98 protein-coding genes, 4 tRNA genes, 1 pseudogene and 2 other annotated features (1 of these 105 cut by a window edge) are annotated in these 115,343 nt (G+C 41.7%); of the genes and pseudogenes, 87 read left to right on the top strand and 16 right to left on the bottom strand.

Features of this window, described 5'->3' with window-relative positions:
• Nucleotides 1-37: 37 nt before the first annotated feature.
• Nucleotides 38-907: a non-homologous end joining protein Ku gene (gene ku, locus NYR53_RS29875; RefSeq protein WP_261302673.1), complete on the bottom strand. Its 870-nt coding sequence runs from the start codon at nucleotides 905-907 to the stop codon at nucleotides 38-40.
• A gap of 161 nt (nucleotides 908-1,068) precedes the next feature.
• Between ku and NYR53_RS29870 the strand changes: the two genes are divergently transcribed.
• The 8 genes from NYR53_RS29870 to NYR53_RS29835 all read left to right on the top strand — a co-directional run bounded on the left by NYR53_RS29870 (nucleotide 1,069) and on the right by NYR53_RS29835 (nucleotide 9,843).
• Entirely contained in the window at nucleotides 1,069-1,254 is a 186-nt protein-coding gene (locus NYR53_RS29870) for a hypothetical protein (RefSeq protein WP_261302672.1), read from the top strand.
• Nucleotides 1,251-1,433: an H-type small acid-soluble spore protein gene (locus tag NYR53_RS29865; protein WP_261302671.1), complete on the top strand. Its 183-nt coding sequence runs from the start codon at nucleotides 1,251-1,253 to the stop codon at nucleotides 1,431-1,433. Before NYR53_RS29870 ends, NYR53_RS29865 begins: the two co-directional genes overlap by 4 nt.
• A 137-nt stretch (nucleotides 1,434-1,570) precedes the next feature.
• The gene (gene tsaE / locus NYR53_RS29860) at nucleotides 1,571-2,053 is read left to right on the top strand and encodes a tRNA (adenosine(37)-N6)-threonylcarbamoyltransferase complex ATPase subunit type 1 TsaE (RefSeq protein WP_261306576.1); all 483 of its coding nucleotides are present in this window, start codon (nucleotides 1,571-1,573) and stop codon (nucleotides 2,051-2,053) included.
• The gene (tsaB, locus tag NYR53_RS29855; protein ID WP_261302670.1) at nucleotides 2,050-2,874 is read left to right on the top strand and encodes a tRNA (adenosine(37)-N6)-threonylcarbamoyltransferase complex dimerization subunit type 1 TsaB; all 825 of its coding nucleotides are present in this window, start codon (nucleotides 2,050-2,052) and stop codon (nucleotides 2,872-2,874) included. The genes tsaE and tsaB overlap by 4 nt, the downstream gene beginning before the upstream one ends.
• Nucleotides 2,874-3,380, top strand: a complete 507-nt coding sequence (gene rimI / locus NYR53_RS29850) for a ribosomal protein S18-alanine N-acetyltransferase (protein WP_437180107.1) — start codon at nucleotides 2,874-2,876, stop codon at nucleotides 3,378-3,380. Before tsaB ends, rimI begins: the two co-directional genes overlap by 1 nt.
• A 94-nt stretch (nucleotides 3,381-3,474) precedes the next feature.
• Complete coding sequence (gene tsaD / locus NYR53_RS29845) at nucleotides 3,475-4,506, top strand: tRNA (adenosine(37)-N6)-threonylcarbamoyltransferase complex transferase subunit TsaD (protein WP_261306574.1); 1,032 nt, start codon at nucleotides 3,475-3,477, stop codon at nucleotides 4,504-4,506.
• Nucleotides 4,507-4,580: 74 nt separating this feature from the next.
• Nucleotides 4,581-4,831, top strand: a binding site (T-box leader).
• Nucleotides 4,832-4,911: 80 nt separating this feature from the next.
• Nucleotides 4,912-5,174 (top strand) — a binding site (T-box leader).
• 274 nt (nucleotides 5,175-5,448) lie between these two features.
• Nucleotides 5,449-7,020, top strand: a complete 1,572-nt coding sequence (locus tag NYR53_RS29840; RefSeq protein WP_261302669.1) for a 2-isopropylmalate synthase — start codon at nucleotides 5,449-5,451, stop codon at nucleotides 7,018-7,020.
• A gap of 363 nt (nucleotides 7,021-7,383) precedes the next feature.
• Nucleotides 7,384-9,843: a hypothetical protein gene (locus NYR53_RS29835; RefSeq protein WP_261302668.1), complete on the top strand. Its 2,460-nt coding sequence runs from the start codon at nucleotides 7,384-7,386 to the stop codon at nucleotides 9,841-9,843.
• A 533-nt stretch (nucleotides 9,844-10,376) separates the two neighbouring features.
• Here NYR53_RS29835 and NYR53_RS29830 read toward each other — a convergent pair.
• On the bottom strand, nucleotides 10,377-12,326 hold the full coding sequence (locus NYR53_RS29830; RefSeq protein ID WP_261302667.1) for an ABC-F family ATP-binding cassette domain-containing protein: 1,950 nt from the start codon (nucleotides 12,324-12,326) through the stop codon (nucleotides 10,377-10,379).
• Between the two features lie 463 nt (nucleotides 12,327-12,789).
• On the opposite strand from NYR53_RS29830, the gene NYR53_RS29825 reads away from it, so the two are divergent.
• The 13 genes from NYR53_RS29825 to NYR53_RS29765 all read left to right on the top strand — a co-directional run bounded on the left by NYR53_RS29825 (nucleotide 12,790) and on the right by NYR53_RS29765 (nucleotide 25,817).
• Nucleotides 12,790-13,419: a 5-formyltetrahydrofolate cyclo-ligase gene (locus NYR53_RS29825; protein WP_261302666.1), complete on the top strand. Its 630-nt coding sequence runs from the start codon at nucleotides 12,790-12,792 to the stop codon at nucleotides 13,417-13,419.
• Between the two features lie 16 nt (nucleotides 13,420-13,435).
• Nucleotides 13,436-13,924, top strand: a complete 489-nt coding sequence (gene moaC, locus NYR53_RS29820; protein WP_261306573.1) for a cyclic pyranopterin monophosphate synthase MoaC — start codon at nucleotides 13,436-13,438, stop codon at nucleotides 13,922-13,924.
• Between the two features lie 111 nt (nucleotides 13,925-14,035).
• The gene (locus NYR53_RS29815) at nucleotides 14,036-14,527 is read left to right on the top strand and encodes a MogA/MoaB family molybdenum cofactor biosynthesis protein (RefSeq protein WP_029197035.1); all 492 of its coding nucleotides are present in this window, start codon (nucleotides 14,036-14,038) and stop codon (nucleotides 14,525-14,527) included.
• 17 nt (nucleotides 14,528-14,544) lie between these two features.
• A complete protein-coding gene (locus NYR53_RS29810; protein ID WP_261306572.1) occupies nucleotides 14,545-15,540 on the top strand; it encodes a molybdopterin-binding protein in 996 nt (331 codons plus the stop codon).
• Between the two features lie 407 nt (nucleotides 15,541-15,947).
• A complete protein-coding gene (locus tag NYR53_RS34370; RefSeq protein WP_290428969.1) occupies nucleotides 15,948-16,565 on the top strand; it encodes a twin-arginine translocase TatA/TatE family subunit in 618 nt (205 codons plus the stop codon).
• A 70-nt stretch (nucleotides 16,566-16,635) separates the two neighbouring features.
• On the top strand, nucleotides 16,636-17,394 hold the full coding sequence (tatC, locus tag NYR53_RS29800) for a twin-arginine translocase subunit TatC (RefSeq protein WP_261302665.1): 759 nt from the start codon (nucleotides 16,636-16,638) through the stop codon (nucleotides 17,392-17,394).
• A 228-nt stretch (nucleotides 17,395-17,622) separates the two neighbouring features.
• On the top strand, nucleotides 17,623-17,904 hold the full coding sequence (gene groES / locus NYR53_RS29795; RefSeq protein ID WP_028553854.1) for a co-chaperone GroES: 282 nt from the start codon (nucleotides 17,623-17,625) through the stop codon (nucleotides 17,902-17,904).
• A gap of 93 nt (nucleotides 17,905-17,997) precedes the next feature.
• The gene (gene groL / locus NYR53_RS29790; protein WP_261302664.1) at nucleotides 17,998-19,626 is read left to right on the top strand and encodes a chaperonin GroEL; all 1,629 of its coding nucleotides are present in this window, start codon (nucleotides 17,998-18,000) and stop codon (nucleotides 19,624-19,626) included.
• Nucleotides 19,627-19,946: 320 nt separating this feature from the next.
• Nucleotides 19,947-20,390 carry a MarR family winged helix-turn-helix transcriptional regulator gene (locus NYR53_RS29785; protein ID WP_261302663.1) on the top strand — a complete coding sequence of 148 codons (444 nt, stop codon included), beginning with the start codon at nucleotides 19,947-19,949 and terminating at the stop codon, nucleotides 20,388-20,390.
• A complete protein-coding gene (locus tag NYR53_RS29780; protein WP_261302662.1) occupies nucleotides 20,387-21,046 on the top strand; it encodes an HlyD family secretion protein in 660 nt (219 codons plus the stop codon). Before NYR53_RS29785 ends, NYR53_RS29780 begins: the two co-directional genes overlap by 4 nt.
• Before the next feature lie 9 nt (nucleotides 21,047-21,055).
• Complete coding sequence (locus NYR53_RS29775; RefSeq protein WP_261302661.1) at nucleotides 21,056-22,372, top strand: efflux RND transporter periplasmic adaptor subunit; 1,317 nt, start codon at nucleotides 21,056-21,058, stop codon at nucleotides 22,370-22,372.
• Nucleotides 22,373-22,386: 14 nt separating this feature from the next.
• Complete coding sequence (locus NYR53_RS29770) at nucleotides 22,387-24,012, top strand: DHA2 family efflux MFS transporter permease subunit (RefSeq protein ID WP_261302660.1); 1,626 nt, start codon at nucleotides 22,387-22,389, stop codon at nucleotides 24,010-24,012.
• Between the two features lie 56 nt (nucleotides 24,013-24,068).
• Nucleotides 24,069-25,817 (top strand): hypothetical protein, encoded by a 1,749-nt coding sequence (locus NYR53_RS29765; RefSeq protein WP_261302659.1) that lies wholly within the window; start codon nucleotides 24,069-24,071, stop codon nucleotides 25,815-25,817.
• An 86-nt stretch (nucleotides 25,818-25,903) separates the two neighbouring features.
• On the opposite strand, the gene NYR53_RS29760 is transcribed toward NYR53_RS29765, so the two are convergent.
• A complete protein-coding gene (locus tag NYR53_RS29760; RefSeq protein WP_261302658.1) occupies nucleotides 25,904-30,142 on the bottom strand; it encodes a GGDEF domain-containing protein in 4,239 nt (1,412 codons plus the stop codon).
• Nucleotides 30,143-30,414: 272 nt separating this feature from the next.
• Here NYR53_RS29760 and NYR53_RS29755 point away from each other — a divergent pair, with 272 nt between their 5' ends.
• Nucleotides 30,415-30,732 carry a hypothetical protein gene (locus NYR53_RS29755; RefSeq protein ID WP_261302657.1) on the top strand — a complete coding sequence of 106 codons (318 nt, stop codon included), beginning with the start codon at nucleotides 30,415-30,417 and terminating at the stop codon, nucleotides 30,730-30,732.
• Nucleotides 30,733-30,913: 181 nt separating this feature from the next.
• Nucleotides 30,914-31,672 carry a C1 family peptidase gene (locus NYR53_RS29750; protein WP_367618592.1) on the top strand — a complete coding sequence of 253 codons (759 nt, stop codon included), beginning with the start codon at nucleotides 30,914-30,916 and terminating at the stop codon, nucleotides 31,670-31,672.
• 54 nt (nucleotides 31,673-31,726) lie between these two features.
• Here NYR53_RS29750 and NYR53_RS29745 read toward each other — a convergent pair whose 3' ends face one another.
• Together NYR53_RS29745 and cysC are read right to left on the bottom strand one after the other, a co-directional pair.
• Entirely contained in the window at nucleotides 31,727-34,246 is a 2,520-nt protein-coding gene (locus tag NYR53_RS29745) for an O-antigen ligase family protein (RefSeq protein ID WP_261302656.1), read from the bottom strand.
• A gap of 104 nt (nucleotides 34,247-34,350) precedes the next feature.
• Nucleotides 34,351-34,953 (bottom strand): adenylyl-sulfate kinase, encoded by a 603-nt coding sequence (gene cysC, locus NYR53_RS29740; RefSeq protein WP_261302655.1) that lies wholly within the window; start codon nucleotides 34,951-34,953, stop codon nucleotides 34,351-34,353.
• Nucleotides 34,954-35,255: 302 nt separating this feature from the next.
• Here cysC and NYR53_RS29735 point away from each other — a divergent pair, with 302 nt between their 5' ends.
• The 9 genes from NYR53_RS29735 to NYR53_RS29695 all read left to right on the top strand — a co-directional run bounded on the left by NYR53_RS29735 (nucleotide 35,256) and on the right by NYR53_RS29695 (nucleotide 46,729).
• Nucleotides 35,256-36,452, top strand: a complete 1,197-nt coding sequence (locus NYR53_RS29735) for a glycosyltransferase (RefSeq protein WP_261302654.1) — start codon at nucleotides 35,256-35,258, stop codon at nucleotides 36,450-36,452.
• 61 nt (nucleotides 36,453-36,513) lie between these two features.
• Nucleotides 36,514-37,590, top strand: a complete 1,077-nt coding sequence (locus tag NYR53_RS29730) for a mannose-1-phosphate guanylyltransferase (RefSeq protein WP_261302653.1) — start codon at nucleotides 36,514-36,516, stop codon at nucleotides 37,588-37,590.
• Nucleotides 37,591-37,611: 21 nt separating this feature from the next.
• Nucleotides 37,612-38,583 (top strand): GDP-mannose 4,6-dehydratase, encoded by a 972-nt coding sequence (gene gmd / locus NYR53_RS29725; RefSeq protein ID WP_261302652.1) that lies wholly within the window; start codon nucleotides 37,612-37,614, stop codon nucleotides 38,581-38,583.
• A gap of 13 nt (nucleotides 38,584-38,596) precedes the next feature.
• The gene (locus NYR53_RS29720; RefSeq protein WP_261302651.1) at nucleotides 38,597-39,544 is read left to right on the top strand and encodes a GDP-mannose 4,6-dehydratase; all 948 of its coding nucleotides are present in this window, start codon (nucleotides 38,597-38,599) and stop codon (nucleotides 39,542-39,544) included.
• Between the two features lie 13 nt (nucleotides 39,545-39,557).
• Complete coding sequence (locus NYR53_RS29715; RefSeq protein WP_261302650.1) at nucleotides 39,558-40,334, top strand: ABC transporter permease; 777 nt, start codon at nucleotides 39,558-39,560, stop codon at nucleotides 40,332-40,334.
• 14 nt (nucleotides 40,335-40,348) lie between these two features.
• Nucleotides 40,349-41,623 (top strand): ABC transporter ATP-binding protein, encoded by a 1,275-nt coding sequence (locus tag NYR53_RS29710; RefSeq protein WP_261302649.1) that lies wholly within the window; start codon nucleotides 40,349-40,351, stop codon nucleotides 41,621-41,623.
• The gene (locus NYR53_RS29705; RefSeq protein WP_261302648.1) at nucleotides 41,620-43,089 is read left to right on the top strand and encodes a class I SAM-dependent methyltransferase; all 1,470 of its coding nucleotides are present in this window, start codon (nucleotides 41,620-41,622) and stop codon (nucleotides 43,087-43,089) included. The genes NYR53_RS29710 and NYR53_RS29705 overlap by 4 nt, the downstream gene beginning before the upstream one ends.
• Before the next feature lie 13 nt (nucleotides 43,090-43,102).
• On the top strand, nucleotides 43,103-44,302 hold the full coding sequence (locus NYR53_RS29700; protein ID WP_261302647.1) for a glycosyltransferase family 4 protein: 1,200 nt from the start codon (nucleotides 43,103-43,105) through the stop codon (nucleotides 44,300-44,302).
• 15 nt (nucleotides 44,303-44,317) lie between these two features.
• The gene (locus NYR53_RS29695; protein WP_261302646.1) at nucleotides 44,318-46,729 is read left to right on the top strand and encodes a glycosyltransferase family 4 protein; all 2,412 of its coding nucleotides are present in this window, start codon (nucleotides 44,318-44,320) and stop codon (nucleotides 46,727-46,729) included.
• Between the two features lie 215 nt (nucleotides 46,730-46,944).
• Here the strand turns inward: NYR53_RS29695 and NYR53_RS29690 are convergent, their stop codons facing one another.
• On the bottom strand, nucleotides 46,945-47,202 hold the full coding sequence (locus tag NYR53_RS29690) for a hypothetical protein (protein WP_261302645.1): 258 nt from the start codon (nucleotides 47,200-47,202) through the stop codon (nucleotides 46,945-46,947).
• 30 nt (nucleotides 47,203-47,232) lie between these two features.
• Nucleotides 47,233-47,451 (bottom strand): hypothetical protein, encoded by a 219-nt coding sequence (locus NYR53_RS29685; RefSeq protein WP_261302644.1) that lies wholly within the window; start codon nucleotides 47,449-47,451, stop codon nucleotides 47,233-47,235.
• Between the two features lie 522 nt (nucleotides 47,452-47,973).
• Between NYR53_RS29685 and NYR53_RS29680 the strand changes: the two genes are divergently transcribed.
• The gene (locus NYR53_RS29680; protein WP_261302643.1) at nucleotides 47,974-49,878 is read left to right on the top strand and encodes a hypothetical protein; all 1,905 of its coding nucleotides are present in this window, start codon (nucleotides 47,974-47,976) and stop codon (nucleotides 49,876-49,878) included.
• A 165-nt stretch (nucleotides 49,879-50,043) separates the two neighbouring features.
• On the opposite strand, the pseudogene NYR53_RS34680 reads toward NYR53_RS29680, so the two are convergent.
• Nucleotides 50,044-50,595: pseudogene (locus NYR53_RS34680) on the bottom strand (transposase); the annotation flags it as partial.
• A 648-nt stretch (nucleotides 50,596-51,243) separates the two neighbouring features.
• Between NYR53_RS34680 and NYR53_RS34565 the strand changes: the two are divergent.
• The 7 genes from NYR53_RS34565 to NYR53_RS29645 are packed head-to-tail and all read left to right on the top strand — an operon-like array spanning nucleotide 51,244 to nucleotide 58,879.
• The gene (locus tag NYR53_RS34565) at nucleotides 51,244-51,657 is read left to right on the top strand and encodes a GtrA family protein (protein WP_367618591.1); all 414 of its coding nucleotides are present in this window, start codon (nucleotides 51,244-51,246) and stop codon (nucleotides 51,655-51,657) included.
• A complete protein-coding gene (rfbH, locus tag NYR53_RS29670; protein WP_261302642.1) occupies nucleotides 51,641-53,218 on the top strand; it encodes a lipopolysaccharide biosynthesis protein RfbH in 1,578 nt (525 codons plus the stop codon). The genes NYR53_RS34565 and rfbH overlap by 17 nt, the downstream gene beginning before the upstream one ends.
• Nucleotides 53,215-54,012 carry a glucose-1-phosphate cytidylyltransferase gene (rfbF, locus tag NYR53_RS29665; RefSeq protein ID WP_261302641.1) on the top strand — a complete coding sequence of 266 codons (798 nt, stop codon included), beginning with the start codon at nucleotides 53,215-53,217 and terminating at the stop codon, nucleotides 54,010-54,012. Before rfbH ends, rfbF begins: the two co-directional genes overlap by 4 nt.
• Entirely contained in the window at nucleotides 53,973-55,079 is a 1,107-nt protein-coding gene (rfbG, locus tag NYR53_RS29660; protein WP_261302640.1) for a CDP-glucose 4,6-dehydratase, read from the top strand. The genes rfbF and rfbG overlap by 40 nt, the downstream gene beginning before the upstream one ends.
• 47 nt (nucleotides 55,080-55,126) lie before the next feature.
• Nucleotides 55,127-56,902, top strand: a complete 1,776-nt coding sequence (locus NYR53_RS29655) for a thiamine pyrophosphate-binding protein (protein ID WP_261302639.1) — start codon at nucleotides 55,127-55,129, stop codon at nucleotides 56,900-56,902.
• Nucleotides 56,903-56,924: 22 nt separating this feature from the next.
• Nucleotides 56,925-57,887: an NAD-dependent epimerase/dehydratase family protein gene (locus tag NYR53_RS29650; RefSeq protein ID WP_261302638.1), complete on the top strand. Its 963-nt coding sequence runs from the start codon at nucleotides 56,925-56,927 to the stop codon at nucleotides 57,885-57,887.
• Between the two features lie 17 nt (nucleotides 57,888-57,904).
• On the top strand, nucleotides 57,905-58,879 hold the full coding sequence (locus NYR53_RS29645) for a glycosyltransferase (protein WP_261302637.1): 975 nt from the start codon (nucleotides 57,905-57,907) through the stop codon (nucleotides 58,877-58,879).
• 70 nt (nucleotides 58,880-58,949) lie between these two features.
• On the opposite strand, the gene NYR53_RS29640 is transcribed toward NYR53_RS29645, so the two are convergent.
• Complete coding sequence (locus NYR53_RS29640; protein WP_261302636.1) at nucleotides 58,950-60,233, bottom strand: DUF4915 domain-containing protein; 1,284 nt, start codon at nucleotides 60,231-60,233, stop codon at nucleotides 58,950-58,952.
• A gap of 264 nt (nucleotides 60,234-60,497) precedes the next feature.
• On the opposite strand from NYR53_RS29640, the gene NYR53_RS29635 reads away from it, so the two are divergent.
• The 5 genes from NYR53_RS29635 to NYR53_RS29615 all read left to right on the top strand — a co-directional run bounded on the left by NYR53_RS29635 (nucleotide 60,498) and on the right by NYR53_RS29615 (nucleotide 64,062).
• Nucleotides 60,498-61,241 carry a sugar phosphate nucleotidyltransferase gene (locus NYR53_RS29635; RefSeq protein WP_261302635.1) on the top strand — a complete coding sequence of 248 codons (744 nt, stop codon included), beginning with the start codon at nucleotides 60,498-60,500 and terminating at the stop codon, nucleotides 61,239-61,241.
• Nucleotides 61,242-61,256: 15 nt separating this feature from the next.
• A complete protein-coding gene (rfbC, locus tag NYR53_RS29630; RefSeq protein ID WP_261302634.1) occupies nucleotides 61,257-61,802 on the top strand; it encodes a dTDP-4-dehydrorhamnose 3,5-epimerase in 546 nt (181 codons plus the stop codon).
• Between the two features lie 18 nt (nucleotides 61,803-61,820).
• Nucleotides 61,821-62,840 (top strand): dTDP-glucose 4,6-dehydratase, encoded by a 1,020-nt coding sequence (gene rfbB, locus NYR53_RS29625; protein ID WP_261302633.1) that lies wholly within the window; start codon nucleotides 61,821-61,823, stop codon nucleotides 62,838-62,840.
• Nucleotides 62,840-63,688, top strand: a complete 849-nt coding sequence (gene rfbD / locus NYR53_RS29620) for a dTDP-4-dehydrorhamnose reductase (protein ID WP_261302632.1) — start codon at nucleotides 62,840-62,842, stop codon at nucleotides 63,686-63,688. The genes rfbB and rfbD overlap by 1 nt, the downstream gene beginning before the upstream one ends.
• Nucleotides 63,689-63,894: 206 nt before the next feature.
• Entirely contained in the window at nucleotides 63,895-64,062 is a 168-nt protein-coding gene (locus NYR53_RS29615) for a hypothetical protein (protein ID WP_261302631.1), read from the top strand.
• Between the two features lie 611 nt (nucleotides 64,063-64,673).
• Here the strand turns inward: NYR53_RS29615 and NYR53_RS34560 are convergent.
• Nucleotides 64,674-65,000: a DUF6431 domain-containing protein gene (locus tag NYR53_RS34560; RefSeq protein ID WP_367618590.1), complete on the bottom strand. Its 327-nt coding sequence runs from the start codon at nucleotides 64,998-65,000 to the stop codon at nucleotides 64,674-64,676.
• Between the two features lie 626 nt (nucleotides 65,001-65,626).
• Here NYR53_RS34560 and NYR53_RS29610 point away from each other — a divergent pair.
• The 14 genes from NYR53_RS29610 (at nucleotide 65,627) to NYR53_RS29545 (ending at nucleotide 79,299) form a co-directional block, all read left to right on the top strand.
• Nucleotides 65,627-66,115 (top strand): adenylyltransferase/cytidyltransferase family protein, encoded by a 489-nt coding sequence (locus tag NYR53_RS29610; RefSeq protein WP_261302630.1) that lies wholly within the window; start codon nucleotides 65,627-65,629, stop codon nucleotides 66,113-66,115.
• Nucleotides 66,112-66,783 (top strand): diacylglycerol/polyprenol kinase family protein, encoded by a 672-nt coding sequence (locus NYR53_RS29605; RefSeq protein ID WP_261302629.1) that lies wholly within the window; start codon nucleotides 66,112-66,114, stop codon nucleotides 66,781-66,783. Before NYR53_RS29610 ends, NYR53_RS29605 begins: the two co-directional genes overlap by 4 nt.
• A 253-nt stretch (nucleotides 66,784-67,036) precedes the next feature.
• Entirely contained in the window at nucleotides 67,037-68,260 is a 1,224-nt protein-coding gene (locus tag NYR53_RS29600; protein ID WP_261302628.1) for a hypothetical protein, read from the top strand.
• Nucleotides 68,253-69,188: a hypothetical protein gene (locus NYR53_RS29595; RefSeq protein WP_261302627.1), complete on the top strand. Its 936-nt coding sequence runs from the start codon at nucleotides 68,253-68,255 to the stop codon at nucleotides 69,186-69,188. Before NYR53_RS29600 ends, NYR53_RS29595 begins: the two co-directional genes overlap by 8 nt.
• A 907-nt stretch (nucleotides 69,189-70,095) precedes the next feature.
• A complete protein-coding gene (locus tag NYR53_RS29590) occupies nucleotides 70,096-70,929 on the top strand; it encodes a beta-keto acid cleavage family enzyme (protein WP_261302626.1) in 834 nt (277 codons plus the stop codon).
• Nucleotides 70,922-72,019 carry a DegT/DnrJ/EryC1/StrS family aminotransferase gene (locus NYR53_RS29585; protein WP_261302625.1) on the top strand — a complete coding sequence of 366 codons (1,098 nt, stop codon included), beginning with the start codon at nucleotides 70,922-70,924 and terminating at the stop codon, nucleotides 72,017-72,019. The genes NYR53_RS29590 and NYR53_RS29585 overlap by 8 nt, the downstream gene beginning before the upstream one ends.
• Before the next feature lie 18 nt (nucleotides 72,020-72,037).
• Nucleotides 72,038-72,835 (top strand): LbetaH domain-containing protein, encoded by a 798-nt coding sequence (locus tag NYR53_RS29580; protein WP_261302624.1) that lies wholly within the window; start codon nucleotides 72,038-72,040, stop codon nucleotides 72,833-72,835.
• Nucleotides 72,813-74,444 carry a hypothetical protein gene (locus NYR53_RS29575; protein ID WP_261302623.1) on the top strand — a complete coding sequence of 544 codons (1,632 nt, stop codon included), beginning with the start codon at nucleotides 72,813-72,815 and terminating at the stop codon, nucleotides 74,442-74,444. Before NYR53_RS29580 ends, NYR53_RS29575 begins: the two co-directional genes overlap by 23 nt.
• 219 nt (nucleotides 74,445-74,663) lie before the next feature.
• Nucleotides 74,664-75,629: a glycosyltransferase family 2 protein gene (locus NYR53_RS29570; protein WP_261302622.1), complete on the top strand. Its 966-nt coding sequence runs from the start codon at nucleotides 74,664-74,666 to the stop codon at nucleotides 75,627-75,629.
• Between the two features lie 104 nt (nucleotides 75,630-75,733).
• Nucleotides 75,734-76,600, top strand: a complete 867-nt coding sequence (locus NYR53_RS29565; RefSeq protein ID WP_261302621.1) for a glycosyltransferase family 2 protein — start codon at nucleotides 75,734-75,736, stop codon at nucleotides 76,598-76,600.
• Nucleotides 76,601-76,606: 6 nt separating this feature from the next.
• On the top strand, nucleotides 76,607-78,013 hold the full coding sequence (locus NYR53_RS29560) for an undecaprenyl-phosphate glucose phosphotransferase (protein WP_261302620.1): 1,407 nt from the start codon (nucleotides 76,607-76,609) through the stop codon (nucleotides 78,011-78,013).
• 82 nt (nucleotides 78,014-78,095) lie between these two features.
• Nucleotides 78,096-78,221 (top strand): hypothetical protein, encoded by a 126-nt coding sequence (locus NYR53_RS29555; RefSeq protein WP_261302619.1) that lies wholly within the window; start codon nucleotides 78,096-78,098, stop codon nucleotides 78,219-78,221.
• Between the two features lie 147 nt (nucleotides 78,222-78,368).
• Nucleotides 78,369-78,914 carry a dTDP-4-dehydrorhamnose 3,5-epimerase gene (gene rfbC / locus NYR53_RS29550; protein ID WP_261302618.1) on the top strand — a complete coding sequence of 182 codons (546 nt, stop codon included), beginning with the start codon at nucleotides 78,369-78,371 and terminating at the stop codon, nucleotides 78,912-78,914.
• A gap of 121 nt (nucleotides 78,915-79,035) precedes the next feature.
• Nucleotides 79,036-79,299, top strand: coding sequence for a hypothetical protein (locus NYR53_RS29545; protein ID WP_261302617.1), 264 nt, complete (start codon nucleotides 79,036-79,038; stop codon nucleotides 79,297-79,299).
• Between the two features lie 118 nt (nucleotides 79,300-79,417).
• Here NYR53_RS29545 and NYR53_RS29540 read toward each other — a convergent pair whose 3' ends face one another.
• Nucleotides 79,418-80,497 carry an acyltransferase family protein gene (locus NYR53_RS29540; protein WP_261302616.1) on the bottom strand — a complete coding sequence of 360 codons (1,080 nt, stop codon included), beginning with the start codon at nucleotides 80,495-80,497 and terminating at the stop codon, nucleotides 79,418-79,420.
• 216 nt (nucleotides 80,498-80,713) lie between these two features.
• Between NYR53_RS29540 and NYR53_RS29535 the strand changes: the two genes are divergently transcribed.
• The 6 genes from NYR53_RS29535 to NYR53_RS29510 all read left to right on the top strand — a co-directional run bounded on the left by NYR53_RS29535 (nucleotide 80,714) and on the right by NYR53_RS29510 (nucleotide 87,950).
• The gene (locus NYR53_RS29535) at nucleotides 80,714-81,895 is read left to right on the top strand and encodes an outer membrane lipoprotein-sorting protein (protein ID WP_261302615.1); all 1,182 of its coding nucleotides are present in this window, start codon (nucleotides 80,714-80,716) and stop codon (nucleotides 81,893-81,895) included.
• A gap of 171 nt (nucleotides 81,896-82,066) precedes the next feature.
• Entirely contained in the window at nucleotides 82,067-83,407 is a 1,341-nt protein-coding gene (locus tag NYR53_RS29530) for an SEC-C metal-binding domain-containing protein (protein WP_261302614.1), read from the top strand.
• A gap of 82 nt (nucleotides 83,408-83,489) precedes the next feature.
• Nucleotides 83,490-84,680: an alanine racemase gene (gene alr, locus NYR53_RS29525; RefSeq protein WP_261302613.1), complete on the top strand. Its 1,191-nt coding sequence runs from the start codon at nucleotides 83,490-83,492 to the stop codon at nucleotides 84,678-84,680.
• Nucleotides 84,681-84,905: 225 nt separating this feature from the next.
• Complete coding sequence (locus NYR53_RS29520; RefSeq protein WP_028553892.1) at nucleotides 84,906-85,187, top strand: CopG family ribbon-helix-helix protein; 282 nt, start codon at nucleotides 84,906-84,908, stop codon at nucleotides 85,185-85,187.
• A 3-nt stretch (nucleotides 85,188-85,190) separates the two neighbouring features.
• The gene (locus NYR53_RS29515; protein ID WP_028553893.1) at nucleotides 85,191-85,541 is read left to right on the top strand and encodes a type II toxin-antitoxin system PemK/MazF family toxin; all 351 of its coding nucleotides are present in this window, start codon (nucleotides 85,191-85,193) and stop codon (nucleotides 85,539-85,541) included.
• Nucleotides 85,542-85,706: 165 nt separating this feature from the next.
• Nucleotides 85,707-87,950, top strand: coding sequence for a Tex family protein (locus NYR53_RS29510; protein ID WP_261306569.1), 2,244 nt, complete (start codon nucleotides 85,707-85,709; stop codon nucleotides 87,948-87,950).
• Nucleotides 87,951-88,646: 696 nt separating this feature from the next.
• Here the strand turns inward: NYR53_RS29510 and NYR53_RS29505 are convergent.
• From NYR53_RS29505 to NYR53_RS29495, 3 genes are all read right to left on the bottom strand, one after another.
• Nucleotides 88,647-89,363 carry a hypothetical protein gene (locus NYR53_RS29505; protein ID WP_261302612.1) on the bottom strand — a complete coding sequence of 239 codons (717 nt, stop codon included), beginning with the start codon at nucleotides 89,361-89,363 and terminating at the stop codon, nucleotides 88,647-88,649.
• A 434-nt stretch (nucleotides 89,364-89,797) separates the two neighbouring features.
• Complete coding sequence (cmpA, locus tag NYR53_RS29500) at nucleotides 89,798-89,962, bottom strand: cortex morphogenetic protein CmpA (RefSeq protein WP_090818813.1); 165 nt, start codon at nucleotides 89,960-89,962, stop codon at nucleotides 89,798-89,800.
• Between the two features lie 170 nt (nucleotides 89,963-90,132).
• Nucleotides 90,133-90,486, bottom strand: coding sequence for a hydrolase/acyltransferase (locus NYR53_RS29495; protein ID WP_261302611.1), 354 nt, complete (start codon nucleotides 90,484-90,486; stop codon nucleotides 90,133-90,135).
• A 114-nt stretch (nucleotides 90,487-90,600) separates the two neighbouring features.
• On the opposite strand from NYR53_RS29495, the gene NYR53_RS29490 reads away from it, so the two are divergent.
• The 4 genes from NYR53_RS29490 to NYR53_RS29475 all read left to right on the top strand — a co-directional run bounded on the left by NYR53_RS29490 (nucleotide 90,601) and on the right by NYR53_RS29475 (nucleotide 93,163).
• Nucleotides 90,601-91,074: a SprT family protein gene (locus tag NYR53_RS29490; protein ID WP_261302610.1), complete on the top strand. Its 474-nt coding sequence runs from the start codon at nucleotides 90,601-90,603 to the stop codon at nucleotides 91,072-91,074.
• Nucleotides 91,075-91,093: 19 nt separating this feature from the next.
• A tRNA-Asn gene (locus tag NYR53_RS29485) sits at nucleotides 91,094-91,169 on the top strand.
• A 9-nt stretch (nucleotides 91,170-91,178) separates the two neighbouring features.
• Nucleotides 91,179-91,267, top strand: a tRNA-Ser gene (locus tag NYR53_RS29480).
• Between the two features lie 153 nt (nucleotides 91,268-91,420).
• Nucleotides 91,421-93,163 (top strand): methyl-accepting chemotaxis protein, encoded by a 1,743-nt coding sequence (locus NYR53_RS29475; protein WP_261302609.1) that lies wholly within the window; start codon nucleotides 91,421-91,423, stop codon nucleotides 93,161-93,163.
• A gap of 60 nt (nucleotides 93,164-93,223) precedes the next feature.
• Here NYR53_RS29475 and corA read toward each other — a convergent pair whose 3' ends face one another.
• Nucleotides 93,224-94,153: a magnesium/cobalt transporter CorA gene (corA, locus tag NYR53_RS29470; protein ID WP_261302608.1), complete on the bottom strand. Its 930-nt coding sequence runs from the start codon at nucleotides 94,151-94,153 to the stop codon at nucleotides 93,224-93,226.
• Nucleotides 94,154-94,303: 150 nt separating this feature from the next.
• On the opposite strand from corA, the gene NYR53_RS29465 reads away from it, so the two are divergent.
• The 10 genes from NYR53_RS29465 (at nucleotide 94,304) to NYR53_RS29425 (ending at nucleotide 107,099) form a co-directional block, all read left to right on the top strand.
• Nucleotides 94,304-94,375: transfer RNA gene (locus NYR53_RS29465), tRNA-Glu, on the top strand.
• An 18-nt stretch (nucleotides 94,376-94,393) separates the two neighbouring features.
• A tRNA-Leu gene (locus NYR53_RS29460) sits at nucleotides 94,394-94,475 on the top strand.
• Nucleotides 94,476-95,252: 777 nt separating this feature from the next.
• Entirely contained in the window at nucleotides 95,253-97,079 is a 1,827-nt protein-coding gene (locus NYR53_RS29455; RefSeq protein WP_261302607.1) for an APC family permease, read from the top strand.
• A gap of 950 nt (nucleotides 97,080-98,029) precedes the next feature.
• The gene (locus NYR53_RS34555; protein WP_367618681.1) at nucleotides 98,030-98,107 is read left to right on the top strand and encodes a potassium-transporting ATPase subunit F; all 78 of its coding nucleotides are present in this window, start codon (nucleotides 98,030-98,032) and stop codon (nucleotides 98,105-98,107) included.
• 47 nt (nucleotides 98,108-98,154) lie between these two features.
• The gene (gene kdpA / locus NYR53_RS29450; protein WP_261306568.1) at nucleotides 98,155-99,825 is read left to right on the top strand and encodes a potassium-transporting ATPase subunit KdpA; all 1,671 of its coding nucleotides are present in this window, start codon (nucleotides 98,155-98,157) and stop codon (nucleotides 99,823-99,825) included.
• Between the two features lie 31 nt (nucleotides 99,826-99,856).
• On the top strand, nucleotides 99,857-101,899 hold the full coding sequence (gene kdpB, locus NYR53_RS29445) for a potassium-transporting ATPase subunit KdpB (RefSeq protein WP_261302606.1): 2,043 nt from the start codon (nucleotides 99,857-99,859) through the stop codon (nucleotides 101,897-101,899).
• Nucleotides 101,900-101,927: 28 nt separating this feature from the next.
• Entirely contained in the window at nucleotides 101,928-102,491 is a 564-nt protein-coding gene (kdpC, locus tag NYR53_RS29440) for a potassium-transporting ATPase subunit KdpC (protein WP_261302605.1), read from the top strand.
• A gap of 76 nt (nucleotides 102,492-102,567) precedes the next feature.
• Nucleotides 102,568-104,868 (top strand): histidine kinase, encoded by a 2,301-nt coding sequence (locus tag NYR53_RS29435; RefSeq protein ID WP_261302604.1) that lies wholly within the window; start codon nucleotides 102,568-102,570, stop codon nucleotides 104,866-104,868.
• Nucleotides 104,869-104,872: 4 nt separating this feature from the next.
• Entirely contained in the window at nucleotides 104,873-106,435 is a 1,563-nt protein-coding gene (locus NYR53_RS29430) for an ATP-binding protein (RefSeq protein ID WP_261302603.1), read from the top strand.
• Complete coding sequence (locus NYR53_RS29425; protein ID WP_261302602.1) at nucleotides 106,401-107,099, top strand: response regulator; 699 nt, start codon at nucleotides 106,401-106,403, stop codon at nucleotides 107,097-107,099. Before NYR53_RS29430 ends, NYR53_RS29425 begins: the two co-directional genes overlap by 35 nt.
• 271 nt (nucleotides 107,100-107,370) lie before the next feature.
• On the opposite strand, the gene NYR53_RS29420 is transcribed toward NYR53_RS29425, so the two are convergent.
• Nucleotides 107,371-107,796 (bottom strand): collagen-like triple helix repeat-containing protein, encoded by a 426-nt coding sequence (locus NYR53_RS29420; protein WP_261306567.1) that lies wholly within the window; start codon nucleotides 107,794-107,796, stop codon nucleotides 107,371-107,373.
• A gap of 498 nt (nucleotides 107,797-108,294) precedes the next feature.
• Between NYR53_RS29420 and NYR53_RS29415 the strand changes: the two genes are divergently transcribed.
• The 8 genes from NYR53_RS29415 to NYR53_RS29380 all read left to right on the top strand — a co-directional run.
• On the top strand, nucleotides 108,295-109,320 hold the full coding sequence (locus tag NYR53_RS29415; protein WP_261302601.1) for an HD-GYP domain-containing protein: 1,026 nt from the start codon (nucleotides 108,295-108,297) through the stop codon (nucleotides 109,318-109,320).
• 46 nt (nucleotides 109,321-109,366) lie between these two features.
• Nucleotides 109,367-109,705, top strand: a complete 339-nt coding sequence (locus NYR53_RS29410) for a response regulator transcription factor (RefSeq protein ID WP_261302600.1) — start codon at nucleotides 109,367-109,369, stop codon at nucleotides 109,703-109,705.
• A 208-nt stretch (nucleotides 109,706-109,913) separates the two neighbouring features.
• Entirely contained in the window at nucleotides 109,914-110,675 is a 762-nt protein-coding gene (locus tag NYR53_RS29405; protein ID WP_261302599.1) for a YveK family protein, read from the top strand.
• Nucleotides 110,656-111,321: a CpsD/CapB family tyrosine-protein kinase gene (locus NYR53_RS29400; protein WP_261302598.1), complete on the top strand. Its 666-nt coding sequence runs from the start codon at nucleotides 110,656-110,658 to the stop codon at nucleotides 111,319-111,321. The genes NYR53_RS29405 and NYR53_RS29400 overlap by 20 nt, the downstream gene beginning before the upstream one ends.
• 46 nt (nucleotides 111,322-111,367) lie before the next feature.
• Nucleotides 111,368-112,651, top strand: coding sequence for an efflux RND transporter periplasmic adaptor subunit (locus NYR53_RS29395; protein WP_261302597.1), 1,284 nt, complete (start codon nucleotides 111,368-111,370; stop codon nucleotides 112,649-112,651).
• A 21-nt stretch (nucleotides 112,652-112,672) separates the two neighbouring features.
• A complete protein-coding gene (locus NYR53_RS29390; RefSeq protein ID WP_261302596.1) occupies nucleotides 112,673-114,394 on the top strand; it encodes a hypothetical protein in 1,722 nt (573 codons plus the stop codon).
• A gap of 11 nt (nucleotides 114,395-114,405) precedes the next feature.
• Nucleotides 114,406-114,606: a hypothetical protein gene (locus tag NYR53_RS29385; protein ID WP_261302595.1), complete on the top strand. Its 201-nt coding sequence runs from the start codon at nucleotides 114,406-114,408 to the stop codon at nucleotides 114,604-114,606.
• A 2-nt stretch (nucleotides 114,607-114,608) separates the two neighbouring features.
• Nucleotides 114,609-115,343, top strand: the 5' portion of a protein-coding gene (locus tag NYR53_RS29380) for a hypothetical protein (protein ID WP_261302594.1). The gene runs 48 nt beyond the window's last position; only the first 735 of its 783 coding nucleotides appear in the window; its start codon is at nucleotides 114,609-114,611; the stop codon falls past the right edge of the window.

The raw sequence follows: 115,343 nt of genomic DNA, 5'->3' as shown, positions 1-115,343 counted from the left end.
ATCAAGAATCAGCGCTTTATTTGTGTTCTATTCACTTTCACGTTACAGGTTCTTTGACTTTTTTGGCTCTCGGTTTCGCTTTCGGCTTCTTGATTTCAGTTACGCTGGCGTCCTCACCTAAAGTTACTTTTTCATCCGTCGGTTTCGTGGCGTCAAGACTAGCTTGCAGCGCGGCCATGAGATCAATAACGCTCGTTTTCTGCAGCGAAGGGGCAGCTTGGACTTCTTCTCCAGCCACCTTATGCTCAATTGCTTCAAGCAATCGACCGCGGTATTCATCTTTATACTTTTCGGGTTCAAAGGGTGTCGACAGCTGGCTGATGAGCATCTTCGCCATTTCCATTTCACGCTCGTTCACGGTGACTTTCTCGGGAAGGCCCGGAACTTGAGAAATCGGTCGAATCTCATCCGGGTAAAAAATAGTTTCCATAGCGAGGCAGTTCTCAATAACTCGAATGGCGGCTAGTGAGCTTTTGGAACGGATCGACACTTTGGCGATGCCGATTTTGCCGGTTTGACGCATGGAATCCAGCAGCAAATGATAGGCACCAGAACCAGTATCTCCAGGCCCAAGATAGTAAGTCTTTTGAAAATAAACCGGATCGATATCTGTCAAGTTGACGAAGTCCAGAATCTTGATCTCTTTATTCGCTTCTCCCGAGATATTTTCCAATTCATCCTTCTCAAAAATAACGAAACGTCCAGGTTCATATTCATATCCTTTGGAAATTTCCTCCCACTCTACTTCCTTCTCACAAGTCTGGCATTTACGCACATAGGAGAGCGGTGTAATACAAGTTTTATGTATGTAACGCATGGAGATATCCTTATCTTCCGTTGCCGAAAACATTTTCACAGGCACATGAACAAGTCCGAAGCTAATCGCGCCTTTCCAAACTGTATGCATCTCGTGATTCCTCCTGGGTAATCGTGATTGTACTAGTATTCTCTTGATTTAATGGCTTTATACGGTAGAGATTTAAGAGAATAGATGGCCTCGAGAGTGGGTACGTTAAAAACGCAAGTTGATTACCATGAAGCTAATCTATGCTAAGGAGGGATTCACGGATGGCACAAGATTCAAATGCATCTCAAGATACGATCACTGAAGGCAAAGATGATCATTTCATGGACATTGATCGCATGATTAACGAAGGCTTGGGAGGCGGTAACGTCACCATGCACAATGGATTGATCGAATCCACGACGACGGATACGATGGATCATCCGGAATCCGTACTGGATGAGCCATGAACATTCATCGCGTTCAAGAAATTTTAGCCGCTGATGAGAAGATTCACGTCGAGTTAAATGGCCTCCCTGTCTGGATCGATAGTGTGGATACCGGCAAAGCAATTGCCAAAGTCCACGCGGAAGAAAACCCGGCCGATTCTCGGGTAGTAGCGGTTCAGGAGTTGGAAGAGGTCCATTAGTGGATGTGAAAGAACAGCGAAGCCTGCTCCGAGTTATCTCGGGGCGGGCTTTTTTGATTAGAGAGTTGATGTTGCCTACTAGCGAGGACTATAATAGGAGCAGCACGCGCAAACGGAAAGAAAGGGATGAGATCTACATGCCTCAATCCACATTTACGTACAACTCCAGGCATGAGGAAGATACCGATAAACTGGGGAAATTGCTGGCCACCTATTTGCAGCCTGGCACCGTTTTTACACTAGATGGCGATCTGGGTGCGGGAAAAACGAGGTTTTCGCAAGGCTTTGCTAGAGCGATGGGAATTACCGAAACCGTTAACTCGCCTACATTTACCATTATCAAAGAATACGAGGGAGCTGAGCTTCCTTTCTACCATATGGATATGTACCGCATTTCTGGGGAGGAGGCGGATGAATTAGGGCTCGACGATTATTTTTATGGAGCCGGCGTTACGCTGATCGAATGGTCAAGTTTAATTGAAGACCTTCTGCCACCAGAGCGGCTAGCCATCACGATTGCCCATCAGGATGATCAAACCAGAGTATTTCACCTGACTCCGCACGGAGACCCGTATCAGAGCTGGTGTGTACAAATGAAGGAGAACGGACATTTACAATGACAGAACGGACAAAGAATTTAGGACGATGCTTAGCCATCGACACCTCAACATCTGCAATGACAGTTGCTATTTTGGAAAATGGCAACATGCTGGGCGAGGTCAGCTCCTACGCTGAACGGAATCACTCGATCGGGCTTCTTCCCCATATTCAAGATTTGCTTGCGAGTTTACATCTCAAACCCAAGGACCTTCAATCGGTCGCTGTGGGCCAAGGCCCCGGTTCCTATACAGGGGTTCGTATTGCCGTGTCTGTTGCCAAAACATTCGCATGGTCGTTAGGCCTGGACCTTATTGGTGTGTCCAGCTTAGAAGCCATGGCGCTTGGTGGTGCTATGAAGGAACAGAGCGCGACCGGAAATGGGCCGACTTGGGTGGTGCCGCTCATGGATGGTAGACGTAAGCAAGCTTTCACGGCAGTCTACGCCTATGAGGGTGCTTCTCCGTTAACAGTAGATGGGGAGCTCGCGGCAAATTGGCAAGAAGTTCTGCCTGATGGCATTCGTGTTATTAATTCTTGGACAGAGCAAATCGTTAAGCAAGCAGCCTCAGCTTCGCAAGGACAAAGGCCCCATGAGATTCTGTTTGTGGGTGAAACCGAAGGCTTCAAAGATGAGCTTGAACAATTTGCGCGGGGTTGGGACGGAGTCGTTCGTATCTTTTCCTATGGCATTGAAGCGGAATTTATCGGTAGACTAGCCTATCCTAGGCTGGCTAAAGGGGAGAAGGCGGATGTGCATACATTTGTCCCTAACTACACCAGATTACCGGAGGCTGAAGCCAATTTACTGGCCGGAATGAAGACGAAGAAAGGGGATCATTGATGATGGAGCAGCGGCAGCCGCAAACAACTGAAGATTCATTGGTGTTCCGTTCCATGCGAATGGAAGACATCCCTTTTATTTGTGAAATCGAGCAAGAAGCGTTCACTACGCCTTGGACAAAAGGTGCATTTGAGAATGAATTAACGAATAATCAGTTCGCTCATTATATGATTATGGATATCGAAGGTGAGGTCGCCGGTTATGGCGGGATGTGGCTCATCATGGAAGAGGCACATGTTACGAATGTGGCTGTTCGAGATACGTATAGAGGACGTAAGCTAGGGGAACGTTTGCTCCGTGAGCTGATGAAAACAGCCGCTTTCTTAGGGGCTATTCGGATGACACTTGAGGTTCGAGCCTCCAATTATGTTGCGCAAAATTTGTACGAAAAGGTCGGATTCCGCTCTGTTGGCGTGCGTAGAGGGTATTACACGGATAATCGCGAAGATGCTGTTATTATGTGGGCAGACTTGCCTAAGAGAAGAAAGGATAGTCTCGGGGATTGAGGCTTTCGGATAGGTGACGAAATTGACTAGAGAAGTAGGGCAAGAGCAAAAAAGTGAAACAGGACAACAGCAAAAGAGTGAAACAGGACAACAGATAAAAGAAGCTTCCGTTACAAAGTCGGTTTATATTTTGGCGATCGAAACGAGCTGTGACGAAACTTCCGTAGCCATTGTCGAAAATGGTAAAATCATTCGTTCCAATGTGATTTCCAGCCAGATCGAAACGCACCAACGCTATGGAGGAGTGGTGCCGGAGGTGGCTTCCCGCAAGCATGTGGAGTCGATCACATGGATGCTGGAGGAAGCCGTCGAAAAAGCGGGCGTATCGCTGCAGGAGCTGTCCGCGATTGCCGTAACGGAGGGTCCCGGATTAATCGGGGCCCTGTTAGTTGGTGTCGTAGCGGGCAAAGCGCTAGCCTGTGCCTTAGACCTACCGCTGATTGGTGTTCACCATATTGCGGGACATATTTATGCGAATCAACTTGTGCATGAGCTAGAGTATCCGTTGATCTCACTCGTTGTGTCCGGCGGACATACCGAGTTGATTCTGATGGAGGGGCCGGGCCAATTCCGCATCATCGGGCGAACACGCGATGATGCGGCTGGCGAGGCCTACGACAAAATCGCGCGGGCAATGGGCCTGCCTTACCCGGGCGGCCCGCACGTAGATCGGCTTGCGCAGGAAGCCGAGTCCGAGATCAAAATGCCTCGCTCATGGCTCGAGGCAGATTCTTACGACTTCAGCTTCAGCGGATTGAAATCCGCTGTGCTGAACGTCGTCAACCAAAGCAAGATGCGCGGCGAGGCCGTTCAAGTCGCGCAGATTGCCAAGGGCTTCCAAGCCTCCGTCATCGACGTGCTTGTGGAGAAGGCTGACCGCGCCGTGCGTGAATATGGTGCGAAACAGCTGCTGCTCGCGGGCGGCGTCGCCGCGAACAAAGGGCTGCGCAGCAGGCTCGCCGAGCGCTGCGAGCAGCTGAATGTCCCGCTGCTCGTGCCGCCGCTCGGCCTTTGCACAGACAATGCTGCGATGATAGGCGCAGCCGCTTTCCTCAAGTGGGACAAGCAGGAATTCGACTCTATGGAACTGAAGGCAGAGCCTCAACTCAAACTTGAAGAGTGGTAAGGGTAATAAAATTAATTTTCTGACAACTGTATTGACTTTGCCAAAGCTGCATATTATAATCACAATCAATACTTTCAAACGCAACGAACGGGATTAGTAAGGAACAGTAGTTTCGCTCAGAGAGCTGTGCGCTTGGTGAAAGCACAGACGAAACGGTACCTGAACTCGCCCGGGAGCGGTAAGGCTGATAAGGATGCCAAGGATCCAGCACCCAAGTAGGTCTTGACGGTTGACCCCCGTGATCAGGTACATGAGTGGTTTCGAGTGTAACAGCTCGGATCAATTAGAGTGGTACCGCGGAAGGTTCAAGCCTGTCGTCTCTTTTATAGAGATGGCAGGCTTTTTTGGTTGTTCTGGAACTTGAAGCGAACATGAACAAATGCGAAGAAGGAACATGAACATATAACAAACGCGATGAACAAGAGTAGTAAGGGCTCACTTGTACGGTACAGAAAGCTGCGGGTTGATGCGACGCAGACCGTGAATGCCCCGAACTCGCTTGGAAGCGGTCATCCTGATCAGCTAGTTTTACGCTGTTAGGGATGAACGGATGACCTCCGTGATTGGGTGACATGGCCAGCTCTTGCTGCGCAATGTCTGAGGTGGGCTCCGTGACTTGGAGCCAACAAGAGTGGTACCGCGCTGGGTGAAGACCCGTCGTCTCTTATGTGGAGATGACGGGTCTTTTTTTCGTCTTGAAGTGGGTTTTTGATTAGGCTGGGCCCCCACCGGTAACGAATCATTCTTCTTTTCGAGACATGAACAAACGCGAAATCTTTGATGACCTCTTTAGCGATGAAAAACATCACTAAAGTAACGTGGAGCAACATAAGTCAGTCGTAGCGATTCATTTTCATATTCAAACTTGTTCAAGTCATAAGTTCAAACCATAAAAGATAAATTGCCAGCAAGGCTGGCCTAACCTTGAGGAGGAATTTAACCATGGAAAACAACAAAAACAACAATCGACGTATTCGCATTTTTGATACGACACTTAGAGATGGCGAACAGGCGCCAGGAGCTTCCCTATATCCGGAAGAGAAGATTCGCATCGCTAGACAGCTCGCGAAAATGGGCGTGGATACCATCGAACCGGGCTTCCCGATTTCAAGTCCAGGGGATTTTCAGGCGGTGCAGCAAATTTCGCGTGAACTGCAAAACATAGAGATTTGCGGCTTCGCCCGAGCTGTTAAAGCGGATATTGACTCGGCCGTGAAAGCCACACAAGATGCTGCTTCAAGACGCATTCACATGTTCCTGTCCTCATCGGACATCCATCTGGATTTCCAACTTCGCAAATCTCGTCAACAAGTTGTTGAGATGGCTCGCTCCATGGTTGCCTATACGAAGCAATTCGTGGATCGGATCGAATTCTCGCCGATGGATGCAACGCGAACAGGGGATGAATTCCTGTTTGAAGTACTCGAGGCCGTCATTGCTGAGGGAGCAACCATACTGAACATCCCAGACACCGTGGGCTACGCGCTTCCAGAAGAATATGGGGCTATGTTCCGCAGAGTGCGCCAAAGTGTAAGAGGCGGGGATACCGTAGAGTACAGCGCGCATTGCCATAATGATTTGGGTCTTGCTGTCGCTAACAGCCTAGCGGCTATTGCTGCAGGAGTCACACATGTGGAAGTAACCGTTAACGGTGTAGGGGAACGCGCAGGCAACTGTTCTCTCGAAGAACTTGTTATGGCTATTGAGACGCGTAAGATGACCATGGGCGTGGAAACAGGGATCGTAGCCAATGAAATTTTCAACACTTCCAAAATGGTCAGCCGCATCATGGGTTTCCCCATTTCTTACAATAAGCCGATTGTCGGCCGAAATGCCTTCCAGCACGAAGCGGGTATCCATCAAGATGGGCTGCTGAAAAATCGCAACACGTACGAAATTATGGATCCGGAAAAGCTGGGCATTCCACGGTCTATGATCATTCTTGGCAAGCATTCGGGACGTCACGCGCTTAAACATCGCGTAGGACAATTTGGCATTGAACTTACGGGAGAAGAACTGGACACACTTTACACAAGATTCAAAGAAAAAGCGGATGACCAGAAAATGGTGACTGACGACCAGCTTATGGAGCTTGTAGGATCTACCGTTGATGGGCAAATGGAGCCATTTACACTGACACATATGCAAGTTGTTTCTAGCAGTGATCGCAATCGGGTTGCCTCCGTGTCGGTAAAGAACAATCAAACTGGTGTTGAAAATGTATACTCGGGGACAGGTGAAGGCCCAATTGAAGCCATCGTGCAGTGCCTTAGACAAGCGATTCCGATGGCTGTGGATTTCTCCGATCTGGAGCTTCACTCGTTATCCACAGGTGAAAAAGCAACGGGAGAAGCGGAAGTCACCATCTCAGTTGGCGGCCAAACTTACAAAAACACAGGCATTGACCAGGATGTGCTTGTTGCGGTAGCCAAAGCTTTTATCTCGGCTTGCAACCAAGCCATACGTATGCAAAATAGCGCAGCGGCTCCAACCGAAGCTACGACAGCGTCATAAACAAGCAGACGATCTCAAATTGTAAGAAAACTTAGATATATACACAGCTTGTGTGCAAAGTTATTCACAGACCCTGTGTACAATGTGTATAACTAGAGCAAACCCACGGTTACCAACGATTTTAAAAGAAGGCTGAGAAGAATAACTTTTTCACAAGTTTTTGTGGATAATGTGGATAAGATTGTGGAAAACGAAGGAAAAGTGCAGAGGGAGGCGAATTTTGCCTCTCTTTTTTTGTGGATAACGATGTGGATAAGTTATTGGGCCTAAAATCATCCCGTTTAAATTGTCGAAACAATCCGGCAGTGGATAGCTTTTCACTTGGATGAAAATGCTAAAAGCAAAAACAGTGGGTGAATACACTTGAAGTTAAAAATAGCAGGCATAATTGTGGGTATCTTGACGTTAATGTTTGAGTTGTCCACAAGTGTAGAAGCTGGAATCGATCCATCCATCCACAGCAAAGTAAAGTCCAAGCAGGTGACGGTGATTTCGATACCGGGTTTATCGTTCATGGAGGTCCGACCCGATCAACTTGTGGAGCTCCCTCATTTACGGCGACTGACGGAGTTAAGTGCAGTTGGAGCTATGAACATTCGCACATCGAGTCGAACGATGAGAGATGTGTATGTCTCGTTGGGAGTAGGAGCACCTACCGTAGGAGTCGCAGAAGTGCAGGCTTTTACAGCAAATGAAACAAGGCAAGGCATTCATATTTCCGAACTTATGAATCGTTACATAGGTCGTGGGGAAGATAGACCGATTGAGGCTGACTCTGTGCTGGTGCCTGACATCACGATGCTTCAGCGGGCTAATGAGAATCAAGGTTATGGAACAGGCATCCTAGGGGAAATGTTGAAGGAGTATGATGTTTATCGCGCTGTGCTTGGAAGCAGTGATTTAGGGAAGAGGTCAGGCATCGAAGAAAAGAAATTGCGGCGCTACAGTCCGTTCATGCTGGTTGATTCCAATGGTTTTGTGGACAAAGGTGCCCTCGGAGATGATGCCGTAACTGTGGCTGTGGATAGACCATACGGCGTTAGTACCAATTATGCACAATTGCGTTCTTTGTGGGAAAAAAGGATGCGGCCTAGCATTACACTAATCGAATTAGGTGATTTGTACAGACTATATTCGGATCAAGAGCATTACACGGAGGAACGTTTCTCGCAGTTGAAAGGTCAAATCTTGAAAGAGATGGATGAGTGGATAGGTCAAGTGGTGGCAGGGATGACGGAGGAGGAAAGCTTATGGATTTTCTCTCCGGAAGTGAATAGTGAAGCGGCTAAAGCCAAAGCCTATTTATCTCCTATCCTTCATTACACGACCGACAGCAGAGGGGCAATTCTGGTTTCGGAATCTACTCGCAGGCAAGGTGTGGTCACGGCACAAGATTTCACAAGTTCGCTGCTAAAAGAGTTCAACATCCCGGTGCCGAGTAGGTTGATGGGCATTCCTTTATCCACTATGGGGAAAAGTGAAGCTCTTGCTGGACTGGTCAGGGAACAAAGCAGCATGCAGATAATTTACCGTAGTAGGCCGCTGCTGCTATATCCTTTTGTTACTTATGAAATGCTCGTATTGCTCTTGAGTTTGATGTATGGTCTGTGGATTAAAAAAAGACTGGCAGACCGTGAATATCTCGAAGGAAAGGCATTGCCTTGGCGCAGGAGTATGCGTACGCTGCTCTTCTCGCTGCTTACGGCGCCTGCTGTTATGCTGTTAATGGGCTGGTTGGTTGTTCCTCTGACAACGAAAATAGGGATCGAAGGGACGATGCGTGTGCTGATTGCCATTTTTATGGTGTGCACGCTGTTTATTTCTGCTGTTATGGAAAAATGCCGCTTAACCACAGCCATGATCTGGCTTGGTCTTGGGAATGCGCTGATCATAACGCTGGATGGCAGTACAGGGGCCCATGCCATGAAGTATTCCATTCTGGGTTATGATCCGATGATTGGCGCCCGCTATTACGGCATCGGGAATGAGTACATGGGCGTCCTGATCGGCGCTCTCGTACTTGGCGTGACGGCGGCTTTGCAGCGCCGTCATGGGGGTGGGCAGCCCGCGCTGCGCGGCGGCGGGCTGGAGGGCATTGGCCCGCTCCTTGCAGGGAGCGGGGAGATGGAGACTTCGCCTCGCCTCGGGGTCGCGGCGGCTTCTCCTACCGCCGCGCTGCTCGCGTGCGGGGCGTTCTTGCTCGTGACGGCCTGCCTGGCGGCACCGTCACTCGGCGCGAACGCGGGCGGCGCCTTGAGCGCCGCGGTCGCCTTCGGCGTAGCCGGCGCGCAGTGCTTCGCCGGCGAACGCTGGCGCGAGCTGCGCCTAGGCAGGGGCGCAGCCCTGCTGTCGGCGCTGCTCGCGCTGGGGCTTGGGGCGCTGTGGCTGCTCAACAGCGCCGATTCTCCCGCGGCATTCGCGCGGGAGAGCCATGTCGGGCGTGCGTTTCACGCGCTGCACGCCGGGCACTTCGATCAGATCGGACAGCTGATCGAGCGAAAGCTGCGGATGAACGTGCACTTGCTTCGTGCATCCGTGTGGAGCAAAGTGCTCATCACCAGCCTCATCGTTATGGCTGTCCTTGTGCTCCGTCCACGCGGCCGTCTTCGCTTGTGGCAGCACAAATACCCGTACTGGATGTACGGGTTCTCGGCCAATATGATCGGAGCCATCGCAGCGCTGCTGCTTAACGACTCCGGCATTGTTGCAGCAGCGACGTTGATCATTTTCGTCGCTGTACCGATGCAGCTCCTGCGATTGAAGGAGCTGCATACAGAAAAAACCGCCTCCGAGGCATGGATTAAGGCGAGTGGTCCTTCTTGATCTCTCGTGCAACCTCGCGAGCGAGCAGAAACGGGTCTGAGAGAAACAAATAAGCTCTCTCACCGCGGTAAATCTCCGTTCATAGGGACATGAATCCGCTGAGAGGTCGTTTTAGTTCCTCTCAGGTCGCCTCGCGAGCAGAAATGCGTCTGTTCAGCGCTCTCAGCTTAGAAAAACCTCGCCACTGAGGCATTGACCAGCTGAGAGGTCGTTTTAGTTCCTCTCAGGTCGCCTCACGAGCAGAAATGCGTCTGAGAAGTCGAATTCAGCACTCTCATCTCAGAAAAACCCCGCCACTGAGGCATTGACCAGCTGAGAGGTCGTTTTAGATCCTCTCAGGCCGCCTCACGAGCAGAAATGCATCTGAGAAGTCGAATTCAGCGCTCTCATCTCAGAAAAACCCCGCCACTAAGGCATTGACCAGCTGAGAAGTCGTTTTAGTTCCTCTCAGGCTGCCTCACGGTCCCGATTCAGCGCTCTCAGTCCAACAAACCCCCTGCTTCTGAGGCATTGATCCGCTGAGTGATAAACTATCAAGCCAACAAAAGCTCCCACTCCTCATAACAAGCAGCGAGCGCACCCTTCCGTTCATCAACGGCAGCGGTCTTCTCCTGAACGAGGACATAGTCATTGTACACAGCTGGGTCAGCAAGCTCCGCCTCCAAGGCGGACACTTCGTCTTCCAGCCGGGCGATGTCCAGTTCGAGCTGCTCCAGCTTACGCTGGCGGCTGCGTTCTTCGCGCTTCGCCAGCTTGTCTGCTTCGTACCCGCCACCACTGGCGGGTTCACTTTTTCCAACCGAGCCGCTGCCTCCAGCGGCCTTCTTCTCCGCTTCTTTGGCCAGCCGCTTCGCTTCCATCTCGGCAAGCTCAGCCTTTTTCTCCACATAATCGTCGTAGTTACCGAGATAGCTCGTAAGCCCATCCTTTTGCAGATCCAGCATACTCTCAGCCATCTTGTTCAGGAAGTAACGGTCATGGGAGATGAAGAGAAGAGTGCCCTCGTAATCCATCAAGGCCGACTCCAAAACCTCTTTGCTATACAAATCCAAATGGTTGGTAGGCTCATCGAGGATCAAAACATTCGCTTTTTGCAGCATCAGCTTGGCTAAGGCTACACGGGCTTTTTCCCCGCCGCTTAAGGCCGCGACTTTTTTGAACACATCTTCGCCGCTAAAAAGAAAGTTTCCGAGCACCGTGCGAATCCGCGCTTCCTCCAAATGAGGATACGTGTTCCACACTTCCTCCAACACACTGTTGGACGGAGTCAGTCCGGTTTGCTCCTGATCGTAGTAGCCAATCGTGACGCCAGCGCCCCATTTGAAGGTGCCTGCGTCTTGTTTGTGCTGACCAATTAATGTTTTGAGCAGGGTGGATTTCCCTACACCGTTAGGTCCAATGAGTGCGGCGGTTTCCGAACGACGGAGCTGGAAGGAGACGCCATCGAGCAGCCGGTGCTTTCCATCATAGGAAAGCGCCAAACGGTCAACCTGCAGCACTTCCTTACCGGAAGTCTGCTCGATTTCAAAAGAAAACGAAGCCCGCTTCAAATCCCCCATCGGCTTGTCGAGTCGATCCATTTTTTCCAGCTGCTTGCGGCGGCTCTGCGCTCTCTTCGTCGTCGATGCACGCACAATATTGCGCTGAACAAAATCCTCCAGCTTGGCGATTTCATCCTGCTGCTTTTCGAACTGCTTCATTTCAATCTCATAATTAGCTTCTTTAATCTCGATGAATCGGGAGTAGTTCCCGGTATATCGTTTGGAAGCATTTCGCTCAATCTCATAGATAGAAGTCACCAAAGCATCCAGAAAAAAACGGTCATGAGATACGACCAGAATAGCACCTGGATAGCCGCGTAAATAACCTTCCAGCCAAGTTAGTGTCGAGATATCCAAATGGTTCGTAGGCTCATCGAGCATGAGCAGATCGGGCTCTTCGAGCAGCATTTTAGCAAGGGCAAGCCTTGTTTTCTGACCGCCGCTAAGCGTTTGGACTAACGTATCCGGAGAAAATTGTCCGAAGCCCATCCCGTGCAAAATACCGCGGATTTTCGCTTCAATTTCGTAGCCGCCATGCTCACGGAACCATTCGGAGCGCAGTGCGTAACGATTCATCGTGGTTTCGTACTTTTTTTCGTCCGAGATTAGTTCAGGATCTGCCATTAACGCTTCCAGTTCACGAAGTTCTCGCTCCGTTTCCAGCAAGGAACTGAACACGCTGAGCAGCTCGTTCCAGATAGACTTATCTGTTTGTAGTCCGCTATTTTGCTTCAAATAGCCGATTTTCGTTTCCTTTGCCTTGAATAAGTCGCCGCTGTCATAGGACATTTCGCCGGCAATAATTTGGAGCAGCGTCGATTTACCGGCACCATTCACGCCCACTAAACCGATCCGTTCCCTGTTTTCGATCTGAAGCGTTATATTAGAGAGTACGGAACGTACTCCATAGCTTTTGGAAATGTTAGAAACCTGTAATAGCATCTGCTGCTACCTCCTGCTTATTAATGAAAGGACCTGATCTAGCCCGCGCTTTCGCTCTCTTATATCCCATCAATTCACTAGTATACACCATGCGAGGCGGCATCGTATGCTTAATTTTGCATAGATCAGAATGGGTGGGGATGGGTAAATGGTACTTTTGAGGCATGCTAAGCATATAGGCTATAGGTTCTTGCCCCAGCAGCATTCACGATTATGACGTTTAATATCCGTCACGGTGAAGGTTTAGATGCTAGAGTAAATATGTAGATGGAAAAAGGATTGATCACATCTTTACAAATAGGAAGAATGTCCAATCTTCATGGGCGATTCCGACGATATTCTCGGACCATTTTCCCGTAATAACGCTCATTCGACTGGGGTCTTCGGTGCGAGTATAGTTTTTTTCCTTGTTTATGTTAAAATGGGGGAAACCACTCCTCGTTAGGGAAGGGCTGAAGCTAGTATGAACATCCGAGAGCGGAAAATCGAATTACGCAAAGAAATGGAAGAACTGCGCTCCTCCATCATGTCTGAAGAACGTGAAGAGAAGCAGCAGCGTATAAATGAAAGATTGAAAAAACTATGCAGCGATAGGCTTCTTGGGCATGGACAGAATGAAACGTCCGCTCCGCCTACGATCATGAGTTATATGCCTTTTCGGTCTGAGCCGGATGTTGCCCCTCTGATGGAATGGTGTTGGCAGCAGGGAATTCGTGTGCTTGTGCCGAAGGTTGTAGCAGATACGAAGACGATGAATTTGCATGTCATAAGCAGCTATGAAGATGTGGAGAGCGGGGCATATGGCATCAGAGAACCTCGCAGCGAGGTGCCGATTGAGCACGATTTGTCCACCTTATCTATGATCTTAGTGCCAGGGCTTGCTTTTGATTTGGATTTCGGAAGACTGGGCTATGGGGGCGGTTTTTATGATCGCTTCATGCAGTTATTTGCTGCGCGCGGGCTTAAGAGACCATTTGCGGTCGCGGCCGCTTTTGATAATCAATTGATTCCTGCGGTTCCTTCTTCCTGGCATGATTTCCGAGTTGACGGGATCGTTACCGAGAGCAAAATGGTCTTCAAAACCGAATCCTAAAATAGAGGTGAGTGCTTTGCCCGATTCTTCCCCATTAACCCATTTTAATGAGCAGGGACGAGCACGAATGGTCGACATTTCGGATAAAACAGAAACGAAGCGTACGGCTACTGCACGTTCCACTTTAATTATGAAGAGCGAGACGCTTGATTTAATTAAGCAGGGTAAAATGAAAAAAGGCGACGTCCTCGCCGTTGCGCAAGTGGCTGGCATCATGGCCGCCAAAAAAACGTCAGACTGGATTCCGATGTGCCATCCGATTGCGCTGACGGGTATTGATATTCAGTTTGCTGATAATGGCAACAATGAACTATACATAGAAGCAACTGTCCGGACGACGGGTCCGACTGGCGTTGAGATGGAGGCTTTAACAGCCGTATCCGCCGCCGCGTTAACCGTCTACGACATGTGCAAAGCCGTAGAGAAGGATATGATTATCAGCTCTACGCTGCTTGTCCTCAAAACAGGCGGCAAAAACGGGGATTTTCACAGACAAGATAGTTGACAGTGACGCGACTAGACAGATAAAGCAGTTTTATTCATAGAAATGAAAGTCGACGATCACTCAGGTTAGTGGGGTTATCTCATTCAGTTAACAAGGGAGAGGTGACGAAGGATGCACTGGAAAGTTGCGATTTTGACAGCCAGTGACCGCGGTTACCGAGGAGAACGAGAAGACACTAGCGCTCAGGTAATCCGCGAGCTGATTGAAGAGGAAATTCAAGGCGAGATCATCGAATACCGGGTCGTTCCGGATGAGATGGATGAAATCATGGCTTCATTAATAGAAATGACGGATTATTATCAGGCAGATTTGATTTTAACGACTGGCGGAACGGGACTAGCCCCCCGAGATGTGACACCGGAAGCAACGCTCAATGTCATTGATCGGGTAGCACCGGGGTTTGCCGAAGCTATGCGAATGATTTCGATGCAAAAAACGCGGAAAGCCATGCTTTCCAGAGCGGTATCCGGCATTCGCGGGCGCACGCTGATCATTAATTTGCCGGGCAGTCCTAAGGGCGTGCAGGAGAATCTGATGGCGATTATCGATCAGCTTCCGCATGCGCTCGGGATTCTGACGGGCAAAGAAGGTGACCATGGGTGAGTGCTAAACATGACTCGATGCTGCGCGAGGTCAAAGTGGAGGATGCCATCGGCATGATTCTACCGCATGATCTGACGCAGATTCTGCCCGGCGAGTTTAAAGGGCGCCTGTTTCGCAAAGGCCATCAGGTGACGGAGGCCGATATTCCTGCGCTGCTGAGCATCGGCAAAGAGCATATTTATGTGATGGAGCTGCAGCCTGGCTTCCTACATGAGGATGAAGCTGCGCAGCGCATGGCGAAGGCGATCGCGGGGGATGGGCTCACGCTGACGGAGCCGCATGAGGGCAAAGTGAACGTGAAATCGGCGATTCACGGCTTGGTCAAGATCGATAAGGCGTTCGTCGACAGTGTGAACGCCATCGATGAGGTCGTGTTGTCGACGATTCGCAGCAACACGGTCGTTCAGGCAGGCGCTTCGCTGGTCGGCACGCGGGTGATCCCGCTGATTGTGGACGAAGCGAAGGTTGTGGAGGTCGAGCGCCTGGCTGCCGCTCGCCGTGAGGAGGGCTTCACCTTGCTTGAGGTGAAGCCGTTTCGCAAGCTGCGCGTCGGCGTGATTACGACGGGCAGTGAGGTCTTCAAGGGCCGAATTAAGGATAAATTCGGCCCGGTCGTGAAGGAGAAGGTCGCGCAGCTCGGCTCCGAGGTGGTAGACCAACGCTTCGTGTCGGATGACAGCGAAGCGATTGTTGGTGAGATCCACGCGCTGATAGCGCTGGGCGTGGATCTGGTTTTGGTCACGGGCGGCATGTCCGTGGACCCGGACGATCGCACACCGGGTGCGATCAAGCAGGCCGGCGCCCGCGTGGTCAGCTACGGCACGCCGATGCTGCCGGGCTCGATGCTGATGATCGCCTATCTGGGCGATGTGCCGATCATGGGCTTGCCGGGTTGCGTGATGCACGACCCGTACACGTCCTTTGATGTGCTGCTCCCGCGGATTTGCGCTGGCGAGGCCATCGTGCGCAGCGACATTACGGAGATGGGGTACGGTGGGTTTTATCAGTGCTAGCTTCTTGAGCCAGCGCTAGATGGTCAAAGCCTGCTAGTTAAGATTGCTTCGATTTTGTTGGTGTAAAGCACATTCGACATTTTTGCTGCATTTTGTGCAGGTGATTGGTTGAATTTCTTTCATATTTAGCAATTTACTGCAAAATGTACATCTCTTTTGGCGCATTGGTGGTAAATTGGCTGTTTTTAGCTGATTTTGATGTATAAAATGCAGGTAAAGTGGGCCGTAGAGGTGAAAAGTAGCCAAATAACTGCACTTTTTGCAGCTAATGCAAAAGTGTGTGACTATAGTGAAGGTGTTCTCTGCACACAGTTACCACTCACTAGGAGATTTCGTTGCCGATTAAGCGTTTGCTAATTTGTTATACGGTTTAATTGAAGTCGCAACAAATAATGGAGATGAAGTCCATGTTTCAAAATATCGGTTTCACCGAGCTCTTATTAATAGCAGTCGTTGCGCTTGTCCTATTTGGACCGCAGAAGCTGCCCGAAATCGGCCGTGTGCTTGGGCGCGCGATCAGAGATTTCAAGAAAGGCGCTCACGCCCTGCTGAACGATGAGTCTGAAGAAGCGGCGGCGCCGAAGCCGGCAGCCCAGGTCAAACCAGATCCGCAGGTTTCGACTCAAGTCCGAGCGGCCTCGTCAAATCCTTTCGAAGCAGATGCTACTTCCGAGAGAGCGGCGGTTGAGTTCGTTACGACAGCTCCCTCATTAGTCAAGTCGAGTGTCGAACCGAGTACAGCTGCACCAGAAGTCGCGGAGTCAGATACTGCTGCTACTGCGGAGCCAGAGGCTGTCCAAACGGTTGTCCAGCTCGAACAGGCAGCGGTACCCGTGTTTGCCTCATCGGTTGACGCATCGTTTGCACAATCGGGTTCGACTGCTGCAACAGCAGCATCCGTCCCGTCAGCAGCAGCGCCCGCTGTAGAGGCACCGTCGGTCACACCGACGGCACCTGCTCGAACGGACGCACAGCCTGCCTCCACGGCAGCGCCGCAAAGCAGCACGCGGCGTCTACCGGACTAGCCGCTTTCTTTTCAGCATAACAAGTGCTTCAGCCGTATAGGTTTGATCCACTAGATCAGGTTGGTGAAATATGACAACGAACGAAGAAATGTCACTCGTAGAACACCTTGGTGAGCTGCGCAAACGAATCATGTGGGTACTGGCAGTCCTGGTCATAGGGATGGTAGGCGGATTAATCAGCGCGAAGCCGATCATTCGTTACCTCAAAAACATTCCGCCTGCTAATAGCATTAGTTGGAACGTTTTTTCCCCGTGGGATGCCCTGCGCTTATATATGAATTTTGGATTGGCCGTAGGGATTCTGATTACCCTCCCGGTTATTCTTTATCATATATGGGCGTTTGTTAAGCCAGGCTTGCGTGAGGCTGAGCAGAAGGCTTCGATTATTTATATTCCTTATGCGTTTTTGCTATTTTTGGGAGGTCTTTCCTTCGGGTATTGGGTTGTTTTTCCGATGGCCTTTTACTTTACTTCCTCCATTAGCCATAGTCTCGATATCACGGAGATGTATGGCGCAGCACAATATTTTACATTCATGTTCAACATTATTCTTCCGCTGGCCATTACGTTTGAAATGCCTATTGTCGTGATGTTCCTCACGAAGATTCGCCTTTTGAATCCGAAGCTTCTGCACAAGTTCAGGAGATATGCGTACATGCTGCTCGTTATTCTGTCTACGGTAATTACACCGCCAGATGCGATATCGGCTATATTAGTGGCTTTGCCGCTTATTGTTTTGTATGAATTTAGCGTATTTATGTCGGGATTCATCTATCGCAAACAGTTGGCGAAGGATGCTGAGTGGGAGCGGGAGTTTGGTCCTAAATAATAAAACAGTCTGCCTAAAGTGCAGGCTGTTTTTCTTTTTTTAGAGGGAATATTTGTTTTTCATTTGGGTAGAATGAGGGGGGTGCCCGAAAGAATGAAAAATGTGTAAAAGGACTTGCAAATTACTCCCAGAATGAGTATCATAAGAATTGTTGTTAGCACTAAACACATTCGAGTGCTAATAACCGAATACACCCAATACCAATTTTCTAAAGGAGGCTATTTTTCCATGATCAGACCGTTAGGTGATCGAGTAATCATTGAAGCCGTTGCGAAAGAGGAGACTACAGCAAGTGGCATCGTGCTGCCAGATACAGCTAAAGAAAAACCACAAGAAGGTAAAGTTGTAGCTGTAGGCGCAGGCGCGTTGAAAGATGGCGTACGTGTTCCGCTTGAAGTAAGCGAAGGCGACCGCATCATTTTCTCCAAATACGCTGGAACTGAAGTGAAATACGAAGGCCGCGAACTGTTGATCTTGCGCGAAAGCGACATTCTCGCTGTATTAGCCTAATTTAGCAGGATATAGATCGGCACTGCGTTTACTTAGTTTTTCCGTAATACTACTTACTATGTACAGGTTCTAAATTAGAGGAGGTTTCCTATCATGGCAAAAGAAATTAAGTTCAGTGAAGACGCACGCCGCGCGATGCTTCGTGGGGTAGATGCTTTAGCTAATGCTGTAAAAGTAACCCTCGGTCCTAAAGGCCGTAACGTTGTTCTTGAGAAAAAATTTGGCAGCCCGTTGATCACAAATGACGGTGTTACAATCGCGAAAGAAATCGAGCTTGAGGATGCTTTCGAAAACATGGGAGCACAACTTGTTAAAGAAGTTGCTACCAAAACAAACGATGTTGCTGGTGACGGTACAACAACTGCAACGGTTCTAGCACAAGCTATGATCCGCGAAGGTTTGAAAAACGTAACTGCAGGCGCTAACCCAATGGTTATCCGCAAAGGTATCGAGAAAGCTGTTAAAGCGGCTGTAGAAGAGCTTCAAGCTATCGCGAAGCCAATCGAAGGCAAACAATCCATCGCACAAGTAGCGGCAATCTCTGCTGCTGATGAAGAAGTAGGCGAACTGATCGCTGAAGCTATGGAAAAAGTAGGTAAAGACGGTGTTATCACTGTTGAAGAATCCAAAGGATTCTTGACTGAGCTCGAAGTTGTAGAAGGTATGCAATTCGACCGTGGTTACACTTCCCCATACATGATCACTGACACGGATAAAATGGAAGCTGTCCTTGACAACCCATACATCCTGATCACTGACAAAAAAATCTCGAACATCCAAGAAATCTTGCCTGTTCTTGAAAAAGTGGTTCAATCCGGTAAGCAACTTCTGATCATTGCTGAAGATGTTGAAGGCGAAGCACAAGCAACGCTTGTTGTGAACAGACTTCGTGGCACATTCACTTGCGTAGCTGTTAAAGCTCCAGGTTTCGGTGATCGTCGTAAAGCTATGCTTGGCGATATCGCTGCTCTAACAGGTGGTCAAGTGATCACAGAAGAGCTTGGTTTGGATCTGAAATCCACGCGTCCTGAGCAATTGGGTAGCGCACGCCAAGTTCGTGTAACCAAAGAAAACACAATCATCGTTGATGGCGCTGGCGACAAAAAAGACATCGGCGCACGTGTTACACAAATCCGTTCCCAACTGGAAGAAACTACTTCCGATTTCGATAAAGAAAAATTGCAAGAGCGTTTGGCTAAACTTTCTGGCGGCGTAGCTGTTATCAAAGTTGGCGCAGCGACAGAAACTGAGCTGAAAGAGCGCAAACTTCGTATCGAAGATGCTCTGAACGCAACTCGTGCAGCTGTTGAAGAAGGTATCGTTTCTGGTGGTGGTACAGCCCTCGTTAACGTATACAACGCAGTAGCTAAAGTAGCAGCAACTGGCGACGAGCAAACAGGCGTTAACATCATCCTGCGCTCCCTAGAAGAGCCAGTTCGCACAATCGCAGCTAACGCTGGTCAAGAAGGCTCCGTAATCGTTGAGCGCCTCAAAAACGAAAAAGTAGGCATCGGCTACAACGCAGCAACTGGCCAATGGGTGAACATGTTCGAAGCAGGTATCGTTGACCCTGCTAAAGTAACTCGTTCCGCACTGCAAAACGCAGCATCCGTAGCAGCTATGTTCTTGACAACTGAAGCGGTTATCGCTGATAAACCAGAAAAAGACAAACCAGGCATGCCTGATATGGGCGGCATGGGTGGAATGGGCGGCATGATGTAAGCTTTACATCAGCCTCATATAAGCTGTAATGAAAGGCTCCTTAGGGAGCCTTTTTCATTTTTTCGGTTACGTGCCATGCGAGTAAGGATTATAAAAGGATGTGCTCCTGGTATTTCATAAATTGTAGTGCTCATTTTAGGGGGACCACGAAGTCCGAAGCATTAGCTTTTCGGCTAATTTGTTTTCACAAATAAGTCATATTCTACATATTTCCAGATCCATAAATTCATGTTACGATTAATGGCATCTGAATATTTCGTATACGAAATATTCGCATTCGAAATAACAATTATTCTTATGTTTTTTAAGGGGGAAGTGGTTTGGAAGAGGTTAGAGATCTTGTGGCTGAATTTACGAGGCTGCATAAGCTGCGTGTATCTTTAATGTATCGGGAACTTCAACGGGAAGAGTTAACGGGACCACAGTTGTTTATTTTAAGGGAATTGTTTATGAAGGAACCGAGAAAGCTTGGGGATCTCGCTCATGCCGTGCAGCTCAGTAATAGTACGGTTTCCGGTATTGTGGACCGGTTGGAACGTGATGGATTGGTGGAACGCAAGAGGGATGAGCAGGATCGAAGAATTGTCTGGATTGGTACGACTGATTTCTGTCAACAGATGAAGAAAACGAAGCTTGAGACGATTACACAGGAGTTCTACGCAGGTTTGGAGATGGCATTTACACCTGAGCAGATTGCGACATGTAAAGAAGTGATCGGAATACTCATTGAACATTTGGAGAAAAAGCTGGAGGGAACGGAATGAAACGTAAATTGGTTCTAATTATTATTCTGGCTGTTATGGTTATTAGCGGAGCCAGCATCGGCGGTTATTACTGGTATCAGGGCGCTAATTATGTAGCGACAGACAATGCCCGTCTCTCGGGAGATATTTACCGTGTCATGCCTCGAATTGCGGGCAAAATTAACACGCTGGGCATAAAAGTAGGCGATACGGTTGTGGCGGATCAAATTGTCGGTCAGCAGGATATTACGAATTTATCGAATAGCTTGCTCGATCAAGCGACTTTGCGCACTCCGATCGGAGGAACTGTGATTCAAACCGCCGCAAAAGTTGGCGAAGTCGTCGCTCCCGGGCAATCGGTCGCAATGATTGTGGATAAGAGCGCCTTATTCGTATCGGCAGATATTGATGAAACGAAGATCCGAAAGATACATGTTGGACAGTTGGTAACGTTTAATGTGGATACATATAGTGGAACAGATTTCCAAGGGAAAGTAACGGAGATTGGTCAAGCAACAGCTTCTACCTTCTCATTGCTTCCGACAACGGGCTCAAGCGGGAACTTTACAAAAGTTACACAGCGTTTAAATGTAAAAATATCTATTGACGATCATAAGGGATTAGATCTGGCGCCAGGTATGAATGCTGCGATCAAAATCCATATCAAAGGGGAGTAAGGATTACCCATGAAAAAACATCTTAACGTCGTTGTATCTTTAAGTGTTCTGGCAGGTTCCCTTATGTTTGTTAGCGGCTGCAGTTCTTCACAAACAAGCGCTGCGCAATCAACAACACCTTCAGTCAAAGTGATTACGATCGGCAGTTCGAATGCAGCTGGAGCGAGCGGTAAATTAGCGGCGGATCAAACAGTTCAAGTGGTGTCCAAAATAGGAGGTAAAATTACTTCTGTTTCTGTAGATGAAGGTGCGAAAGTAAAGAAGGGCGATCTACTTGTTCAACTCGACACCGAAGATTTAAGCCAGCAGTTGGATCAAGCACAAGCCGGACTGACGGCTTCGCAGGCGAAATTGGCAGATACGGCAGCAGGCGCCCGTTCACAGGATCTGCAAGCGGCAGGTGCGGCAGTTGAGCAAGCCAAAGCGGCAATTAATCAAGCTAAAGCGGGAGTGTCACAAGCGAAAGCAGCTTTTGACCTCGTAACTAAAGGCTACAATCATGCGAAAAACTTTTATGATCAAGGCGAAGTCAGTACGGACGACCTGGATAAAGCGACACTGGATTATGAAAAAGCAAAAGCAGCTTATGAATCCGCTATGTCGCAGCAACAAGGTGCGAACGCTCAATTGTCTGCCGCAGAGGCTAAGCTGAGCTTGGCCAAAGAAGGCGCAACTGCTAATATGTTGGAGCAATTGAAAGCCGACGTCTCAGCGAAACAAGCTGGTTTGACGCTAGTTCAGAATGCGGTGAAGAATGCTGGGGTAGTTTCACCAATTGATGGTGTCATTGTAAAAAAGAATGTGAATGTGGGAGAAATGGCACAAGCTGGAGCAGCTTTATTGACGGTTGTAAACATAGATCAGGTGAAAGTGGAAGTCAGTGTCCCTGAGGGAATGGTCAGCTCCATTAAACAAGGAGCGAAAGGAACCGTGACGGTGCCCAGTATTCCAGGTAAAACGTTTGAAGGCACAATCACATTTGTTAGTCCGGTTTCTGATACAAATAACAACACCTTTCCTGTTAAGTTAACGGTGGGCAATCCGGATGGATCCCTGCATGCGGGAGCTGTTGCCAGTGTTGCTTTCGGAGCAAGCAGTGGCGAGAATCGCGTTGAAATACCGAAAGCCGCCCTTTTGCAAAAAGACGGCAAGACGGTCGTTTATAAGATTAGCGGTGACACCGTTCATCCTGTAGAGCTGCAGACAGAAGATAAGAACCAAGATTGGGTATACCTCAAAGGGACTGCAGCATTGCAACCTAATGATAAGATCGTCCTGAATCCTGGCGATAAGCTAACTGACGGTGCTAAGGTTCATGCCGAGTAAAGGAGGCTGCAAGGATGTCATCTGTATCGACGGAAGCGGCTGCCCCCGAGGTTAAGCCACAAGAGGAGAAAATAACAGGTTACCAATGGTTAGCTCTATTAGTACTCATTCTAGGTACATTTCTTGCGATTTTAGATAACAGTTTGATGAATGTTGCGATACCAAAGTTAATGTCTGTCTTTGGCTCTACGTCGACACAAATTGAATGGGTTGTTACGGGCTACATGCTCGCTTCAGCGGTTGTTGTACCCATGGGTGGTTTCTTATCAGATCGTTTTGGTTACAAAACAACGTTCCTGACAACGGTAGTTGCTTTTGTTATCGGCTCGATTTTGTGCGGGATCGCTTGGAGCGACACCAGTCTTATCATATTTCGTATTATTCAAGGACTTGGCGGAGGCTTTATTATGCCTGTAGGTATGGCAATGCTCTACCAGATTATGCCCCGCAGCAAAATTCAAGTTGCTATGGGAATCTGGGGGATCGCTGCTATGGCGGCGCCAGCCATGGGTCCTACCTTAAGCGGATATCTAGTCGATAACTTTAGCTGGCGTTATTTATTTTACATCAATGTGCCGATTGGAATTGTAGCTGTAACGCTTGGTTTCATTTTTTTGAAGGAGACACCCAAACGAGCTGGGATAAAATTTGATTTTGTCGGCAGTATTTTATGTATGATTGTATTCAGCACTCTGCTTCTTGCCTTAACGGACGGTCAATCCGACGGATGGACTTCCCTCTATATTGTTAGTTTATTTTTCGTTTCGATTTCCAGCTTTATCCTTTTAATATGGGTGGAGCTTGGCAAAGATAATCCCATTATGGATTTCCGATTGTTCAAGAACCCTATTTTTACCCTAAGCTTAGCGGCTTCGAGTTTCGTTATGATTTCCATGCAGGGCGGTGTTTATATGATGCCGATTTTTATGCAAAATGTAACGGGGCTGACGCCTATGCAAACGGGGTTGGTCATGATGCCGCAGTCGATTGCAATGGCCTTCATGATGCCCGTTGCAGGAAAACTGGTTTCCAAATACGGTGTAGTTCCTCTTGGAATAATAGGTTTGACCATTATTGGCTGCACGACCTTAGAGATGCATGTACTTTCTCAACAAACGCCTACACATTGGATCAGCGGTTTGCTCGTTATTCGCGGTATTGGCATTGGTTTATGCATGATGCCGCTGACTTCCGCGGGAATGAACACCTTGCCGAATCAAATGATTGGTAGGGCGTCCTCGGTATCTAATGTTATCCGTAATGTCATGGCATCACTTGGTATTGCGATGTTGACCAGTAATATGAATAATCAAGCGACACAATTTGGGGCCAGATTCAACGAGTCCATTTCTACGAATTCGCCAGCGTATACGGATCTTCAAACGAACGTCGTACATCGTTATTTGGAACTCGGGACGGATGCGAATTCAGCGGCAGGTGGTGTGGTTGGCGTTTTATACGGATTGGTGCAAAAAGAAGCTTTGACAAGAGCCATTGCGGACACGTTGATGCTTTCTTCAATACCGGCGTTCATTGCCATTATTTTAGTCTTTTTCATGCGACAGAAAAAGAAACAGCAGGCGGTAGCACAGGAAAGCGCCGATTCTGATGCTCAGCACCATGTCATGATTGAAATGTAAATATATGCTTGTGAAGAAAGTTTTGCTAGAGCAAAACTCTTAGGAGGAAATAAACGATGAGAATTCAATTCAAACAAGTAGCGATGACGCTCGTTTTGTCTTCCTCGTTGCTGATTTCGGGACTTCCCGCTTTAGCTGATGGAGGAGATGTAACAGCTACAACTGCAAATGCAGCTGAGGTTCATCTGATAAGCGATAACCTTCAAGTAACAGTGGAGGGTGTTTATAATGAGAAAACGGCTAGTGGCGTTCGTCTCGGCGCTGTCATTCGAGTAAACAACACTAGCAGTCAAACGCTGCGTATTCCTGATTATGAGCTTAGAGTAAAAACGACAGACGGTATTGTTTATAGCTTACGTGCAAGCAGTAGTAATGCACGTGGTGTGCAGCCCGATTCTGAAGTCGAGTTGACTTATTTGAAAGTAGTTAACCGACAAACAGAAGTGAATTTGAGCAATCTCTCGCTTGTAGATGTCAATTACGATGTATATCCGAAACAGGAGACAACCTTGCTTACGACTCCATTAGACGGAGCGGTGTGGAATGGCAATCATGGAGAGTTTAAAGACGCATCGCTTATGAAGAAGTGGGGGGAAATCTTCACCATACCGACACTGGAATCACCGCTGCAATACAAAACGGTGGATATTACGAAAAGTAACAGTAATGATGGCGTTGTGTATGTTGTGAAGCTCTTGGTATCCAACCCGAGCGATCAAACTGAAACGGTGCCAACGCTGGAATTGGATGGGAAGTCGAAAACAAAAGTATATATCGGCAAACAGGTTGAAGCAGACTCTGTGAAACTTGATGCAGGTGAAAGCAAGTATGTGCATTTTGCTATTCGGGCGGATATGGATACCGTACTAGACAGCGTTAATGTTCTGACGTCGGAAAGCTTTACACAATCCGATGCGACAGGTAACGTGAAGACCTCGGCTTTCCATATTGGTAAACTGAATGTAGGATTGCCTAGCACGAAGACCGCAGTGGGCAGCTATACCTATGGGACTCCGATTGCTTTCGAAAAATGGAACGAAGTCATTAATCAGGATCTGGACGTTGCATTGGCGGAGCTTCATATTGCAGATAACCAAGATCAAGGAAGTAAGCTGGCTTTTGCTAAGTTTACATTGACGAATAAGGGATTTAGTGAAATTCCCGTTCCAGCATTCCAAACGATGTTATCGAGTCCAACAGGTTTTGACTATACGGGATCTAGACAAAGTGATGTGCCGAAGTCTATTGCCCCCGGAACTTCGACGGTTGTTAGCTATGCCTTTGTTTTGCCTGTAGCTGAAACTAGCGATACATTCACGATGAAAGTGCAAAACGTAATCAATGGTGAAGCTAGCGGAGAAGCGACGCCGACCTTCAAATCAACGATTGCCTCCTATCAGGTAACAGCACAAGGGCAAGATGACAGACATAAAATTTCTCTATTTCCATACACTGTCAATATTAAAGATTATTACTTGGCGCAGATTACGTCCCCAGGACAGACAATTGCAATCAACTATACATATAAATTGCAGATATTTATGGACCTAATTCGTGATCCGCAAGTGTTGGTTGACAACAACTTTTCTAAGTTGAAGTTTGAGCTAGTGGATCCTTCCGGAAGCATCCTAGGTTCCAAGACATTCCCATTCACAGGCACTGATCGTTTAGTAAACGGGAAACAGACGCTAACCTTTAGCAATCTGACGACAGACCAAATTCAAAGTAATGTCATTGTCAGAGTATATGAGGCGTTGAATACACCTTCAGGTGAAGTAGATCGTCTGATTGCGGAATTAAAATAATAATAAGGGCTATCCAATAAAGCATTAGAGTTCGTCAAAGAGACCCTTCACAAGTTCGCTTGTGAAGGGTCTCTTTTTGCGTGATTTCAATTCAAACCCCAAGCCGCAACAACCCTATTCTTCCCCGTCTTCTTCGCAGTAATCTCCGCCGTATCGGCCTGTTCAATCAATTCTTCTATCGAAGTTGGACGACATAGCTCCATGGAAGATACGCCAACGCTGACGGTGATTTGGTAAGGACGCCCGAAGGCAAATTCTCTCTCAATCTCGCCTCGAAGCTGGTGGGCAATCTTGAGGGCTTCCTTCCCATCTGTTTTAGGCAAAATGAGAATAAGCTCTTCGCCGCCATATCGTCCAGCGATGTCGCTCTTTCTTAAAAGAAACCGGAAAATATCTGCGATTTCTCGTAAAACTCGGTCCCCTTCCGGGTGTCCGAACTCATTGACTCTGCGGAAATTATCCACATCGATCATGATCACGGATAAGTCGAGGTTATAACGACTAGAGAGTTCGAATTCTTCCCTCAGCTTTTCCATGAAATAACCGCGTAAATAAAAGCCGGTCAAATTATCAATCACCATCTCTCTATGCAAGAGAACGTTGAACATATGCGGTTTGATGAAAGAAAGGAAATGCTCCATATGCTGCAACTTTGTTTTGGTCATGCCATCTACATAAACCTGAAGCGTAATAGCTTGATCCCCTCGCTGAAAGAGAGTGAAAGTGTGGGCCCAGCTATCTTCACTTCGGCTTTGGTAGGCAATCAATTCATCGTGATCTCTTAGTCCGGAAGCTGTAACGAAAACCTTTTGTTTATAATGCAGCAGTTTGTAGGTGATAGCGAGTTGAATGACTGGAAAGTAGTCGAAAAGTGCCTTGGTCAATCTCTGCATTGTTGTCATCAGATCCAAAGATTCGGTGACCTGTTCACTGAGCTCGATGATGATTTGTAAATCCAAGGAGAGCAGCAGCCAGTGCTCACGATCAGCAATGATTTTTTGGACAAATTCATCCTGCATTACGGCGGGTGAGGCTGGAGTAAAGCTGGGTTGAATGACCTTCTCCATACATACCGTTAAATAGGGCCGCCAAGTGTCCTTTTGAATAATCTGATACCCATTTAAGGCTCGCCTCAAATAAAGCATCGCATGTTGGATATCCCCTTCATACATCGACCTTTCAGCCGAAAGCCTGTAGTAATCAGGCCAAAAGAGGTCATAGGCATATCGCTTCAAATAAGCTTCAAAATGTGCAAACCATACTCCCATTTTCTCCGAGCGAAGCTCTAACAGAAGTGTGAGTAATTCTCGGTAGGCCCAACCTGCATGCAAACCCGAGTTGTTTTTCGATATAAATTGCTCGAAGAGCTGGCAGGCTAGCTCCAGATTTCCCTTCCTAGTTTGGAACAGTGCCTCTAAGAAAGCAGTATTATTCTCATTTTCTAGGGAGACGGGAACCTTCATATGTTGATTTTGTCGAAAGGCGGCATAGCCTTGAAAAATGGACAATAAAGCCATACTTGACTCAGTAATTTGCTGCTCGAGCAAGCTTGTCTCCAACTGCTGAAACAGTGTCCATTGCTCCCATTCCAGTGCGAATAAGAGCTGGTTCGTTAAATAATTCTCTGCTAGATCCTTACGTCGTAGCTCGTCAACCTGCAGCACGCGTTCTTTGTGATAGAGATAGCTGGCCATATCTCCTTGATTCAAAGAAAACTCCATGGCGTTCAGATGGCCTACTTGTTCTTTGATCGTATAGCCGGAACGTTTGGCACCTTCAATTCCCCTGTATACATACGTATTGATCAGCTTATTGTTGCTTTGATAGGAATAAAGGTCGTAGAGACGGAGCATGAGGTCCGTATGAGGAGATGTGTCCAGAAGCGGTTCCAGCTTCGCTGCAATCGATAGCGCCCATTCCTCGGTTTCTGGAAAGTGAATCAGCATGTTGATCGTATAGTAATTCGTAATTTCTGCAAAATGACGAAGGGCAAGCAAATTTCTCTTTGGATAAACGACCTCAGTATAGAAAATGTGCAGCTGGCGCATCTCTTCATCTTGCAGCGGAAAACAGAGATTGCTGGTATTCAGCAAAAATGCTGCCCGTACCCGATCCTCTAGTGCTTGGTTTTCGTCGAAAATAAAGGGGAATAGCTCCGCACGCAGGCTGTAGACATCTAGATCATTTTGCATGATGCGGATATACATCCACCCGAAGCGATCGGTGATTCTGCTTGTTCGTTCGTATACGGATAGCGCCAATTGCTCGGAAAGAGCAAATTGGTTAAGCAGAAGATACATTCGACTTAGCAGTCGGTCAAGGAAACTAAGATAAGGTCTTTCCAACTTTTCGTATAAATATTTGATGCGTTCTAATAATTCAACCTTTTGTCCATAAGTGAGAAGGGAACGAATCTGTTTGTAATATTTTAATAGCAAATAATATTCAACTTTATACTCACTCGCTTGGCTGGACAGTGTAATGAGTTGAGGTAAACCAAGTGGACGGAATTGATGCTGGTAAATTAGTGCAGTTTGGTAGTAAGACATTAGTTGAACTGAAGGCAGCTCCTGCAAGACCAATTCGATAATCTCAGTTGAGATAAATAAACTATCGTTATGACTGACATGAACAAGCCCAAGCTCTGCTAGCCTTGTAGCCGAAGATAGGATGTTTCCCAAATCCACTTCATTAGCCTTAAACAGGGAAAACACGCTTATTGGCATTGGCAAACAGCATAGTAGCCGTAGTAGCTCTAGTTCTTCATTGTTTAAAAGGGCGATGCGCTTAGAAAACAAGTGAAGAGAGTGGAGCTTTTCAAAATCAAGATGGAAGGCAGCTGTTTTGTGCCAGCCCTTGTTGGTGAGATGAATGCTTCCAGATTGAATGAGCTCCTCCAAAATGATGCGGCAGTGACTAAAGTTGATCTTGTGCTCATAAAACCAATTTTTCAATTCGGCAATTAACGTGGAATCAGCTCGTCCAAATAGTGAAGTCAACAGCTGTTCATAGATCGCTTGGTCCGAATGATGGATTTCAAGCGTTTGAAAGGACAAGCTTGTGAACTGTGAAGGTATCTGGCTGCCGCTGAAAATAACATGCAAGCCGGTCATCTCATGGCCATGCTCTCGCCAAAAGTTGAGGAGGATAAGCTGGGAATCTTCATCAAAGTGCTCACTGTTTTCAAAAATATAGAACATGTTTTGAACAGGGAACATCGGGATAATGGAATTGAAGAATTGATACAACCACTCTGTTAGCAAATAAAGGATATCGTCCCCTTCGTAGTGCTTTTTAAGGAGCTGGTCAAATTTACGAGAAAGATTCCGCAGCATGGTAATTGATTCAGGAAATAAGCCATAAGCGAGATGTAAGGTTCGTGAGACCACTTCACGCAAGGTGGAGTATGGAAGTCCTTGGGAGACAATCTTGAAGAAATAGCCTCTTTCTAACATCTCATTGACATGCTGCGTATAAACATCAAATCGAATAGCCTCATCCTCACAAACGAGCCCTAACAAACGCTTCTCATTTGACTCTAAAAAATATTGAAAATGCTTTTGATGCTCTTGCGTAATTGGCGCGGCGGCAGGGTGCAACCATTTTGGGCTGCTATGGTAATTAGGCGCTTGCATCTGCTCAGGCAGTTGAAAAGCTGCTCGAATGATATCGGCAATTTCATCAGCGAATAAGATGGTTTCTGGCTCTGTACGCAGACGCTCTGATAATTTCAGCAGGTTATTAGGCACGGAGTCGGAGCCATATATTGTATGAATCAGTAAATGGATAGCTTCAAAATCAGCAGCTCGGGAAAGCAGAAATCGCCGTGCATAACGTGGAAATAATTTGAACGAAAAGTCCTCCAATAAATGATTAATAAATTCGATAGCGGAAGGGAATGGTTGGACATCGATGATAATGGCTAACGTTTGCGGATCGAAAAAAAGCTGCTCTGGCAGCAAAAAGCCCATATAAAACTGCTCTTCATGCAGGATGGAAAGCGCTTTACAAACGGAAATTAGCAATTTGCCTTTGGATTCATCACTTAATGCTGCTTTTGCTATATGTGAAAGCGGCAAATAGCCTTCTGGCAGTGGAGAAAGCTGAATGACGAGATTACCCTCAACAAGATTCCAACCCAGAGGCTGACGGAAATAATCTCCTTTAGCGGCTTTGGCCCAAGAGAGCAAACGATTCTCGATTTGTTTTTCGTGGTAATAATTCCAAAGCTTATGATGAAGATGCATCTCCGAATAATCAGGAGCATGAGGGTATGTTAAATGCCGAAATTCGGAATTTGTGTTTTGAGTTGTATGATTCATCATACTCCCTCCTCCTTCTAAGGTATGGGAATTCAAGACGCAGGGGATGGGATGATACCATCAAGAATATACCATTGTTCAATTGTAACAAATATATGAACCAAAAGGGAGATAAATCATGGTGCTTTTAGCCTGCCTTTTTCGGGCTTGCGTGGACATTTAACCTGCTTGGCCCATAAAATCCGCCTAAATATTGGATATATAGGCATTGGTACATTCATTGGACTAGGGATAAACGTATACTAACATAAACCTATAGAGGAGTTGACCCACCAATGGAATACAAACCTAGCCAAATGAGCCCGCTTAGCCAACCGTTCCAACCTAGCCAACTCAGCCCAATTAGCCAACCTAGTCAACCTGGCCCAGGCAAGCTATTTCAATGTCCACCTGCTGACCCAATCATGACAGATCCAGAAAGAGTTGTAAGAGACTTCTATCACCCACAAAGAGTTCAAGTTATTCATCCTATTCAAATCGTGAATAGACATCACTGCGTTCCTGTCTATGAGCATGTGTACACTTGTTCTGAGGTAGATGAATATTGCGGTACTCACCCGCATCCGCATCAAGGCATGCTGCGTGAGAAATAGATAAGAAACCCTCGGAAAGAATCTGATGATTCTTTTTGGGGGTTGTTTTGTTTGGTACCAGAACTGTAGAAGTGTACGATTCATGGGGGGGCCGGGCTTCTATTAGTCTAGTGAAACAGACCGTATACATATTTTAGTATAAATTGTATAATTATGTATCATATTGAAAGGGTGTGTGGTTATGTCGAATCGTGTGTTTCCTTTGAAACGGGAAAAGCGTGATTTACGCGATTATCATTTTATGAGTACAGCGTTTAAGTCACCGAGTGAGCTGCCCAAGAAAGTTGACTTGCGCTCAAACATGTCCCCCATTGTCGATCAAGGCGCACTCGGAAGCTGTACGGCCAACGCCATAGCTAGCGGGCTCCGAGAGTATTTGCTCGTAAGCAGTCAGGAGAAGTGGACAGCTCTTTCTCGGCTTTTCTTGTATTGGCACGAACGTAAGCTTGAAGGTCATGTGGATGAAGATTCAGGGGCCTATATCCGAGATGGGATGAAAGTGCTCCAGAAGATTGGCGTTTGTCCAGAAGAGGATTATCCATATAACATTGTGGATTTCAGAGATACGCCCGATCCCAAAGCAGAACGGGATGCAGCTAATTACAAAATCGGCGACTACCATCGGATCACCGACCTATATGCCCTTAAGGCAGCACTGGCTGAGCAATCACCCGTTGTTATCGGCATGATGTTATACGAGAGCTTCCAATCCCCTGAAGCAGCCCAAACTGGCAAAATTCAGGTTCCGAAGAAGAAAAGTGAACGTGTGCTAGGCGGACATGCCATGCTGGCAGTGGGTTATGTGGATCGAGGCCAGTCAGGTTATGTCATCGTGCGCAATAGCTGGGGCGCGGACTGGGGAGATCATGGATACTGCTATATTCCTTATAAAATGTTTCTGGATCCGGACAGTGTGATGGATATGTGGACGGGGCGGTAAAGGAAAATGGAAAAGAAAAAGCAAAAGGCACCACATCGCTGTGGCGCCTTTTTGCTATTTCAACTGAAAATTCGTAGCTATGATTGCATCAATATTTTGCTTCTCAGCAGGATCCTTGGCAATAAGTTTGTCAAGCAGTACTTGATCCTTCGTGCCTTGCTTCTGTAAAGCAGCCAAATACCATCTAGCGACGACCCGGTTCGTCTGATCATCGAATTTATCAGTCACATACGGTTTAATCGTATTAGCTGCACCCGCATAGTCACCACGCATGTAGTGAACTTGACCTACATTGAGCGCCATACTAGGTGTCACAGCGAATTCGCGTCCTTGTGCTTGTTCTTTAGGCAGATTCTTCAGGGAATCGATGCGCGCCAGAACTTCATTGTACGTAGCAAGTACATTATCAAGCTTTTTATTAGTATCTTGCATATTATTCTTTTGAATGTCTTGGTTTGCGAGTTCGATATTTAAAGACATGCTTTTTTCATAGAGATCAATATACCAAGGATAATTAGGAATTTGAGCGGTGGACCAGTCTAACGCATCTTGAGTTTTGCCTTTAATCAGAAGCATATTGAGCTGCTGCATGGCGACCATCCGGTTATGCGGCTCCTTTTTCAACAATTGATTGAGAAGATCTTGTGCTTGATTGAAAAAAGTTTCTGCTTTCTTCGGGTCTTCTTTCTGCATCTGATTGTAAACTTGAAGCAGAATACCGATTCTGCTGACTTGTCCTGTTAATAAATAGTCTGGATGAGCAGGGTGCAAAGAAATCGCTTTGTCCAGAGGAGCGACGACTTGGTTGTAATCTTGACTTTTTTTGACAACTTCAAGTGTTTGTTTATAAGAACTATTCGCTGAGACTAGCTGAGCTGAGATATAGAACATTACGATCGACAACACAGCCAGGACCGCCGGGAACATTTTGTGAAGCGCAAGTGAATCAGACTTTAATCGTATCGAAGCCGATGTACTGTTACTCAGCATCCCACCTAGTGCAAGGAACAGAATAGCACCCAAATACACGTAGCTTAAATCAAAGTCAATCATACTGTGGACCAAGAGAGAAATCGTCACGATGAAGAATAGGAAGTGCAGATCACGTTTCTCCTGTGAACTTTTGATGTAGCTTCGAATATAGAACACCATGACAGCAATCACGAAGCCGATAAAGGCAAGGAAACCGAGCGCTCCGGCCTCAACCAAATATTGAAGAGCGAAGTTATGAGCCTGACGACTAGTGTAAGGGTTGTTTTGATACTTCTCATATAAAGAAGCCCATGCACCGCCGCCTGCTCCAATTATCGGATAATCCGACCAGAGTTTCACAGCATCTTTGTAAAAAGTTCCGCGCTCCAGAACGCTGTGTTGTTGGAAGTTAATGTTTTCAATACGTGTTTTCACGTTGTCTGGAAGAATGTTTTTAAAACCAGTGTCACTTAGGATAAGAATGGCTCCTACTACCCCAACAACAATTGCTGCAATCGGAAGAATGAAGGTAGCAAATTTCTTAGTATCGAAACGAGCCGTAATTCGCTCTAACCAAGGAGCTCCAAAGCGTTGAATGACGATTGCCAGGACAGCGAAAACTACAGAAGCAATCAGCAAGATTGACCAACCGTGCCAGGATTCTGAAGAACTAGGCTGTTTTTGTAATCCGATTCCGATATCTGTTACTTTTTCCAAGATAATTAAAGACGTAGCGAAAGCTAAACCAAATTGAATAAGTGCTAGAATCTGTCTACTAATAGAGAAGAAGAAAAGCATAATTAAGAAAACAACCGGAATGACCACTATCGCGCCGCGGGAGAGAGTTAGCCAGAATGAAACAATGATAGGCACCAACATGATTGCATGTAGAAGAACTACGTACCATTTACGAGACTTTACAATGAAGAACAAAGAGCTAAGAGATAACATGATTAAGAAAGCAGCATACGTATTCGCATATTGGAAAACAGAGGTTAAACGTAAACCGTTAGAGTCTGTCATAATAGCATCGCGGTATAAGTATGGATTAGCTGCATCCATAAGAGCGAACCACCCAACAAGGTGCCCAGCGAAGTTTCCGTTACCTAACCAGTACAATAGTCCGAAGAGAACAATGAAATAGCCGGAAATAATTAACAAACTGGCAAGAATCGACGTACCAAGCTTGTTTTTTGTCAAAAATACACCTAAAATGAAGAAGGTTGCATACAGCATCTGGATGTAAACCATATTCGTTGCCAGATAATGAGAAGCTGAATTTGATAACGAAATCACGTATGTCAGCGGCATCAGTAAGACAAGAATGGTCAAAACATCTTTCTGTTCTTTAAGTTTAAATACAAAGAAAGCAAGGATTGCAATTAGCAGCAATATGAGGGAGGACCATACGGAAGCCGAGTAAATTGTTCTCTCAAAATCGTAAGTGCCACCATTGAACAACGCCCGTTGAAACGGCGCCCAGAACATAAATAAGCCCGTAAACACTACTAAAAACCAAAAAATAACAGAGCTCTTCTCTGTCGTTATCGTTCCATTCGCTTTTGCACGCGAAGCCGCGTAGGCATTCTTACTTGCACTCATGACAAAACAGTCTCCTTCTTCGCTAAAGTTCGACTTTATTTTAGCATACTGGAAGAGGGTTTCCAAATAGAAAAGAACCTCTTTATTCAAGAGGTTCTTCATATCTACAAATATTCATTGGTTTTTAAATAATCAACAAGTTGAAGAACAGAAGCTTCAATAGTCTGTTTATCTGTCTCAATTATTAACTCTGGGTTTTCGGATACCTCATAAGGAGCGGAAACACCAGTAAATTCTTTTATTTGATTAGTTCGAGCCATTCTATATAGCCCTTTTGGATCTCGTCGCTCACATTCTTCAACTGAGCATTTCACGTAGACTTCTACGAATTCATCTTGAGGAAACATAGATCGCACCATATTTCGATCCTCCAGATATGGAGAGATAAAGGCTGTAATGGTGATGAGGCCAGCATCTACGAATAATTTCGCAACTTCTCCAATACGGCGAATGTTTTCTTTTCGATCTTCAGGACTAAAACCAAGATCTTTATTTAAGCCATGTCTGACATTATCACCATCAAGCACATAAGAATGGATACTTTGGCTATGTAAATGTTTGTCTAATTCATTGGCTAACGTTGATTTACCAGATGCTGAAAGACCTGTTAGCCATATGACACAGCTTTTGTGCTGATTAAGACTTCTTCTGTTGTCTATGCTTACCTTTGGTTGGTGCCAAAACAGTTGAGACGTAGTATCATTCATAAGTCTTCTCCAATCAATTTTTCTAAAGCGATATTTTGTACTATAACATACATGAGTAATTGCTAGCACTATACTGAGGTTTAATGGCATTTCCAAAGGTTAGAAATTTTAGGCTACAGGTAGTAATCAAAAGGTAATTTTGATAGAATTGCCTTGGACATATTTCGTCATTTTTTTTAACTTTGAACATATATACAAATTAAGCTTAACGGTGGTGCATAGGTATCAAGTTACTTTTCCGGATATTATACAGACTTGCAGTAGCATGTAAGGTAGTAATAAAGCCTATTTTACCAGGTTCAGTGGGAGCTAAAGTGAAAAAAAAGCTACTTAAATTAGCCTTCCCTTTAGAATTTAATACTCAGAAGAATATTAGTATTAATTCTAGTGAACATACAAAAGGAATTAATTTATTAGGATATGCACGTGCAGAAATGGGTATAGGTGAATCTTGTCGACTTGCTGCTAGAAGTTTAAATGCTGTTAATTACCCATTTGGAATTATAAACTTCGTGGGTACAAATAGTTCGAGAATGACTGACCAATCATGGGCTCATAAAGAAATTAAAGAACCAATTTACAATGTCAATATATTTCATATTAATGCAGAGCAAATGATGGAAGTCTATGCCCATTACGGAAGTAAGATCTTTAAGGATAGGTATAACATTGGTTATTGGCACTGGGAGTTACCCGACTTCCCAGATGAGTGGCTTGAGGGCTTTAACTTTGTGAATGAAGTATGGGTTCCTTCAGATTTTGTAGCAAATTCAATTGCTTTGAAAAGCCCAGTACCAGTTGTGAAAATACCACACGGCATAGAAGTCAAATTAACTAAAAAAAGTACACGTATAGACTTCTCTCTTCCGGAGCAAACATTTTTATTTCTAACTATGTATGATGTGAAAAGTTATCAAGCTCGAAAAAACCCAAAAGCTTCGATAGATGCATTTAAATTAGCTTTTCAGCCAGACAATATGAATGTAGGGCTAGTTGTGAAAATTAATAATGCAAATAGCAACTTGCATGAGTTACAGTCGGTTTACGATATGATTGATGATTATAAGAATATCTATATTATTAAAGAAACTTTAAGCAGAGATGCTACAAACGAGTTAATTAATATAACTGATAGTTATATTTCTCTCCACCGTAGCGAAGGCTTTGGACTTGGTTTAGCAGAAGCAATGTATCTAGGAAAACCTTCTATTGGCACAAACTGGTCATCAAATACGGATTTTATGACTAATACTAACTCATGTTTAGTTAATTATAACTTGGTAAGTGTTGGTACTGATAACGGTCCCTATAAAGCATATCAGCATTGGGCAGAACCTGACATTGAACATGCTAGTCACTATATGAAATTATTAGTTACTGATAGTGATTATTACATGACGATATCTTCACAAGGGGAAAAATGTATCAAGGAGAATTTCTCACCTACTGTAATTGGTGAAATGATTAAAAAAAGGTTGGAATACTTGAAATTACAGTAGATAAAATAAAACGAACGCTAACAGAATGTTTGTTATGGGTTTAGCAATTGGAGGTTCTATTTTGACAGTTACAGCGGTTATTATGGCTGGGGGTAAGGGAGAGAGATTCTGGCCAAAGAGTAGAACAAATCTACCGAAGCAATTCCTTAATATTTCAGGAAGTAAATCGATGATTCAACACACAATTGACAGATTAAAAAAGTTAATTGATATTTCACAAATTTTTATTGTAACAAATGAATTGTATGCAGAACTTATTCATATTCAGGTTCCTGATTTACCTTTGGACAATATTATTATCGAGCCTGTAGGACGAAACACGGCTCCATGTGTAGGATTAGCATCGATTATCATCGAAGAAAAATTTCCTGACAGTACGATGATCGTACTACCTTCTGATCATATCATTGAAAATGAAGATGGTTTTGTGCATATTTTAAAAACAGCTATTGAAGTCTCCTCAGAGGGGAATAATTTAGTGACATTAGGTATTGAACCATCATATCCAGAGACTGGTTATGGATATATTGAAAGCACTAAAGTAGTAAGGGAATTAAATAGTCTAGAGGTTCATAAGGTTAGTAAATTCGTAGAGAAGCCGAATGTTATTACGGCTCAATCCTACATAGAACAAGGGAATTACTTTTGGAATAGCGGTATTTTTGTATGGAGGAATAAAGTAATTCGAACATACATTAAGGAACTAATGCCTGAAATGCACCAACTTCTTGAAGATATGAAATTATCTTTCTTAACAAAAGATCGTAATGAATCCATCAGAAAGATGTTCCCATTAATGCCAGATCAATCAATTGATTATGGCATTATGGAAAAGGTGGATAACATATACGTTATACCTTGTATCTTTGGATGGGATGATGTCGGAAGCTGGACAGCTTTAGAGAGAATTAACACTAAAGATGATAACGGCAATGTTATCAAAGGGAACATTCTTAATCTAGATACTAAAGATTGTATTATTGAAAGTAATGGGAAATTAATTGCAACTTTAGGGATCCAAGATTTGATTATTGTGGACACTGAAGATGTTACATTGATTTGTTCTAAAGATAAGGCACAAGAAGTGAAAACATTACTGAAAGAACTTAGAAACCAAAAATTAGAGAAGTATTTATAATAACAGGAGGATTTGAATTAAATGACTAAACATGCACTAATTACAGGGATTACTGGACAAGATGGATCCTACTTAGCCGAGCTTTTGTTAGAGAAAGGTTATAAAGTATTTGGCCTGAGACGCAGGACTAGCGTACCAATTATGGAAAATATCGAACACATTAAGAACGATATTGAGTTTATTGATGGTGATTTACTTGATTTGAGTTCATTGATTAACGCTGTTCGAATATCTAATCCAGATGAAGTTTACAACCTCGCGGCGCAATCCTTTGTGGGGACTTCATGGATTCAGCCTGTTCTAACCGGTCAGTCAACTGGAATTGGTGTTACAAATATTCTTGAAGCTGTTAGAATTGTTAAGCCTGAGGCTCGGTTTTATCAAGCATCAAGCAGCGAGATGTTCGGTAAAGTAGTGGAAACTCCTCAAAAAGAAACTACACCATTCTACCCACGCAGCCCATATGGAGTTGCTAAAGTATATGGTCATTGGATTACAGTTAATTATCGTGAAAGCTTTGATATGTATGCTTGCTCAGGCATTTTATTTAACCACGAGTCTCCAAGACGTGGAGTTGAATTTGTAACACGTAAAGTAACAGATGCAGCTGCTCGCATTAAGCTTGGGTTACAGAAGGAACTCCGTATGGGGAACTTAGATGCCCAAAGAGATTGGGGATTCGCAGGTGACTATGTAAAAGCTATGCACCTTATGCTTCAACAAGAAGCTCCTGATGATTATGTTATTTCCACAGGTGAGACCCATACAGTTGAGGAATTGGTGGATATTGCTTTTGGACATGTAGGTTTGAATTGGCAAGATCATGTTGTAATTGATCAAAAATTTGTTCGTCCTGCCGAGGTTGATTTATTGCTAGGGGATCATTCGAAAGCAAAAGATAAATTAGGCTGGGAACTAGAAGTAGGTTTTAAACAATTAATTTCTATGATGGTTGAGAGCGATCTTGAAAAAATCCAAAAAAGTTTGAGATAGAGGGTGGATTTGAGTGAGAGCTTTAATCACAGGTGTAAATGGATTTGTGGGGAATCATTTAGCTAAGTACCTTCAATCACAAGGAATTGAAGTTTTCGGTACTACAAGCCAGATTAATGGAACAGATGATGTTTCAAATCTAAACATTTACATGAATGACTTAACGAGCGAACTAAGTATAATCAAGCTCTTAAATGAAATACAGCCCGATCACATCTATCACCTTGCCGGTCAAAGCAAGGTGAAGGAATCATGGGATTTTAAAGTAGCTACAATAAATACTAATGTCAATTTAACATTAAATTTACTTGAGGCAGCAAGAAAAAGCAGCATTTTTGACAAAGTGAGAATTTTAACTGTAGGTTCATCTGAAGAATATGGTAGAGTCAATGACATGACTCTACCTATTGATGAAAATGTTAGCTTAAAACCCACGAATCCATATGGTATTTCAAAAGCGACAATCTCTTATTTTGCAAAGCAATATTTTGATGCTTACGGCTTGAAGGTTGTTCATGCAAGGCCCTTTAATCATATTGGTCCTGGCCAAAAACAAGGATTTGTTGTAACTGATTTTTCTTCCCAGATAGTTAAACTGGAAAAAGAATCAGGTGATAAGATAATTAGGGTTGGCAACCTCGAAGCACAAAGAGACTTCACTGATGTAAGAGATATAGTGCGAGCATATTATAAGTTATTAATGACAGCATCTAGATCTTTTGGTGATGTGTATAATGTTTGTTCCGGTTTACCAATAACTATAAATAGTATCCTTCATAAATTGCTATCATTTTCAGATCAGAATATTGAAGTAGTTATAGATCCAAGTAAACTAAGACCAATTGATATTCCTTTATATATTGGTAATAACCAAAAGATTAAAGAGTTAACGGGATGGAAACAAGAGTTTTCATTAGATACTACTTTATCCGACGTTTTAGATTACATACGTAAACAATAAGGTGGTTCAACGAATGTTACATGAATGGAAAGAAATTTACAAGTATAGAGAATTTTTAAAAAACAATGTTTCGAAGGACCTCAGAACAAGGTACAAAGGGTCCTTCTTTGGTTTTTTATGGACTCTTCTAAACCCGCTCCTTATGCTAATTGTTTATTCAACGTTATTTTCTATTATTGTGAAAATGCCCGTTGATAATTATCCTATATTTTTATTTTGTACCTTACTTTCTTGGAATTTCTTTCAGTCAAGTATTCAAAGCAGTTCGTCAGTAATAATTAACTCAGGAAATCTAATTAAAAAAATATATTTTCCACATGAGATTCTGCCTATCTCAGTTGTAACAGGTGGATTAGTGAATTACTTATTAGGACTTATTGTTTTATTGCCAGCACTAATAATTTATGGCTATTATCCCAATATTAATTATATATGGCTCCCAGTAATAATAATTATTCAGTTCATTTTTACACTAGCTATATCATTCTTTGTTTCTGCACTTACAGTTTTTTTTAGGGACATTGAACATATGTTGAATATTTTTCTAAGTGCGCTTCTTTATTTAACTCCAGTACTTTATCCCATTTCCATGATTCCTAAAAAATATGTGTGGCTGTTTAATTGGAATCCGATGGCTATTTTAGTTACTTCATATCGACAAGTTTTTTATTACAACGAATCTCCGAACTTAATTTCGTTATTCATTATAGGATTAGTCTCTATTTTATTACTAGTGCTTTCACAGCGATATTTTATGAAAATGAAAGAGAAGTTTATTGAAGAAATTTAGAGGGTGAGATTGTAATGAATAATAATTTTGCAATTGAAGTTAAGAACGTGTCAAAAAAATATAAAATATACCAAGACAAACCAGTGAGCTTAAAAGAAAGATTTTTGTATTCGAACAAAAGTACTTATCATGAAAAATGGGTGTTACAAGATATAACCTTATCTATACCACAGGGTAAAATGATTGGTCTTATCGGTCGTAATGGTTCAGGTAAAAGCACACTTCTTAAAGTCCTTACTCGCATTCTCAAGCCAGATAAAGGTGAAGTAATTATTCATGGTAGAGTGTCCAGTCTCCTAGAATTAGGAGCCGGTTTTCATATGGACTTTACCGGAAGAGAAAATATCTACATGAATGCGTCTATTTTTGGTCTTACTCGTAAAGAAATTGATGCGCGATTAGACACCATTGTAAAATTTTCAGAATTGGAGGCATATATCGATAGTCCAGTCAGAACTTATTCTTCAGGGATGTTTATGAGGTTAGCCTTTTCAATTGCTATTCACGTAGAACCTGATGTGTTATTAATAGATGAAATTCTAGCTGTTGGAGATAATGCTTTTCAAAAGAAATGCATCAGTAAAATAGAAGAATTTAAGCAACAAGGAAAAACGATTGTTTTTGTGTCACATGATAATGGAGCAATGGAACGGTTGTGTGATGAAGTCTATTGGATACAAGATTCTAAAGTTAAGAAGCATGGAAAACCGGATGAAATTATTCGAGATTATCTGGATTTTTTGGCAAATAGTGAAGAGAATCGCATGAAAAATGAGGCGAAAAACCAAGAGGTAAAAAAGGTTGAAAGTAATGATGTGAAAATAGAAAAAGAAATAAATCAGCAAGAAGTTAAAAGATGGGGAAATGGTGCAGTTGAGATTTCAAAAGTTCTTTTATTGAACCCAATAGGTGAAAATTTACATGTTTTAGGAAAAGGACAACCTATTAATATTGAGTTATCTTTTCAGGTTAAGGATAGAAACGCTAACAAGCTTGTATTTGGTGTTGGGATTTTCAAGATGGATGGAACTAGATGTTATGGAACCAATACTTTAATTGATAAAGTGAAAGTTCCGTATAAGACTAATGGCAAAGTTGTGTATCAGATAGAGTCATTAAATTTAGTTCAAGGTGACTATTATTTTAATGTTGCATGTCATCATGAGGATGGGACTCCTTATGATTATATAACTAAAGCAATTAATTTTAGTGTTCATTCTAGTGAAGATGATTTAGGAATTGCATATATTCCACACAAGTGGTTGTTTTCAGAGGAGGAGAATTTATGAACCAGCAATTTAGTTCCGCGGAGGAACTGATGGATCATTTAAAGAAACAAATTATCCAATATTCCGAAGATGATGACAGTATAGATTTAACATCCATAAATGATTCTTCAAACAGCCATGGTTTGGACTTTTCACGTTTGTTTATTGAAAGAGATTCCAACAATGCTCTTTGGAATGTAAGTACTGATCAACCAATTACCTCGCATAGAAGAAAATTAGGTAAATTTATTGTATTTGGAAAAAAACTAGTCAGAAAACTATTAAGATGGTATGTTAGCAAACCTTTTGATGCACAAGCTACTTTTAATGGTTCGGTTACGAGATCAATAAATGAAATTTCTAATATTCTCGTATTATTCAAGGCTAAAATTGAATCAAGTGAGGCAATTATCTCTGAACAACGTTCGGTAATTAACTCTTTGGAAAATCAATTAAAGTCACTTAATGAACATTTTATTACAAGAGAAGAGAATAACACATCCAAACTTCAAGATTTTCAAATAATTACTCAAATGTTTGAACAAATCAGCACTAAAATAAATGAAGCCGAATTAACAAAAGATAGTAATAGTAAGGATATGATTGAAAAAATAAATATTATTAACGAGCAGATTAGAAATTTTAACTCAAGACTTCAACAAACAGAACAACAACACAAAGCTGAGATTAGTTTTATGCAATATAGACTAAGACAATTTAAGAAAGTTAAAAGTATTAATGTGAGTGAAGCATCCTTTGAAAAGGATATTACAACCAGTATTGGTTTACCTAGTGAATCAGAAATGGATTCTAATAGCTTTGATTACTTGCATTTCGAAAATAAGTTTAGAGGTAGTCTAGATGATATAAAAAATCGCCAAAAGGTCTATTTACCTTATTTTTTGGACAAACACAATGTTCTCGATATAGGATGTGGACGAGGTGAATTTATTGAACTATTGATAGAAAATAATATTTCTGTTAAAGGAATTGATTTAAATCAAGATATGATTGACTATTGTCTAGACCGGGGTTTACCAGTTAAATATGATAACGCAATAAGTTATTTAAATTTAATAGAAGATAATGTTTTGGGAGGAATATTTTTAGGTCAAGTTATAGAACATATGCCATTTGACCAAATAATAGTTCTTGTTGAATTAGCCTATAAAAAATTAAAACCAGGATCTTATCTAATAATGGAAACACCTAACCCGATGTCGCTTGCAATTTATTATCGCTATTTCTATGTTGATCCAACGCATGTTAAACCAGTACATCCATGGACTATTCAATATATTGTTGACTCTCGTGGATTTACCAAAACAGAAATAAAATACTCTAGTCCAGTTGAATCGTATATGACCCTGCCAAGAGTAGAAAGTGATAATTCAATTAAAAATTTAACGCAATTCAATGAGGGAATTGATCGTATAAATGATTTATTGTTTGGAAATCAAGATTATGCCATTATAGCTAGAAAATAAGGATTGTGACTTTATGAAAATTGGTATTGTAAAACCAGATTACAAAATTTCAGGTGGTTTTGAAGTCGTAGTAAATCGTCTTAAACTCGAGCTTGAATTGAGAGGGCATGAGGTTCAAATGGTTTACGTAGATGCTACGGATACAAGCACGAATGATATACCCTATATAATTAATCAAGATATGTTTTATAAAAATCCTGAATTTTTTAAATACATTAATATGTATTGGAAATATTTAAAGATGGATTTATCGCGATATGATGCAGTTATTAGTACACAGCCTCCTTCATTTGCAATTAAACATCCAAAGCACATTTCATTATTTTATCATCATATGAAATTTTTTTATGATATGTCAGATCTCATTCTTGAAGTAGGGCTGCAACAACCCTATCATCATAAATCAGTTCAAGTAATTCGTGAAATAGATACACTTAGTTTATCTAAAGTGACTACCATTCTTGCAGGTAGTCAGACGATAAAGAATAGGATTAAACAGTTTAACAATCTTAGCAACAATGTAGATGTTATTTATGCTGGAATCGATCCTGATATATATTATTTTAATGGTCAAGTTATTTATGAGTATCCTATAGTTGTGGGCAGGCATGAATTCCCTAAAAGACCAGAGCTTTTTGTTAAGGCTATGAAACTACTGCCTAATCTTGTAGGCAAAGTTGTGGGCGCGGGCGGCCGAACAGATGATTTAAAAAGAATTGATAACCTGTTAACCTATACTTCCCAAGAGGGGATCGTCATAACTGATGATATAGTCTGGAAGCAAATGTCTAACGGGAAATTTGGGTTTGAATATGAAAAGCTTATTCAAAATGCAAAAAAAAATAGAACCCCTTCGAATGTTATCTTTACAGGTAGAGTTTCAACAGAAAGTTTATTTGAGGAGTATTCCAAAGCTTCCTGTGTTGTGTGTCCGGCATATGAAGAGGATTATGGCTTAACAGCTATTGAAGCTATGTCTTTTAAAAAGCCAGTTATTGCATGTAAAGATGGTGGCGGTTATGCAGAACTTATAGAAGATGGAATTAATGGATTTTTAGTTGATCCTACCTCTGATGCGATAGCTGAAGCTATTCAGAGAATAGCTGAGAACAAAGAAATGGCTATAAGGATGGGAAATGCAGCGTATGAAACTAGTAGAAAGTATACATGGAGAAATACGATTGATAAGTTATTAGAACATTTAACATTCTAAATGAGGAGAGTATATGTGGATATTGCAATTGTATCACCCAGTCCTAAACCATTTGCTGTAGGTGGCATTGAAAAGTTGATGTTAGGGTTATATCAACAAATAGATGAATTAACGGATCATAGAGTGGAGCTATTTAAGATCCCAACTGGAGAGAATGGGTTCTGGGAATTATTGAAGAGCTATGAAACTTTTTATAATTTAAATTTAGACCATTTTGATATGATTATTACTTGCAAATACCCTAGTTGGATGGTTCAGCATAGAAATCATACTATTTATATGGCCCATCATTTAAGAGGTCTTTTTGATACCTATCATTTTCTTAATATGCCGACAGAGATGAAGAAGACGTCTCACATAGAAATAAACAAAATAATAGAGTACACCCAAGATCCTAATAATATTCATAATGATTTAGATGGCTTCTTTAAAATGATTGATCTTCTTTATACTAACAGAGAAAATTATTCTAAAGATTTTTTTGCATTTCCAGGGCCGTTTATTAGACAGATCATTCATTTCCTTGATAAATGGGCTCTTCATCCATCAAGAATGAAAAGATATACCTCCATATCTAAGACAGTAAAGGATAGAAATGATTACTTCCCTTCAAATGTTAATGTTGAAGTAATATACCCACCAACAACCTTGCAGGGTTTACAAGGAGGGGATTATGACTATTTCTTAGTAGTTGGAAGATTAGATGGTGCCAAGCGGGTAGAATTAGTAATTAAAGCTATGAGTCATATAAGTAATCCAAATGTGAATTTACTTATTGCAGGATCTGGTCCAGATGAGAGTAGGCTAAAACAGATAGCCTTAAATGATGACAGAATTAAATTTATTGGATATATAAATAATGAGAAGTTGAAAGATCTATATTCTAATGCATTAGCTGTTATTTATGTGCCCTATGATGAAGATTATGGTCTTGTTACTATTGAAGCTATGCATTGTGGAAAACCAGTAATCACATGTAAAGATTCAGGTGGAACGACTGAATTTGTTATTGACGGAAAAACCGGCTTATTAGCTAATAGTGATCCACTAAGTTTAGCAGAAAAAATGAGTATGCTGGTGAGTAATAAATCTTTAGCGATGACCCTGGGTGCAAATGCCAGAGATTCTGTGAGAACTATAACTTGGAATAACTGCATAACATCTTTATTGCAGGACAATCTAAGTAGCTATGTTAATTTTCCTCCCCAAATTAAAAAGAAAATAACTATACTTTCAACTTATCCAGTTTTACCGAGAAAGCATGGTGGACAACTCAGAATATTCAATATTTATAAAAATTTAGATCAGGAATATGACATCACAATAGTAAGTTTAAATAATGAGTCTAAACATTATGAGAAAAGGGTTGGGAACTTAACAGAAATTTCAATTCCTATGAGCAACACTCACTTAGAGAAAGAATGGGCAATAGAAAGAGAAGTCGGTATTCCAATCACGGATATTGTGATGCATAGACTAATAAATTTGTCGCCTGAGTTTATTCGTATTGCAGATAAATACATGCAAAACGCTAATATTCTTGTTGCAGCTCAACCGTATTTATATAATTTAATTGAAAAGTACGGTGTAAATAAATATATTATCTATGATTCGCAGAATATGGAATATAATTTAAAAAAATCAATGTTACCTGACAACAAAACAGCCCATAAATTGTTAGAAGAGTTATTTGAGCTGGAGAAAAGAGCATGTTTATCAAGTAGTATAATTTTGGCATGCTCAAGTGAAGATATAGACAAATTGACAGATACCTATAAAGTAGAATATAAAAAAGCAGTGCTCGTTCCAAATGGTGTAGACACAAGGTTAAATCCTTATGTGGATTTTCGTACTAGGCAGAAAAATAAAGTAGATCTAGGGATAGAAAATGAAAATATTATCGTATTTATTGGTAGTTGGCATAAGCCTAATATAGAAGCTGTAGAAGAAATTCTTAAAATCGCAAATAGTTTATCGGAATGCAAATTTATTATTATGGGTGGACAATGCTTAGCCTTTAGAGATCGGAATTTACCTAAGAATGTTGTATTAGCTGGAATAGTTGATGAACAAACAAAATTATTAATTTATTCAGTCGCAGATATTGCTATTAATCCTATGTCGAATGGTTCCGGGACTAACTTAAAAGTTGCGGAGTATATGGCAAATGGAGTCCCTATTATATCGTCAAAAATAGGTGCGAGGGGATATGATGTTGTGAATGGAGAACATATTCTTATCACAGATCTCAATAGTTTTTGTGAAGAAATAAGAGAATTATTAAATAATAGTGATTTAAAAGCTAAATTGTCCTCATCTTCTAAAAAGTTTGTTGATAATAAATTCGAGTGGAAAGTGATATCAAATATTCTAAAAGAAACTCTTTTAAAAATAGATAAGTCTTATGAAGTAAATAGTTATGAATGAAGGATAAGGTGAAGGGGTTAAAGAGCAATAATCAATAGTAAAAGCATGAATTGTATTTAAATACCAAACAGACACTGGTTGCCTGAAGCGAAAGAGAGTCCCGTAAGTTTTTAGCTCTTATTGATAAAAATGATTTTCAGATAATTTCGACAAATAACAGCAAAAGTAAATGGTAAAGAAACACCGATATATAAACAGTAGCGTAGGTCTCTCCTTCAGGCATTTGCTGTCCATTTGGTATTCATATCCATTTCGATGAGTGGTTTTTCAGATTTATTCGTTACCACGATCACGTTTCCTTTAGGTTTATTTCTGTCTCCCTCTTGAGGTTCGGCTAGGCATCGTATTGCAGCGGCGATAAAGTTATCCCAAGGTTTCCATAATGTTTTTAATATATCCACAAGCTCTGAGAGCGTCTTGTTCGTCTCGATTTCCAACTTGATCAACAAATCCAACAGTGTGCTATGAGGCAAATCCAGATCTGATTGATGACGGCCTGCTCGCTAGTCCCGTAAAACCCTGTCAATTTCAGGTGTTGCTTGCCCAACGAAAGAAAGTCTCGATCTGACTTCTTCAGTGCTTAGGTCAAATCGATTCGTAATGATCGGAACTAGATTGTTGCCTTTATTATCGATTGTTTCGATTATTCGCAACAAATGCGTCATCCGTTTTTTGCCTTTATCCAAAATCACGTTCACGTCCCGGAGAATCTTGGTTCCCATATCAACGGGAAGTTCTTCGATTTCCTCGGTGACGGCGTTGTTTTAAAGTCGTGAAACGAAGCGGATTACACTGCTACAGTAATTGTCATACTTGCCGTAGTCGAGATAGCCTCGATAGGTCGTTTCCCGATCAGTGAGACCCAGTCTTTCCTTGATAATCAAAGCCCCGGGCGTAATCCAAACGGAATACGCCTTTTGACCAAGTACGGGAGATTGGAAGACATCGGTGTAAGCATCTTCCGCTTTATTCCACGGAATTAACTTGCCCAGTTGAATCCAGGGATTCGCGGGGTTCAGTTTTCCGCATATTTCTTCTTTGCAGATGAATTCGACAAAAGCAGTTCTAATCCCTTGCTAGAGCAGAATGTTTTATTTGTACAGCAAGCCCTAACTACACTCACCCAGTAGAGCGAAGGGCCCTTAAATTCTGTGTCTACTATCTTTTCAGAGAGTCACTTCTTTGAAGAATTTATTAAAGCTAGTAATACAATTATTCAATATTGTTGGAAGGGTGCAATTTTAATGATAAATGATCAATATTATAAAAAGGTAAGTTTTTCGATTATATTAATAGCTGCGATTATACTACAACTAATTGTAACAATGAAACCTCCAGCTGTTTCCGGTGAATTGGATTCATATATGATGCCTATAATTTCATTAGAACAAAGAATGTCATTTTTCATAAATCAATCCGATATTGATAAAGCTAGATTAGATTTTCCAAATCTATATAGTGGTGTAATGGGGTATAATGATTTAAGAAGTAGTAAATTAATAGTTATTGAAAGTAATAAATGGCTAGGGTGGTATTTTCCAACTTATTCAATAGCAGCATTGCCTGTAAAATTAATATTAAAAACTTTAAGACTTAATCAATCATATACCTTATTGTTAACAAATGTGTTGTTCTATGTTATCGCTCTAATTGTTGTTTTAAAAAAACTTAAAATAACTGAATCGAAACGTTTGTTGCTTATAATACTTTTGATTTGTAATCCCATATTTTTTTACACCATAGTTTGGGGTTCTGCAGAAAGTTTTATTTTTTCTCTTGTTGTAATGTCTTTAGTTTTTTTTAGTAATAAGCAGTATAAAACAGCAGGCTTATTAGTTTCCATTGCTGGTTCATTAAATCCAACAATAATGATATATGGAGCTGTAATTATTGTCTCATTTTTTGTAGAACTCTTCAAAAAAAATAATGTCAAGCTAATGTATGAAGTAATTCAAATATTAAAAAATAAATTCTTGGAAATTTTAAAATTGGGGCTTTGTTTTGTGCCATCTATTGTTCCATTCATATTTTATTATTTTGCAGTTGGTAAATTAAGTGTTACTGCATTCGCGGGAACGACAAATTTTCTTTTTGAAAGATTTTATACTTATCTTTTTGACTTAAATCTTGGAATATTCCCGTACTTTCCGGTTGCGCTAATTTTATTTTTTATTTTTATTTTTCGGGGATTGTATTTGAGAAATACTATGGCAATATTGTATTTAATTGCCTTTTTTGGTACTATTTTGACATATTCAATGATGCTTCATATAAATTCTGGAATGACAGGAATTGCAAGATATAATTCATGGGTAACACCAATAATGTTATTCTACATAGTTACTGAAGGATTAGAAATTGTAAAAAAGAAACAATATAAGAGCGTATATTTTTGTTCACTGTATATCTCATCTTTCATTAGTGCAATAATAATTATATTCTATTTATATGTTCCAACAAGTTACGTATATCATACGCCAATTGCGACTGCAATATTGAATAATTTCCCTCAGCTGTATAATCCACTATATTCAACATTTATTTCCAGGACAACTCATGTAGATGGAGGATATAGCTATACAAAACCGGTTATATATGCCGATGAGGGGAGAATTAGAAAGATTTTGGTAACGAATGATACAATTAAAGACTTGCAAAGAAAGATTAGTGGTAGTTCTGGATGTATGCAAATGTTAAATAATAAAATTGAAGCTGTAAAAGGTAAGTCTGGTTATCAATATATAAATATACCTAGAAGTTCACAATGCTCTATTGAGATTGGAATAGAAAAAAAGGAGTTGTTTGCACAAGAACTAATAGATGTTACACCTGGTGATAAAAATGTTTATGCTTTTGGAATTCCGACTGAAATAAAACCAAATACAGTATACAAAGTTGAGTTTACTGCGAAACCACATAGTACTATATCAAATTTTTATGTTGATTTTTATGGAAATAATGGAGCTTATGATTTTAATGAACAACAACAGTCTGTAAATTTAATAAATAAAGAAAAAATGTACAAGATATTGATTAATTCGGGAAATTATCAAAATATTTATAATGCTTATGTTAGATTTGTATATTCGGGAGAAAGACCTTTTCAGTTAAAAGATATTCGCATAACTGAAATGGAAAATATGGATTAATTCTGCCTCTAATGGAGTTTATATGATAGAAGTAACAAGCGATGCTAAGTTCTCCATCTGTGTAGCATAAAGATACTGAAGAAGGGCATACTGTGCTGGACAAGGGAATTGGTTCAGGTTCGAGCGATGCGTTGGCTCCAAGCTGTTACCAGTTCTTTTTCTTTATTAAAGGGTGAACTTTAGCTTTCCAGTCAGGTTATACACCATGGCAATGATTCCGTGGGCTTTTGTTTCGCGGCTTGAAATTGGCTGTTAACTCCCTCTAGTAGTCCATTGGTAAGTTTAGAGAGAGGAAAACCAACGGAAAACACCGTCATTGTGCAATCTTGTAGCACCATCGGTGCAGTAACTGCCGAAGAGAGGTAGATCTCTTGCAGAATCAACCTCATTCGAGATGCTTTAGCGGTATCTAGATCGCAAACATTTAGTTTCGCCATCGTTTTCTTGTTGGGATGGGGTCAGGTTTTCCGGGTTTTTCAACCATAGATAGCGCGTATATTTTAACTGTAAGCTGCTCTTCCGTTCCGTACGGCGTACTTCATCAACTGCTTCGTTGGGAGCATGCACAATATGGAACTTGTCGAAAGTAATAGCTGAATTCGGAAAATGCTCCTCAGCTCCTTCGATGAAAGTAGGGGACATGTCCATGCATACTTCGGTAATATTCTCGTTCTTTCCTCCGTGGGCTTCTAATTGTTGTTTGAATTCACCCCAGGTAATTACAGATATGTTTAAAGTAGCGTTAGAACTTGACCCTGCTTTTTATACTATGAAATTAACAAATCTTTTAATTATGTTGGTAGAAAAGGGTCGTATATTTCAGATAAACTAAAACCAAATCTTGACAATAATAATCTCAGTATTCTAAATAAAGAGGAATTATCGTTAACTTTAATGAGAGGGTGGCTCAAAAAATAAAAGAATCTGTGCTTCTTAAGAACTCCAATCAGTTTATGATATTACATGAATATTACCCATGGGGATATCACTTAACAACCATTATCAAAAGATAACAGCTTTGATTTTATTTATGGTAATGATATTTTACGTTTGAATTGAAAGAAGAAACTAAAAATTATATTGTAATATCCACTTCTAGCTCATACATTAATTTGTTTTTAAATGGAAAATTAGAAAAAACAGAAAAAATTAAAGGTGATATTATTAATACCAATATGCTAGTTACGGATATTGGTTGCAAGATACCCGCCCTTTTAAAGGGTCCATAGATGAAATGAGAATAATGAATAGAGCACTGACATTTCAGAATTATTGTCAAACTGGGAAAAGATAAAAAATGACAAAAAGTAAGAAATTAATTAAACTATACATAAGCTTATGAAAGGAAGGTCTAAATAAAAGTAGATGCAATCTCAGTCTATCAAGTTTTTAATTATTGGAATTCTTAATACAGTTGTTGGGTATTTAATCTATTTTGTTTGTTTAAAATTTTTTGATTTAAATTATATATTTTCGTTGTTATATGCACATGTGCTTGGCGTATTACATAGTTACTTTTGGAATAGCAAGTGGACCTTTAAAAAAGGAAGAAAAACGTATAAAAATCTATTGAAATTTTCAGGAGTATATGGTGTTTCTTTTCTTATTAATTTATTAGTACTCTATATTCTAATAAACTATCTAAGCTTAACTCCCTTGCTTTCCCAGGGTTTCGCATTATTCATAACAACTTTAATTAGTTTCATTGGTCATAAATATTGGAGTTTCAAAATTAGTAAAACTCACATTAGGAGTGGAGAACATGTTGAAAATAAATGATTTGGTTCAAAAGAAATCAACAAATGAATTAGCTATTATAACAAATGTAAATATGGATAATTATGAAGTTGTAAAACTAAGTATGAAAGAATTATTGGACCCAAATTTCCAAATTGTTGTTAGTATAGATGGTACTACCAACGTGTTGCTTGATGTAAGGAATAAGGATCTTTTTGAAAAGACGGAAATTACATTTTTAAGAAGTATACCTAAAGATGTAGCTGAGAAGATAATGAGACTTGAGATACTTTCAAAAGTAGATGTGTTTTACAAAACATTTCATGAGAAAAAAGAGTCATTTAACCCGGAGACATCTTCTATATCATATGGTGGCCGTGTTTACGATGAAAGAGAAATGAAAAACCTTGTCGATTCTTCTTTAGATTTTTGGTTAACAGCAGGAAGGTTTAGCAAGCAATTTGAAAAAGAGTTTGCTGAGTTCATTGGCGTTAGATACGCATTACTAACAAATTCAGGATCGTCAGCAAACTTACTGGCTTTCTCGACTCTAACCTCTCCTAAATTAGGAGATCGTCGCATAATGCCTGGGGATGAAGTTATTACAGTAGCTGCTGGTTTCCCAACAACTGTAACTCCAATCGTACAGAACGGGGCAATCCCTGTTTTTATTGATGTTGAACTAGGAACATATAACATTATGGTAGACCGAATTGAAGGAGCTATTACTTCAAAAACCAAAGCAATAATGATTGCTCATACTATGGGTAACCCCTTTGAGTTAGACAAGATAATTGAGCTTGCTAAGAAATATAATCTATGGGTAATTGAAGATAACTGTGATGCATTAGGATCGAAATTTGACGGGAAATTAACAGGTACATTTGGTGATATTGCTACATCCAGTTTTTATCCACCACATCATATGACTATGGGGGAAGGTGGGGCAGTCTATACAAACAATCCTCAACTTAAAATGATTATTGAATCATTCAGAGATTGGGGAAGAGATTGCTGGTGTCCATCCGGATGTGATGATACTTGTAAGAAACGGTTTGGATGGGAGCTTGGAACTCTTCCATATGGATATGATCACAAATATACGTATTCACATATTGGCTATAACCTCAGAGTAACTGACATGCAAGCTGCTGTTGGGGTAGAGCAGCTTAAGAAAGTACCTTCTTTTGTAGATGCAAGAATAAGAAACTTTAATAGACTTTTGGAAGGCTTGAAAGATCTTAATGATTATTTTATCTTGCCTAGAGCAACTAAAAATTCTGAACCTAGTTGGTTTGGATTCATTCTAACTCTTCGTGAGAATGTAGGGTTTACTAAGAATGAAATAGTAAATTATTTAGAAACCAACAGGATACAAACACGTATGTTGTTTGCCGGTAACTTAACAAGACAACCTGCCTTTCAAGGTGTTAATTACAGGATCCATGGTGATTTAATCAATACTGACAAAATTTTAAATGACACTTTTTTAATAGGAGTTTACCCTGGACTAACGGATGTAATGATAGATTATATGATACTTAAGATTAGTGAATTTGTTAAATCCAAACAGAATTTAGTAACTAGGAGGATATGTCAATGAAGGTAGTTATACTTGCAGGGGGATATGGTACAAGAATAAGTGAAGAATCCCACTTAAAACCTAAACCAATGATTGAAATTGGACAAAGGCCGATTCTTTGGCATATTATGAAGATTTATTCATCGTATGGATTTAATGATTTTGTAATTTGTCTTGGTTATAAGGGTTATTATATTAAGGAATATTTTGCTCACTACTTTCTTCATGAATCTGATGTTACCTTTGATTTTAGGAACGATAACGAGAACATAACACATAATCACTCTGCTGAACCATGGAGAGTTACACTTGTAAATACTGGAATAGATACGATGACTGGCGGGCGAGTTAAGAGAATTCAACCGTATATCGGATATGAACCTTTTATGCTTACCTATGGTGATGGAGTATCGGATGTAAACATTAAGGAATTGGTTGAGTTCCATAAATTAAGTGGAAGAATGGCAACTGTTACATCTATTCAGCCTGATGGCCGATTTGGAGCATTGGACATATCAGATCTGAATGAAGTGCGCGGTTTTCAAGAAAAGCCTAGAGGAGACGGTTCTTGGATTAACGCGGGCTTCTTCGTTTGTCAGCCAGAAGTATTTGATTATATTAATGATGATTCAACTATATTTGAAAAAGAGCCGCTAGAAAATCTTGCGAAGCAAGGGGAACTTTCTGCTTATAAACATAATGGTTTCTGGCAGCCTATGGATACATTGCGTGATAAGAATCATTTGGAAGACCTATGGGCTAGGAACAAAGCTCCATGGAAAACTTGGGGAAAAGATCTGGTGAAAAATGTATGACTGAGTTCTGGAATAATAAACGAGTATTCGTAACGGGTCATACAGGTTTTAAAGGAACATGGTTGTGTTTATGGTTAACGCAGATGGGAGCAAAAGTAGCAGGCTACGCTTTGCTACCTCCAACATCACCTAGTTTATTTGAACTGTGTAATGTAGAGGGACTTCTTGAGAAATCTACAATTGCAGACATTAGAGATTTAGAATCGATAAAAGAAGCGATATCCGATTTTAAACCGGAAATTGTTATACACATGGCTGCACAACCACTGGTTAGAGATTCATATAAAATCCCAGTTGAAACGTATTCTATAAATGTAATGGGTACAGTTAATTTATTTGAAGCAGTAAGAATAACTGAAAGCGTAAAAGCTGTTGTAAACGTGACAACTGATAAATGCTATGAAAATAAAGAGTGGGAATGGGGCTATCGTGAAAATGAGCCTTTAGGGGGATATGATCCATATTCTAACAGTAAGGCCTGTTCAGAATTAGTGACATCTGCCTATAGAAATTCTTTCTTTAATCCTGAGAAATATAACGAGCATGGTGTAGCCATAGCTTCAGCAAGAGCAGGGAATGTAATTGGTGGTGGTGATTGGGCGGTAGATCGATTGATTCCTGATTGCATTAGCTCTCTTTTGCAAGAAGAGGAAATTATTATTAGAAATCCGAATTCAATAAGGCCATGGCAGCATGTTTTAGAACCATTGAGTGGTTATTTGCTCTTAGCGGAAAAATTATATATGCATGGTACTCAGTATGCAGAAGGTTGGAATTTTGGTCCATCAGACAATGATGCAAAACCGGTAAGGTGGATTGTAGACAAAATATGTGAAATTTGGGGGGAGAAAAGCCACTATCAAATTGATGGAGGTATAAACCCTCATGAGGCCAATTATTTAAAACTAGATTGTTCTAAGGCAAAGTTACACTTAAGCTGGGAGCCGCGCTGGGAACTTGAAAAAACTTTGAAGAGTATTGTTTCATGGACTCATAAGTATCGTGAAGGTGCAGACATGAGACTTGTGTGTCTTGAACAAATTAATGATTATATAACTTCTTTTTAACTGCAGTGAACTATTGTTTAGAACATAATAAGGATAAGGTGAATCAAATGAAACTTTCAGATTATGTTATAGATTTTATTGCAGAAGAGGGAGTCTCTCACGTTTTTGAGTTTATTGGTGGTGCTATCGCACATCTTTTGGATTCTGTTTATTTACGTGATGATATCCAATGTATTTCAGTGCGTCATGAGCAAGCTGGTGCATTTGCTGCAGAGGCTTATGCAAGGTTGAATGGTAAACTTGGAGTTGCAATGGCAACAAGTGGTCCAGGAGCATTAAATTTGGTTACAGGTGTTGGTAGCTGCTACTTTGATAGTGTTCCATGTTTATTTATTACGGGTCAGGTAAATACGTATGAATATAAGTTTGATAGACCTGTCAGGCAGATTGGATTTCAGGAAACTGATATTGTTAGTGTAGTTAAATCATTAACAAAATATGCAGAACTAGTTACAGACCCCCTAACGATAAGATATCATCTCGAGAAGGCCGTTTATTTGGCTCAGAATGGTCGTCCAGGTCCTGTGTTAATTGACATTCCAATGAATCTTCAAAGGGAAAATATTAACCCAGAGAATTTGTTGAGCTTTTATGACAGTGCGGAGTATAAAGAATTACAAACCAAAATTAATAAGGATGTTTCAGATAAAGAATTAAATGAAATCGTACAATTGATTAAAAACTCCGAAAGACCTGTTATTCTAGCAGGAGGAGGAGTCAGAACTGCAAATGCAGCTGATGAATTACAACAACTTGTAAAGTTAACTGGAATTCCAGTGGTCACTTCACTTATGGGACTCGACGCAATTCCGCATACAAATAATGAGTTTATTGGATTAATCGGTTCTTATGGGAATAGGTACAGTAATATAGCTCTTGCAAATAGCGATTTAATTTTAATATTAGGTTCTAGACTTGACTCCAGACAAACTGGGACTAGACCAGATACTTTTGGGCGTGTAGCGAAAAAGATACATGTAGATGCCGATTTTAATGAGTTGAATGCAAAAATTAAAGTAGACATTGCGATTCAGAGCGATGTGAAGGGTTTCTTAAACTTATTGAATGAAAAGCTCAAGGAATATCAAAAGCCTAACTATGCAATTTGGAATGAAACGATCAAAAATTTGAAAGTTAAGTTCCCTACACGCTGTTATGACTCACCACAAGAGCATATAGATCCTAACCTATTTATGGAATTACTATCATCAATGAGTTGTGAAGGTGATGTAATTTGCTTAGATGTAGGACAGCATCAAATGTGGGCTTCACAGTCTTTTAAAATAAAAGAAAAACAAAGATTGCTGAATTCTGGTGGAATGGGTGCGATGGGGTTTGCTTTACCTGCTGCAATTGGTGCCGCATTAGTAAATGAAAATACAGTGATTGTTATAGCAGGTGATGGTGGCATACAGGTTAATATTCAGGAATTTGATACGATTGCTAAACATAATCTGCCTATAAAAATATTTGTAATGGATAATAATTGTCTAGGGATGGTTAGGCAATTCCAAGATTTGTATTTTGATGGTCGGAAACAATCTACAGTATATTCTTCACCAAATTTATTTAAAATTGCTCAAGCGTATAACATTCCCTCATTCCATATAGCAACAATGGATGAAGCAGAAAATAAGATAAGAGAAGCATTTAGCATCGAAGGTCCAACATTTATATCTGTAGCGTTAGAACAAAATACGACCGTTAACCCTAAATTAGTAGTCAATAGACCCATCGAAGATATGTCCCCACATCTAGAAAGACACGAGTTGAAAGAACTAATGTTGATTGACTTAGTCGAAGAAATGGAAGTACCTAAATAGGATTATTATCTTGGAGGCATTGATGAATACTTCCACGAAGGAAGCAAAAACGATAGCTATCTTAGGGGCAACAGGACATATAGCAAAAAATTTGATTTATTACTTATCAAATGAAGAAAATTATAACCTGGTTTTATTTGCCCGATCAGTTTCTAAAATAGAACACTTTTTAAATGATAATTTTTTGCTTAAAAGTAATTGCACAATATGTGATATGGAACAATTCGCTCTATTTTCATATGATGTGATTATCAATTGTATTGGTATAGTTGATTCCACTAAATCTAAACAAGAACAGCAACTAGTATTTACTGTGACAGAGGAGTACGATAATTTAATATTAAATTATTTGCAGTCCCATTCCAAAGCCTTATATATTAACCTAAGTAGTGGCGCTGCATACTCTACATCATTTGATAAAGCAGCTAACCAGAATACTAAAAGCGAAATAGATATTAATAATTTACTTCCAACACATAATTATGGGATTACAAAGCTATATATGGAAGCTAAGCACAGGGCATTTGATAATTATAATATCGTTGATTTGAGGGTATTTAGTTTTTTTAGCCGATTTATTGATTTAAATTCAAACTTCTTACTTACAGACATTATTCAATGTCTACGAGAGGATAAGATTCTCAGGACAAATGATATCAATATAGTTAGAGATTATATCCACCCTATAGACTTTATTGAATTAATTAAACTATGCATTTCTAAACAAGAGATTAATGATGTTTTTGATATGTATAGTTTAAGTCCGGTTCTTAAATTTGATATACTAAATTATTTTATTGACGAATATGGCCTGAAAATTGAAATCGATAAATCGTACTCATTGACTTCACCATCAGGAATCAAAAATAATTATTATTCAATCAATAAAAAGAGTAATACTGTGTTATCCTATCACCCTATATACACTTCTCTTGATTGTATAAAAGAAGAAATTAGATTTATGTACACTGGATCTCAAAAATAAGATTATAAGGTGAAGAAATGAAATTACTAAGTATTGTAACCCCGTGTTATAACGAAGAAGCTAATGTTGAAGAGTTGTACAGACAGGTCAAGGAGATTTGTAGTTGTCTTATGGGGTACACATATGAGCATATATTTATTGATAATGCATCAAAGGACGAGACCGTATCTATATTAAAGACGCTAGCATCACAAGATCCGAATGTAAAAGTGATTGTTAATTCAAGAAACTTTGGACACATCAGATCTCCATATCATGCTTTACTTCAGGCTAGAGGAGATGCTGTGATACTTATGGTTGCAGATCTTCAGGATCCACCCACAATGATAAGAGATTTTGTTCAAAAGTGGGAGGAAGGATATAAAGTTGTATTAGGTGTTAAAAATGAAAGTGAAGAATCTCGATTGATGTTTGCCATAAGAAAGTTGTATTATAATTTCATCAATAAAGTGTCTGAAATTGAACTGACAAAAAACAATACAGGATTTGGTTTATATGATCAACAAGTTATAAAAGTACTAAGGCAAATCGATGATCCATATCCGTATTTTAGAGGTTTAATTTCTGATATTGGTTTTGAGAGTTATAAAATTAGTTACATTCAACCTTCTCGTAAGAGGGGGATTACGAAAAATAATTTTTATACTTTGTATGACATAGCAATGCTAGGAATTACAAATCACTCAAAAATTCCATTAAGATTAGCTGCCATGTTGGGCTTTGCTATGTCTGCTGTTAGTTTTACGGTAGCAATAGTCTATTTACTGGCAAAATTAATGTTTTGGAATTATTTTGTAGTAGGTATTGCTCCTCTTGTTATTGGGCTATTCTTCTTTTCTTCTGTTCAACTATTCTTTATTGGAATTATTGGGGAATATATTGGATCGATTCATACACAGGTAATGAAACGACCTCTGGTGATAGAGAAAGAAAGAGTTAATTTTAGCGAAGATTTAGAACATTTGGGTAAGAAGGAAGCAATAATGCGTTAAAAATAGTGATATATCCAACTATGAAACCCTAAACACCTACCATCAAAAGGTATGAGTTTAGGGTTATTTTTTATATAATACTAATTCTTTTCACTGCTACACCTAACTGTCTAACATCATTATTTCCTAATACTTGCTGTGGTGACCATAGTTCTTCAACTTCAAGAGTGACTTGAATATCTCCTACTAATTCATCATCTAATGTGAAGGTATGAATCTGATTATCCATATCAGTGAAAAGGATAATCGAAATCTCTTTGTTGTTGACAAACAATTTTGCTTTATTATTGCTTAGAGCACAATTTGTGAATTCAATAGTTATAGTTCTAATTGCATGTTCTGCTCGAAGCTTTACTCCAGCACGCTTTGAAGCCATCCAACGATATGAACCCTCGGGTTCATGCCAGTCTTTTGATGAGATAAGATATTTCAATGATTCTGGGTTAGCCAACTCTATACTTGATGGTGCTGCTCTAATATATTTTTCCTGAAAATCATTAATTATCAGTATCTCATAGATTTGGCTTGCAGGCATTGGGAAGAATTTATTTACTCTTTTCTTAGCGTCTAGAATATGAATACCACAATCTACTGATACATTTGGGATTTTAGAAAGAATTCTATCTAAATGCCTCATAACGCTCTGTCCTACATAAAAATTAAACCCATCTGAGGCCAAGCCCCTTGTATAACCGCCTAATTTAGCGATGCACTGATTTTCTTTTCTAAGATTGAGATTTAAAGATTCACAATAGTACATTTGATTATCAATAAAAGACACACTATGAGGAAGTTGTAAATCTTTTTGTAAAATATTTTTTAATTCCTTTGTTTTGATATCATACTCAGCAATAACTCCATCAAATGACTCTAACAGATTTCTCCAACCACCTTGTAGAGAAAACATAGATAAGAATAAGCTATTTCCTTGAATACATAAGTCATTAATATGATTTTGATCTTCGTTACTATCTGAGATTTTTATTTCATCAATCCTTTTAAAAGGTTCTGTTTGATAAATACCAACGGCATTATGCGAGGTTTCGACTGCATACAGCAAGCCATCAGAGTGTAATTTTAGACCGTGAAGATCTCGTGTCGGTACATCATATGTATTTGTAATGTTAAATTCTTTATCTAACTTTAAAATTCCATGAGAATTTGTTGCTAAATAATATCCCTCTGAGAAACGGGCTATTCCACGACAATCTGCTTCCAATATCTTTGTTATATTTTTTAATTCAAAATCTATGATGAATAAACCACCTGGGGATGATTGGTCTTTCGGACAGCTTACAAGAAGCTTTGTATTTATTCCTTGAAAACGTATAAAAGGATCAAAAAAATTTATCATTACTTTATATCCTTTCCTGAATAAAATGAATTTTGTCAAAAGGGAGTTATCATGATAAGCTTATTCTAACAGATTTTAGTCGAAATAATAAATAAAACTAACTAAGCGCCCGAAATGTGGAAATGTTATTACATTTTCTAGCTTAATTAATCCCTTTCAGTTGGAATCAGATATTAAATATAATTATAAGAATATGGATTTATTAAGAAGATTTAGTTTTTTCTTTCATTTAAAGTATAAAAAACAATACTGTGGGGTACTAGCATGAAAGGTGTAATTTTAGCAGGTGGTACTGGTTCTCGATTATATCCTTTAACGAAAGTAACAAACAAACATTTGCTTCCCGTTGGAAAATACCCAATGATTTTTTATTCAATAGTTAAACTTAAAGAAGCTGGTATTATAGACATATTGATTGTAACCGGTAAGGATCATATGGGTGACGTGGTCAACCTGCTTGGAAGTGGCAGTGAAATGGGAGTTTATTTCACATACAAGGTTCAAGACGAAGCAGGTGGAATAGCACAGGCTTTAGGTCTTGCAAATCACTTTGTAGGAGATGACCAGATGGTTGTCATCTTGGGTGATAACGTATTTTCGGACTCAATTACATCCTTTGTTCATAACTTTAGAGAACAACAAAAAGGAGCCAAAATACTTATTCAACAAGTTCAGGACCCATCAAGATATGGAGTTCCAGAACTTAACGGAGAACGAATTGTGTCTATTGAAGAGAAGCCTCAGAAGCCAAAGAGCAACTATGCTGTAACCGGTATTTATATGTATGACTGCTCTGTTTTTGAAATTGTTAAGACACTTAAGCCTTCGGGACGGGGGGAACTAGAAATTACAGATGTTAATAACGCATATATTAAGAAGAATGAACTTACTTACGACATTCTTCAAGGTTGGTGGACAGATGCAGGCACGCATGCTTCATTAGCCAAAGCAAACGAATTAACGAAAGATTTGTTATTTGGAGAAGAGTTTGGGAAGCTGAAAATGTAAAGGATGTCTACCCTTATGAATATTATATCTACGAAATTAGAAGGATTATACATTGTAGAGCCCGATATCTTTGGTGATAATCGGGGATTCTTTATGGAGAGTTATAGTAGCGCGAAGTTTGCTAAGCTTGGATTTGATCATTTATTTGTTCAAGATAATCATTCTTTATCAGTGGAAGGCGGAGTATTGAGAGGACTTCATTACCAGTTGAATCCAAAATCTCAAACGAAACTAGTTAGAGTAGCATCAGGAGCTATTTATGATGTGGCTGTAGACATTAGAAAGGATTCTCCTACGTTAGGTCAATGGGTAGGTGTAATTCTTAGCGAAGCTAATAAGCGTCAACTTCTTGTTCCAAAAGGCTTCGCACATGGTTTTTGTACAATTGTGCCGAATACTCAGGTGCTATACAAAGTGGATGAGTACTACTCTCATGAACACGATAGAGGCATTCTTTGGAGCGACCCAGCGCTAGGCATTGATTGGCCAACATCTAGACCTATTCTTTCTGATAAAGATCAAAAGCATCCGCTTATTCAAGATGCAGAAATAAACTTTTAAAATGGGAACAATACGCATATGAAAATACTTGTAACTGGCGGAGCCGGGTTTATCGGCAGCAACTTTGTTCATTATATGCTAGATCGGTATCCAAACTATGAGATCATCAATCTCGATGCATTGACCTATGCCGGAAATTTAGAGAACCTGAGATCGATTCAAGAGAACAGTCACAATACTTTCGTCAAAGGTGATATCACAAATCCGGAATTAATAAACAGCTTGTTCGAACAGGGTGTCGATACGGTTGTTCATTTCGCCGCGGAATCGCATGTGGATCGAAGTATTTTGGAACCGGATGTTTTCGTGAAGACGAACGTGCTAGGTACGCAGGTTTTACTTGAAGCTGCTAGAAAATATGATGTTAAGAAATTCGTTCATGTTTCCACTGACGAGGTTTACGGAACACTAGGTGAAACAGGTCTCTTCACGGAAGAAACTCCTTTATCTCCGAACAGCCCTTATTCTGCAAGTAAAGCAGGATCTGATCTTTTGGTGCGAGCTTATCACGAAACTTTTGGACTACCAGTTAACATCACTCGTTGTTCCAATAACTATGGTCCTTATCAGTTCCCTGAAAAGTTAATCCCATTAATGATTGCGAATGCTTTGAATGATAAGTCTCTTCCTGTTTATGGTGACGGTCTTAATATTAGGGATTGGCTATATGTTGAGGATCACTGCAGCGCGATTGATCTGGTTCTACATAAGGGTATCAACGGTGAGGTTTACAATATCGGCGGTAATAACGAGAGAACGAATATTCAAATCATACAAACTATTCTTCGTGAGCTGGGTAAGCCAGAGTCTTTGATGCAATTTGTGAAAGATCGACCAGGACATGACCGTCGCTATGGGATTAATGCAACTAAGATTACGAAGGAGCTTGGGTGGGAGCCTAAGCATAATTTTGAGACGGGTATTCATGAAACAATTCGTTGGTACTTGGATAATCAGGACTGGTGGAAACGAGTTCAGACGGGTGAATATCAAAAATATGTTGCCGAGCAATACGGCTCGCGGCTTGGTGCCAGATAATGAGAATAGTAGTTACCGGGGCTAAAGGTCAACTTGGGCAAGATGTAGTAAAGCTGCTAGGAGCAAAGCATGAGGTTCATGGTCTGGGAAGAGAGCAGCTAGATATTACAAATGAGAGTCAATGTCTAGAGGTTCTCAAAGAGTTAAAGCCAGATGTTGTTATTCATAGTGCTGCGTATACAGCTGTTGATCTTGCTGAGACGGAAGAGGAATTGACCTATAGTGTTAATGCCGATGGAACAAAAAATCTCGCAGTTGCTGCAGAGAGTATTGGGGCGATATTTTGCTATATTAGCACGGATTATGTATTCGATGGTACGGCTAAGAGTGCTTACGTTGAAGATGATGAGACGAATCCTCAGAGTGTCTATGGGAAGTCAAAAAGAGCAGGGGAACAACATGTACTATCTCTATCAACTAAGCATTTTATTGTAAGAACTTCTTGGGTATATGGTATGCATGGTAATAATTTCGTGAAAACGATGTTACAGTTAGCTAAAACAAGAGATTCAATAAAAGTTGTAAGCGATCAATTCGGTTCACCTACTTACACAGTCGATCTTGTCCTTTTTCTTGATAAACTCATTCAAACAGAACGTTATGGCATTTATCATGCTTCAAACTCGGGTGTTTGTTCATGGTATGACTTTGCTTGTGCCATTTTTGAAGAAAATGACATTACAATTAAAGTAGAACCATGTACTACGGAAGAATTTCCACGGCCCGCTCCACGTCCACGGAACTCAGCGATGGAGCACGAGGCGATTCGTGCGAATGGCTTTGAAGATTTAAGAACTTGGCGGGAAGGGCTTAAGGCTTTTTTAAGGGAGCTGGAAGAAAATAATTAAAAATCCATGGTTTTTAACCTCAACTCAGCATGAAGAGTAACAACTCATGTTGGGTTAGCGGTTTTTCTGTTTTTCTAATTAGTACATTCTCTCTCATAACGGTTGAATCGCTCGACCTTACTGGTTGATTCTGACGAGTAGGGTTTGGCAAAGAGCGACCGAATCCCAAGTTTGGAACACGCGCATGTCATCTATTTGGTTCGGTATTGCTTGCCGTTGACGAAGTAAACCGACTCGGGAACGCCGAACTTCTGGATAGATCTACGGAAGCAGTCCTCCACGATGGTCTTATCCATGACCGGGTAGAACTAGCCATGGAGCACAAAACGCGTGGCATCGTCGATGAACGTGACGAGAAATACTTGCTTCATTGAGCCGCCCGGGCCAATGGGCAAATACGGGCAATATTTAAGATCTGAATGCCAAAGACGATTGCGATGGTGTTGTTGAAACCGTCGAACGGCGACTCAGATTCAGCGTACATGCGCATATGACGCTTATGTAACCGCACTGTGCTAGCTTTCTTGGAGTGTGCTGCGTTTGATCTTGCCGGGTGTAATGCGGCCTTCCCGGTTGAGAATCTGAATGAGCTGCTCAACGCTCCGACCGGGCACTCCACGTTGAAGTAAACTGGCTTGATCCAGCACCTCCGGTGGGATCGTCGCTTCCGACGGTTGACGTCATTTACGATCCACCAAAGTCCTCTTCACGATACTTCGCCAAGTACCGGCGAAGCGTCCGCTCGGAGAGACCAGTCTTATCGCAAATCCTCATTTTGAGTTCCCTGGCCTTGGCGGGGTCAGGTCCCTCCGCGAATAGAGGAGACAACAGCTGCACACGTTCTATAGCGATGGCCTCAACTTTCTATTTATCTTTCATTTATCTTGCACCTCACTTGGTAGACTTCAAAATGAGTCTGGTGGACAAGAATGCAGAACCGGTATGTACCCACAATCTTGAATTAAAACGGGACGGTCAATTCGTGTTAGTCAGCCGGAGGCATCACCGACGTAGTGCCCGATTCGTTGATGTGCAGACTGCGAAGGGAAGGACGGGTCCTCCACAGGGATCTGATAAAAGCGAAGAGCAAAAATGGATGTGAGGAACACGAGGAAATATGTGCAGAGCCCCCTGAACCAGTTTTCCGGTGCCGAAGGGTCGCGTCGTCTGCTGCTACAACTGATGCGTCAGGCTCCGGAACAACTTCCTCAATACATGAGGATTCGTACCGTTTATATGGCACTATGCAATCCGGAAGCTCATGATGGATGTTTCGGCACTTAGAACAACGCAGCCGACGGACTACAAGCACACGACTTTCCCCATCTTCACTTTTAAGTGCTTCCGGCTCCCGATAATTTTAAGCTCTCCCCCACAACAGGGGGAAGGAACCACTTCTGCACAACGAACAAAAAACGCCAGATAACTTCTCATCCAGCTCATACTTCGATACTATGACCATGTTGAGTGTGGAATGCATCCCGTAAACCTGTTGGCGCAGGTTCACATCTATGGAAAGCATCCATTTCCTTTTCTGTGATACGGTCATTATATTCAGCAACTCTCGGACAGGCAATCCCGTCAGCAATTGGGCATTATCTTTCAACGGCAACAGTAGGTTGCCCAGCTCATGTAATACTCTTCAAATAGAATATATAAGAAATATACTAGGTATAATTTTACATCAAAATTCTTCTATACTAGTGTTCACTTGCATTCCACTATGGATTTTATTTGGAGAATTTACTTCATGATGCTTGTGAAAATACTACAATATTAGTATTGAATTATAATTATAAGTATGATAATGTTCTAGTATTTGTACCAATATTGTCTCAGAAGACGGGGTGTCCAAAGGTATCTTCTGCCTGAACAAATCTGAGGGTAAATCTTAAGGTCAATTGTTGATAGAACAGACCTAAACAAAGGATGAAATTAATGAAAAAAATTGTATTTACTGGAAGCTTTGATCCTGCGCATAAAGGTCACTTAAACACTTATTTGCTTGCAAAAGAAAAGTATAATCAAGAAATAACGATTTGTATTAATCGCAATCCATTTAAGAATAGTTCAAGATTCAGTGTTAAGGAACGATTACTGATTGCTCAATCTATTTTTAAGACAAGCGAAATCTTAATATTGATTGATGTTTCTGAGATGATTAACTTAATTAAGGAGTCTGATGTAATCATCCAAGGGTATAACGATATATCTGAAATAGATAAATTACGTCAACAGTATAAACAATTCAATTGCGAAGAATTATTCGAGAAAAATGACTTTTTGAAAATTCAAGACGACTTAGCAGTTGTTACATCCACAAATATTGTCAGCAACTTCTTTAACAATGAACAATTTGCCAGAGACAACCTGTCACCTTTAGGCTTTGAGATGTTAAAGAAAAAATTAATGAGTGAGGTTGTATGATGATAATTTTGAAGGAATTATTTTCAATGCTGTACTGGATTGGCATCCCAATGCTTTTGAACCCTATTACGAAGAGAAATCGTGAATTAGGACGAAAACTTACACATATGTTAGTTCATTCTTGGTGGTTTCTCTCACTATTCCTATTTGATAATTTCTGGTACGCTGTTGCGATTCCTGCATTTTATGTAATTGTCGGAACTATTTTTGCCTTAATGAAAGAACCACCATCTTTTCTTTCGGATGTTGAAAGAGAGAGCGAGGTTGGGTTGTTCAAATTTTCATACATTGTGTCTCCTTTAAGTATTGTTGTTGTCGTTTTTTTTCAGTACTTTATATTCAAGAATGAATATTTGGCTGGATTTGCAATTTTGGCATTATCTTTCGGTGATGCAGCTGCCGCACTAATCGGGAGCAAGTTTAAATTTGGCGAATATCGTTTCGGAAGCCATGTAAAAACTCTTGCCGGTTCTTTATCTATGTTCTTTACAACATTTCTATTGTGTATTTTATATTCGTACATTATTGGGGTTCCTTTGGATAGATTGGTTTTTTGCATAATTATAAGTAGTATTGCCACAGTAACTGAAGCAGTTTCTGTAAGAGGATTTGATAACCTTACAATACCCGCGGTTTGCTGTGTATTTACTTGGATATTGTGCCAGTAAACGCGCTAGAGTTATAGGTGAATATAATTATAAACCAATATGCGTTAAATAAAATTATAGAATTAAAGAGGAAATTGTTATGCCATTCAGCAAGATTATTAAAATGCCTGTTATAGGTCGGATAGTGTCCATGTGTTTAAACTTATATAGACTACCTAGAATTATGACTGATTTGGAAATTAAACTATCTAACATACTGGAAAACAACGAACAGAATAATTTGAAAAAGTTGGATTCATTACATAGTAAGATTATGACTGATTTAGAAATAAAACTATCCAACATACTGGAAAATAAGGAACAGATTTATTTGGAAAAAATGGATTCGATACATAGTGTCGTTGAATTAAGTAGGGCTGAACTATTAGAGGAAAATAAACACAAGATCGATAACTCTTTATTTCTTTTAAAAGAATCCCTTTTGCGTGATTTGGACATCATCAATATCAAACAGCACAACCTGAAGCCAATGCCAGGATGCGAATCTATGCAATCAAATCTAATATCATCGATAAATAATAAGGATGAAGAATATGATTCTTATCATATATTACCTACAGAAATCTTGTATGCACTAGCAAAGGACAAGACAGCAGTTGTAGGTAACTATTCTTATGTATTTAATAATTATGCAAACACAAATAATCTTCCTGAAGTTAAAGCTTTAAAACCTAATATTACAACACTTATAGAAGATGTGACCGGTGTAGATAATATAATCATTTCTAATATAAATCTATCTACACTTATTCTATTGAGCCAGGAATTTTTATTTGAGATGGGTCAGAAAATAAAAGGAAACTTATACCTTCCTGTCAGAACCTCGAAAGACCCGATTTGCGTTGTTTGGGAGGGCTTTTCTTTTTCTGAAAAACATGATGAAACGTATGCTAGATGGGCAGAGGGAGATAGTAAAAAGGCATTAATTAAGCTTTATAATACTACGCAATGCTCTGTAGAAGCAGAAATCAGCTGTACTTCTTACGCATTGTGCGGGCATGGAGATTTGTATATACGCGGATCCTTCGTTCAGCAGTGTTATGACTTATCCAATCCAGCAAATATAAAAATAAAACTAATATTAAATCCTGGCGAAAACTCAATTTTCTTTGATTTTTATGGTGATATTGTAGTTCCAGGAGTTGACAAAAGGAAACTTTCCTTTAATATATCAAATTTCAATTGCAGGGTTCATGGAAATGACATCTCTCAAACTGCGCTAAATTGCACATATCCCGTGTATCTGAATGACGATTATATTAGAAACACTCTTCATAAAAGTGGATTCTATGAAGTTAGTGCCAAAGTTTATAGAAATCATGGGTTCTTCTCTAAGGATCTTCCCATTTCAAAATATCTTTATCCTTCTGGATATCAGATGCAAGGTCAAGTCTCAGAGTATTACGAATCTAAAGACGAAATTACACTGTACAGGGCATATCGCTTGGAATCCGAAAGAGAGGATAATTATGAATAAAACGTACATCTTTTTTGGTATTTCAAGTGAATATGTGTTGAATCCCTTATATAGATATATGAAAGATATGGGTTATTCCTGTGTGGAAATAACTAACAACACCAGCAAAAATATTAGAGAAGATATGCTTAGATTTAAAAATGATAATGTTGTTTTTATAACATCCGCGCATGTTTTTTTAGATTACGATTACTATAAAAGGACTTATGATTACAGCATTAATGGGCTGACAACAGTACTTGAAGCTATAGACATTTTGAAACCAGTTAAAACTGTACATTATCCTCATGACCTTGCAACTCTTATCCATAATAACGATTTGCCGTGGCTTAAATCCATTTTTGAATTGATTTTATTTCCTTTAGACGGCTATGCGCATCTTTCATGTGAAGGAAGAGATGTCTATAATGTGGGATGGATAAAAAAGGCCAAAGATATAGGTAATGGAAATAAAAACATTGTTTATCATGGACTTTCGGATTTTGGGTACTATAAAGATGTTGATTTTGCTTTCAAAACCTTTTCTCCAGTCTGGAATGAAGGAGCAATTGTTAAACTTCCTGATATCGGTGATTATATGGGTTATGTATCAAATCTGAAAGCATGTCATGTAGATATAACTAATTCAGAAAGAAACATTTTTGAGTTAATTGATCATGGAGAAATCATGCTTACAAATGGGTTAACATCAGTAAATATTGAATCATCGTTATCAGGAAGATTCACAATAAATATGCTAGACGGTTGTTTTGCTGAATCCGAACACAGAAGACATTTTGAAGGTCTGCCGAACCTGAAAATGTTATCAATCAGTGACACTGCGTTACTATTAAAGGATTACAGAAAAGGAAATTTTGTTCCTGAAAAAGGAGAAAGTTATTTAAAATCTTTTGACTTCGAGATGGCTGCAAAGCTTATTACAAAATAAAAAAATTATAGAGATTAATCTCAAATGCTAATAATGTTGATTCTAACTACTCAGCACATGTGGAGTCGGTGGTACTAATGCAACGTGTTTAGAATTGGGCAAAAAGGCTTGATTTTATCGGTTTGTTTAACAAAAGTTATATTAAAAACTTAATAATCATAACTTTACTTATTAAAATGCGATTGACTTACTGTTCTCGAAAATAGGTCAATCGCATTTTTTCGTATTAGAGTTGAGGATACAGGACTAATGAGTTCACTATCCTGTTGATGAAAATAAAAGCTGCGTATTGTGGAATCAACACCTGCCTCTAGTGACAGCGATTACTGGGGGCAATTTTTTAATGCATAAAGATTTCAATTAACATATATGTAAAAATATAATAGGAGAGTTTATTAGTGATATAGAAAACGCCACTGAGAACTATGTACTAGTTTCCAGCGAGGGCTTTTCTTCATTAGTTGAAAAAACCATATCGTATCTCTGAAAAAAATCTTAAGAATTACAATGTGAACATAATTGTATATATAGAAAGACAAGACGATTTCATTATTTCAAATTTCCAAAGTGCTCTTAGAAATGGAAGGCATTTTGATATTAATTTAGAGTACTCAGATTTTATGAACATACTTGGAGTGAACTTACATTACATTCAAATTGGGTGGTATGAAGGAAAAAATCCAAATCTTAAGTTTAACACTAGAGAATATGTAATGAATAATTTGGGGATTTTAGATGAAATTATAGTATTAATCAATTGATACATAGCTTCAGGAATAATATGTAGTCCGAAAAGCACTGAAAGTTAAATATATACATGTCCAATCTATTATTTTGACAGTATAATTGAGTAACAATATTTTATTTAGTGAGTGGTGTTTCATTAAGAAATTCCAGAAGGAGTGCAATGAAAAAAATTGGCATCTGTGCTGCGATAACCGGTTCAATGACTAGAAAAGAAACAATGCCTGGACTTCCTGTTACCGTAGATGAAATTATCCATTGTGCGTGTGAATGTTCCGTTGCAGGGGCTGCAATGGTTCATATCCATGTTCGCGATAAGTATGAACGTCCATCGTTGGATGCTTCATTATACAAGGAAGTATTAACGGGAATTCGTGAAAAATGTGATATCTTGGTATGCATATCTACCTCCAATCATCTTGTCGATATTTCCGATAAAGAACGAATAAGATTAATGGAATTAAAACCAGATTTAGCGTCAATAGAAGTAACTTCTGTCAAACGACCTGATGGTGGAATTAAAAACTCAAAGAAATTTGTGAGAGATATTCTTCAAGCTATGGATGAGTATGAAGTTAAGCCTGAATTTGAAATATTTAATCCCAGAATGTTAAAAGAGTTAATGCATTTGTCTGAACTTGGTTTAGTTGAAAAAAACGCACTTATTCAATTTGTCATTGGATCAATCGGGGGGATGAAGCCCGATTATAATAATATACAATGGATTCTCGACTCGGTTCCAAAAGGTTATACTTGGTCCGCTGCCGGTATTGCAGGAATGCAGTTACCGGTTAATTTTATTTCCATTTTAAATGGTTGCGATGTGATTCGAACAGGAATGGAAGACAATCGTTACTTTCTGAAAGGAGTTCCTGTAAAAAATAATATGGAATTTGTAAGCCGGGCGGCAGGAATGATTCAAACGTTAGGTTGTGAAGTAGCTGATTCTTTGGAAATGGCCAAAATACTAGGAGTAAAGGAACGAAAAAATGATTAAAATTGCACAACCACAGATTGGTCAAGAGGAGATAGATGCAGTAAGTGCTGTATTGAGAAGTGGTCAATTGGCTAGTGGAGAGAATGTAGCTCTATTTCAAAGAGAGTTTTCAGAGTATCTAAACCACGGTTTTTGTGTTGCTGCTTCTTCTGGGACAACTGCATTAGAAATAGCTCTTAGAGCACTTGGGATTAAAGAGGGTGATAAGGTCATTACCACAGCATTCTCATTTATCGCGACAGCTAATGTAATTGTACACGCTGGGGCAATTCCAATTTTTGCTGATATTGATGAAACAACGATGAATATCTCTTCATATAGTATTGAACAGATTCTTCAGGAGCACGATGGCGTTAAAGCAATTGTAATTGTTCATTTGTTTGGTCAGAGTTGCGATATGGATCAAATACAGAAAATTGTAAATAAGTATCAGTTGCTGCTTATTGAGGATTGTGCACAGGCGCATGGGGCAGAATGGGAAGGACGTAAGTTGGGTACATTCGGGGATGCTAGTGCATTCAGTTTTTACCCGACAAAAAATATGACAACTGCCGAAGGTGGTATGGTGATTTTTAGGGATGAGAAGGCGGCAGTATATGCAAGTCAACTTATTCAGCATGGCATAAAGGCAAGGAATCAATTTGAATTCATTGGGTACAACTATCGTTTATCCGAGATTTCAGCGGCAATTGGCTTATGTCAACTAAAAAAGTTGGATCGATTCAATTTTGCAAGAAGAGAACATGCAGCTCTCTATGATGAGAATCTCGACCATGTTTATATTATCAAGCCACAAGAGGTTGCAGGTGCGAGGCATGTCTATAATCAATATACATTACGTATTGTAAATGGTATGCGGGATGCTTTCATAGCGCATATGGAAAAGGAAGGAATTGGTACTTCAATTTATTACCCCTATACGATTCCGGAACAAGTATGTTATAGAGCAACTGATTTATTAGAGAAAGAATACAACAGAAGACTTGGAGTTTCTAACAGCATAAAACATGAAGTGGTATCAATTCCTGTTCATCCGGGGTTAACTCTTTTTGAAATTGAACGAATTATTACTACTATTAATAGGTTTTAAAAAGGAGAAGGCTACCGAATGATTCATGAAAGTGCAATTATTGGTCAAAATGTAATGATTGGAGAGAATGTTAGCATTGGTGAATATTCAATTATTGGTGATAATGTGAGTATTGGTGAAGGGGTTATCATTTGTAGTCATACAAAAATTCATCACAACACTTCAATAAGCAGCGGGACTTATATAGGAAGTTTTTGTTCAATTGGTGCCCTTCCAAATCTTAAAGATTTTGATAAAGCTATTGTATCAGGACTAATGATTGGTTCAAATAATATGATTAATGACCATACTATCATCGCGAGGTCTAAAGAATCTAATTGCAATACATTTATTGGTAATAGCAATCATATTGGTCACGGCGCATATATAGGTCATGATGCTATTATTGGAAATTCAACTACATTATCTGCCCATGTGCGGATTTCTGGTCATACCCAGGTAGATGATTATGCACACATTGGAATGTCAGCATTTACACATCAGTTTACTAAGGTGGGTAAATACGTAATGATAGGTGCTATGGCAAAGGTGGTTAGAGATATTCCTCCTTATTTTCTGGTCGATGGAAATCCTGCACTGATTAAAAAAGTAAACAAAATCGGGTTAGAGAGAAATGGATTCAGTATCGATCAGATAAGTCAATTGGAGATTATTTTAAACTCATTTGCAACAAGCTCTTACCCTTCTATTTCGAAAGAAGATCGAGTAATGTTGAAAAGACAATTTCAAGAATGTGATAAGTTCTCAAGCTTAATGCAGTTTATTGAGAAGTCGAAAAGAGGGTGTATGAAGATTGATACAAAGTGGGGGAATTGAGAAAATATTAAATCATTTAAAATATAAAGATTGTGTGATTTCATTTTGTCATGATGATTACCGAAAGATTACCTCAGGTTCACAAAAGTACGTGTTAGATCTGCAAAAAATGATGAGTGATCGTAAAATTTCTTGTGTAGCTCTAATCACTGCATATAATTATGACGCTCATAAGATCGAACCTAAAAATATGATTGTTGAAGTTGTGGTTGATAATGAAACAGTTTGTTTTCTAACAGCATGGCAAGTAGCTTCCTACATCGGAACACTCATTACGGCAAATAAGATCAATCTCCTAAGCATTTTTATCAATAGTCTATTCCTAATGAATATTTCGATGATTGACGAGATAATTAGCAGAATAAATGAAAAACATGATGTTCCGGTTCTTCATATTTTCCACGATTATTACTCTATTTGTCGTAATATTTTTTTGTTTTATAATGATGAGGAATTCTGCGGTCCCGCACCCATCGGTTCTCCGTGTTGTAAAACCTGTCGTCATGGCGAGAACCGCATAGAACACTATGAATCTATAAATAAGTTGTTTATTAAGCATAACGTTACTATTGTGTCACCATCTGAAAATGGAAAGCGTATCTTTCTACGAATATTTAAGCATCTAGAACAAAGTGTTAGAGTGGTTCCTCATCAAAATGTAATTCCATTGAAAGGGATTACTTCTCATAATTCACAATCTAATAAGAGAATACGAGTTGCATTCCTTGGGTATCCCCTTAAGAACAAGGGTTGGGATGCTTGGATGAAAATTAATGATATCCCCAATAGATCAGACTATGAATTCTATCATTTTACTGTAATTAATCAATCATTGGCGGGGACTATTTTTATTGACACGAGTTTTCACAATGGTGCTAACCAGGATACTACCTCAAGGCTGATCGAACATAAAATTGATGTAGTACTACTATGGTCAAATTGGTTCGGCAATTATAATTACACCTATTATGAAAGCCTGGAGGCAAACTGTTTTGTTATCACTTACAAAGACAGTGGAAATATTGCAGATCAAGTAAAGCATTTTAGAAATGGACTTGTTTTGGATTCTGAGCAAGACTTAGTTGAACTGTTTAATATTAATAATGAAAAACTAAAAGAATGTATTGATTATTACAAAAACACAAATGAACAATACCGCATAGTTGTAAATAACCAGCTAGCTGACGAGCTTTTGGATAAAAGGCTTTTCTTGAGTGCTGAAATTCAGAGCTTCGAAGAACAAATAAATAATGATTTTGAACAAACCATTGATAGTTTAATCCACGGTAAATTTGAATTGCAACGAGAAGTGCAACATTTGCAATGGGAACTGCTAGAATTGCAACGGAAACTACATGAATATGTAGAAAACTATTCTCGCTTGGAACTCCACTCAAAAGAGGTTGAGAAAATATATTGCGAAAATTCAGAATATACACAGATGTTAAAAAGTCGCTATGAGGAGCTTCAAGCTTATAATCAATTGGTTGTCAATAGATTAAACCAATTGGAAAACGAAGGGTTCATAAAAACTTTCCTAAGGGCATGTTATAAGCTGTTTCCACAAAATATAAGGCTAAAATTAAGGAAACTCCTTAATAGATTGTAAGGGCATAACTATTACTATTCCTAATTTGCTTTCATATAAGGACATTAATTTTTTTGATTCAAACAGATTGTTGAGAAATATAACTAAACAGAGAGCTGTCGTTATGCGTTTGCGCGTAGTGATGGCTTTTTGGATTTACATTTCTTATTATTGGAAAATGTCGTTTTGTTTCGATTGCCAATTTCGTATAATGGAGAAGAAAGAGGAGGCTGATTTAGTTTGGAAGCCAACAACAAACGGACAGTCAGTGTCCATATTGTCACTTATAATAGCGCTGAACATATAGAGGATTGCTTGGAAGCGGTTCGCAGACAAACCCATTCAATTGACCATATCATTGTCATAGACAATGCATCCAAGGATGATACATTGCAAACGCTGGCAAAATGGCAAGTTTTATGCACAATCGTTCGAAATGAGCGGAACAATGGCTTCGCCGGCGGGCACAATCAAGCTATTAGGATGACAGAAACGGATTATTGTTTAATCCTCAATCCAGATGTCGTCCTTGAGCCGGATTATGTTCGTAACACAATACTTGCGATGCAGAATAACACTCAAGCAGGCAGCGCAACAGGCAAATTACTTTTCAAAGCTGCCCCTAACCACATCGATAGCACGGGACTCATTATAAACAAAGCACGAAGAGCCTTTGACCGCGGCGCTCACCAGACCAGCGATCATTTTCAACACACGGAAGAAGTGTTTGGTGTTTCTGGCGCTGCTGCCATGTATTCACGCGAGATGATCAATGACATTAGTATTGATGGTGAATTTTTTGATGAGGACTTTTTTGCTTATAAAGAAGATGTAGATGTGGCTTGGCGTGCGCAATTATTAGGCTGGAAGGCGATTTATGAGCCAGCTGCGATCGCGTACCATGAACGGGGCTGGAAGGAAGGCGGCAGGAGCAGCAAACCGCTTTTTGTTAGAAGATTGTCCTATATTAATCGCTATAAAATGATGGTGAAGAACGATCGAATCTCTATGGTACTGAAGCATATCATTCCACTGTTGGTGTACGAATGTCTCAGCTTTGCTTACGCTCTTTTGCGGGAACCAAAGCTGCTTGGAGCTTGGTCTAGCTTTTTTCGCAAGTATTCAGAGCTAATGAAAAAGCGCTGTATCATTCAAAGTAAGCAAAAAATAGTGAGTTCAGAAATCAATAGATGGTTTGTAAAATAGCCCAAGTAAGATTAGCTAAATGAAGCTAGTCTTTTTTTTAATCTAAAATTTATAAACCCATGTTATAATCAATGTAACTAAATCAACAAGAATGAGGTTTTCAAGTGGATTTAAGTATTATTGTACTAAATTATAAGACACGCGACCTGACATTAGCTTGTTTACAATCAGTTTTTTTGTCTGCTACATCTTACATATATGAAATCATCTTAATTGACAATGACTCAAATGATGGCATCATACAATCAGTGAATAAGCAGTTCCCACAAGTGGTTTGCATCGCCAATACAGATAACGTAGGCTTCTCAAAAGCGAATAATCAGGGCATCCGAGTTGCCAAGGGACGTTATGTCCTACTTTTAAACTCTGACACTATCGTTCAACCCGACACATTAGACGTCATGCTACACTTCATGGACGAGAACCCAACCGTAGGAGCCAGCGGCTGTAAAATCGTACTTCCAGACGGCTCGCTAGACAAAGCCTGCAAGAGGGGCTTTCCAACGCCTTCAGCGTCCTTTTACTATGCATTTGGTTTCTCTAAGTTATTCCCTAAGATCCCTCGATTCAACCAATATCAGTTAGGTTACCTTAGTCCAGATGAAGCCTATCCCATTGACTCGCTCGTAGGGGCCTTCATGTTAATCCGTCGCGAGGCTATTCAACAAGTAGGTATGCTTGATGAGGAATTTTTTATGTATGGCGAGGATATAGATTGGTGTTATAGAATTAAGGAAGCGGGATGGGTCAATTATTATTACCCTCGCACTCAAATTGTCCACCACAAAGGCGCAAGCAGTCGTAGGAAGCCTTTTAAGATCATATATGAGTTCCATAGAGCTATGATTTTATTTCATAATAAGCATTATCGTAAGAAGTATTCCTGGTTAACGAATACGATGGTTTATGCAGGTGTTAGCCTAAAATTTATACTCTCCTTAGCAAGAAATAAACTACGTCCAGCGAGGTGATTTGCATTGATTCGACAGAGTCAGGGGTTCTTGACACAACTTTATGCACTGGCCGACTTCATATGTATTCAGCTCGTGTTCTTATTTTCATGGTGGCTGAAATTTAGAAGCGGCTGGATTCCATTTGTTTCTCCTCTTCCATTTAAGCATTACATAATGTGGAGTGTAAGTTATGCGATAATAGCAATTATACTCAGTTATATGATGAACTTTTATACACCTAAGCGAAGGAAGCAGTTCTCATATGAGGTTCTGAAAATAATACAAGTTCATATATTCAGCTTGCTGCTGCTGTTAAGTGTTTTGTTCATTTTAAAAGAAGTCGACGTTTCACGTTCTTATCTCTTATTATTCCTTGTGAACAATATTCTCTTCATCAGTTTTTACCGTTATATGATTAAAATTTCACTTAAACGCGTCAGGCAAAAAGGCTATAACAAGCAGTTCATTCTTATTCTTGGCGCTGGTTCATTGGGCCGTCAGTTCTACACGAAGCTGAGACAGCATCCAGAGCTAGGATACGAAGTTGTTGGTTTCCTCGATGATTATCAAGAGAAACACGAAATCACTTACCAGAGCTTTAAGCCAATTATTGGAAAGATTGACGATCTGGAGTCCATTCTGAACGATCTCATCATCGATGAGGTTATTATCGCTCTACCTTTAGATGCACATCGTAAGTTCGGCAGTATTATCAATGTGTGTGAAAAAATTGGCGTCAAAACACTGATCATACCGGACTTTTATGATATCTTACCGTCACGTCCTTATTTCGATAATTTTGCTGATATGCCGTTGATTAACGTACGTGATATCCCGCTGGATGAGTTCCGGAATCGACTTTTCAAGCGAGCTTTCGATATTATTTTCGCCTCCGTGGCCATTCTCATCACGTTGCCCGTTATGATTGCATCTGTTATTGCTATTAAGTTAACTTCTCCTGGTCCAATTATTTTCAAGCAAGAGCGCGTAGGTCTGAACCGTAGAAGGTTTATGATGTATAAGTTCCGCAGTATGAATGTGTTGGCAGAGAGTGCCTCAAATACGGAGTGGACGGTTGAAAATGACCCGCGGCGAACGAAGGTCGGAACCTTCCTCCGCAAAACGAGTCTTGATGAGCTGCCGCAGTTTTTTAATGTACTTTTTGGGCATATGAGTGTCGTTGGTCCAAGGCCGGAGCGTCCTTATTTCGTGGAACAATTCAAGGAAGAAGTTCCGAAGTATATGGTGAAGCATCATATTCGTCCTGGGATTACTGGTTGGGCGCAGAGCAATGGTTTAAGGGGAGATACTTCGATCGAAGAACGTATCAAGCACGACATTTTTTATATCGAAAATTGGACTTTTTTATTTGATATTAAAATTATTTGGAGAACGATTATTAACGGTTTTATTAATAAAAATGCGTACTAAAAATTTTTTCTCATCAACCGCATGATTCGTCAACATCTTCCCCATACTATGCATATACTTAGTATGCGGGGAGGTTATTCTTATGATCGATCATGAAGACGCTTACCAGGATGATCATTTGTCGGTTGGCAAAGGGTTGATTGTTGGTGTTGTGTTCGGCTCCCTGATCTGGGCGGCCATTATTGCTGGTGTTGTGTATATGTGGTAGACGTATTCATAAATGAAGAGACTGCTGAGGCTATTTATAGCTCCTGGCAGTTTCTTTTTTTGTTTTGAAAATGTCGGAAACTGGAGCACGAGCCAGAGGCAATTATAAATAATCATGCATACGTTAGTTACAGAGGTGATCTAGCTTATGAATGTTATTGCCACAAAGCTGCAAGGATTATTTATTATTGAGCCGGATGTCCATGGGGATCATCGGGGGTTTTTTATGGAAAGTTATCATCGTGCGAAACTGGAAGAGTATGGAATAGATATTCCTTTTGTTCAAGATAATCATTCTTTATCTGTAGAAACCGGAGTTTTGCGGGGGCTTCATTATCAGTTGAATCCGAAAGCACAAACGAAGCTAGTTCGAGTTGTTTCAGGTGCTATTTATGATGTCGCTGTTGATATACGTAAAGACTCTCCTACCTTCGGTGAATGGGTGGGCGTTACGCTCAGTGCGGCTAATAAGCGCCAGCTGCTTGTTCCTCAAGGGTTTGCTCATGGGTTTTGTACGATTGAGCCCCTGTCTCAAGTGTTATACAAGGTGGATGAGTATTACTCTTCTATACATGACAGGGGAATCTTATGGAGTGACCCTGCTATTGGCATTGATTGGCCGACAGCTAATCATATTTTATCGGATAAGGATCAGAAGCACCCGCTGCTTAAAGATGCAGAGATTAATTTTTAAGAATTAACTATCAAAGTCGGTTTATGGATGGTTTTGATGAGGAAAGAAGGGATTCTTTTTATATTGATTCTGGGTTATAATGAATGGAAGAAAGCTTCTGATGATTAGGAGGTTGAAGTTGATGGCTGAAATGACAGATCGTGAATTTTTAAGTGCCATACTTGGGAGAATGAATGAGATTGGCGCAGATGTTACGGCCATTAAAGATCGGGTTGACAGTATAGATAGGCGGTTAGGAAATGTTGAGGATCGACTGACAAAACTTGAAGATTCGGTGCAAGAGGTCAAACAAGTTCAAATCCAGCAAGGTGAGCAGATTGCCGGTATTGCTGTTACGATGATGGAGCACGCGGCTAGCATACGTACACTCAAATTGGTGAAATAAATGAGTAAGATTAGCTAACCTAATCTTACTTTTTTTTCGCATACGCGCTCGCAAAGAAATTTCTTTAAACACATAAAGAGGCTGCATGGGCTAATGGAAGCCACTGCTGCCTTTTTATCTAGGAGATAGGATTAGATGATTTGGAAGGACTAAATTTCATTGTGTTTTTGAGCCCTGAAACAAGCGGTTTCTCAGCAAGCCTATAAGCCGCGTAGCATAATGGCACGACCATAGTTACAATAATGAGATCAGTAAGTAGTAAACCAAAATGATTCACCAAATGTGTAGCCACACTCAACTTCATTAAAATTGAAATAAATAATAGATGCGTTAATAAAATCGTATAGGAAGCATTTCCTAGCTTGCTCATGATTTTCACCCAATAAGGCAACCGAAGTTGTTCAGGAACAGAAGAAGCGCCTAATAGTACAAATGTAGCTGGAATGATGTAAATCAGGTAATTGTGATAAGGGAAAAGAAGATACTTGTTATTCACCCATATCACTGCAAAGCCAATCACGCCGATAACAATCAACAATTTGTAGTGTTTAATTCTTTGATGCTCCACCCATTTGGCCAATAAACAGCCTGTAATAAATTCTAAATTAACATCACTGAAGAGGAAGTTTAGATAGAAATGACGGTCAATATCAGCACCTATCAGCGGCACATGTAGAAAATGACAAATTGTTAATGTAATCCAAATGGAAACGAAGAGATAGGCTGGCTTTTTGCCAAGAGCCATGAGAAGGCTGAAAACCAAGTAAAATAGTACAAAGTAACTTAACGACCAGGCCACTGGGAGAACTGGACCATGAGTTTGGGGCAACAGCAGGAATGATTTAATGATGGTATCTTTATGGGTCTCATATCCGTAGCCAAAGCTAGGCACGAGAAAATAAACGGGTAGTACGACGAGTGTAATTAGCCAGTAGAAAGGGTAGATACGTATGAGCCGATTCGATAGATAGGGAAGGACACTCATTTTGGTTCCGATTTTATGGCCATATGTATGGTACAGTAGAAAGCCAGTAAGTACGAAAAAGAAATCTACACCACCCGATCGTCCTATCGAACTGATCCCTAGTAAGTCGTATTGAAAGTACTTAAAAGACATGGCTGATGTATGAAACAGCAGCACAAAAAATGCTGCCGCTCCTCGTGAAGCTTGAAGCACGATTCTCTGATTGTTATTCAATAAAAACCCTCCGGTTTCATGGTAATGATCCTACAAACCATCATGCCAAAAGAGTGTGAATAAATTATGTATACAATCTGAGAGGCAGCTGAAATGTGTAATTATTCCTTTATAAACCTTTTTCTCGGCCAAGCCCCAACTCGTCTGCATAATCGGCCAAGTCCCCTCATATGCATGTACTATGTTGATGTTAATCATGAGTGAGGGGATGATCGAATGCGCCGGGTCACATGGGTGGTAGCAGTGGTGATGTGCTTAGCATTGGTTCTCGCGGGATGCGGGATGGGCAAAAAGGATGCAGGATCTATTGTAAAGGATTTGGATCATGTGATCAGCAAGTCGGGCAGTTATCAGGCTTCGGGCAGCATGATTTTGAACACGGGGCAGCAGCCGCAGGAGTATCAGGTGGAGGTGGCTTACTCGCCGGATCATTTCTACCGGATTTCGCTTACGAATGCAGGGAAGGACGTGACGCAGATTGTGCTGCGTAATGAGGAGGGCGTGTTCGTGCTGACGCCGCATCTCAAGAAGAGCTTCCGCTTCCAAAGCGATTGGCCGGAGAATCAGGGGCAGGTGTATTTGTTCCAGTCTCTTGCGAAGAGCATAATTGCCGATAAGGATCGCCAATTTACGACGGATAATGATGCGTATGTGTTCGATGTTGCAGCCAATTATCAAAATGAGCAGCTGTCACGCCAAAAAATTTGGCTGAATAAGAAGACGCTGGCGCCTAAGCAGGTTCAGGTGTCGGATGCGAATCACAATGTATTAGTTCAGGTGAATTTCACGAGCTTTGAATTCGATGCTAAGTTCGACAAGGATTTTTTCCAAATGGAGCGTAACATGACCAGCTGGAATTTGAAGACTTTACCTACAATGGCTGGCGTAACGGATGCCAATCACCCAGCAACGAGTGATAAGTCTGTAACAGATAAGAATCTGTCAGCAACAGGCGGCCAATCCGATCAAGCTGCAGGCCAAGCTCAAGATGGGCAAAAGGCAACAGCGACAAAACCAGGTACGGATACGACGAAGTCGAATGCCGCGGCAAGCAAAGCGCAGAGTATCGGTATCATCGAGCCGTCCTATCTGCCGAAAGATGTGGTGAAGCAGGATATCACGGATATGAAGCTTGGCGAGGACGCAGCAGTCCTTTTGAGATACAAAGGGAAGTACAACTTCAGTCTCATCGAGGTGAGACCTCAAGCCAAATCAGTGTCCTTGCAGCCGGGTACGATTGTTGATCTTGGATTCACGATCGGCGTGCTCACGGGGGATGAGAAGAAGACGCTCACTTGGACGAATGACGGCGTAGAGTTCAGATTGTCGACTGGCGATTTGCCTACGAATGAAATGATCAAAGTCGCTATGGCGACTGAGGGGCAGTCTGGGAAATAAGAATATATAAGCGACAATATTAGCCGAAAAAGGGAAGCCCTGCATGATTTGTGCAGGTGTCTTTCCTTTTATTTACCAAATTTCGAACAAGAAGATTTAACCAACTCCCACGAAAGGGAGTTTTTTTGGTATAATGCAACTTTGGAGTAAATAGATAATGGAGTGTCTTTGATGAAAACAACTGATGAACTAACAATGGAAGAGCAGCAGTCATTTTGGGAAAATGAAATTGCCTTATTCGGCAAGTATCTTGCGGAGGAAGGCAAATTAAAAGCAGATACAATTGACAAACATGTGGATCGCATTCAATTTATGGCAACGGTTTATTTTGACAATTATGAAATTGATTATGAAGAGCTGCAAAGCGAGACAATTATTGATTTTCTTGGTCGTTTCTACATTAGCAATGTACTGAATAGTTCTAAGTCTGATATAAGTGCTTATTTGCCATCGATTAAGAAGTGGGTGCAGTTTCTTCTACAATCTGAAAAGATTTCGGCCAGGCAGTGTGCTGAGGTATTAGATGTATGTAAGAATAAAGAGTTTTTCTTGGAGCGATTTGAACAGTATATGGAGGCAGATAGTGAACTAGCCTTGGAAGATTGGCATAATTCTAATGATTTTGAGGCTTACCTGGCTTTTCAGGCGTCTGAATCCACACCTAACGAGTTTGAGCAAAGACCTATTTTGGTAGATAAAAGGCTGCTTGAGCAATGGATGGATGAGAAGACAGCTTTACCTCAAATTGTTGCAGATTTTCAAATGTTTCTGTCTTCTTTGCAGGATGCCAAGAGTATTAAATTGACTACTGCCAGACAACATTTGCCACGGAAGTTTTGGAAAGAGCTTGATGAGAAGCTTGGCTGGGAGCTTTTTCGTAAACCAACGTTGAACCAGGATCAGGTGCCTTTGTTTCAATTCTTTTTCTATGCAGCTGAATATCTTGGATTGATAACAGAGAGCAAACAGCAGTGCGTAGTTACGAATCAGGCTGCAAGTTATCTTACTTTAACAAATAAGGAACAAGCAGTCGTTCTATTAGATTCGCTTTGGAATAATGTTGCGTGGGAACAGCTGCAGGAAGCTAACGAGGGTGGTCGTCCTGAGATGGTTCAAGCTTCAAGAAAGTCAATCGCAAGAGTGTTAGCAAGCTGGCCTGTAGATCAGGCGCAGGATGTTGAAAAGGAGTGGAATCTGAGCACGGATGTGTTCCTGCACTCCGTTGTTGCTGTATTGGAACGTTTTGAACTGGTTAGTGCGAAGTTTAGGCCGGAGTCTGAAATCAAGTATGCTTTTCAAAGAACGCCGCTTTTCATGACGGTAAAAGATTCGGGTATGCGCGTTTTCCGCTATTTTGCTAATGAAAATGTTCGACCTCAGAAGGATCAGGCGGTAGTTCATGTCATTAATTCTTCGAATGATCTAAAGGCTGTTTCTGGTAAAAGCAAAATCGGACGAAATGACCCTTGCCCATGCGGGAGCGGGAAGAAATATAAGAAATGTTGTTTATAAGTCTGTTTAAGTAAGGTTGACAGTTTTTCGTGATTAGGCTTAACATAGGTTTACTTGTAATGGATAAATGAGGTGAACGCTGGTGGATGCTTTTTATCGTCCCACGTGGGTAGAAATTTCGTTAGATGCACTGCGAAGCAACATTGAAGGTTTTCAGAAGGTACTGCCGGCAGGAATGAAACAGATGGCAGTCGTTAAAGCTGATGCGTACGGACACGGGGCTGTTGAAGTATCCAAAGAGGTTCTCGCCGCGGGTGTGGATTACTTGGGTGTGGCGTTTTTTGATGAAGCGTTGGAGCTAAGGAATGCAGGAATCACTGCACCTATTCTGGTACTAGGCTATACGCCTCCAGAAGGGGTTGATAGAGCGCGTGAAAACGATGTGACGATTGCGGTCTATAGCCGAGATGTTCTCGAAAAGCTTTGTTTTCAGGGACGAATGGAAGACGGAGCGTTTCAAAAGAAGCTAAAGATCCATATTAAGCTGGATACTGGTATGGGCAGACTTGGTTTGCATACGGAAGAGGATGCTATTCCATTCATTGAGGAAGCGTTGACGCTGCCGAATGTGGAAGTTGAGGGTTTATTCACGCATTACGCGAATGCAGATGAAATAGATAAGAGTTATACGATGGAGCAGTATCGCCGTTTTGAGCGAATTGTGAGCTATTTTACAGATAAAGGTGTTACGTTTCCATATATACATGCAGGCAACAGCGCAGCGGCGATAGATTTGCCGGGATTGACGTATTCGATGGTACGTTTGGGGATTTCGATGTATGGTTTGTATCCTTCCGAGGATGTCGATCAAACGAAAATTGAATTAAAGCCAGTGCTTAGTCTCAAAACAGGGATTGTTCATCTTAAAACGCTGCCTCTAGGCTCTGGAGTTAGCTACGGAACGATTTATCACACAAAGGGTGAAGAACAAATTGGGACGCTGCCGATTGGCTATGCGGATGGGTTTTCTAGGATGCTTTCGGGTAAGGCTGAGGTTCTTGTTCGGGGTAAAAGAGTGCCGATCGTTGGTCGAATCTGTATGGATCAATGTATGATCAATGTATCAGATGTGCCGGATGTTCAGTCTCTGGACGAGGTTGTGGTGATCGGGGAGCAAGACGGAGAGCGCATTACGGTTGAAGATGTAGCTCGTCAGCTTGGTACTGTTAACTATGAAATTATTTGTATGATATCTCATCGTGTTGCTCGTGTGTATGTGCGTGACGGTAAACGTATAGATGCCATTAATCCTCTCATGCGGCATCGCTACTAAAAGTAAGTACAAGAGCAGCTGGTCTAGATGAATTTACCATGCAAATTTTTCTGCTAGTGGAGAGGATTTTCCGAATAAGCCATCGAATACTATGTAAGTAGAAATCTTATATCCAAGTGTGTAACATATTTGATATACTGAGTGCATATATCTATTGTATAAATTGGTTTTTGGAATGACATACTGGTAATATTGTCTTTGTATCGTTTCTGGGGGTGCGAAAGTGTGAGCAATGCGCATAATACGAAAAGGATCATGATTAGCTTGCCTGACAATCTGTTGCAAGAAGTGGACGGTATTGTCGAGAAGGAGAATTCTAATCGCAGCGAATTTATTCGCCAGGCAATGAAGCTGTATTTAATTGAACGTAAAAAGCGCAGTCTACGCGAATCCATGCAGCGTGGGTATATGGAGATGGCGAAAATAAATCTCAGCATGGCATCTGAAGCTTTTCAAGCGGAGGAAGAAGCGGACGGTACGCTTGATCGCTTAGTAAGCGGGGTGTAAGCAGTGATTGTGAAACGTGGTGATGTATTTTTCGCAGATCTTTCGCCGGTAGTAGGGTCAGAGCAGGGAGGGGTTCGTCCTGTTCTAGTGATCCAAAATGATATCGGCAACCGCTTTAGCCCAACCGTGATTGTTGCAGCGATTACAGCTCAAATCCAGAAGGCGAAGCTTCCCACGCATGTAGAGATCGATGCGGAAACGCATGGTTTCGATCGAGATTCGGTGATTCTGCTTGAACAAATCAGAACGATCGATAAGCAACGGCTGACGGACAAAATTACGCATTTGGACGAAGAAACGATGCGCAAGGTGGACGACGCTTTGCAGATTAGTGTGGGACTGATAGAGTTTTGAATAGGATCAGGAACGGACGAGGGTAATTGGTTCCCTCGTTTTTTGGTTTGTATACATACATAATGAATAGGACTGGGGGAACTGGCTGTGGCAAATACGGAAGAGTTGAAGATAAAGGCGAATGAAATGGACGAGACTGAGGGAACGAAGACAAAGGCAAGTGAGATGAAAGAGACTGAGGGAACGAAGACAAAGGCAAGTGAGTATGAGGAGCCGAGGGAGAAAGTTCAGATCTCTGAGGAAAAGAAAGCAGAGATCCAGGAGCGTATCCTGAAGCAGATCTCTGCGGAATTGCAGCTGCCCGCTGGCAAAGTGAAGACCACAATGGGGCTGCTTGATGAGGGCAACACGATTCCGTTCATCGCTCGTTACCGGAAAGAGATGACCGGGGAGCTGGATGAGAATCAGCTGCGAGATATCGAGGAGAGGTTACAATATTTGCGCAACCTAGAGGATCGTAAGATCGAGGTTGTTCGTTTGATTGATGAGCAGGGCAAGTTGACGGATGAACTGCGCAAATCGATTGAAGGCGCTGCGAAGCTGCAGGAAATCGAGGATTTGTACAGACCGTTCCGTCAGAAGCGTAAAACGAGAGCGAGCGTTGCCAAAGAGCGCGGACTGGAGCCGCTAGCGGAATGGATCTGGAAGCAGCCTCGTCAAGGCTCGCTGGAACAAGAAGCAGCGCGTTATGTGAACGCGGACAAGCAGGTAGGAAGCGCCGCAGATGCAATTCAAGGCGCAATGGATATTCTTGCGGAGAATATCGCGGACGATGCTAAGATTCGAGCTTGGGTGCGTAGATATACGCAGGATCAGGGGATTTTGCGTACCGAGGCCAAAGATGCAAAGGCTGAATCCGTATATGAGATGTACTATGCGTATCAAGAGCCAGTTAAACGGCTGCCGCCTCACCGTATTCTCGCGATTAATCGCGGGGAGCGGGAGGAAGTTCTGAAGGTAGGCTTGGATGTTGCGGTAGATAAAATTCATGACTATATGGCTAGGCAAATCGTTAGAGGTGATTCTGTCGTTCGAGACGTACTTCGCTCGGTTGTAGAGGATGCGTATAAAAGATTATTAGCACCATCTATTGAGCGCGAAGTGCGCGGTGAAATGACCGAGATGGGCGAGGAGCAAGCGATTAAGATTTTCGCTGAAAATCTGCGGAATCTGCTGCTTCAAGCCCCGGTCAAAGGGCATGTGGTGCTGGGTGTCGATCCCGCTTACCGGACAGGCTGTAAGCTGGCCGTCATTGACGACACCGGTAAAATGCTTGAAATCGCCGTGACCTACCCGACGCCACCGAATAATAAGGTGGCGGAGGCTAAGGCGAAGTTCAAGCAACTGATCAGCAAGCATGGCGTCGAGCTGATCGTGATCGGTAATGGGACGGCTTCCCGTGAAACGGAGCAGTTTGTAGCGGAGCTGATTGCCGAGATCAAGGAGCAGAAGCTCAAGTACTTGATCGTAAGCGAAGCGGGGGCGAGCGTGTACTCCGCGTCGAAGCTGGCGCAGACCGAGTTCCCGGAGCTCGACGTAGCCGAGCGCAGCGCGATTTCGATCGCGCGGAGGCTGCAGGACCCGCTCGCGGAGCTAGTGAAGATCGAGCCGAAGGCAATCGGCGTCGGGCAGTACCAGCATGACGTTTCGCAGAAACGTCTGGATGAAAACTTGAAGGCCGTCGTGGAGTCGGCCGTTAACCATGTCGGCGTGGACTTGAACACGGCGTCCCCGTCCTTGCTTTCGTACGTGTCGGGCGTGAACGCGACACTGGCAAAGAACATCGTCAAGTATCGCGAGGAGAACGGCAAGTTCAGCTCCCGACAGGAGCTGTCGAAGGTTCCGCGCCTTGGCGCGAAGACCTTCGAGCAGTGTGTCGGGTTCATGCGGATTCCGGGCGGCCGGAACCCGCTCGACAACACCCCGATCCATCCGGAGTCTTACGACGTGGTGGATCGGCTGTTCAAGGAGCTGCGCCTGGAACTGGCGCAGCTGGGCTCGCAGCAGCTGCTAGCGCTGCTGCAGACGCTGGAGCCAGAGGAACTGGCTCCGAAGCTGGGCGTAGGTGTCCCGACGATGCGGGACATCCTAGACAGCCTGCAGCGGCCTGGGCGAGATCCGCGGGACGAAGTGCCCGCGCCGATCTTCCGCACCGACGTGCTGCAGCTTGAAGACCTTGTGCCGGGCATGGAATTGACCGGCACAGTGCGCAACGTTATCGACTTCGGTGCCTTCGTCGATATCGGCATTAAGAACGATGGGCTGGTGCACATCTCCCAGCTCAAGAACGGCTTCGTGAAACACCCCATGGATGTGGTGTCCGTTGGGGACATCGTCCAAGTCTGGGTGCTGAACGTAGACGAGAAAAAAGGTCGCGTAGGCTTGACCATGAAAAAGCCTCAGCAATAAGAAACAGCAGCAGTTGGTAGCGTTTTGCTATCAGCTGCTTTTTTTTGTAGGCTCAGCATTTGCTAATAAGAGCCTCCAAAGGCTCTAATTCCTTCTGATTTATGGCATATTCGATTAATTGAAGCTCCTAGGGACTCTTATTCTGATATAAATAAGAATTTTAATAATGAAATTTACATATAAGAGCCTGTAGAGACTTCTATTTCAATTTTTTGGTCGAAATTGTTCAAATAACAGCCTTTAGGGACTCTTATTGGGGTGCGAGGTGGGGGAGAGTCATAAGTTACTCATGCGCATAACTAAGACACATTACCGGCATCCGCGAATCTCCACATCATCCTTTCGTTAAGTTACTCGTAAGCCTAGACAAGATGGGTTATCGACATCATCCTTCCTTAAGTTACTCGTACGCCCATCCAAGAGGGGTTACCGCCATCAGGAAATCTCCGCATCATCCTTCCTTAAGTTACTCGTACGCCCATCCAAGAGGGGTTACCGCCATCAGGAAATCTCCGCATCATCCTTCCGTAAGTTACTCGTACGCCCATCCAATAGTCGTTACCACCATCCGCGAAACTCCACATCATCCTTCCTTAAGTTACTCATAACGCCCACCTCCGAGCGCCATCACCTATCCGACATCACCCTCTCCAACAAGTATTCATACATACTCCCCACCAATAGGGGCAAATGTGTTTATTTATGAACTCGCCCCACATCCTTCAGAGAGTAAACCATTACATTCCGTTGACCAGCGACAAGAGAGATCATCCCCTCAAGGGAAAGGCGCTTTAGCCATTCGGCAGCAATACGAATATTTACATTGCATTCGGCAGCGACTTCCTGAAGTCGTACTTTGCCGCTGCGACGCTTGGCTATTTGGATGACTAGTAGCTTCCGTAACACCCACTTGTCAGCTTCTAGTATGGCGACAGGTGAGAGGGGCGGTATGTTAGCAGCAGCCTTTCTCGGTAACAAAGGATAAACATTATTTTTCTGAACTACACTCATCTTGCCTTGTACTAATCCCGCTTGCTCATGAACAGCATTATTCCTGCCTTGTACTAATCCTACTTGTTCATGAACAGCCTTATTCTTGCCTTGTACTAATCCTGCTTGCTCATGAACAGCATTGTTCTTGCCTTGTACTAATCCTGCTTGCTCATGAACAGCATTACTCCTGCCTTGTACTAATCCCGCTTGCTCATGAACAGCATTATTCCTACCTGGCACAAATCCCAATTGCTCAAGAACTGCATTGTTCCTGCTCTGCCTATCTTGAACGACCGCCATCTCTCTTAAATGCCTACGCTGAACCATCAATTCGGAACCACTCATCCAACCACCAAACCCTTGATTCCCCAACCCAAGTTCACGCATTTTTCTTAACCAACCTCTTGTTTTACGTGGCATAATAATCGACTCCCCCTTTTTATGTACGAAAAAAAAGCACACCCGAACCGCAGAATCATTCTGCAAGATCGAGTGTGCTTCACTCCGATAAGCTATTACATTTATTTACAGTATAGAGGGCACATTTCAAATATGCAACCTTTTTTTAACAAATGTTTACTTTTCTATACCTCTGCCCACAATAACTGCGAAAGTGCAGGTATTTTGCTAATATCGTTTGAATACAGGAAACGCCTGCTATTATGCAGGAATTTTTAGTTTTTCCATCCTGAAATTAAAAAAGACAGAAAAAGCCTGCACGATTGCAGGAATTTACGATTAGGAGCTACTCAAAGAAAAAAAGCATGTATAATTGCAGGCTTACCACAATCGTAGTCACTTCTTCTCATTATGCAAAAAAGCCAGCACCCGCTTCGCAAGTACTAGCTCTTTTATCAGAATTTACGCTTGCCCGGTCCGTCCGTCGATTGGGTATCAGGCCACTCCTCTTGTGAGCGGCGGGTGCGGTAAAAGTACCAGCTATCATTCAGCAATCGGATTTGTCTGCGGTTTTTGTTCTGGAAGGCCCGCATTAATTGATTACAGAGCCATTGCGGCATATGCCCATCCCCTTCTTCGCCATGTAATAATAGCATATGAAGGATTTCTTCGATGGGTGCAGGTCCTTTTGATTTGCATTACTTTTTGGTTTGCTCTAATTTTGGTTTTGCCTTAATTTTTGCTTTGTCTTACTTTTTCGCTTTGTCTTTTCTAATAACTCTCTTGCAGATTAACCCTCAAAATCCTCTTCATACCACTGTTCCAGTTGGGCTTGAAGTGCGCGAATTTCAGTCAATAAGGAAATAAGTGGATACGACTTTTCCTGAATGCCAGCGAAGGTCTTTTCCAAATGATTGATATAATCTAAACCTTGAATGAGGGTATGCGCGGTGCCAACTAGTTCCAAGTCGTCGCATTCGGCAATAACTCGTGGAAGCTGAGGTACTTGGTCAGCGGTCAATTTCTCTAATTCTTTGTGCAATCTTTGATTCAGAGCTGTCAATTGATAAGAGTAGGAAGATGGCATTTCAACGAATTCGACTTGTTGTTCGAGCTTAAGAATGACATATCGCATTTGCGGCATAAGGGTTGTTCAAATCCTTTCTTTAGAAAGCTTTCGATCTTCTTTTCTACTTGACAGTATAGCCGTACATACGGTACAAATTCAAGTGAGAACTTGTCAAAGGAGCGAATGGGGATGGAGGATCGAGAGCTGCAGCAATGGATCGAGCAGATCTCTATGGCATCGTTTGGGAGGCCTTTTGTACATCAGGCGCGGTTTAACCGGAGGTTGAGGTCGACGGGCGGGCGTTATTTTACCAAGTCCCATGATATCGAAATCAGTTGGATGCAATGGGAGACATTTGGACGAGATGAGATTGAGAAAATCATTAAGCATGAACTTTGTCATTATCATTTGCATATATTAAAGCGTGGCTACCAGCATCGCGATCATGATTTCAAAACCTTGCTGGCTGAGGTCGGAGGTACCCGGTTCTGTCGTTCGCTGCCGCGGGCTTCCCAGAAACAATCCTATAAATATAGGTTGGAATGCGTCAATTGCAAAACCGAATACTACCGCAAGCGCAAAATGGATGTACGGAAATATGCATGTGGAAAATGTAAGGGGAAATTGAAATCGTATACACTTGACTTACCAGCGCCTTCATAATAAAATAATACTTGTTCATTCCCTGATAGCTCAGTTGGTAGAGCACTCGACTGTTAATCGAGTTGTCACAGGTTCGAGTCCTGTTCGGGGAGCCATATCTTTTTGGAGAGATACCCAAGTGGCTATAAGGGGACCCTCTGCTAAGGGGTTAGACTGCGTAAGCGGTGCGAGGGTTCGAATCCCTCTCTCTCCGTATCTGAAATAGCTGAAATTAAGCTCAATGGCGTTCATGCCGTTGGGCTTTTTTTGTTAGTGAAGCACATTCATTTTTAACAGTTTTCTAACATCTATCAAACGAATTTCGGGTATAGTGATCAAAAATAGATTAATGACGGGGGTAGAATTTGTGGCAAAATTGTTTTCAATACGTGTAAGACTCCTTTTATTACTATTAGTTCCTTCTATGCTGTATCTAGGCACAAGTGTGTTTTTACTGCAGCAAAGCAAGTCCAATACGGAAGTATTGGCATCATCCCTTTACGAAACGACGAATAAAAGCACTTCACTTATCTTGAATGCCGATCGTGATATGTATCAGGCTTTGACAGCTTACCAGCTGTTGGTATCGGGGACGTTGACTGCGGAAGAGAAGACGAAGCAGCTTAAAGTCTTAAAAGACAATATCGATCAAGCGAATACAAGAGTTGGACAAGCGGCAGATATTATGAATGCTAAACAGTTGTTACAAACAGCGCATACAGAGACGAAGCTAACCATTGAGCAGAACATAGTTGGATTTCATACGTCTTTTGACCAATGGGTGAAAGAAGCGAATGCGGTTGTTCAGTCTTCAAGTACTGGAAAAGGGATTATTAATGATGCTAAATTAATAGCAACTTTCGAAAAAGGCCGCGAGGGCATGAATCAAATCGGTGAAATTTTGGATGCCTATGCGAAATCAAATATTGAAGAGATCAAGGCTCAAAATGATAAAACGGCAAAAACAATCTACATATCTGTTGCAATGATCATCATTTTGCTCATGTCAGCAGGTTGGATGGTTATTAGTAAGATAATGAAAACGGTCAAAAACATCATGAAAGTTACCAGCCAAGTAGCGGCAGGAGATCTTCGACATGAGCCTCAGGTCAAGTATACCAAGTGCGAACTAGGAAAAATTACAGAGTCAGTAGATATGATGGTTTCGAAAATTAAGGGGTTGATCGGTACGATCGCTCACAATACGCAGTTCGTTCACGATGCATCTATCGAGCTTTCGGATAGTTCCAAGGAATCGGCTAAAGCCTCTGAGCATGTGGCTACCAGTATTCAAGAGATGACGCAGGACGTCGAGGTGCAGGCAAGAAGCAGTGCAGAAACGAGCCGAGCGATTGAGGAAATGGCGATTGGGATTCAAAGGGTGGCTGAAAATTCAGGCGTTATGGCAGAGCACTCTTCCTTAACTTCTCGCTATGCCGAACTTGGCAATGACTTGCTTGTGAAGCTGCAGCAGCAAATCGTGAACATGTTGAAATCGGTCGAGCAGCTCTCACAAACCGTACAATCCTTAACACGTAAATCGGATGAGATTGGTCTTATTGCATCGAGCATTACAACGTTTGCGAATCAAACGAATCTGTTGTCGCTGAATGCTTCCATCGAGGCAGCTAGAGCGGGTGAGCACGGCAAAGGGTTTAACGTTGTTGCGAACGAAATTCGTAAGCTTGCATCGCAATCTATCGAGTCAGCAGAGGGAATTAATCAATTAATCCATGAGACGAGAGTCGAGATCGCCAGTGTTTCCAATTCCATGAATGCAACCAAGCAGGAAGCTAGTGCAGGATCGAGCATGATGCATGAAGTGAATCAGAGCTTTCATACCATCATGCAATCGGTGACACACATTGTGACGCAAATTCATGAGACTTCAGCGATTACCCAGCAAATGTCGGCAAGCTCCGAGGAGATTTCTGCGACCATGGATCAATCGGCAACGACTTCAACGCAGATTTTGAACAAATCGCAAGGAGTTGCTGCTGCAACCGAGGAGCAGTTGGCGATGATGCAGAATATTGCTGCTGCTTCCGAACAGCTTAGATCTGTAGCAGATACTTTGAATCAATCTGTTTCTTATTTTCAAATTAAATAGCTGCTAATTGTAAAAGGCACCCCCTGTGAATGATGATTCACGGTGAAGTGCCTTTTTTTGTTAAAACCAATGCTTACGTTTAAAGTAATACCACATCACACAGCTTAAGAGGATCATAAGGATCCAGACGTATAGATATCCATAATCCCAATGCAGCTCGGGAATGTTTTTGAAATTCATGCCATACAGTCCGACGACGAAAGTCAGAGGAAGAAAGATCGTGCTAAAGATTGTTAATGTCTTCATAATTTCATTCATCCGGTCGGACTTCATACTCATTTGGAGCTCGAGAAGACCGGTTAGCGATTCCCGGAAAATGTCCAAAGAATCCACGACTCGTGAGATGTGATCCATGATATCCAGGAAATAGACATCATCTTCTTCACGTGTGTAGGGGAAGGAGTGGTGCGCGATGGCGGAAAGAGTAATCCTTTCCTCCACAATGACGCGGCGCAGCTGATGCATACTCCGTTTAAGTTGGAAAATATCCTGTGCAATGCGAATCCTAGGGTTGCGATATACGGCCTGTTCCATGCTATTTAGGCGATCATCAAAATGATCCGCAACGATGGAGTAATCATCGACACATCGATCGAGTATCGCATGAAGTATGGCTCCTGGATGCCTTAATCGATCTTCGACCTCTTGGCAGGTAAGGTAAAGCTGATCTATGAAGGGGAGATTGTCCTTGTATACAGTTATCACAAAATTTGATCCGATCACGATCCCTATTTCCTTCGGTTCTAGCTGCTCGGATATCGCAAAAAAGGTCAGAAAAACATGATTCTTATACGTATCCATCTTCGGTCGTTGGTTCAGCTTAATTGCATCCTCAACGAGCAGCGGGTGGCACTTGTATAAGTCGCCTAAGACATGTTTAACTTCATCAGGAGAGGGGTTCTCCATTCTCACCCAAGCTACTTCGTTCGAGCCGGGAACGCGTACCGTTTCCTCATGGACCGTTCCATGGGTAGATTCATAAATTAACATGAACGACAAGCACCTCGAGTATTTGGAATTGGTCTCAGCATACCATATTTGCCTGTGAGCATTCCAGATTTTGTGCTTGTCAACGACGACAGAATCTATTATAATTACAAATGTCGTCAAAATGGGCTGCATAAGCTTACAGACATTCGTGGCCCGTTGGTCAAGTGGTTAAGACACCTCCCTTTCACGGAGGTAACAGGGGTTCGAGTCCCCTACGGGTCATCTTTACTTTCATACCTCGCGGTCGTGGTGGAACGGCAGACACACCATCTTGAGGGGGTGGCGCTCACAAGGCGTGAGGGTTCAAATCCCTCCGACCGCATCCCAGTTTTACAAGCCTGAAACCCTTACTAGTTGAGGGTTTTTTTGTTTTGTAACAGGATGTTTGAAACATGGTGGTACAGCTTTATAAATCCCCCTTATTGAGAACAGCTATCGGATGTCAGATATATTCAGGAGAATAACGATCCAACGCCATTAATGGCAGTGGGTCGTTTTTTGTTTTAATCGCAAATTAAAAAAGCCCCGAAGGGCTTACTATGGTGTTACTTCTTGGTATCGTCTTTTGGTAATAAGTTACTCATGTATTACATACCAAGTGCCGTGAAACCGGATGTACCCTGTTACATTCACTGACTTCGGTTTGAACCTCCAGATCATCCATTTCATGACTGCACAACCTTTCATGTGAGCGCTATGCTCTGTAGTCTGTCAAATGGTCCAGTCTGTTAAGTGATGGGCTAAGAACGCATCCCATAGGAGCTCCTGGTATGTTTTTTAACTAATCAAATAAAGTGATGCGACGCCCAGTATTGGAACCACAAAGAGCATGATCGCGAGTCGAATGGAGATTAAATCTTCGTGTGAGTACACTGAAGCCACAACCTTTCTAAGTATAGTACGATAGTTATTCAATTTGAGTCTTGTCGAATCCTTTGATGAAAAAGCACTACTTTTGTCAGCAATATTGTATGTTTTATGCAACGAAATGCAATGCATTAGGAATCAAATTGGATTATCGATATCCGATATGTATGATTCTTTTTTCACACAATTGGGTAAAATGAAATGAACTTAAAAAAACATGGCGGGTGATAACATGTTATCTGTAATTAAACGATTTCTTATCGGTCAGCCGTTAAAGTCAAACGAACTTGGGGAACAAAAGCTTAATAAAAAGAAAGCTTTGGCTATCCTATCTTCCGATGCTTTATCATCAGTTGCTTATGGGCCTGAGCAGATTCTAATCGTTTTGATTACCGTAAGTGCGGCAGCTTTTTGGTACACAATCCCTATCGCAATAGGTGTTCTGTTTCTTCTAGTAGCACTTATATTGTCGTATCAACAAATCATATATGCCTATCCGCATGGCGGCGGGGCTTATGTCGTATCGAAGGAAAATCTCGGGATGAACGCGGGTTTATTTGCAGGAGGATCCCTTTTAGTTGATTACATACTAACGGTGGCGGTAAGTATTTCGGCTGGTACGGATGCCATTACTTCTGCCTTTCCGCACTTACATCCTTATAATGTGATTATTGCCGTCCTACTTGTTATTTTCATTACGATTTTAAATCTCAGGGGTATAACGGAGTCGGCTTCTATTTTAGCTTATCCTGTGTATCTATTTGTTCTGGCTTTGTTTATCTTAATTGGTGTCGGATTATACCATATCGTAACGGGGAATGTCTCAGCTGAACTGCATGCTCCAATTGGCACGCCTGTTGCTGGTATTTCCTTGTTTTTATTACTGAGAGCCTTCTCATCGGGGAGTTCTGCTTTAACAGGGGTTGAAGCTATATCTAATGCCATTCCAAACTTCGAAGATCCAGCTCCAAAAAATGCTTCCAAAACATTGATGGCGATGGGTTTATTACTTGCCCTTTTATTTGCGGGAGTCGTATATCTAGCGTATTACTATGGGATTTCTCCCAAAGAAAAGGAAACGGTTGTCTCGCAAATTGCTGCGGAAACGTTCGGTAGAAATTTTATGTATTACATCATTCAAGGCACAACAGCTATGATTCTTGTTCTAGCTGCGAATACGGGATATTCCGCTTTCCCCTTACTGGCTGTTAATCTGGCCAAGGATAAATTTATAGCAAGGATGTTTACGATTAGAGGAGATCGACTAGGGTATTCCAACGGGATCATTTTTCTTGCGGTTACATCAATCCTGTTAATCATTCTTTTCAAAGGAAAAACGGAGCATTTAATCCCTCTGTATGCGGTCGGAGTGTTCATTCCATTTACCTTAGCACAGACGGGGATGCTGATGAAATGGATCCGTGAGAAACCGAAAGGCTGGATTGTTAAATTAACGATTAATTTAGTTGGAGCTTTCATGAGTTTTACGGTCATGATGATTTTCTTCATTACCAAGTTTGGGCAGGTGTGGTCCGTACTTGTCTTTTTGCCTCTGATTGTTTTTATTTTTCATCAAATCAAGAAACATTACGAGGCCGTTGGCGAACAATTACGAATAACAACTTGTGAACCAGCGATTCCTATTGAAGGAAATGTGATGATTGTGCCTGTTGCGGGTATTACACATGTGGTAGAGAACTCTTTGAATTATGCCAAATCCCTTTCGCCCGATCAGATCATCGCCGTTTATGTGGCTTTCGAAAGAGACGCCGAGAAACAATTTGAGGAGAAATGGAATACGTGGCAACCCGATATAAGGCTGGTGACTTTACATTCCCATTATCGGAGCATTGTTCAACCATTGACGAAATTTATTGATACAGTCGAGCATAAAGCGGCTGAATCCAATTATCGGGTAACTGTCTTAATCCCGCAGTTCATTCCAAAGAAAAGCTGGCAGCATATTCTCCATAATCAATCCAGCTTACTTATTAAAGCTTTCCTGCTCTACAGAAGGGATCTTATCGTAACGACAGTACCTTATCATTTGAAAAAATAAAAAGGTGGCCTTACATTCATGTAAGGCTGCTGTCTCCATAGACCTACGAATAATCTTGAAGATTATGTCTTAATAGACACTCATTCAAGAACGGCGTAGGATGGTTTTTCTTGAGATTTGTATGTTTTGGGTTTGAGCGAGCTTAATGAGAAGAAGTAACTGTGGCTGTCGTAAATACCTGCAATTGTACATGCTTTTTTTCTTCGAATAGCTCCTGTTTGTACATTCCTGCAATAGTGCAGGCTTTTACGGTCTTTTTTTAATTTCAGGATGGAAAAGATAAAATTCCTGCAGAATAGCAGGCTTTTCCTTTTTTTAAACGATTTTAGCAAAAATCTCTGCACATTCGCAGTAATTTTGAGCCGTTGAGTAATTGTTCTCCTCGAACGTTGGTGAAGCCCTAAGGGGATTCAGCCGCTACAGGCAAAAGCTACTTGTGCACCGGCGAGCAGCAATAGTCCCTTACAAAGGAACCTGCAACAGCGCTTGGAACCTGCTTCCCTGCCTATGCACGAAAGATTGGGTTTACACTTTTCACAGCATGTTTATTAACGCTGCTAAGAAGCCCGATAGTAGAGATTCTCTGCTCTTAGGCTTCTTTTTGCTGTTCAAAATTTGGAGGAGAGTGAATCTATTATGTATCCAGTTATTTATTTGAGCATTCTACTGGGGCGTATATCTCATTCTGAGCCAATCAATTTTTATGCTTTTTTTATACAGATGCTATAGATTCTTTACCCCCTTTTTATACGGTTCGGCGTTACACTGTTCCAGGGAGCAATTGGTTCTGTCTGACTTCAAGGAGGTGTGTTATGTACAACGATGTGACGATGGTTTTATTAATCGCAGTATCATTTGTAGTGTTTTGGGGATTTGTGAAATATTGTGAAAAAGCGTGAGCTCATGTACCGAAACGAGGTTATTGACCAATCCTTTTAGGAGGCAAACATATGATTGTTATTGGAATAATTGCATTTGCCATTATGGTATATCTCGGTTTTGTTCTAGTGAAACCAGAGAAATTTTAAGCATAGAATATGAGCTTATGTAAGCAGGGGGAGAACCTACTATGGGTATGGGATTGTTACAGGTCATCATCACACTGGGTATTATTATGCTTTTGGTGAAGCCTGTGGGTAGTTATTTGGTTAAAGTGTTTGGACATGAAAAGAGCCGCCTTGATCGTGTTTTTGGTCCTATTGAGCGTGCATTCTATCGTTTGATGGGTGTCAAAGAAGGGGAAGCGATGGGCTGGAAAAAGTATGTAGGAGCCGTATTATTACTGAATTTGGTTATGATGCTCTTGATTTATGCGATATTTCGACTTCAAAAATACTTGCCTCTAAATCCAGACAGCATCGGTAATATGCCACCGGCTTTAGCTTTTAATACCGCTATTTCTTTTATTACAAATACGAACTGGCAAGCGTACAGCGGTGAAAATACATTGTCCTATTTCTCACAAATGGTGGCAATAACGTTCCCGATGTTTACATCGGCTGCAACTGGATTTGCAGTGGTGGTTGCCTTTATTCGCGGTTTAATTGGACGTCAAGATAATCTCGGTAACTTCTACGTGGATATTACAAGAGCGATTACTAGGGTGTTTCTGCCGCTTAGCTTTATTGTTGCTTTAGTCTTAGTTTTTCAAGGTATTCCGCAAACTTTGCTGGGAGCCGTACAGGCTACAACCATTGAAGGAGCCGGGCAAACGGTTACTCGTGGGTTAGTGGCTTCGCTCGAATCTATTAAGCATATAGGTACTAACGGTGGTGGGTGGTTCGGTACGAATGCCGCGCATCCTTATGAAAATCCGACCCCGGTGTCTAACTTGATTCATATTATTTGTATGATGCTGCTGCCTACATCGCTGGTTTACGCATTTGGATTAATGATTAAGAACAAGAAACAAGGCTGGACGATCTTTGCTGCAATGGGGATCATTTTTATCGTGATGTTGTCAACGGTATTCTACGCCGAGTATCGCGGTATAACGGCGATTGATGCGATGGGCGTACATGGCAACATGGAAGGCAAAGAAGTAAGGTTTGGGTTGTCTGAGACTGCCCTATTTACAGCCGTAACCACAGCTGCAACAACAGGCAGCGTAAACTCGATGCATGAGTCGCTTACTCCACTCGGAAGCATCGCCCCATTTGCAGAAATGATGTTGAACAATGTGTTCGGGGGTAAAGGGGTAGGCTTGTTAAACGGGTTGCTTTACCTAATCTTGTCTGTTTTCATTTGTGGGCTGATGGTGGGCCGTACGCCTGAGTTTTTAGGTAAAAAGATTGAAGGCAAAGAAGTGAAGTTGGCGGCAATCGCCATTCTGATCCATCCGCTCATTATTCTGGCACCGACAGCTTGGGCACTTATTCGTCCAGAATCCATTACCTCGATAGCCAATCAGGAGATGCATGGGTTGTCTGAAGTGCTGTATGCTTTCACATCAGGTGCTGCCAATAATGGCTCTTCTTTTGGTGGATTAACAGCCAATACGAACTTTTACAACTTGGGTATCGGTATGGTCATGCTGTTTGGCCGCTACATTTCAATCATCGCTATGTTGGCTATTGCAGGTTCACTTGCTACCAAGCGTGTAGTTCCTGTTACGACAGGTACATTGCGCACGAATACACCCTTATTTATGGGGATTTTAATCATGATTATTCTAGTTATTGGTGCTCTAACGTTCTTCCCGGCGCTGGCATTGGGGCCGATTGCTGAACATTTGGCTGCGCGTTAAAGGATAAACGAGGGAGAAAGGAAGTATTTATATGGCTGCGGAACGTAAAAAAACAATGACAAAAGAAATGATGAATCAAGCTATCGTTGATTCGTTTAAAAAATTAAATCCTTGGGCGATGATCAAAAATCCGGTCATGTTTGTGGTTGAAATCGGCACGGTCATTACGCTTCTGCTTTCGCTCGCGCCCGATCTATTTGGTACTTCAGAAGTAGGGCGGGGTTACAATGTCGCGGTGTTTTTGATCTTGCTTTTCACCTTGCTTTTCGCGAACTTCGCGGAAGCTTTGGCGGAAGGTCGGGGCAAGGCGCAGGCGGATTCCCTGCGGAAGACGAAATCCGATACGAAGGCTCGCTTGGTTCAAAAAGATGGTTCTTATAAGGAAGTGTCTTCGACTTCTCTCCGTAAGGGAGATGTAGTCCGCATTGAAATCGGGGAGATCATCCCATCAGACGGTGAAATTATTGAAGGTTTGGCATCGATTGATGAATCCGCCATTACCGGCGAATCCGCTCCGGTTATTAAGGAAGCAGGAGGTGACTTCTCATCCGTAACAGGTGGAACACGAGTCGCTTCGGACTATATCGTTGTCAAAGTGACGACGGATCCCGGTGAATCGTTCTTGGATCGCATGATCGCACTCGTGGAAGGCGCCAAACGGCAGAAAACGCCGAATGAAATTGCCTTAACGACGCTGCTTGCCGTACTGACTTTGATCTTCTTAATCGTCATTGTAACCATGGTGCCTATGGCGAAGTATTTGGATGTGAAATTGGAGATTTCCACGTTGATTGCCTTGCTTGTCTGTCTCATTCCGACAACAATCGGCGGTCTCTTGTCAGCTATCGGTATCGCAGGTATGGACCGTGTGACGCAGTACAACGTGCTTGCTATGTCGGGTAAAGCGGTGGAAGCTGCTGGCGACATCGATACGATGATCCTAGATAAAACGGGGACGATCACATTCGGGAATCGGATGGCTGCGGAATTTGTTCCCGTGACTGGCGTAACTGCTAAAGACATCACTTTTACAGCCTTACAAGCATCGGTGAAAGACGAAACTCCTGAGGGACGCTCCATTGTGGAGCTTGCGAACAAGCTTGGGGAGACGTGGCAAGCAGATAGCTATCAAGGTGCAGAAATGGTGGAGTTTACCGCCGAAACACGGATGTCGGGACTTAATTTAGCTGATGGTAAACAAGTCCGCAAGGGTGCTGTCGACGCGATTAAGAAATATGTAGCAGCTATGGGCGGGAAAATTCCTAGTGATCTAGAAGCGATCACAAACCGAATTGCCAAAGCTGGTGGAACTCCGCTGGCAGTCGCGGTTAACGAGCGGATCTATGGGGTCATTTACCTGAAGGATACGGTAAAACCGGGCTTGAAGGAACGGTTTGCTGAACTTCGCGCCATGGGCATCAAAACGGTCATGTGTACTGGTGATAACCCTCTTACAGCTGCAACGATCGCACTTGAGGCCGGTGTAGACGAGTTTATTGCTGAGGCGAAGCCGGAAGATAAAATTGCCGCGATCAAAAAAGAGCAGCAAGAAGGTAAACTCGTAGCCATGACAGGCGACGGAACGAATGACGCTCCTGCGCTTGCGCAAGCCGATGTAGGTTTGGCGATGAATTCAGGCACGATGGCTGCGAAAGAAGCCGCCAACATGATCGATCTGGATTCCGATCCGACCAAGCTGCTTTCTGTCATCTCCATCGGTAAACAGCTGCTGATCACTCGCGGAGCTTTAACTACGTTTTCCATCGCAAACGACATTGCCAAATATTTCGCGATTATTCCTGCGATGTTTATTCTAGCTATGCCGCAGCTGCAGGCCTTGAATATTATGAATCTGGCTTCGCCGGAATCGGCTATTTTATCAGCGCTCATATTCAATGCAATTATCATCCCGCTCCTCATCCCCATTGCTATGAAGGGTGTTAAGTACCGGGCAATGTCAGCAGATAAATTGTTGTCACGTAATATTCTGCTCTATGGTTTAGGCGGTGTGATCGTGCCTTTCATTGGGATTAAAATCATTGATATGGTGCTTCACGGATTAAATATCGTTTAAAGAGAAAGAGAAACGAGGAGATAGCGTTATGAAATCGGTTTTTATAGCTGTTCGGGTGTCTTTATTGTTGATGATCGTCTGTGGGCTCATCTATCCTCTCGTAACTACAGGTGTTGCTCAAGTGTTATTCCCTAAACAAGCGAATGGAAGTCTCATAGAATCGGGCGGTATCGTGGTTGGATCGGAGCTGCTGGCTCAAAATTTCGAGTCCCCGAAGCTCTTCCATCCTAGAGAATCTGCAGCCAAGTATGATCCGACTGCATCATTAGGCTCCAATACGACGGTGGCTTCAAGTGATTATGCTGCGGCTATGGCAGAGAAGATCGACGCTTTGAAGCGAGAAAACCCTAATCTAACGGAAATTCCGGCAGACTTAGTCACAGTCTCTGGTTCCGGTTTCGATCCGGATTTATCACCGGAAGGGGCTAAAGCCCAAGTGCCGAGAATTAGCAAGGAAACAGGGATTTCCGAGGAAGGTCTGAGTGGTCTTATTGATCGGCTTACAAAAACGCGCCAACTTGGAGTTTTCGGTGAGCCCAGAGTCAATGTGACGGAATTAAATATGGAACTGCTTAAGCAAGTGAAGTTGTGAAGTAAGCAGGCAACCACTCTCGATGATAAGGGGAGTGGTTTCTGCCCATTTTAGGGAGAAGGGAGAATGTTGCCATTTGGATGGTTTCAAAAGAAAAACACCGGAAGAAATCCTATATTCCATCTCTAAACTGCACCGCGGCAGTTTTAAAATATATATCGGCGCAGTCAGTGGATCAGGTAAAACCTATCACATGCTTCGGGAAGGGCAAAACCTCAAGCAGCAAGGGATCGATGTGGTCATTTGCGCCGTATCGACGCTCCAAAGACCGGAAACCGTCGAACAATTGGGGGATCTGGAAAGGGTCCCGAGCATTCATTGGATCAAAGACGGTGTAGAACAAAAAGATCTTAATTTGGATGCGTTAATCGAAAGAAATCCGGAGGTCGTCCTTGTAGACGGATTAGCTCATTGTAATCGAGCAGGCGCACGGTTTCCGTCGCGGTTAGACGATATTAAATTTTTACTTTCAAATGACATTAGTGTGATTACCACGGTGAATGTATATGAGCTGGAAGAGGCGATGGAGGTTGCACATAAACTAACAGGCATTGAAGTAGGGCACTGCGTTCCCTCAGATACGTTGGAGCTTGCTGATGAAGTTCGATTAATCGATGCCACGCCGGAAACAATATTAAGTCGATTGGGAGAAGGCCATTTAAAGGGGAATAAGGATACAGCGTTATTCAAACGCGGTAATTTAGGCGTGCTGCGAGAACTGGCACTTCGTCTTGTTGCCGAGGACGTTAACGATTCTCTGGAAGAACATCGCGAACAAATGGGGATTCTGGGTCCATCTGGTGCGACCGAGCGCATCCTTGTAACAACGCAGTATCATTGGAACGGTTCGATTTATGTACGCAGAGGACAACAGATCGCTAAGCGATTGAATGGTGATCTTCATGTGGTCACGCTGCGTAATTTCAATAAGCCGCTCACCAAAGAAGCGGCTACTTTTCGCAGGGCGATTATGAAGCTTGTCCAAAAAGTAGGCGGCAAATTTGAGGAACTGCCCTTTGGCAACCGTCGCTGCATCCCTCAAATATTGGTCGACTATGCGATAGCTCATCATGTAACACGCATTGTATTAGGACATTCTAAGCAAACCAAATGGCAAACTCTTTTACAAGGCTCCGTCATCAATGGCGTGTTAAAAAGAACGACAAATATCGATGTGTTCTTGATTGCTGATCGTGCTTCTCAGGAGGGTGAACGCATTCTGCCAGCTCATATCCACTCTTTGAAGGAACCTTACAAATATAAACGATTGAGCAAACAAGAAGTAGAAGCGAAAATTGAAAAAATCAAGCGAGGTAGATTTAAAGTCTATATTGGAGCTGCCCCAGGTGTCGGTAAAACGTATACCATGCTGCGGGAAGGCAACGATCTGCTCAAAAAAGGGATTGATGTGAAGATTGGCTTGCTCGAAACCCATGGAAGAAAAGAGACAATCGCACAGATTGGGGAACTTGACATCATACCGCGGGCAGAAATCCAGTATCAAGGTGTAAAGCTGGAGGAAATGAATACAGAAGGTATCATACGTCTTAGACCTGAAGTGGTTTTGGTAGATGAATTAGCCCATTCGAATGTACCCAGCAGTAAGTATAAAAAACGGTATGAAGATTTGCTGGAAATTTTGGAAGCGGGTATATCGGTCATTGCTACAGTTAATGTGCAGCACCTGGAAAGCTTAAATGATGCCGTGGAACAAATTACGGGTATTCGGGTTAGGGAAACTGTGCCAGATAGTATTCTTCGCATGGCGGACGAAGTGCAGTTGATCGATGTTGCCCCTGGTGCCTTACAGCTTCGCATGAGAGATGGAAAAATTTATGCGATGGTCAAGGTGGATCAAGCGTTGAACAATTTCTTTAAAACGGGAAATCTGATCGCTTTACGGGAACTTGCGCTGCGCGAAATCGCTGATGATGTAGATGAACGTCTAGAATCTATGGAGCGCAAGAGCTCACTTCGTGGCCCATGGCGCAGAAAAGAAGTGATTTACGTGTGTGTCACGGAAATCTCACAAGCCGATCGCTTAATTCGCCGCGGCTTTCGGATTGCGCATCGGCTTAAAGCAACTTGGCATGTAAGCTTTATTGCGGTGGGAAGCGCAGAGGAGTGGAAGATGAAGCTAGAGTCATTAGAGAAGCTGACCATTAGGCTCGGAGGCGAGTTTTCGTTTCAAGAGGTGGCTAACAGAAACCAAATCCCGCATGAGTTTGCTTCCAAAGCAAGTGAGGCTGGAGCCACTCAGATCATTGTGTGGAAAGACGCTATTGTCAAAAAGCTTGTGCCGCTTGCTAGTACAATGGATGTACTGATTGTTGCTGACTATGAGACGTGGCAAACTTCGGGAAATAGGGTAAAATGATGACATGGTGAATAAAATAAATGAATTTGGCAGTTGGAGATCTTACTTCGTTATTGCTATTTATATTACAGTATCGACCATATTACTAAGAGTTTTTGGTCTTTTTTTGGATTTAGTTAATATTGCACTTCTCTATTTATTTCCTGTTCTTTTTAGTGCTGTAAGATGGGGAAGGGGCCCCTCCTTTTTTGCTGCGGGAATGGGGATATTGGCGTTTGATTTCTTTTTTGTGCCGCCCGTTTTTAGTATGACGGTTCTAGATTTGCGGTATTTGATCTCCTTCTTTGTTTTTTTATCTGTTGCTGCCCTTACATCGAACTTGGCTTCTAAACTGCGGAGTCAAATCCATCAAGCCCAACAAAGAGAAGCAGGTACGGCTGCTCTGTACGCTTTAAGTCGTAAGATTACCGCCATTTCAGACTTAGATGCACTACTGAATCAGATTGTTCAGCATGTTTCTGATACGCTTGATGCTAAGGCTGCTATCATTTTACCGAACCAGTTGGGTGAACAGCAGTTGGAAGCCTACTCCAAGGATAGCGTAGATTGGGCTAGTGATGAATCCCATCTATCTATTGCCGCATGGGTGAATAAACATAATTCCATCGCGGGTCGAGGGACTCTTACATTGGGGGAATCATCGGATCTGCATGTCCCTTTAGCTACGGATCAGCAGGTCCATGGCGTGCTTACTGTTCATGTGGGCGATAGACATTTGTCAGAGATGCCGGAACTTATTCGGATCATCGAAGCGCTCTCCGATCTTGTAGCCGTTGCGATCTCTCGCGTTAAATTAGCGAATGAAGCTAAGGTGGCGCAATTGACGGCTGAATCGGAGAAGCTGCGTACCGCGCTGCTGGACTCGCTATCACATGAATTGCGAACGCCTCTGGCCACCATCATAGGTTCAGTTACTGGACTTCTGGAAGGGGAAGACGTCTTCGGTCCTGAAGATCGACGCGAGTTATTATTAACGACTCGTGAGGGAGCTACCCGGATGAACCGGTTGGTAGGTAATTTACTGGGCATGGTTCGGATTGAGAGCGGTATGCTGCGTTTAAATAAACAGTGGTGCGGGATAGAGGATATTGTAGGAGTTGCACTTACACAATTGAACGACGCTTTGCTGCACAGAAAAGTAAACATATGTCTTGCGGCAGATCTTCCGTCGGTACCTTTAGACGAAGTTCTTATTGAACAGGTATTGATTAATGTCATTAGTAATGCCATTAAGTATTCGCCTGATGGAAGTGAAATTGTGATTGAAGCGGATCACAACCAAGACATGCTTGAATTAATCATCAAGGATGAGGGCGCAGGCATTGCTTCAGCTGATTTGGAGCGGGTGTTTGAGAAATTTTATAGGGGCCATTTAACCAAACATATCCCAGGAACAGGGCTAGGGCTTGCGATCTGCAAAAGCATTGTGGAAGCACATGGCGGTCACATTGCAGCTATGAATAATGGGAATCGAGGAACGGCTATTCGGATAAGCTTGCCTTTACAATTCGCTGAGAAAGATGGGGATGGGAATGACAACCACAGGGGCGAAAATCTTAATCATTGATGATGAACCACAAATACGAAAGTTGTTGCGTGTCACTTTAAACGCACACGGTTTTGAAGCAGCTGAAGCTTCCACCGGTCAGGAAGGCATGCTGCAGGCCACAATGGTGCGCCCTGATTTAATTGTCTTAGATCTAGGATTGCCTGATATGACGGGCATGGAAGTGCTGGCGCATATCCGCGAGTGGTCGCAGGTGCCGATCATTATTCTTACGGCTCAAGACCAGGAACAAGATAAAGTTGCGGCCTTGGATCGCGGCGCCGACGATTATGTAACGAAGCCGTTTGGCATGGGCGAATTTATGGCTCGTATGCGAGTTGCCTTACGTCATATCGCCAAAACGCAAGATGAACCGGTGTTGAAGCTGGGACATTTAGTTATTGATTTATCTCAACGTAGTGTAGAGCTAAAGAATGAGAAACTCAAATTAACACCAACGGAATACGATTTGTTAAAAGTGCTCGCCCTGAATACCGGACGAGTGATGACTCATAAACAACTGCTCAAACAAGTTTGGGGCGGCCAGCAGTATGAATCAGACAGCCAATACCTGAGAGTGTATGTCGGTCATCTGAGGAAAAAGATTGAAGAAGATCCGACAAGACCGAAGTATATCCTTACGGAGCCTGGGATCGGATACCGGTTTGCTTGGCAGGAAGGTTGAAAAGAGGAAGGCTGTTACCCCTTGGCGATGAGGGTAGATCGGCTTTAGGGGATACCAATGTTGTAAAATCTATTAAAATCTACAACAATTCACATGCCTAAAGGCTATTTTGCAACCCCTCCCCTACTCCAACTTTTTCCCACGTGTAATCCTCAACTTTCAGTGATTATAACCGTAAAAAAGGACCCGAGAGAGGACACTTTTTTCAAAGTGTTCATCTTTCGGGTCACCGTTCATTGTGAGAATAACAGCCCTTCTTATCGCATTTATTTTAACAAGTAAATGAGTCAATGAAGCGCAGATCGATACCGAAGTACGTCCAAAAGAATCCAGTCCAACGGAAGCCTGCGATCGAATTGCGTCCTACAAATGTAGGGAAATACCAGAATTGTTGACCGTTGCTGAGCCAGACATAAGTGAAATTAAACAAGCACCGGCGAATAGCTCCAGGGTCTACGGCATAAGCGGAGACACCTTCCGCTTTAAACGGCTTCTGTGGTGTATAAGCCGGAGGTGCGGATGTAGGGGCCTGCCCTTCTCCTTGCTGTTGCCCAGGGAAGCCGGGTTGCCCAGGAAAGCCAGGCTGCCCAGGAAAGCCGGGTTGCCCAGGAAAGCCAGGCTGCCCAGGGAATCCAGGTTGCCCAGGGAATCCTGGCTGCATGGGAAAGCCAGACTGCCCGGGAAATCCAGGAGACATGCCAGTTCCCGGGAAGCCAGGCATCCCAGGCATCCCACCCGGAAGTCCGAACAAGCCGCCAAAGCTGCGTGGATCGTAAGCAGGTACCCAAGCATAAGCTTGCGGTACAGCATAGCCATACGGATAAGGAACAGGTTGCGGATATGAAGCAGGATAGGATTGTTCCGTAGATTCAGGCTGTAAAAATTCAGTTTCGAATTCACGAAGTTCTTCTTGTTTGTTGTCTGAAGCCATTGCGTAGTTTCCTCCTTAGGTAAAAGCGGATTAGTCGATACTTACTATATGCAGCAGAGTAGACGGATGTCACGATGTGGATATAGCGTCAATTGAACATAATAAGTCGATCAATAGTCCTACTTTTGATTGTTTCTAGGAATGGAATAGGTTATTTATCCTACATCTTCCAATAAAATATGGGATTTTGACCCATAGATTGCACTGTTTTTGTCGTATATAATTGAAATTGGTTATATTTTGAAATAATTGGAGCGAGCTTTATTGAGAGAACTATTGGGTAAGATGTTGAAATACGATGTGACAACAAGCCATGGACTTGTTTTAGTACCAAGTCAATCGGTTCTCAATCAAGAGCATTTAGATTTGTTTCGGCAGCATCGCATTGATTTTATGGGTATCATAACGACAACCATGCATGAGCATAGGCTTGATTCTGTATCCCCACCAGATTCTTCCGAACTCCTTGTCCAAAAAGCTTCTCAATATGCCAAGGACTTATTCGAGCGAATTCAATCGCAGAAGAAGATTCCGCTGCTGGAAATCAAGAATGAGTTGATTCCTATCGTTTTGCAGGCTGCTGAGAACCCTGATTTATTTCAATTATTTCAGGCTGTCAAAGCGAAAGATGAGTACACGCATCAGCACAATATTGGTGTAGGCATACTCTCAACGTTGATTGGCAAATGGCTAAATTGGGCTGACAATGAAGTGGCGTTATTATCGCTGGCAGCTACGATGCATGATGTGGGTAAGATCAAGATTTCGCAAGAGATTCTGTTGAAGCCGGGAAAATTAACCACCGAAGAATACGATGAAATAAAGCGACACACGATTTTAGGCTATAACATGCTTAAAGAAACGGTTGGGATTAACTACAGAGTGGCTCTAGTTGCCTTACAACATCATGAACGGGCTGATGGCACTGGATACCCCTTGCAATTAAAGGATAGCCAGTTGGATCGAATGAGCCGAATTGTTGCTGTTGCCGATGTCTTTCACGCGATGTCCTCGAAGCGGCCTTATCACGAAATGATGCCCTTTTACGAGGTAGTAAGTCGGATGAGAAAAGGGTTTTTCGGAGAATTGGATCCCAACATTGTCTCTGTATTTCTTACCAATCTGATTAATAATTTGATCGGCAGGACCGTGAAGCTAACCGATGGCCGCTCTGGCGAGGTCGTTTATATTAATCCAACGGATGATACGAACCCGCTAGTAAAGATTGAGGAGACATTTCTAGACCTAAGTCGAGAAAGACATATCCATATAAGTGAAGTTGTTATATGAGAGATCGTTTGGCAATCCATTAGACATATATAAAGGAAGTTATCGGATGACAAATAGGTTGATTACGGTACATGAAAGTTACGTAAATGTGGAGCTAAGCAAGGAACCGGAGCTGGTTTTTCATCAGTTTTTTGCGAATTACGGCCTTACGCAGCGTGAATCGGAAATTCTGTCTTTACTTGTTACCCATGGATACACCAACCGTGAGATTGCTGAAAGTTGTTACATCAGTGAGAAAACTGTGAAAATACACCTGGCGAATATTATGAGCAAAATTGGTATAGGCTCGATGCGAAAGCTGCTCGCGATGCTCCTGCAGCAGGCTCTAACCCTTTCAAGCCGAACGAATGAATCAAGTAGAATAACGACAATAGGGATGAGTTAAAGCCCCAAGAGAAGACTCCTGAATCAGGAATTCTTCTCTTTTTTTATGAGTACTTTATCTGATACAATTTGGAACCTAAACAGCAAATATTGTATTGACATGATACAAAAAGTATCTTAAAGTAGTACTATAATCATGATACAAATAGTATCAAAGGATGCGTTGTTTTCTACCAAATGCAAAAGTAGACGTCCTACGGAGGGGAATCATGGAGATCAATTTTAAAGAATATTTACTGATTATAAAGAAGCGCTTGTGGCTCATCGTATTAGTCGTACTGGTGACAACGATTCTAACAGCTATGTATACCTCATCTAATTATCAGCCTATTTACCAAGCTTCGACCAAGTTGATCGTGAACAAGACGGTTGAACAGGACCAACTAGGTAGAGAACAGATCGATTATGGAGCAATCGGCGTTAATATTGCGCTCATGAATACCTACAAAGAAATCATCAGAACCCCAGCTATTATGGATAAAGTTGTTCAACGTTACCCCGATTTAAATTTGTCCTCCGATCAACTCATCTCCATCGTAAATGTATCAAATTTAAATGAAACGCAAGTCATGACGATCGGTGCAAGATACTTCTCCCATGAAAGGGCAGTGAAAATCGCGAATGCCGTTTCGGATGTCTTCCAAACTGAAATCCCCAAGATTATGAAAGTGGATAATGTAACCATTTTAAATAGAGCAAAAGTACAGGACAATCCCGCACCCATCAACCAAAAATCAAATCAATATCTCATTTTGAGCTTTGTAGCCTCTTTAGCTGTAATGATCGGTCTTACCTTCCTGCTAGATGCATTAGACGACACGTTAAAAACAGATGAAGACATTCGTCAGGTATTTGAAGTATCGACATTAGGGTACATACCAAAAGTGAAAAACAAAGCATTGCGAACCAAGCAAAAAAATAAATCTAGAAAAAAAGCAGGGGAACCGTCATATGCCAAAACCATCCAATAATTCGACGATTATGATGCAAATTCATCCGGATTCCTCCACCTCAGAAGCTTATCGTTCTTTAAGATTTAATATCGAATGCTCCGTCTTCGGACGAGAGGCGAAGACGATTACGATCACTTCATCTGGCCGAGGCGAAGGGAAAACGACGACAGCCATTAATTTGGCAGTGGCATATGCACAGATCGGAAAGAAAGTGATTCTGCTCGATGCGGATCTGCGCAATCCTGCTATCCACCTTGCATTTGGTGAAGATAATGGGATTGGATTGACGAATTATTTGGTTAATCAGAACGCATTGGAAGGGATCATTCGGGAAACAGTCATTGAAAATCTGTCTATTTTGACCTCAGGACCTGTACAACAGAATCCGTCCGGTTTATTGGCATCGAAATCTATGGATAACCTCTTGGCCGAATTAAGAGCGAAATACGACATGGTGATCGTGGATACAGCCTCGGTCTTAACGCTAACCGACGCCAAAATAATGGCAACTAAGTGCGATGGGGTGCTTCTCATTGTGGAATATGGCAAGGTGAAGCGCGGCGCAGCCAAGAAGGTGAAAGAGGAACTTATGCTAGCGAAAGCCAAGCTGATTGGGGTGGTTATGAACGAAATAAAAGACCATCATGCGGAAACTTATCTGTAATCTTTGTCTGTGAAAAATTGTAGTAAGGGGAGCGAGTTTATAGCTAATGAGACAAAAAAGACGAAAGCCGCATCGGCGAGTCGTGAGAACCGCCTGCATCTTGACGCTGAGCATTGGAATTCTGGCTGGATGCTCAGATACAGCCCCGTTAAATCCGGATGCTAATTCCTTATCTCAGGAACAGGCATTAAAAAATGTGAAAGTATTTAAGGTCATCAATCAAAAAATTGGAGATCCGCTTGAGCGAGCGGCTGAAGTTCAATCCTCCGTTCAATTCGACGTGGTAGCTAAGATGGCTGGGGACGTTGATCAAATCTTGAAAAAGCGCGGAGATATGGTGCAAGAAGGAGACGTAATCGTCAAACTGAAGTCAAGTGAGATTACAGCCCAGCGAGAAGCAGCCGATACTGCTGTCAAAACGGCTCAGGAAGCCATAGAAAAGGCAAAAATTAGAGCAAAAAAAGAAATGGAAAGCCAGAAGCTGGAGATGAGTAACAACATTCAAAAAATGGAGTTAGGCATGACGAGCTTGCTGCGGAATTACAATAAAATGAAGAACGACTATGATGTCGGTCTGGTTACGAAAGCCCAGCTGTATCAGATGGAAAATCAAATGATGAATGCCCGCATGGATCTGGATCAGCTCAAGCATAAACTTAGCATTTTGGAACCGATTGATGCTACTTCCGAATTGGAAGATCAGCTCAAAAATGCTCGAGTAACCTTGCAACAGGTAGATCAATCCATGAAAAATCTTGAAGTAAAAGCCCCTGTGAGCGGCCTGTTATCGGAGATGCCGTTAGAGGGCTGGATGAGCTTGCAGCCGGGTGCTATGATCGGTGTCATTCAGAGACTGGATCCGATTAAAATTAAAGCACAGCTATCGGAAGAAGAAACGAGACACTTAGGTGGCAAGACAGAGCTGTCCTACTATATAGCAGGAACAAAGACGATGTATAAAGGGAAAATTAGTTATCTTTCCAAAGTGATCGACCCACAAACGAAAGCTTATGAAATCAACCTGGAAGTGCCTAACAAAGATTTGACGTTGAAGCCTGGTATGAAGCTAAGGATTCAAATGACAGAGGAGAAGGATCAAATCGTTCCCACAGTGCCAACGTATAGTATCGTTAAAGAGGGTGATGATGCCTTCGTATTCGTACTATCGGGCGATATTGTCGAGAAGCGCAGCGTACAGCTTGGCAGGCTAAATGAACCTAATCAAGAAGTGCTTTCTGGTGTCAAAGAAGGGGATTTGGTCGTTAAATCCAATCCTAATCAATTAAGAGACAAAGAAAAAGTCCAAATGACGGCTATTGAAGAGCAATAATGAAAAATGGAGTGACTTGAATTGAAAATAAATTGGAAACATACGATGGTCATGTTCATCTTATCCGTCTCTCTCGTGATTCCATCTGCGTCCTTTCATGCATTGGCAGATGAGAAATATACGCAGTCATCGAGTGCAACTAGCTATCAACTTACCGATGCGATCAAGGTGGAAGTTAAAAGCATTTTAAATGAATCAACCTCAGAAGGAACTAGAATTGCCGCCGTTGTCCGCATATATAACAATGGAGATCGCTTGACGGGGGTCCCGGAATATGAGGTTCGTGTCAAGACACAAGAAGGCTTGGAGTATATCATGCGTCCTAGTCAAGCTAATGTCAAAAATATTCAACCCAAAGAAACGGCTGAGCTTAGTTATATGAATATAGTTGATCGGTATGACGCTTTTTCATTGACCGAACTTTCGTTTTTGGATGTGGATGAATTCGTCTATCCCAAAGAAGAAAAGAGAATCATATCTATTCCCGTATCCGCCATAGAATGGAAAGGGGAGAAGGCCGTCCTATCTGATCCCGCTATGATGAAGAAATGGGAAGATACGTTTACGATTCCAGTGTTATCAAGCACGGTAGAATATAAACCGGTAAGCCTTAATGAACAAAATACACCAGATGGCCCCATGACGATTGTAGGTTTGCTTGCTACAAATAAGGGGGATAAGAAAACAGCAATACCCGATTTTCGAATAAACGGCGTATCGGAGAAGAAAGTGTATAGCGGCAAACGGCTGGAACAGGATAAGCTGTTACTTGAACCGGGTGAGCAGCAATACGTCCACTATGCCATTCCAGTTAGGGATCGGATGGAGCTGAAAAGCTTATCCATCCTGACGCCCGAAGACTTTGCGGTTGATGACAAAACGCACAACAATTATTTAATAGGCAGATTGACGATTACTTTGCCGGGAGCTGCCAGTAATCTGAGCTACTTGAATACTTTATTAGAGTATGAATGGAATAAGCCGATTAAGTTTGATCCGTTATATAAGTTGATTCGACCTGAAGTAGATGTATCCATGGTGGATCTGCAATTGCATGAAAGCGCTGGTGGGGGCTTCAAAGCCGCAGTTGCTAAGTTCAAGCTGCTTAACCATAGCGAAAATCCATTGCAGGTTCCTCATTTCCAGGCGGAGCTGTCGAGCAAAAGTGGTAATAAATACTTAGGCACCAGACAAAGTACACTGGTTGAAACGCTTATTCCGAATATAAGCTACGTCATTTACTATTCTTTTATCATTCCAAACGCGGAAACTGGTGAGCAGTTGGCCATGCAGATTTTGGATACGAAGAGTGTGGAGCCCTACAACATCCCGCTTGCTGCATTCAAAACAAAGGTTATGGAAGAGACAAGCGATAAGTCCCTTGCCTTCTACCCTTTTCAAGTTACTTTGAACGATTGGTCGACAGGGGCCAATTACAATATGGGATCGGGAAGTTTACCCTACTCGTATAAGCTGAATTTGGATTTCAATATCAAGCTTCAGGATGAAGTCGTCGTCGATCAAAGCTTCTCCAAGATGAGGCTCGAATTGGCTGATGCCAAAAACAGAATTATGGTGTCGAAGGTTCTTTCGTTTACTGGTGAGAACAAGTTGGTTAGCGGAACTCAGACCATCAATTTTGATTTGGATCGATTTGAAACTACGGTATATCTTCGTATGTACGAGATCATTGATACACCTTTCGGAGAAGCAAGACGGTTAATCCAAACATGGAAACGATAGGAGAGCGAACGATGGAAAACGAAGCAAAGATGGAACAAAAAATATACACGCGCCCCATGGTGTTAAGTCAACAACCGGTTCGTTTTGAGACCGCTCAAAGTTGGAATAAAGGTCATGGCAACCTGAATCATCCGGGAACAGGAAATGGCGGCATTAATTATCCTAACCCTCCCTACACCGGACCGCATAACGGCAAAGGAAAAGGGAAGTAAGAATGGAACTCTTTTATACACAAATTGGTGAGCAAGTCATTCATGTGATATGCCAATCGAAAGTATTCATGTGCTTCATGCATCAGAACTTCCCAGCTGTGTATACAACGCCAAGTAAACCTGATCTCACGATTTACCTCAAAGAAGGATATGGGATCCCTTTTACGGATTATAATGTCGTGATTACCAAAGAAGCGGATAGCATCTCCTTCCGCCGGGCTGATTATTTAATTGAAGCCGAACCGGATTATCATTACGCTGTCATTTCAGTGACGAATGAATTAGCGTTAAAGCATGCCTTAATGAGTTTGTACAGTTCCTACGTGGTTCATCACAAATGGGGACTGCTCATTCATTCCTCCTGCGTCATGGACAAGGGAAAAGCGTATTTGTTTGCAGGCCATTCGGGTGCTGGTAAATCAACGGCTGCTAAATTATCGGTGCCCCGTGACCTTCTATCCGATGAGGCATCGATTGTCAAAATCACACCGGATAAGGTGACCATTTTTAACTCTCCTTTTCGAAGTGAGCTTAACCGAACAGGTGCTGAAGAGACTAGTCCCTTAGCAGGTATTTATTTATTGAATCAGGCGGTCGATAATCAAATCGTTCCGCTTAGCAAGTCGAATGGATTACTCAATCTTATGGATAAAGTTTTTTATTGGTCACACAGCCCCGAGGAAACTGGGGGAATTCTTCAATTGCTGCAGCAGTTGGTCAATTCGGTCTCGATCAAC

The organism is Paenibacillus andongensis, from assembly GCF_025369935.1.
GTDB lineage: Bacteria > Bacillota > Bacilli > Paenibacillales > NBRC-103111 > Paenibacillus_E > Paenibacillus_E andongensis.
Note: the sequence above shows the minus strand (reverse complement) of the source record. Positions and strands in the feature narration are given on the sequence as shown.

Bases quoted from the DNA above. Each gene is read 5' to 3' on its own strand.
- NYR53_RS29645 (WP_261302637.1), top strand. From the start codon at position 57,905: ATGAAATTACTAAGTATTGTAACCCCGTGTTATAACGAAGAAGCTAAT.
- NYR53_RS29530 (WP_261302614.1), top strand. From the start codon at position 82,067: ATGAAAACAACTGATGAACTAACAATGGAAGAGCAGCAGTCATTTTGG.
- NYR53_RS29770 (WP_261302660.1), top strand. From the start codon at position 22,387: ATGTCATCTGTATCGACGGAAGCGGCTGCCCCCGAGGTTAAGCCACAA.
- NYR53_RS29710 (WP_261302649.1), top strand. From the start codon at position 40,349: ATGAATAATAATTTTGCAATTGAAGTTAAGAACGTGTCAAAAAAATAT.
- NYR53_RS29635 (WP_261302635.1), top strand. From the start codon at position 60,498: ATGAAAGGTGTAATTTTAGCAGGTGGTACTGGTTCTCGATTATATCCT.
- NYR53_RS34565 (WP_367618591.1), top strand. From the start codon at position 51,244: ATGCAATCTCAGTCTATCAAGTTTTTAATTATTGGAATTCTTAATACA.
- NYR53_RS29430 (WP_261302603.1), top strand. From the start codon at position 104,873: ATGGTGAATAAAATAAATGAATTTGGCAGTTGGAGATCTTACTTCGTT.
- NYR53_RS29600 (WP_261302628.1), top strand. From the start codon at position 67,037: ATGACTGATTTAGAAATAAAACTATCCAACATACTGGAAAATAAGGAA.
- corA (WP_261302608.1), bottom strand. From the start codon at position 94,153: ATGTTAATTTATGAATCTACCCATGGAACGGTCCATGAGGAAACGGTA.
- NYR53_RS29775 (WP_261302661.1), top strand. From the start codon at position 21,056: ATGAAAAAACATCTTAACGTCGTTGTATCTTTAAGTGTTCTGGCAGGT.
- NYR53_RS29585 (WP_261302625.1), top strand. From the start codon at position 70,922: ATGATTAAAATTGCACAACCACAGATTGGTCAAGAGGAGATAGATGCA.
- rfbC (WP_261302618.1), top strand. From the start codon at position 78,369: ATGAATGTTATTGCCACAAAGCTGCAAGGATTATTTATTATTGAGCCG.
- NYR53_RS34555 (WP_367618681.1), top strand. From the start codon at position 98,030: ATGATTGTTATTGGAATAATTGCATTTGCCATTATGGTATATCTCGGT.
- NYR53_RS29815 (WP_029197035.1), top strand. From the start codon at position 14,036: ATGCACTGGAAAGTTGCGATTTTGACAGCCAGTGACCGCGGTTACCGA.
- NYR53_RS29750 (WP_367618592.1), top strand. From the start codon at position 30,914: ATGTCGAATCGTGTGTTTCCTTTGAAACGGGAAAAGCGTGATTTACGC.
- gmd (WP_261302652.1), top strand. From the start codon at position 37,612: ATGACTAAACATGCACTAATTACAGGGATTACTGGACAAGATGGATCC.
- NYR53_RS29685 (WP_261302644.1), bottom strand. From the start codon at position 47,451: ATGGGAACCAAGATTCTCCGGGACGTGAACGTGATTTTGGATAAAGGC.
- NYR53_RS29765 (WP_261302659.1), top strand. From the start codon at position 24,069: ATGAGAATTCAATTCAAACAAGTAGCGATGACGCTCGTTTTGTCTTCC.
- NYR53_RS29830 (WP_261302667.1), bottom strand. From the start codon at position 12,326: ATGCTATTACAGGTTTCTAACATTTCCAAAAGCTATGGAGTACGTTCC.
- NYR53_RS34370 (WP_290428969.1), top strand. From the start codon at position 15,948: ATGTTTCAAAATATCGGTTTCACCGAGCTCTTATTAATAGCAGTCGTT.
- rfbG (WP_261302640.1), top strand. From the start codon at position 53,973: ATGGAAAACTTGGGGAAAAGATCTGGTGAAAAATGTATGACTGAGTTC.
- NYR53_RS29580 (WP_261302624.1), top strand. From the start codon at position 72,038: ATGATTCATGAAAGTGCAATTATTGGTCAAAATGTAATGATTGGAGAG.
- NYR53_RS29505 (WP_261302612.1), bottom strand. From the start codon at position 89,363: ATGCCACGTAAAACAAGAGGTTGGTTAAGAAAAATGCGTGAACTTGGG.
- NYR53_RS29400 (WP_261302598.1), top strand. From the start codon at position 110,656: ATGCCAAAACCATCCAATAATTCGACGATTATGATGCAAATTCATCCG.
- rfbC (WP_261302634.1), top strand. From the start codon at position 61,257: ATGAATATTATATCTACGAAATTAGAAGGATTATACATTGTAGAGCCC.
- NYR53_RS29755 (WP_261302657.1), top strand. From the start codon at position 30,415: ATGGAATACAAACCTAGCCAAATGAGCCCGCTTAGCCAACCGTTCCAA.
- NYR53_RS29610 (WP_261302630.1), top strand. From the start codon at position 65,627: ATGAAAAAAATTGTATTTACTGGAAGCTTTGATCCTGCGCATAAAGGT.
- NYR53_RS29870 (WP_261302672.1), top strand. From the start codon at position 1,069: ATGGCACAAGATTCAAATGCATCTCAAGATACGATCACTGAAGGCAAA.
- kdpC (WP_261302605.1), top strand. From the start codon at position 101,928: ATGAAATCGGTTTTTATAGCTGTTCGGGTGTCTTTATTGTTGATGATC.
- cmpA (WP_090818813.1), bottom strand. From the start codon at position 89,962: ATGCCGCAATGGCTCTGTAATCAATTAATGCGGGCCTTCCAGAACAAA.
- NYR53_RS29590 (WP_261302626.1), top strand. From the start codon at position 70,096: ATGAAAAAAATTGGCATCTGTGCTGCGATAACCGGTTCAATGACTAGA.
- NYR53_RS29745 (WP_261302656.1), bottom strand. From the start codon at position 34,246: ATGAGTGCAAGTAAGAATGCCTACGCGGCTTCGCGTGCAAAAGCGAAT.
- rfbB (WP_261302633.1), top strand. From the start codon at position 61,821: ATGAAAATACTTGTAACTGGCGGAGCCGGGTTTATCGGCAGCAACTTT.
- NYR53_RS29395 (WP_261302597.1), top strand. From the start codon at position 111,368: ATGAGACAAAAAAGACGAAAGCCGCATCGGCGAGTCGTGAGAACCGCC.
- NYR53_RS29420 (WP_261306567.1), bottom strand. From the start codon at position 107,796: ATGTCTCCTGGATTTCCCGGGCAGTCTGGCTTTCCCATGCAGCCAGGA.
- NYR53_RS29595 (WP_261302627.1), top strand. From the start codon at position 68,253: ATGAATAAAACGTACATCTTTTTTGGTATTTCAAGTGAATATGTGTTG.
- NYR53_RS29705 (WP_261302648.1), top strand. From the start codon at position 41,620: ATGAACCAGCAATTTAGTTCCGCGGAGGAACTGATGGATCATTTAAAG.
- NYR53_RS29555 (WP_261302619.1), top strand. From the start codon at position 78,096: ATGATCGATCATGAAGACGCTTACCAGGATGATCATTTGTCGGTTGGC.
- rfbF (WP_261302641.1), top strand. From the start codon at position 53,215: ATGAAGGTAGTTATACTTGCAGGGGGATATGGTACAAGAATAAGTGAA.
- NYR53_RS29825 (WP_261302666.1), top strand. From the start codon at position 12,790: ATGAACATCCGAGAGCGGAAAATCGAATTACGCAAAGAAATGGAAGAA.
- NYR53_RS29535 (WP_261302615.1), top strand. From the start codon at position 80,714: ATGCGCCGGGTCACATGGGTGGTAGCAGTGGTGATGTGCTTAGCATTG.
- NYR53_RS29455 (WP_261302607.1), top strand. From the start codon at position 95,253: ATGTTATCTGTAATTAAACGATTTCTTATCGGTCAGCCGTTAAAGTCA.
- NYR53_RS29640 (WP_261302636.1), bottom strand. From the start codon at position 60,233: ATGATAAATTTTTTTGATCCTTTTATACGTTTTCAAGGAATAAATACA.
- rfbH (WP_261302642.1), top strand. From the start codon at position 51,641: ATGTTGAAAATAAATGATTTGGTTCAAAAGAAATCAACAAATGAATTA.
- NYR53_RS29760 (WP_261302658.1), bottom strand. From the start codon at position 30,142: ATGATGAATCATACAACTCAAAACACAAATTCCGAATTTCGGCATTTA.
- tsaB (WP_261302670.1), top strand. From the start codon at position 2,050: ATGACAGAACGGACAAAGAATTTAGGACGATGCTTAGCCATCGACACC.
- NYR53_RS29385 (WP_261302595.1), top strand. From the start codon at position 114,406: ATGGAAAACGAAGCAAAGATGGAACAAAAAATATACACGCGCCCCATG.
- NYR53_RS29405 (WP_261302599.1), top strand. From the start codon at position 109,914: ATGGAGATCAATTTTAAAGAATATTTACTGATTATAAAGAAGCGCTTG.
- NYR53_RS29840 (WP_261302669.1), top strand. From the start codon at position 5,449: ATGGAAAACAACAAAAACAACAATCGACGTATTCGCATTTTTGATACG.
- NYR53_RS29865 (WP_261302671.1), top strand. From the start codon at position 1,251: ATGAACATTCATCGCGTTCAAGAAATTTTAGCCGCTGATGAGAAGATT.
- groL (WP_261302664.1), top strand. From the start codon at position 17,998: ATGGCAAAAGAAATTAAGTTCAGTGAAGACGCACGCCGCGCGATGCTT.
- tsaE (WP_261306576.1), top strand. From the start codon at position 1,571: ATGCCTCAATCCACATTTACGTACAACTCCAGGCATGAGGAAGATACC.
- ku (WP_261302673.1), bottom strand. From the start codon at position 907: ATGCATACAGTTTGGAAAGGCGCGATTAGCTTCGGACTTGTTCATGTG.
- rfbD (WP_261302632.1), top strand. From the start codon at position 62,840: ATGAGAATAGTAGTTACCGGGGCTAAAGGTCAACTTGGGCAAGATGTA.
- NYR53_RS29495 (WP_261302611.1), bottom strand. From the start codon at position 90,486: ATGCCGCAAATGCGATATGTCATTCTTAAGCTCGAACAACAAGTCGAA.
- NYR53_RS29605 (WP_261302629.1), top strand. From the start codon at position 66,112: ATGATGATAATTTTGAAGGAATTATTTTCAATGCTGTACTGGATTGGC.
- NYR53_RS29810 (WP_261306572.1), top strand. From the start codon at position 14,545: ATGCTGCGCGAGGTCAAAGTGGAGGATGCCATCGGCATGATTCTACCG.
- NYR53_RS29410 (WP_261302600.1), top strand. From the start codon at position 109,367: ATGACAAATAGGTTGATTACGGTACATGAAAGTTACGTAAATGTGGAG.
- NYR53_RS29650 (WP_261302638.1), top strand. From the start codon at position 56,925: ATGAATACTTCCACGAAGGAAGCAAAAACGATAGCTATCTTAGGGGCA.
- rimI (WP_437180107.1), top strand. From the start codon at position 2,874: ATGATGGAGCAGCGGCAGCCGCAAACAACTGAAGATTCATTGGTGTTC.
- NYR53_RS29680 (WP_261302643.1), top strand. From the start codon at position 47,974: ATGATAAATGATCAATATTATAAAAAGGTAAGTTTTTCGATTATATTA.
- NYR53_RS29655 (WP_261302639.1), top strand. From the start codon at position 55,127: ATGAAACTTTCAGATTATGTTATAGATTTTATTGCAGAAGAGGGAGTC.
- NYR53_RS29490 (WP_261302610.1), top strand. From the start codon at position 90,601: ATGGAGGATCGAGAGCTGCAGCAATGGATCGAGCAGATCTCTATGGCA.
- NYR53_RS29700 (WP_261302647.1), top strand. From the start codon at position 43,103: ATGAAAATTGGTATTGTAAAACCAGATTACAAAATTTCAGGTGGTTTT.
- NYR53_RS29510 (WP_261306569.1), top strand. From the start codon at position 85,707: ATGAAAGAGACTGAGGGAACGAAGACAAAGGCAAGTGAGTATGAGGAG.
- kdpA (WP_261306568.1), top strand. From the start codon at position 98,155: ATGGGATTGTTACAGGTCATCATCACACTGGGTATTATTATGCTTTTG.
- NYR53_RS29715 (WP_261302650.1), top strand. From the start codon at position 39,558: ATGTTACATGAATGGAAAGAAATTTACAAGTATAGAGAATTTTTAAAA.
- tatC (WP_261302665.1), top strand. From the start codon at position 16,636: ATGACAACGAACGAAGAAATGTCACTCGTAGAACACCTTGGTGAGCTG.
- cysC (WP_261302655.1), bottom strand. From the start codon at position 34,953: ATGAATGATACTACGTCTCAACTGTTTTGGCACCAACCAAAGGTAAGC.
- groES (WP_028553854.1), top strand. From the start codon at position 17,623: ATGATCAGACCGTTAGGTGATCGAGTAATCATTGAAGCCGTTGCGAAA.
- NYR53_RS29545 (WP_261302617.1), top strand. From the start codon at position 79,036: ATGGCTGAAATGACAGATCGTGAATTTTTAAGTGCCATACTTGGGAGA.
- NYR53_RS29780 (WP_261302662.1), top strand. From the start codon at position 20,387: ATGAAACGTAAATTGGTTCTAATTATTATTCTGGCTGTTATGGTTATT.
- NYR53_RS29425 (WP_261302602.1), top strand. From the start codon at position 106,401: ATGACAACCACAGGGGCGAAAATCTTAATCATTGATGATGAACCACAA.
- kdpB (WP_261302606.1), top strand. From the start codon at position 99,857: ATGGCTGCGGAACGTAAAAAAACAATGACAAAAGAAATGATGAATCAA.